General features: G+C 74.6%; 102 protein-coding genes, 3 pseudogenes and 2 riboswitches (1 of these 107 cut by a window edge). Of the genes and pseudogenes, 43 read left to right on the forward strand and 62 right to left on the reverse strand.

Features of this window, described 5'->3' with window-relative positions; all coding sequences use genetic code 11:
* Positions 1-82: 82 nt before the first annotated feature.
* Positions 83-1,669, forward strand: coding sequence for an alkaline phosphatase D family protein (locus FHS37_RS19695; protein WP_184823014.1), 1,587 nt, complete (start codon positions 83-85; stop codon positions 1,667-1,669).
* 97 nt (positions 1,670-1,766) lie between these two features.
* Positions 1,767-3,026 carry a GNAT family N-acetyltransferase gene (locus tag FHS37_RS19700; protein ID WP_229889738.1) on the forward strand — a complete coding sequence of 420 codons (1,260 nt, stop codon included), beginning with the start codon at positions 1,767-1,769 and terminating at the stop codon, positions 3,024-3,026.
* Positions 3,027-3,095: 69 nt separating this feature from the next.
* Here the strand turns inward: FHS37_RS19700 and FHS37_RS19705 are convergent, their stop codons facing one another.
* Positions 3,096-4,271 (reverse strand): trans-sulfuration enzyme family protein, encoded by a 1,176-nt coding sequence (locus FHS37_RS19705; RefSeq protein WP_229889737.1) that lies wholly within the window; start codon positions 4,269-4,271, stop codon positions 3,096-3,098.
* A 72-nt stretch (positions 4,272-4,343) separates the two neighbouring features.
* On the opposite strand from FHS37_RS19705, the gene FHS37_RS19710 reads away from it, so the two are divergent.
* Together FHS37_RS19710 and FHS37_RS19715 are read left to right on the forward strand one after the other, a co-directional pair.
* Positions 4,344-4,835, forward strand: coding sequence for an Lrp/AsnC family transcriptional regulator (locus tag FHS37_RS19710; protein WP_184823020.1), 492 nt, complete (start codon positions 4,344-4,346; stop codon positions 4,833-4,835).
* 32 nt (positions 4,836-4,867) lie between these two features.
* Positions 4,868-6,556, forward strand: coding sequence for a DUF885 domain-containing protein (locus FHS37_RS19715; protein WP_184823022.1), 1,689 nt, complete (start codon positions 4,868-4,870; stop codon positions 6,554-6,556).
* A gap of 25 nt (positions 6,557-6,581) precedes the next feature.
* Here FHS37_RS19715 and FHS37_RS19720 read toward each other — a convergent pair whose 3' ends face one another.
* Both FHS37_RS19720 and FHS37_RS19725 read right to left on the reverse strand, forming a co-directional pair.
* On the reverse strand, positions 6,582-7,427 hold the full coding sequence (locus FHS37_RS19720; protein ID WP_184823024.1) for an SDR family oxidoreductase: 846 nt from the start codon (positions 7,425-7,427) through the stop codon (positions 6,582-6,584).
* Positions 7,428-7,510: 83 nt separating this feature from the next.
* The gene (locus FHS37_RS19725) at positions 7,511-7,990 is read right to left on the reverse strand and encodes a rhodanese-like domain-containing protein (protein ID WP_184823026.1); all 480 of its coding nucleotides are present in this window, start codon (positions 7,988-7,990) and stop codon (positions 7,511-7,513) included.
* A 94-nt stretch (positions 7,991-8,084) separates the two neighbouring features.
* Between FHS37_RS19725 and FHS37_RS19730 the strand changes: the two genes are divergently transcribed.
* Positions 8,085-8,531, forward strand: a complete 447-nt coding sequence (locus tag FHS37_RS19730) for an Lrp/AsnC family transcriptional regulator (protein ID WP_184823028.1) — start codon at positions 8,085-8,087, stop codon at positions 8,529-8,531.
* Between the two features lie 6 nt (positions 8,532-8,537).
* On the opposite strand, the gene FHS37_RS19735 is transcribed toward FHS37_RS19730, so the two are convergent.
* The 8 genes from FHS37_RS19735 to FHS37_RS19770 form a co-directional block, all read right to left on the reverse strand.
* Positions 8,538-11,534: an AAA family ATPase gene (locus tag FHS37_RS19735; RefSeq protein WP_184823030.1), complete on the reverse strand. Its 2,997-nt coding sequence runs from the start codon at positions 11,532-11,534 to the stop codon at positions 8,538-8,540.
* Positions 11,531-12,694 carry an exonuclease SbcCD subunit D gene (locus FHS37_RS19740; RefSeq protein ID WP_184823032.1) on the reverse strand — a complete coding sequence of 388 codons (1,164 nt, stop codon included), beginning with the start codon at positions 12,692-12,694 and terminating at the stop codon, positions 11,531-11,533. Before FHS37_RS19740 ends, FHS37_RS19735 begins: the two co-directional genes overlap by 4 nt.
* A 129-nt stretch (positions 12,695-12,823) precedes the next feature.
* Positions 12,824-13,450, reverse strand: coding sequence for a YigZ family protein (locus tag FHS37_RS19745; RefSeq protein WP_184823034.1), 627 nt, complete (start codon positions 13,448-13,450; stop codon positions 12,824-12,826).
* A 41-nt stretch (positions 13,451-13,491) separates the two neighbouring features.
* Positions 13,492-14,034 (reverse strand): SixA phosphatase family protein, encoded by a 543-nt coding sequence (locus FHS37_RS19750; protein ID WP_184823036.1) that lies wholly within the window; start codon positions 14,032-14,034, stop codon positions 13,492-13,494.
* Positions 14,031-14,795, reverse strand: a complete 765-nt coding sequence (locus FHS37_RS19755) for a hypothetical protein (protein ID WP_184823039.1) — start codon at positions 14,793-14,795, stop codon at positions 14,031-14,033. The genes FHS37_RS19750 and FHS37_RS19755 overlap by 4 nt, the downstream gene beginning before the upstream one ends.
* A gap of 173 nt (positions 14,796-14,968) precedes the next feature.
* Positions 14,969-15,784, reverse strand: a complete 816-nt coding sequence (locus tag FHS37_RS19760; RefSeq protein WP_184823041.1) for an ABC transporter ATP-binding protein — start codon at positions 15,782-15,784, stop codon at positions 14,969-14,971.
* Entirely contained in the window at positions 15,781-16,794 is a 1,014-nt protein-coding gene (locus FHS37_RS19765; protein WP_184823043.1) for a FecCD family ABC transporter permease, read from the reverse strand. The genes FHS37_RS19760 and FHS37_RS19765 overlap by 4 nt, the downstream gene beginning before the upstream one ends.
* On the reverse strand, positions 16,791-17,807 hold the full coding sequence (locus tag FHS37_RS19770; RefSeq protein ID WP_184823045.1) for an ABC transporter substrate-binding protein: 1,017 nt from the start codon (positions 17,805-17,807) through the stop codon (positions 16,791-16,793). The genes FHS37_RS19765 and FHS37_RS19770 overlap by 4 nt, the downstream gene beginning before the upstream one ends.
* Before the next feature lie 72 nt (positions 17,808-17,879).
* Positions 17,880-18,068, reverse strand: a riboswitch (cobalamin riboswitch).
* An 81-nt stretch (positions 18,069-18,149) separates the two neighbouring features.
* Here FHS37_RS19770 and FHS37_RS19775 point away from each other — a divergent pair.
* Together FHS37_RS19775 and FHS37_RS19780 are read left to right on the forward strand one after the other, a co-directional pair.
* Positions 18,150-18,557: a CoA-binding protein gene (locus FHS37_RS19775; protein WP_184823047.1), complete on the forward strand. Its 408-nt coding sequence runs from the start codon at positions 18,150-18,152 to the stop codon at positions 18,555-18,557.
* Positions 18,558-18,638: 81 nt separating this feature from the next.
* Positions 18,639-19,862 carry a 4-hydroxybenzoate 3-monooxygenase gene (locus FHS37_RS19780; protein WP_184823049.1) on the forward strand — a complete coding sequence of 408 codons (1,224 nt, stop codon included), beginning with the start codon at positions 18,639-18,641 and terminating at the stop codon, positions 19,860-19,862.
* A 6-nt stretch (positions 19,863-19,868) separates the two neighbouring features.
* Here FHS37_RS19780 and FHS37_RS19785 read toward each other — a convergent pair whose 3' ends face one another.
* Positions 19,869-20,228 carry an ArsR/SmtB family transcription factor gene (locus tag FHS37_RS19785; RefSeq protein ID WP_184823051.1) on the reverse strand — a complete coding sequence of 120 codons (360 nt, stop codon included), beginning with the start codon at positions 20,226-20,228 and terminating at the stop codon, positions 19,869-19,871.
* Positions 20,229-20,289: 61 nt separating this feature from the next.
* Between FHS37_RS19785 and FHS37_RS19790 the strand changes: the two genes are divergently transcribed.
* Positions 20,290-21,345, forward strand: a complete 1,056-nt coding sequence (locus tag FHS37_RS19790) for a cation diffusion facilitator family transporter (RefSeq protein ID WP_184823053.1) — start codon at positions 20,290-20,292, stop codon at positions 21,343-21,345.
* A gap of 3 nt (positions 21,346-21,348) precedes the next feature.
* Here the strand turns inward: FHS37_RS19790 and FHS37_RS19795 are convergent, their stop codons facing one another.
* From FHS37_RS19795 to FHS37_RS19805, 3 genes are all read right to left on the reverse strand, one after another.
* A complete protein-coding gene (locus tag FHS37_RS19795; protein WP_184823055.1) occupies positions 21,349-21,906 on the reverse strand; it encodes a YbaK/EbsC family protein in 558 nt (185 codons plus the stop codon).
* 43 nt (positions 21,907-21,949) lie between these two features.
* Positions 21,950-22,522 carry a helix-turn-helix domain-containing protein gene (locus tag FHS37_RS19800; RefSeq protein ID WP_184823057.1) on the reverse strand — a complete coding sequence of 191 codons (573 nt, stop codon included), beginning with the start codon at positions 22,520-22,522 and terminating at the stop codon, positions 21,950-21,952.
* A gap of 167 nt (positions 22,523-22,689) precedes the next feature.
* On the reverse strand, positions 22,690-23,487 hold the full coding sequence (locus FHS37_RS19805; protein WP_184823059.1) for an acyltransferase: 798 nt from the start codon (positions 23,485-23,487) through the stop codon (positions 22,690-22,692).
* Between the two features lie 107 nt (positions 23,488-23,594).
* Between FHS37_RS19805 and FHS37_RS19810 the strand changes: the two genes are divergently transcribed.
* Positions 23,595-24,128, forward strand: a complete 534-nt coding sequence (locus FHS37_RS19810; RefSeq protein WP_184823061.1) for a gamma carbonic anhydrase family protein — start codon at positions 23,595-23,597, stop codon at positions 24,126-24,128.
* Between the two features lie 37 nt (positions 24,129-24,165).
* On the opposite strand, the gene FHS37_RS19815 is transcribed toward FHS37_RS19810, so the two are convergent.
* A complete protein-coding gene (locus FHS37_RS19815; protein WP_184823063.1) occupies positions 24,166-26,544 on the reverse strand; it encodes a phosphoketolase family protein in 2,379 nt (792 codons plus the stop codon).
* 333 nt (positions 26,545-26,877) lie between these two features.
* Between FHS37_RS19815 and FHS37_RS19820 the strand changes: the two genes are divergently transcribed.
* Entirely contained in the window at positions 26,878-27,312 is a 435-nt protein-coding gene (locus tag FHS37_RS19820) for a cyclic nucleotide-binding domain-containing protein (RefSeq protein ID WP_221500051.1), read from the forward strand.
* A gap of 16 nt (positions 27,313-27,328) precedes the next feature.
* Positions 27,329-27,996: pseudogene (locus FHS37_RS19825) on the forward strand (CBS domain-containing protein).
* A gap of 46 nt (positions 27,997-28,042) precedes the next feature.
* On the opposite strand, the gene FHS37_RS19830 reads toward FHS37_RS19825, so the two are convergent.
* A complete protein-coding gene (locus tag FHS37_RS19830) occupies positions 28,043-28,480 on the reverse strand; it encodes a DUF4442 domain-containing protein (protein WP_184823263.1) in 438 nt (145 codons plus the stop codon).
* A gap of 153 nt (positions 28,481-28,633) precedes the next feature.
* On the opposite strand from FHS37_RS19830, the gene FHS37_RS19835 reads away from it, so the two are divergent.
* A complete protein-coding gene (locus tag FHS37_RS19835) occupies positions 28,634-29,644 on the forward strand; it encodes a DUF8017 domain-containing protein (protein ID WP_184823067.1) in 1,011 nt (336 codons plus the stop codon).
* Between the two features lie 60 nt (positions 29,645-29,704).
* The gene (locus tag FHS37_RS19840; protein ID WP_184823069.1) at positions 29,705-31,003 is read left to right on the forward strand and encodes an MFS transporter; all 1,299 of its coding nucleotides are present in this window, start codon (positions 29,705-29,707) and stop codon (positions 31,001-31,003) included.
* On the opposite strand, the gene FHS37_RS19845 is transcribed toward FHS37_RS19840, so the two are convergent.
* From FHS37_RS19845 to FHS37_RS19855, 3 genes are all read right to left on the reverse strand, one after another.
* A complete protein-coding gene (locus tag FHS37_RS19845) occupies positions 30,965-31,756 on the reverse strand; it encodes a spermidine synthase (RefSeq protein ID WP_184823265.1) in 792 nt (263 codons plus the stop codon). The two genes, FHS37_RS19840 and FHS37_RS19845, sit on opposite strands and share 39 nt — an antisense overlap.
* A gap of 210 nt (positions 31,757-31,966) precedes the next feature.
* Positions 31,967-33,136: an elongation factor Tu gene (gene tuf / locus FHS37_RS19850; protein ID WP_184823071.1), complete on the reverse strand. Its 1,170-nt coding sequence runs from the start codon at positions 33,134-33,136 to the stop codon at positions 31,967-31,969.
* A gap of 301 nt (positions 33,137-33,437) precedes the next feature.
* Positions 33,438-34,178, reverse strand: a complete 741-nt coding sequence (locus FHS37_RS19855; RefSeq protein ID WP_184823073.1) for a DNA alkylation repair protein — start codon at positions 34,176-34,178, stop codon at positions 33,438-33,440.
* 49 nt (positions 34,179-34,227) lie between these two features.
* Between FHS37_RS19855 and FHS37_RS19860 the strand changes: the two genes are divergently transcribed.
* Positions 34,228-35,031: a TVP38/TMEM64 family protein gene (locus tag FHS37_RS19860; RefSeq protein ID WP_184823075.1), complete on the forward strand. Its 804-nt coding sequence runs from the start codon at positions 34,228-34,230 to the stop codon at positions 35,029-35,031.
* A 7-nt stretch (positions 35,032-35,038) separates the two neighbouring features.
* Here FHS37_RS19860 and FHS37_RS19865 read toward each other — a convergent pair whose 3' ends face one another.
* Positions 35,039-36,208: a thiolase family protein gene (locus FHS37_RS19865; protein ID WP_184823077.1), complete on the reverse strand. Its 1,170-nt coding sequence runs from the start codon at positions 36,206-36,208 to the stop codon at positions 35,039-35,041.
* Between the two features lie 126 nt (positions 36,209-36,334).
* Here FHS37_RS19865 and FHS37_RS19870 point away from each other — a divergent pair, with 126 nt between their 5' ends.
* The 3 genes from FHS37_RS19870 to FHS37_RS19880 all read left to right on the forward strand — a co-directional run bounded on the left by FHS37_RS19870 (position 36,335) and on the right by FHS37_RS19880 (position 38,101).
* Positions 36,335-36,805: a winged helix-turn-helix transcriptional regulator gene (locus FHS37_RS19870; RefSeq protein WP_184823079.1), complete on the forward strand. Its 471-nt coding sequence runs from the start codon at positions 36,335-36,337 to the stop codon at positions 36,803-36,805.
* A 174-nt stretch (positions 36,806-36,979) separates the two neighbouring features.
* On the forward strand, positions 36,980-37,855 hold the full coding sequence (locus tag FHS37_RS19875) for an undecaprenyl-diphosphate phosphatase (protein WP_184823081.1): 876 nt from the start codon (positions 36,980-36,982) through the stop codon (positions 37,853-37,855).
* A 66-nt stretch (positions 37,856-37,921) separates the two neighbouring features.
* Positions 37,922-38,101, forward strand: coding sequence for a hypothetical protein (locus tag FHS37_RS19880; RefSeq protein WP_184823083.1), 180 nt, complete (start codon positions 37,922-37,924; stop codon positions 38,099-38,101).
* 25 nt (positions 38,102-38,126) lie between these two features.
* Here the strand turns inward: FHS37_RS19880 and FHS37_RS19885 are convergent, their stop codons facing one another.
* Both FHS37_RS19885 and FHS37_RS19890 read right to left on the reverse strand, forming a co-directional pair.
* Positions 38,127-38,867 carry an SDR family oxidoreductase gene (locus tag FHS37_RS19885; RefSeq protein ID WP_184823085.1) on the reverse strand — a complete coding sequence of 247 codons (741 nt, stop codon included), beginning with the start codon at positions 38,865-38,867 and terminating at the stop codon, positions 38,127-38,129.
* A gap of 35 nt (positions 38,868-38,902) precedes the next feature.
* Positions 38,903-39,514 carry a DUF4291 domain-containing protein gene (locus tag FHS37_RS19890; RefSeq protein WP_184823087.1) on the reverse strand — a complete coding sequence of 204 codons (612 nt, stop codon included), beginning with the start codon at positions 39,512-39,514 and terminating at the stop codon, positions 38,903-38,905.
* A gap of 92 nt (positions 39,515-39,606) precedes the next feature.
* Here FHS37_RS19890 and FHS37_RS19895 point away from each other — a divergent pair.
* Together FHS37_RS19895 and lnt are read left to right on the forward strand one after the other, a co-directional pair.
* Positions 39,607-39,997 (forward strand): annotated as a pseudogene (locus FHS37_RS19895) (nuclear transport factor 2 family protein).
* 69 nt (positions 39,998-40,066) lie between these two features.
* The gene (gene lnt, locus FHS37_RS19900; protein WP_184823089.1) at positions 40,067-41,674 is read left to right on the forward strand and encodes an apolipoprotein N-acyltransferase; all 1,608 of its coding nucleotides are present in this window, start codon (positions 40,067-40,069) and stop codon (positions 41,672-41,674) included.
* On the opposite strand, the gene FHS37_RS19905 is transcribed toward lnt, so the two are convergent.
* Complete coding sequence (locus FHS37_RS19905; RefSeq protein WP_184823267.1) at positions 41,598-42,503, reverse strand: Gfo/Idh/MocA family protein; 906 nt, start codon at positions 42,501-42,503, stop codon at positions 41,598-41,600. The genes lnt and FHS37_RS19905 overlap by 77 nt on opposite strands.
* Positions 42,504-42,516: 13 nt before the next feature.
* Entirely contained in the window at positions 42,517-43,788 is a 1,272-nt protein-coding gene (locus tag FHS37_RS19910; RefSeq protein WP_229889735.1) for an FAD-dependent monooxygenase, read from the reverse strand.
* A gap of 88 nt (positions 43,789-43,876) precedes the next feature.
* Between FHS37_RS19910 and FHS37_RS19915 the strand changes: the two genes are divergently transcribed.
* The 3 genes from FHS37_RS19915 (at position 43,877) to FHS37_RS19925 (ending at position 45,609) form a co-directional block, all read left to right on the forward strand.
* Positions 43,877-44,470, forward strand: coding sequence for a TetR/AcrR family transcriptional regulator (locus tag FHS37_RS19915; protein ID WP_184823091.1), 594 nt, complete (start codon positions 43,877-43,879; stop codon positions 44,468-44,470).
* Between the two features lie 42 nt (positions 44,471-44,512).
* Positions 44,513-45,025, forward strand: coding sequence for a DinB family protein (locus FHS37_RS19920; protein WP_184823093.1), 513 nt, complete (start codon positions 44,513-44,515; stop codon positions 45,023-45,025).
* 104 nt (positions 45,026-45,129) lie between these two features.
* Entirely contained in the window at positions 45,130-45,609 is a 480-nt protein-coding gene (locus tag FHS37_RS19925; protein WP_184823095.1) for a hypothetical protein, read from the forward strand.
* Between the two features lie 37 nt (positions 45,610-45,646).
* Here FHS37_RS19925 and FHS37_RS19930 read toward each other — a convergent pair whose 3' ends face one another.
* From FHS37_RS19930 to fabG, 5 genes are all read right to left on the reverse strand, one after another.
* The gene (locus tag FHS37_RS19930; RefSeq protein WP_184823097.1) at positions 45,647-46,162 is read right to left on the reverse strand and encodes a tetratricopeptide repeat protein; all 516 of its coding nucleotides are present in this window, start codon (positions 46,160-46,162) and stop codon (positions 45,647-45,649) included.
* Between the two features lie 138 nt (positions 46,163-46,300).
* On the reverse strand, positions 46,301-46,984 hold the full coding sequence (gene ung / locus FHS37_RS19935; RefSeq protein WP_184823099.1) for a uracil-DNA glycosylase: 684 nt from the start codon (positions 46,982-46,984) through the stop codon (positions 46,301-46,303).
* A gap of 89 nt (positions 46,985-47,073) precedes the next feature.
* Positions 47,074-48,660: an ABC transporter substrate-binding protein gene (locus tag FHS37_RS19940; protein WP_184823101.1), complete on the reverse strand. Its 1,587-nt coding sequence runs from the start codon at positions 48,658-48,660 to the stop codon at positions 47,074-47,076.
* 191 nt (positions 48,661-48,851) lie between these two features.
* A complete protein-coding gene (locus tag FHS37_RS19945) occupies positions 48,852-49,610 on the reverse strand; it encodes an SDR family oxidoreductase (RefSeq protein ID WP_184823103.1) in 759 nt (252 codons plus the stop codon).
* Positions 49,611-49,632: 22 nt separating this feature from the next.
* Positions 49,633-50,394 carry a 3-oxoacyl-ACP reductase FabG gene (gene fabG, locus FHS37_RS19950; protein WP_184823105.1) on the reverse strand — a complete coding sequence of 254 codons (762 nt, stop codon included), beginning with the start codon at positions 50,392-50,394 and terminating at the stop codon, positions 49,633-49,635.
* Positions 50,395-50,694: 300 nt separating this feature from the next.
* Here fabG and FHS37_RS19955 point away from each other — a divergent pair, with 300 nt between their 5' ends.
* The gene (locus FHS37_RS19955) at positions 50,695-51,255 is read left to right on the forward strand and encodes an excalibur calcium-binding protein (protein ID WP_184823107.1); all 561 of its coding nucleotides are present in this window, start codon (positions 50,695-50,697) and stop codon (positions 51,253-51,255) included.
* Positions 51,256-51,327: 72 nt separating this feature from the next.
* On the opposite strand, the gene FHS37_RS19960 is transcribed toward FHS37_RS19955, so the two are convergent.
* The 6 genes and pseudogenes from FHS37_RS19960 to FHS37_RS39695 form a co-directional block, all read right to left on the reverse strand.
* Complete coding sequence (locus tag FHS37_RS19960; RefSeq protein WP_184823109.1) at positions 51,328-51,711, reverse strand: DUF3037 domain-containing protein; 384 nt, start codon at positions 51,709-51,711, stop codon at positions 51,328-51,330.
* Complete coding sequence (locus tag FHS37_RS19965) at positions 51,708-52,472, reverse strand: HipA family kinase (protein WP_184823111.1); 765 nt, start codon at positions 52,470-52,472, stop codon at positions 51,708-51,710. The genes FHS37_RS19960 and FHS37_RS19965 overlap by 4 nt, the downstream gene beginning before the upstream one ends.
* Positions 52,473-52,768: 296 nt before the next feature.
* Complete coding sequence (locus FHS37_RS19970; RefSeq protein ID WP_184823113.1) at positions 52,769-53,317, reverse strand: DUF1062 domain-containing protein; 549 nt, start codon at positions 53,315-53,317, stop codon at positions 52,769-52,771.
* A gap of 89 nt (positions 53,318-53,406) precedes the next feature.
* Positions 53,407-53,532, reverse strand: a complete 126-nt coding sequence (locus FHS37_RS40555; protein WP_268254576.1) for a hypothetical protein — start codon at positions 53,530-53,532, stop codon at positions 53,407-53,409.
* 130 nt (positions 53,533-53,662) lie between these two features.
* A complete protein-coding gene (locus tag FHS37_RS19975) occupies positions 53,663-54,535 on the reverse strand; it encodes a phosphotransferase (protein ID WP_184823115.1) in 873 nt (290 codons plus the stop codon).
* 185 nt (positions 54,536-54,720) lie between these two features.
* A pseudogene (locus FHS37_RS39695) lies at positions 54,721-54,903 on the reverse strand (ABC transporter permease); the annotation flags it as partial.
* Positions 54,904-55,435: 532 nt separating this feature from the next.
* Here FHS37_RS39695 and FHS37_RS19980 point away from each other — a divergent pair.
* Together FHS37_RS19980 and FHS37_RS19985 are read left to right on the forward strand one after the other, a co-directional pair.
* The gene (locus FHS37_RS19980) at positions 55,436-55,975 is read left to right on the forward strand and encodes a Rieske (2Fe-2S) protein (RefSeq protein WP_184823117.1); all 540 of its coding nucleotides are present in this window, start codon (positions 55,436-55,438) and stop codon (positions 55,973-55,975) included.
* A gap of 114 nt (positions 55,976-56,089) precedes the next feature.
* On the forward strand, positions 56,090-56,560 hold the full coding sequence (locus tag FHS37_RS19985; protein WP_184823119.1) for a pyridoxamine 5'-phosphate oxidase family protein: 471 nt from the start codon (positions 56,090-56,092) through the stop codon (positions 56,558-56,560).
* Between the two features lie 93 nt (positions 56,561-56,653).
* Here FHS37_RS19985 and FHS37_RS19990 read toward each other — a convergent pair whose 3' ends face one another.
* Positions 56,654-57,586 carry a LysR family transcriptional regulator gene (locus FHS37_RS19990; protein ID WP_184823121.1) on the reverse strand — a complete coding sequence of 311 codons (933 nt, stop codon included), beginning with the start codon at positions 57,584-57,586 and terminating at the stop codon, positions 56,654-56,656.
* 74 nt (positions 57,587-57,660) lie between these two features.
* Between FHS37_RS19990 and FHS37_RS19995 the strand changes: the two genes are divergently transcribed.
* A complete protein-coding gene (locus tag FHS37_RS19995) occupies positions 57,661-58,623 on the forward strand; it encodes a DMT family transporter (protein WP_184823123.1) in 963 nt (320 codons plus the stop codon).
* A gap of 39 nt (positions 58,624-58,662) precedes the next feature.
* Here FHS37_RS19995 and FHS37_RS20000 read toward each other — a convergent pair whose 3' ends face one another.
* Positions 58,663-60,000 (reverse strand): aminotransferase class I/II-fold pyridoxal phosphate-dependent enzyme, encoded by a 1,338-nt coding sequence (locus tag FHS37_RS20000; protein ID WP_184823125.1) that lies wholly within the window; start codon positions 59,998-60,000, stop codon positions 58,663-58,665.
* A gap of 35 nt (positions 60,001-60,035) precedes the next feature.
* Between FHS37_RS20000 and FHS37_RS20005 the strand changes: the two genes are divergently transcribed.
* Both FHS37_RS20005 and FHS37_RS20010 read left to right on the forward strand, forming a co-directional pair.
* Positions 60,036-60,719: a pyridoxamine 5'-phosphate oxidase family protein gene (locus FHS37_RS20005; protein ID WP_184823270.1), complete on the forward strand. Its 684-nt coding sequence runs from the start codon at positions 60,036-60,038 to the stop codon at positions 60,717-60,719.
* Positions 60,719-61,351: an FMN-binding negative transcriptional regulator gene (locus FHS37_RS20010; protein ID WP_184823127.1), complete on the forward strand. Its 633-nt coding sequence runs from the start codon at positions 60,719-60,721 to the stop codon at positions 61,349-61,351. The genes FHS37_RS20005 and FHS37_RS20010 overlap by 1 nt, the downstream gene beginning before the upstream one ends.
* A 35-nt stretch (positions 61,352-61,386) precedes the next feature.
* Here FHS37_RS20010 and FHS37_RS20015 read toward each other — a convergent pair whose 3' ends face one another.
* The 13 genes from FHS37_RS20015 to paaA form a co-directional block, all read right to left on the reverse strand.
* On the reverse strand, positions 61,387-62,343 hold the full coding sequence (locus FHS37_RS20015) for a DMT family transporter (protein WP_184823129.1): 957 nt from the start codon (positions 62,341-62,343) through the stop codon (positions 61,387-61,389).
* Between the two features lie 222 nt (positions 62,344-62,565).
* Positions 62,566-63,570, reverse strand: a complete 1,005-nt coding sequence (locus tag FHS37_RS20020; protein ID WP_184823131.1) for an EamA family transporter — start codon at positions 63,568-63,570, stop codon at positions 62,566-62,568.
* Between the two features lie 81 nt (positions 63,571-63,651).
* A complete protein-coding gene (locus FHS37_RS20025) occupies positions 63,652-64,239 on the reverse strand; it encodes a Clp protease N-terminal domain-containing protein (RefSeq protein ID WP_229889734.1) in 588 nt (195 codons plus the stop codon).
* Positions 64,240-64,421: 182 nt separating this feature from the next.
* A complete protein-coding gene (locus FHS37_RS20030) occupies positions 64,422-65,051 on the reverse strand; it encodes a PadR family transcriptional regulator (protein WP_373304222.1) in 630 nt (209 codons plus the stop codon).
* A 127-nt stretch (positions 65,052-65,178) separates the two neighbouring features.
* Positions 65,179-66,465 carry a kynureninase gene (locus tag FHS37_RS20035; RefSeq protein ID WP_184823138.1) on the reverse strand — a complete coding sequence of 429 codons (1,287 nt, stop codon included), beginning with the start codon at positions 66,463-66,465 and terminating at the stop codon, positions 65,179-65,181.
* Positions 66,462-67,310: an alpha/beta hydrolase family protein gene (locus FHS37_RS20040; protein ID WP_184823140.1), complete on the reverse strand. Its 849-nt coding sequence runs from the start codon at positions 67,308-67,310 to the stop codon at positions 66,462-66,464. Before FHS37_RS20040 ends, FHS37_RS20035 begins: the two co-directional genes overlap by 4 nt.
* Positions 67,300-68,148: a tryptophan 2,3-dioxygenase gene (locus FHS37_RS20045; RefSeq protein ID WP_184823142.1), complete on the reverse strand. Its 849-nt coding sequence runs from the start codon at positions 68,146-68,148 to the stop codon at positions 67,300-67,302. The genes FHS37_RS20040 and FHS37_RS20045 overlap by 11 nt, the downstream gene beginning before the upstream one ends.
* 33 nt (positions 68,149-68,181) lie before the next feature.
* The gene (locus tag FHS37_RS20050) at positions 68,182-68,958 is read right to left on the reverse strand and encodes an SDR family oxidoreductase (protein WP_184823144.1); all 777 of its coding nucleotides are present in this window, start codon (positions 68,956-68,958) and stop codon (positions 68,182-68,184) included.
* Between the two features lie 57 nt (positions 68,959-69,015).
* Positions 69,016-70,191: a 2Fe-2S iron-sulfur cluster-binding protein gene (locus FHS37_RS20055; RefSeq protein ID WP_184823146.1), complete on the reverse strand. Its 1,176-nt coding sequence runs from the start codon at positions 70,189-70,191 to the stop codon at positions 69,016-69,018.
* A gap of 8 nt (positions 70,192-70,199) precedes the next feature.
* Positions 70,200-70,712: a 1,2-phenylacetyl-CoA epoxidase subunit PaaD gene (gene paaD, locus FHS37_RS20060; RefSeq protein ID WP_229889733.1), complete on the reverse strand. Its 513-nt coding sequence runs from the start codon at positions 70,710-70,712 to the stop codon at positions 70,200-70,202.
* Positions 70,709-71,557 carry a 1,2-phenylacetyl-CoA epoxidase subunit PaaC gene (gene paaC, locus FHS37_RS20065; protein ID WP_184823148.1) on the reverse strand — a complete coding sequence of 283 codons (849 nt, stop codon included), beginning with the start codon at positions 71,555-71,557 and terminating at the stop codon, positions 70,709-70,711. Before paaC ends, paaD begins: the two co-directional genes overlap by 4 nt.
* On the reverse strand, positions 71,541-71,852 hold the full coding sequence (gene paaB / locus FHS37_RS20070) for a 1,2-phenylacetyl-CoA epoxidase subunit PaaB (RefSeq protein ID WP_184823150.1): 312 nt from the start codon (positions 71,850-71,852) through the stop codon (positions 71,541-71,543). The genes paaC and paaB overlap by 17 nt, the downstream gene beginning before the upstream one ends.
* Positions 71,849-72,862 (reverse strand): 1,2-phenylacetyl-CoA epoxidase subunit PaaA, encoded by a 1,014-nt coding sequence (gene paaA, locus FHS37_RS20075; protein ID WP_184823152.1) that lies wholly within the window; start codon positions 72,860-72,862, stop codon positions 71,849-71,851. The genes paaB and paaA overlap by 4 nt, the downstream gene beginning before the upstream one ends.
* Positions 72,863-73,195: 333 nt before the next feature.
* Between paaA and FHS37_RS20080 the strand changes: the two genes are divergently transcribed.
* The 3 genes from FHS37_RS20080 to FHS37_RS20090 all read left to right on the forward strand — a co-directional run bounded on the left by FHS37_RS20080 (position 73,196) and on the right by FHS37_RS20090 (position 75,883).
* Entirely contained in the window at positions 73,196-73,444 is a 249-nt protein-coding gene (locus FHS37_RS20080; RefSeq protein ID WP_159530493.1) for an acyl carrier protein, read from the forward strand.
* Positions 73,444-74,922, forward strand: a complete 1,479-nt coding sequence (locus FHS37_RS20085; protein ID WP_184823154.1) for a class I adenylate-forming enzyme family protein — start codon at positions 73,444-73,446, stop codon at positions 74,920-74,922. Before FHS37_RS20080 ends, FHS37_RS20085 begins: the two co-directional genes overlap by 1 nt.
* 316 nt (positions 74,923-75,238) lie before the next feature.
* Positions 75,239-75,883, forward strand: a complete 645-nt coding sequence (locus tag FHS37_RS20090; protein WP_229889732.1) for an enterobactin synthetase — start codon at positions 75,239-75,241, stop codon at positions 75,881-75,883.
* Between the two features lie 89 nt (positions 75,884-75,972).
* Here FHS37_RS20090 and ccrA read toward each other — a convergent pair whose 3' ends face one another.
* The 3 genes from ccrA to FHS37_RS20105 all read right to left on the reverse strand — a co-directional run bounded on the left by ccrA (position 75,973) and on the right by FHS37_RS20105 (position 89,807).
* Positions 75,973-77,202, reverse strand: a complete 1,230-nt coding sequence (gene ccrA, locus FHS37_RS20095; protein ID WP_184823158.1) for a crotonyl-CoA carboxylase/reductase — start codon at positions 77,200-77,202, stop codon at positions 75,973-75,975.
* Between the two features lie 73 nt (positions 77,203-77,275).
* Positions 77,276-81,079, reverse strand: coding sequence for a type I polyketide synthase (locus FHS37_RS20100; RefSeq protein WP_184823160.1), 3,804 nt, complete (start codon positions 81,077-81,079; stop codon positions 77,276-77,278).
* Positions 81,072-89,807 (reverse strand): non-ribosomal peptide synthetase, encoded by an 8,736-nt coding sequence (locus FHS37_RS20105; RefSeq protein ID WP_184823162.1) that lies wholly within the window; start codon positions 89,805-89,807, stop codon positions 81,072-81,074. Before FHS37_RS20105 ends, FHS37_RS20100 begins: the two co-directional genes overlap by 8 nt.
* 468 nt (positions 89,808-90,275) lie before the next feature.
* Here FHS37_RS20105 and FHS37_RS20110 point away from each other — a divergent pair, with 468 nt between their 5' ends.
* Both FHS37_RS20110 and FHS37_RS20115 read left to right on the forward strand, forming a co-directional pair.
* Complete coding sequence (locus tag FHS37_RS20110; RefSeq protein WP_184823165.1) at positions 90,276-91,613, forward strand: phthiocerol/phthiodiolone dimycocerosyl transferase family protein; 1,338 nt, start codon at positions 90,276-90,278, stop codon at positions 91,611-91,613.
* A gap of 57 nt (positions 91,614-91,670) precedes the next feature.
* Positions 91,671-92,189, forward strand: coding sequence for an RNA polymerase sigma factor (locus FHS37_RS20115; RefSeq protein ID WP_184823167.1), 519 nt, complete (start codon positions 91,671-91,673; stop codon positions 92,187-92,189).
* 117 nt (positions 92,190-92,306) lie between these two features.
* Here FHS37_RS20115 and FHS37_RS20120 read toward each other — a convergent pair whose 3' ends face one another.
* Complete coding sequence (locus FHS37_RS20120) at positions 92,307-93,026, reverse strand: PAS domain-containing protein (protein ID WP_184823169.1); 720 nt, start codon at positions 93,024-93,026, stop codon at positions 92,307-92,309.
* 766 nt (positions 93,027-93,792) lie between these two features.
* Here FHS37_RS20120 and FHS37_RS20125 point away from each other — a divergent pair.
* On the forward strand, positions 93,793-95,073 hold the full coding sequence (locus FHS37_RS20125) for a helix-turn-helix domain-containing protein (RefSeq protein WP_184823171.1): 1,281 nt from the start codon (positions 93,793-93,795) through the stop codon (positions 95,071-95,073).
* Positions 95,074-95,282: 209 nt separating this feature from the next.
* Positions 95,283-96,092, forward strand: a complete 810-nt coding sequence (locus FHS37_RS20130) for a PhzF family protein (protein WP_184823173.1) — start codon at positions 95,283-95,285, stop codon at positions 96,090-96,092.
* A gap of 54 nt (positions 96,093-96,146) precedes the next feature.
* Here FHS37_RS20130 and FHS37_RS20135 read toward each other — a convergent pair whose 3' ends face one another.
* Together FHS37_RS20135 and FHS37_RS20140 are read right to left on the reverse strand one after the other, a co-directional pair.
* The gene (locus FHS37_RS20135; RefSeq protein ID WP_184823175.1) at positions 96,147-96,956 is read right to left on the reverse strand and encodes a CPBP family intramembrane glutamic endopeptidase; all 810 of its coding nucleotides are present in this window, start codon (positions 96,954-96,956) and stop codon (positions 96,147-96,149) included.
* A gap of 82 nt (positions 96,957-97,038) precedes the next feature.
* Entirely contained in the window at positions 97,039-98,556 is a 1,518-nt protein-coding gene (locus FHS37_RS20140; RefSeq protein WP_184823177.1) for a glutamate-cysteine ligase family protein, read from the reverse strand.
* A gap of 565 nt (positions 98,557-99,121) precedes the next feature.
* On the opposite strand from FHS37_RS20140, the gene FHS37_RS20145 reads away from it, so the two are divergent.
* The 7 genes from FHS37_RS20145 to FHS37_RS39705 all read left to right on the forward strand — a co-directional run bounded on the left by FHS37_RS20145 (position 99,122) and on the right by FHS37_RS39705 (position 105,212).
* Positions 99,122-99,706: a hypothetical protein gene (locus FHS37_RS20145; protein ID WP_184823179.1), complete on the forward strand. Its 585-nt coding sequence runs from the start codon at positions 99,122-99,124 to the stop codon at positions 99,704-99,706.
* 405 nt (positions 99,707-100,111) lie between these two features.
* Entirely contained in the window at positions 100,112-100,312 is a 201-nt protein-coding gene (locus FHS37_RS20150; RefSeq protein WP_184823181.1) for a DUF5999 family protein, read from the forward strand.
* 257 nt (positions 100,313-100,569) lie between these two features.
* Complete coding sequence (locus FHS37_RS20155) at positions 100,570-101,604, forward strand: LacI family DNA-binding transcriptional regulator (RefSeq protein ID WP_184823183.1); 1,035 nt, start codon at positions 100,570-100,572, stop codon at positions 101,602-101,604.
* A 234-nt stretch (positions 101,605-101,838) separates the two neighbouring features.
* On the forward strand, positions 101,839-102,234 hold the full coding sequence (locus FHS37_RS20160) for a TOBE domain-containing protein (protein ID WP_184823184.1): 396 nt from the start codon (positions 101,839-101,841) through the stop codon (positions 102,232-102,234).
* A 167-nt stretch (positions 102,235-102,401) separates the two neighbouring features.
* Positions 102,402-103,205 carry a molybdate ABC transporter substrate-binding protein gene (gene modA, locus FHS37_RS20165; RefSeq protein WP_184823187.1) on the forward strand — a complete coding sequence of 268 codons (804 nt, stop codon included), beginning with the start codon at positions 102,402-102,404 and terminating at the stop codon, positions 103,203-103,205.
* The gene (locus FHS37_RS39700) at positions 103,202-104,098 is read left to right on the forward strand and encodes an ABC transporter permease (RefSeq protein ID WP_184823194.1); all 897 of its coding nucleotides are present in this window, start codon (positions 103,202-103,204) and stop codon (positions 104,096-104,098) included. Before modA ends, FHS37_RS39700 begins: the two co-directional genes overlap by 4 nt.
* A 4-nt stretch (positions 104,099-104,102) precedes the next feature.
* Positions 104,103-105,212 (forward strand): ABC transporter ATP-binding protein, encoded by a 1,110-nt coding sequence (locus FHS37_RS39705; RefSeq protein ID WP_184823196.1) that lies wholly within the window; start codon positions 104,103-104,105, stop codon positions 105,210-105,212.
* An 82-nt stretch (positions 105,213-105,294) separates the two neighbouring features.
* On the opposite strand, the gene gcvP is transcribed toward FHS37_RS39705, so the two are convergent.
* Positions 105,295-108,180, reverse strand: a complete 2,886-nt coding sequence (gene gcvP / locus FHS37_RS20180) for an aminomethyl-transferring glycine dehydrogenase (protein ID WP_184823198.1) — start codon at positions 108,178-108,180, stop codon at positions 105,295-105,297.
* Positions 108,181-108,354: 174 nt separating this feature from the next.
* A riboswitch (glycine riboswitch) is annotated at positions 108,355-108,450 on the reverse strand.
* A 113-nt stretch (positions 108,451-108,563) separates the two neighbouring features.
* On the opposite strand from gcvP, the gene FHS37_RS20185 reads away from it, so the two are divergent.
* Positions 108,564-108,938 carry a PRC-barrel domain-containing protein gene (locus FHS37_RS20185; protein WP_184823200.1) on the forward strand — a complete coding sequence of 125 codons (375 nt, stop codon included), beginning with the start codon at positions 108,564-108,566 and terminating at the stop codon, positions 108,936-108,938.
* A 266-nt stretch (positions 108,939-109,204) separates the two neighbouring features.
* Here the strand turns inward: FHS37_RS20185 and FHS37_RS20190 are convergent, their stop codons facing one another.
* The 4 genes from FHS37_RS20190 to ftsR form a co-directional block, all read right to left on the reverse strand.
* Positions 109,205-110,590, reverse strand: coding sequence for a DNA polymerase IV (locus FHS37_RS20190; protein ID WP_184823202.1), 1,386 nt, complete (start codon positions 110,588-110,590; stop codon positions 109,205-109,207).
* Positions 110,591-110,628: 38 nt separating this feature from the next.
* Positions 110,629-111,312: a MerR family transcriptional regulator gene (locus tag FHS37_RS20195; RefSeq protein WP_184823204.1), complete on the reverse strand. Its 684-nt coding sequence runs from the start codon at positions 111,310-111,312 to the stop codon at positions 110,629-110,631.
* Positions 111,313-111,533: 221 nt separating this feature from the next.
* Entirely contained in the window at positions 111,534-112,007 is a 474-nt protein-coding gene (locus FHS37_RS20200; protein ID WP_026253112.1) for a bifunctional nuclease family protein, read from the reverse strand.
* 84 nt (positions 112,008-112,091) lie between these two features.
* On the reverse strand, positions 112,092-112,438 hold the end of the coding sequence (gene ftsR, locus FHS37_RS20205; protein ID WP_184823206.1) for a transcriptional regulator FtsR. Its footprint extends 394 nt past the window's final position; only the last 347 of its 741 coding nucleotides appear in the window; the start codon falls outside the window, past its right edge; the stop codon is at positions 112,092-112,094.

Consider the following 112,438-nt stretch of genomic DNA (forward strand, 5'->3'; position numbering starts at 1 on the left):
CCCGGGGTTCGCGTGCGGGCCGCGTCACCCGAGTAGGTGTGGCTGCGCACACCGGCCGGATCCCGTCCCTGGAGGCGCATCCATGTCACACCGTCCGTTCCCGGGCCGTCGCGCGGTCCTGCGCGGCTCCCTCGCGGCCTCGGCGGCCCTGACCCTGCCCACCGCGCTCGGCGCGGCGCCCGCCTTCGCCCGGTCCGGGCGCCCGCGGGCCGAGTGGGGCGTGCAGACCGGCGACGTGACCCGTGACTCGGGGCTGGTGTGGGTGCGCTCCGACCGCCCGGCCCGGATGATCGTCGAGACGTCGGCGACCGAGTCGTTCCGGCACCCGCGCAGATGGCACGGTCCGCTGCTCGGCGCGGGCACCGACTTCACCGGCACGACCAGGCTGCGCGGGCTGCCGCCCGGCGAGCAGATCCACTACCGGGTGCTGCTCGCCGACCCCGACGACCCGCGCCGTACCGGTGAGCCGGTCACCGGCACCTTCCGCACGGTGCCGGCCCGGCGGCGCGACGGCGTGCGGTTCGTGTGGTCGGGCGACCTGGCCGGGCAGGGCTGGGGCATCAACCCCGACCTCGGCGGCTACCGCATCTTCGACGCGATGGCGCGGATCGACCCGGACTTCTTCCTGTTCAGCGGGGACACCGTCTACGCCGACGGGCCCATCGCCGCCACCGCCGCCCTGCCCGGCGGCGGTGTCTGGCGGAACATCACCACCGAGGAGAAGTCCAAGGTCGCCGAGACCCTCGCCGAGTTCCGGGGCAACTTCCGCTACAACCTGCTCGACGAGAACCTGCGCCGGTTCAACGCCCGGGTGCCGTCCATCGTGCAGTGGGACGACCACGAGGTGCGCAACAACTGGTACCCCGGCCAGCGGATCGCGGACACCGACGCCCGGTACGCGGAGAAGAGCGTCGACGTGCTGGCGGCCCGGGCGCGGCGCGCGTTCGGCGAGTACTTCCCGGTGTCCACGCTGCGGCCGGGCGCCCGGGAGGGGCGGGTGTACCGGGTGCTGCGGCAGGGGCCGCTGCTCGACGTGTTCGTGCTGGACATGCGGACGTACCGGGGCGCCAACTCCTCCGGCGACCAGACCGTCGACCCGCAGGGCATCCTCGGGCGCGAGCAACTGGAGTGGCTCAAGCGGGAGCTGGCGCGGTCGCGGGCGGTGTGGAAGGTGATCGCCGCCGACATGCCGATCGGCCTCGTCGTGCCCGACACGAGCGAGGGGCAGAAGAACGTCGAGGCGGTGGCCCAGGGCGATCCGGGGGTGCCGCTGGGGCGGGAGCTGCAGATCGCGGAGCTGCTGCGGTTCGTCAAGCACCGGCGGATCACCGGCACGGTGTGGCTGACGGCCGACGTGCACCACACCTCGGCCCAGCACTACCAGCCCTCGCGGGCCGCGTTCGGCGACTTCGAGCCGTTCTGGGAGTTCGTCTCCGGCCCGCTGAACGCGGGTGCCTTCCCGGCCAGTGCGCTGGACGGCACCTTCGGTCCGGAGCGGGTGTGGGTGAAGGCGCCGAGCGCCTCGAACGTCTCGCCCGCCGGCGGCTACCAGTTCTTCGGCGAGGTGGACATCGACGGCGACAGCGGCGAGCTGACGGTGCGGATGCGGGAGCAGGACGGCACTGTGCTGTTCACGAAGACGCTGCAGCCGGGCCTGGTCGGCCAGTAGTATCACAAAACAGACATAGGGAGTCTTTACTCGTCAGTCACAGTGCGTTCGTGATCGCGAAACACGGTTCCTTCACAGTGGCTGCATGAGTCGAGACATGTCTGAAGTGACACACGCCCGGAACGGACGTCCCGCGCGCCACCGGTGGAGCCCCGCCGGACTGGCCGGGCTGTGCACGGCGGCGTTCCACACCTGGTGGACACGCCGCCACGGCCACGCACCGCCGGCACTCGATACCGGCGGTGCCCGGCCGCCCTCCGCCCTGGCCGGGGAGAGCGCCCTGTGGCGGATGCGGACGACGGTGAAGGACGAGCCGGGGTCGCTGGCCGCGCTGTGCACGGCGCTGGCCGAACGGCACGTCGACATCCTCAGCCTGCAGACGCACCCGCTGGGCGGGGGCACGGTGGACGAGTTCCTGCTGCGGGTCCCGGCGGGCCTGACCGCGTCCGACCTCACCGGGGCGGTGTCGCGCGCCGGGGGTGCGGACACCTGGACGGAGCGGGCCGACGCCCACGACCTGGTGGACGCCCCGACCCGGGTGCTGGGACTGGCCGCCCGCACCGCCCAGGACGCGTCGGAACTGCCGCTGGCGCTGCGCCAGTTGCTGGGACGGTGCACGATCCGTTCGCTGCCCGCCGCGCCGGCCGTACCGGTGGAGGGAGCCCTGGAGGACACCGTGATGCGGCTGCGCGCCCCGGAGGGCGGGGTGATCACCGTGGAACGGCCGTACCTGCCGTTCACCCCGACCGAGTTCGCCCGGGCCCGGGCGCTGGTGGACCTGGACGCCCGGCTCGGCCCGAGGATCCCGCGCGGCCGGGACGTGCTCACGCTGTCCGAGGGCGGCGACGTCTCCGTGCGCCGGGCGGACACCGGCGACCTCCGGGCGGCGCGGGCGATGCACGAGCGGTGCTCGGAGCGGACCCTGCGCATGCGGTACCACGGGCCGGTCGGCGACGCGGACCGCTATCTGAACCACCTGCTCGGTCCGCGCTTCGGGCGGACCCTCGCCGCGCAGACGGCCTCCGGCCGCATCGTCGGCCTCGGTCATCTGCTGTGGGACGGCGACGAGACCGAGGTGGCGCTGATCGTGGAGGACGCCTGGCAGCGCCGGGGCATCGGCGGCGAACTCCTCGCCCGGCTGGTCGCCATGGCCGTCGAGGCCGGCTGCGCCACCGTGTACGCCGTGACGCAGGCGTCCAACACCGGCATGGTCGCCGCGATGCGCGGTCTCGGGCTCCCCCTCGACTACCAGATCGAGGAGGGCACCCTGGTCATCACGGCCCGCCTGGACGCCGAGCCGGCCGCGGGCCGCCTCTCCGCACCGGGCGGCCGGCGGACGGGGACCGGACGGCCGTAGCCCCCCGCGCGGCGGCGCGCCGGTCCGTCCGGCGGGTTCCGCCGGACGGACCGGCGGGGGTGCGGAGCCTCAGCCCTGGGCCAGTGCCTCCGGACGGGCCGTCGCACCGGCCCGCTCCCCCAGGGCCCCGTCCAGGTCGGCCCACAGGTCCTCGACGTCCTCCAGGCCGACCGAGAGCCGCAGCAGCCGGTCGCTCACCCCGGCGTCCCTGCGGTCGGCGGCGTCGACGATGCGGTGGCTGATGGACGCCGGGTGCTGGATGAGGGAGTCCACGCTGCCGAGGCTCACCGCCGGGGTGATCAGCCGTACGCCGCCGATCACCTCGTGCGGGTCCCCGTGCACCTCGAAGGAGACCATCGCCCCGCCGATGCGCGGGTAGTGCACCCGGGCCACGCGCGGATCGGCGGCGAGCCGGCGGGCGAGTTCGGCGGCGTTCGCGGACGCCGCCCGCACCCGCACCGGCAGGGTCGACAGGCCCCGCAGCAGCAGGTAGCCGGCCAGCGGGTGCAGCACGCCGCCCGTGGCGAACCGCACCTGGCGCAGCCGCCCGGCGAGCTCCTCGTCGCAGGCCACGACGCCCGCCAGCACGTCCCCGTGCCCGCCGAGGTACTTGGTCGCGCTGTGCAGCACCAGCCGGGCCCCGTGCTCGGCCGGGCGCTGGAGGACCGGGGTGGCGAAGGTGTTGTCGACGAGCAGCGGCACGGAGCCGCAGGCGTGGGCGACGGCCCGCAGGTCGATCTCGGCGAGCGTGGGGTTGGCCGGCGACTCGACCAGCACCAGACCGGTGTCCGGGCGCAGCGCGTCGGCGACCCCGGCCGGATCGGTCCAGGTCACCTCGGAGCCGAGCAGTCCGGCGGTCAGCAGGTGGTCGCTGCACCCGTACAGGGGCCGTACCGCCACCACGTGGCGCAGCCCCGTCGAGCCGCGGACCAGCAGGACGGCGCTGAGCGCGGCCATGCCGCTGGCGAAGGCGACCGCCGCCTCGGTGCCCTCGAGGCGGGCCAGGGCGGTCTCGAAGCGGGCGACGGTCGGGTTGCCGAGCCGTCCGTAGACCGGCGGGCCGTCCGGCTCGGCGCCGGTGGCGGCGAACGCGTCGATCCGGTCGGCCTCGCCGCGGCTGTCGTACGAGGGGTAGGTGGTGGACAGGTCGATCGGCGGGGCGTGCAGGCCCTGACCGGCGAGGTCGTCGCGGCCGGCGTGCACGGCCTCGGTGGCGAGTGCTCTGGTGGTGCGTCGCGTGTCCATGCCCATGTCCATGGACGGAAGGGTGAACACCGACCGGGCTGCCGGAGCCGGTTCCCGTGTTACGTTCGCCCCGTGGCCGAATCTGTCGTACTGGATCCGGTGGATCTCCATCTGCTGCGGCTGCTGCAGAACGACGCCCGGACGACGTACCGGGACCTCGCCGCGCAGGTCGGGGTCGCGCCGTCGACCTGTCTGGACCGGGTGACCCGGTTGCGCCGGTCCGGCGTGATCCTCGGGCACCGGCTGAAGCTGGATCCGGCCAAGCTGGGGCGAGGGCTGCAGGCACTGCTGTCGGTACAGGTCAGGCCGCACCGGCGGGAGCTGGTGGGGCCCTTCGTGGAGCGGATCAGGGCGCTGCCCGAGTCGCTGACCGTGTTCCATCTGACCGGTCCCGACGACTACCTCGTGCACGTCGCGGTCGCGGACATGGCGGATCTGCAGCGGCTGGTGCTCGACGAGTTCACGGCGCGGCGGGAGGTGGCGCGGGTGGAGACCCGGCTGATCTTCCAGCAGTGGGACTGCGGACCGCTGCTGCCGCCTTCGCCCTCAGCACAAAGCGGGTGACGTGCGGCGGGCCCCGTACCAGGATGGTCCGCATGTCTCAGACCAACAGCGCGCTGCCCCGTCAGGTCGCCGACGCCTACGTCGACGAGCTCGTCGCCCTCGACCCGGTCACCGGAACGTTCCTCGGCGTGAAGGAGAGTTCCTCCCGTCTGCCCGACCTCTCGCCCGCCGGCCAGGAGGCGCTCGCCGAGCTCAAGCGGGCCACCCTCGCGCGGCTCGACGAGGCCGAGCGCCTCCCCGGCGCGGACAGCGACGTCGAGCGCCGCTGCGCCCGCCTGCTGCGCGAGCGGCTCACCGCGGAGCTGGCCGTGCACGAGGCCGACGAGGGTCTGCGGTCGGTCGGCAACCTGGGCACGGTCGCGCACTCGGTGCGCGAGGTGTTCACGGTGACGCCGGCCGAGACGGAGCAGGACTGGACGGCGATCGCCGAGCGGCTGCGCGCGGTGCCGGCCGCGCTGGCCGGCTACCGGGAGTCCCTGGCGCTCGGCCTGGAGCGCAAGCTGTACGCGGCGCCGCGTCCGACGGCCACGTTCGTCGGGCAGCTCACCGAGTGGGCGGACACCGGCGAGGGCCGCGGCTGGTTCGAGGACTTCGCCTCGGCCGGTCCGGACGCGCTGCGCGCGGACCTCGACGAGGCGGCCCGCGGGGCCACCGCCGCCGTGGTGGAGCTGCGGGACTGGATGCGCGACGTGTACGCGCCGGCGATCGAGGGCGCGCCGAACACCGTGGGCCGGGAGCGCTACGCCCGCTGGGCCCGTTACTTCAACGGCACCGACCTGGACCTGGACGAGGCGTACGCGTACGGCTGGTCCGAGTACCACCGGCTGCTCGGCGAGATGAGGAAGGAGGCCGAGAAGATCCTGCCGGGCGCCGGGACGCCGTGGGTCGCGCTGGCGCACCTCGACGAGCACGGCCGGCACATCGAGGGCGTCGACGAGGTCCGCGACTGGCTCCAGGGCGTGATGGACCGGGCGATCGAGTCCCTGGACGGCACCCACTTCGACCTCGCCGAGCGGGTGCGGAGGGTGGAGTCGCGGATCGCCCCGCCGGGCAGCGCCGCGGCGCCGTACTACACGCCCCCGTCGGAGGACTTCTCCCGGCCGGGCTGCACCTGGCTGCCCACCATGGGCCTGACCCGCTTCCCGGTCTACGACCTGGTCTCCACCTGGTACCACGAGGGCGTCCCCGGGCACCACCTCCAGCTGGCGCAGTGGGTGCACGTGGCCGAGGACCTCTCCCGCTACCAGGCCTCCGTGGGCATGGTCAGCGCCAACGCCGAGGGCTGGGCGCTGTACGCGGAGCGGCTGATGGACGAGCTCGGGTTCCTCGCGGACGCCGAGGAGCGGCTGGGCTACCTGGACGCGCAGATGATGCGGGCCGCCCGGGTCATCGTCGACATCGGCATGCACCTGGAGCTGGAGATCCCCGCGGACTCGCCGTTCCACCCGGGCGAGCGCTGGACGCCGGAGCTGGCCGAGGAGTTCTTCGGGGCGCACAGCAGCCGGCCGGCGGACTTCGTGGAGAGCGAGCTGACCCGCTACCTGACGATCCCGGGCCAGGCGATCGGCTACAAGCTCGGTGAGCGGGCCTGGCTGCTGGGCCGGGAGAAGGCCCGCGAGCGGCACGGCGACGCCTTCGACCTCAAGGCCTGGCACATGGCGGCCCTGTCCCAGGGTTCGCTGGGCCTGGACGACCTGGTGGACGAACTGTCGGCGCTGTGAGCCGGCCGCGGCTCCGGGGGGGCCGTCAGCGCCGGAAACCGCCCTCCGAGTCGATGACCTGACCGGTGATCCAGTCCGCCTCGTCCGTGGCCAGCCACGCGATGAGGCGGGCGGGGTCGTCGGGCATGCCCCAGCGCCCGGCGGGGAAGCGCGCGGCGACGGCCTCGTAGTCCTCGCCGGTCATGTAGTCGGTGTCGACCGGGCCGGGGTTCACCGTGTTCACGGTGACCGCGTGCTCGGCCAGGGCCGTCGACAGCGAGCGGGTGACCGAGGCGAGCGCGCCCTTCTGCAGGGCGTAGGCGATCTCGCCGGGCATGCCGCTCGCGATGTCCTGCCCGGAGGTCATCATCACCACGCGTCCGCCCGGTGTGCCCGGGGCGAGCGCGGCCCGGTGCCGGGCGTACGCCTGGACGAGCAGCAGCACCGAGCGGGCGTCGACGGCCCAGTGGGCGTCGAGCATGGCCGCGTCGACGGTGTCGAGGTCGCCGTCGCTGCCGCTGAGGGCGTGGTTGGCGACGAGGACGTCGAGCCGCCCGCCGAGCGCGTCGACGGCACGGTCGACGAGGGCGCCGGGCACCTCCGGGTCGGCGAGATCGCCCGGCCCGGCGACCACCCGGGCCTCCGGGTCCGCGAGCGCCTGGCGGACGGAGGCGATCACGTCCTCGATCCGGTCGGCGCCCCAGGGCATGGCGGCGTCGTGCGGCACGTGGTGGTGCAGGTAGACGCTCGCGCCGTGGGCGGCGAGGCGCCGGGCCACGGCGTGCCCGATGCCGCCGCGTCTGCTGGCCCCGGTGACCAGCGCGGTCCGGCCGCGCAGCGGCAGGGGGTCACGGCGGAGCGCTTCGGGGGTGGGGTGTGGGAGTCTCGGCACGATCACCCATGATGGGCGTCCCCGGCGGCTCCGCGCACCCCGATATCCACCGGTGCGTGTCCGCGCGGGGTGCGGAGGCGGGTTCAGCAACCGCAGTCGCCGCTGTCCACCGGCCCCGTGAGCGGATCGCGGTCGCGGCGTTCACGGCCCTGCCGGGTGTCGTACCCGAAGCCCTCGCGCACCCAGTACTCGAAGCCGCCGAGCATCTCCTTGACCTGGTAGCCGAGTTCGGCGAGGGCGAGTGCGGCGCGGGTGCCGCCGTCGCAGGCGGGGCCCCAGCAGTAGGTCACCACGGGCACCGACCTGTCCAGCAGTCGCCCGGCCCGCTCGGGGACGAGCGCCGTGGGCAGGTGGAGCGCGCCGGGGACGTGGCCCTGGTCCCAGGACTCGGTGGAGCGGGAGTCCACCAGGACGAAACCGGGGTCGCCGTCGGCGGCGAGCGCGGCGGCCACGTCGGCGACGTCGGTGTGGAAGGAGAGGCGGGCACGGAAGTGGGCGGCGGCCTCGGCCGGGGAGGCGGGGGCGACGCGCAGGACGGGGCTCACGTGGGCGATGGTCGTCATGGGAGAAAAGCTACGGCTCTTGATCCACTCCCTGAAGTGAGGTTCCCCGGCGTCCGGCTTGATCGGCCGGGGATTCCCCTGCTATTCCTCGGGCGTGACCGCGTATTCCCCGGACGCCACGGACTGGCGCATCCTCGAAGTCCTCCAGCGGGACGGCCGTACCGGCTTCGCCGAGCTGGCCCGTGCCGTCTCGATGTCCGCGAGCGCGGTCACCGAGCGGGTGCGGCGCATGGAGGAGGCGGGTGTCATCCGGGGCTACACGGCCGTGGTGGACCCGGAGCGGCTCGGGCTGCCGATCCTGGCCTTCGTCCGGCTGCGCTATCCCACCGGGAACTACAAGCCGTTCCACGACCTCGTCGCCGTGACGCCCGAGATCCTGGAGGCGCACCACGTCACGGGCGACGACTGCTTCGTCATCAAGGTCGCCGCTCGCTCCATGCGGCACCTGGAGGAGGTGTCGGGGCGGATCGCGGGGCTCGGCTCGGTGACCACGAGCGTGGTCTACTCGTCCCCGCTCCCCCGTCGTCCCCTGGCCCGCTGACCCGGATCAGCCGATCCCGCGCTGCCGCAGCACCGATCCCGACCGGCCCTTCACGACCTCCAGTTGGGCGTGGACGCGCCGCCGCAGGTCGGCGACGTGGCTGACGATGCCCACGCTGCGGTCGCGTTCGCGCAGGGAGTCCAGAACGTCCAGGACCTCGTCGAGGGTCTGGTCGTCGAGGCTGCCGAAGCCCTCGTCGATGAAGAGGGTATCCAGCCGGACCCCGCCCGCCTCGTCGGTGACGACGTCCGCGAGACCGAGCGCGAGGGCGAGCGAGGCGAAGAACGTCTCGCCGCCCGAGAGGGTCGCCGTGTCGCGTTCCCGGCCGGTCCAGGCGTCCACGACGTGCAGGCCGAGTCCGCTGCGGCCGCGCCCGGTGCGGTCGTCGGAGTGGACGAGGGTGTAGCGGCCGGAGGACATGCGGTGCAGGCGTACGGTCGCGGCGGCGGCGACCTGCTCCAGGCGTGCCGCCAGGACGTACGACTCCAGGCGCATCCTGCGTTCGTTGTCGGCCGAGGTCCCCGCGGTGAGGCCGGCCATGCGGGCCACGCGGTCGTACTCCTCGCGCAGCGGTCCCAGCCGGCGCACCGAGGCGGCGGCCCGTGCGGAGAGCCGGTCGAGCTCGGCGCAGCGGCGGTCGGCGGCGTCGCACGCGGAGGCCGCCTCGCGCACCCGGCGGGCCGCCTCCTCGGCCGCCCGCCGTGCGGAGGCGAGGTCGGCGGGCGCCTGCCGCGCGGCGGCCGCGGTCTCCGGCTCGGCGAGGACGGCGCGGACGGCGGCCTCCTCCTGCTGCCGGGCGTCCAGGCGCCGTTGCAGTTCGCGGTGGGCGGTGTCGTCGAGGAGGGCGTCGGCCGCGGCCTGCGGGGTGTCGAAGCCCGCGCGGAAGGCGGCGTCGGCGAGCCGGGCGTCGGCGTCCTTGAGCCGCTGGGCCGCGTCCTCGGCGGCACGGGCGGCGTCGGCGGCGTCCGTGAGCCGGGTGACGCTCCGCTCCAGCTGCTCGGCGCGCGCGGTCACGCTGGTCGCGGTCCCCCGTGCCCGGTCCAGCTCCTCCTCGAGGGCGGCCCTCTCGCGGTCCAGCCGGTCGCGGTGGCCCACCCGGGCGGCGGCCCGGACCGCCGCCTCCCGCTGGGCGGCGACCCGCAGCCCGTGCTCGTGCTCCGCCCGGCGCAACTCCTCCTGGGCGGCGTGCAGGACCGAGGCGGCGGCCCGGGCCTCGGCGTACCGGGCCTCCAACTCCTCCACCTCGTCGGCGAGTCGTCCGGTGGGGGTGTCCCCGGCCTCCGCGCCGGCGGCGGCCAGCGCCTCGCGCACGACGCCGAGGCGCCGCTCGTCCTCGGCGCGCTGTTCCTCGGCGCGCTGGTGGTCGGCCAGGGCGCGCTCCTCCGCCTCGCGGTCGACGTGTCCGTCGACCCTGCGGGCGGGGGCGGGGTGTTCGGTGGCACCGCAGACCGCGCAGGGCGCGCCGTCGGTGAGGCCCGCGGCCAGTTCGGCGGCGATGCCGCTCAGCCGCTGTTCCTTGAGGTCGAGCCAGTGCTCGCGGGCCTTCGCCGCGCGTTCGGCCGAGGCGAGCGCCTTGCGCCGGGCGTCCTCGGTGTCGGCGGCGAGCCGGTCCCGCTGCCGGGCCGCCGCGAGCCGCTGCCGCGCGGGGTCGCGCTGCACGGCGAGCTGTTCGGCCCGGGTCGTGGCCTGCTGCGCGGAGTCGATACGGGCCTGGAGGACGGCCCTGGTCCCCTCCCAGTGCGCGAGCCAGCTCTCCGCGTCGTGCAGCACCTCCTCGTCGGCGCGTTCCTGGCGCTCCAACCCGGCCCGTTCCTCGAGGAGTTCCGCCAGCCTCCGCTCGGCCCGGCGGGCCGACTCCAGCCCGCCCAGTTCCTCGGCGGCGCGGCGTGCGGCGGCCGCGAGCCCGGCCGCTCCCTCGCCCGCGAGGGACGCCGGGAGCAGGGCACGCGCGCGCGCCTCGGCGCCGGCCGCCCGGCGGTGCTCCGCGTCGGCGGCGTCCCGCAGCTCCAGGGCGGGGGCGACCGCCTCGGCCCTGCGGGCCCGCTCCATGCGCGCCTGCGCCTCGCGGTGGTCGCCGGCCCGCTCCTCCAGCCGCGCCGCCCGCTCCCGCGCCTCGGCGAACCGCCGTTGCAGACGGTCCCGTTCGCGTACGTCGTCCAGGGCCCGGTCGGCGGCGGCCTGGGCGGACTCGGCGGCGGCGAGGCGGCAGCGGGCGACGGCGAGCTGTTCGCGTGCGGTGCTGCGGGCCACGGCGGCCGCGCTCAGCACCGCATCGGCCAGCCCCGGTTCGCCCGGCGCCAGTTCGGGCAGCTCCATGACGTCCCCCGCCGCCTGCTGCATGCGGTGCGCGTCGGCCAGCAGGTCGGTGTCGCCGTCCCGTACCCGGGCCTCGGCGGCGCGCCGGCGTTCGGCGAGGCGCTTCTCCACGTCGGCGAAGCGGCGGGTGTCGAAGAGGCGGCCCAGCAGCTTGCCGCGCGCCTCGGCGTCGGCCCGCAGGAAGCGCGCGAAGTCGCCCTGGGGCAGCAGGACGACCTGGCAGAACTGCTCCCGGCTCATGCCGAGGAGCTGGGTGATCTCCTCGCCGATCTCCTGGTGCGAGCGGCTGAGGTCCTTCCAGGTGCCCGAGGCCGCGTCACGCTCGCGCAGCCAGCTCTGGGCCTTGTCCAGCGTGGTGCCCGTGCCGCGCTTCTTCGGGCGCTCCCAGGGCGGTTGCCGGGTGATCTCCAACCGGCGCCCGGCGACGGTGAGTTCGAGGGTGACCGAGGTGCGGGTCCCCGGTGCGGCGTGGTCGCTGCGCAGGGTCGCGCCCTGGCCGCCGTTCTGCCGGGCCCCGGGGACGGAGCCGTAGAGGGCGTAGCAGACGGCGTCCAGCACCGACGTCTTCCCGGCGCCGGTGGCGCCGTGCAGCAGGAAGAGCCCGGCGGCGGACAGCTCGTCGAAGTCGACGGTCTGGGAGTCCCCGAAGGGCCCGAAGGCGGTGATGTCCAGGCGGTGCAGCCTCACCGGGCCACCTCCCGCACCGTCTCGTCCGCGCGGACCGCGTCGAAGGCGTCCCGCAGGACGGCGCGCTCGTGCGCGTCGGGGCCGGCGCCGCGCACATGGGCCACGAAGTCCTCGGCGATCTGCTGGTCGCCGCGGCCGGCGAGGCGGCGGGCGTAGGAGACCCCGGGGTCGTCCGCCGGCCGGTCCGGGGCGAAGACCAGGCTGAGGGTGTGCGGGAAGCGCCCGGTCAGCCGGGCCATGGGGTCGGCCGGGCGGACCGGGTCGGTGAGCGTCGCCTCGACCCACGCCTCCTCGTGCCGCGCCAGGGCGGGATCGGCGAGCAGTTCCTCCAGGGTGCCGCGGATCCGGGCCAGGGGGCGCGGCACCGGGCAGTCGACGCGCTCCGCGGTGACGGCCCCGTCGGCGTCGAGGTCGACGAGCCACATGCTCTTGCGGTGGTCGGCCTCCGAGAAGGAGTACGGCAGCGGGGAGCCGGAGTAGCGCACCCGCTCGGTGAGGGTCTGGCAGCCGTGCAGATGCCCGAGGGCCACGTAGTCGACGCCGTCGAACACCCCGGCGGGCACGGCGGCCACTCCCCCGACGGTGATGTCCCGCTCACTGTCGCTGGGTCGGCCGCCGGTGACGAAGGCGTGCGCGAGGACGACGGAGCGGGTGCCCGGCGCACGGTCGGCGAGGTCGGCGCGGACCCGGTCCATGGCGGCGGCGAGCACCGTCTCGTGACCGGCCCTCTCCACGCCGAACTCGTCCTTCACCAGGGCGGGTTCGAGGTACGGCAGCCCGTAGAGGGCGACGTCTCCGTGGGCGTCGGACAGCACCACGGGCGTGCCGCACGCGGACGGTTCGGTGCGCAGGTGGATGCCCGCGCGCCCGATGAGTCCGGCGCCGACGCCGAGGCGGCGGGCGGAGTCGTGGTTCCCGGAGATCATCACGGTCGGCACGCCCAGGCCGGCGAGGCGGTGCAGGGCGTCGTCGAACAGCTCGACCGCGGCGAGCGGCGGCACCGCTCGGTCGTACACGTCTCCCGACACGAGCACCGCGTCCACGTCGCGCTCCCGCACGGTGGTGACGAGGTGGTCGACGAACGCGGCCTGGGCACCGAGCATGTTGACCCGGTGGAACGCCCGGCCGAGGTGCCAGTCGGAAGTGTGCAGCAGTCTCATGATTCCCGCAGGGTATCCGCCGGGGCTCACAGCACGGGCGGTCACTCCCGCATCCCGCTCCGTCGCGGTCCGGCCCGGTCGCTCCCGCCGCGCGCCCGGAGGCGGGCGGACGGGCACGGCCGGCGCGCGTCACGCGTCCCCGTACGCCTCTCCGCCGAGCTCGAACCCGGCCGTGCCCGCGGTCGCGTCGGCGAGCCAGGAGCGGAAGGAGTCCACGTCGGCGTCCGGGAGGCCGATCTCGATCGTGACCTCCTCGCCGTAGCGCACGTCCCGCACCTCGCGGCCGGTGGCGCGCAGGTCGTTCTCGACCTTGCCGGCCCGCTGGTGGTCGACGGTCACCGTGGCCAGCCGGAAGCGGCGCCGGGTGATGGTGCCGAGGGTGTCCAGGGCCTCGCCGACGGCGCCGCCGTACGCGCGGATGAGGCCGCCGGCGCCGAGCTTGACGCCGCCGTAGTAGCGGGTGACGACGGCGACGACGTACCGCATGTCGCGGCGGAGCAGCATCTGGAGCATGGGGACGCCGGCGGTGCCGCCGGGCTCGCCGTCGTCACTGGCCTTCTGGGTCGAGGCGTCGGCGCCGATGACGTACGCCCAGCAGTTGTGGGTGGCGTCGGCGTGCTCCTTGCGCACGGCGGCGACGAAGTCCTGTGCCTCCTGCTCGGTGGCCGCCGGTGCGAGGGCGCACAGGAAGCGGGAGCGGTTGATCTCGATCTCGTGCACACCCGCGCGCGCGACCGTGCGGTACTCGTCCTGCATCCGGCCAGCCTATGCGCCGCCGTGCGGGCCGGCCGCCCCGGTCACCGCTTCCCGCCCCGGGGCACGGCCACCCACGTCAGCAGCGCGGCGCCGGGGGCGAGGTCGCGCCAGTCGGCGCCGCGCCAGGACAGGACGGCGACGGCGGAGGTGGGGAACTTCCCGCGGACGCGGTCCAGGGTGTCGTCCAGGCCGTCGCCGGCCAGCGTCAGGACGAGGTCCTCCAGGCCGGGGTTGTGGCCGATCAGCAGCAGCGTCTCGACGTCGGCCGGCGCCTCGTGCACCACGGCCAGCAGCTCGGGGACGCCGGCCGCGTACAGACGCCGGTCGAAGCGCACGGGCGGCGGTGTGCCCCACTGGGCGGCGGCCAGCTCCCAGGTCCGGCGGGCCCGTACGGCGGTGGAGCACAGTGCGAGGCCCGGCAGGCAGTCGGCCTCGGCGAGCGCGCGTCCGGCGGCGGGGGCGTCCCTGCGGCCGCGCGGGGCGAGGGGGCGTTCGTGGTCGGCGACGCCCTCCGGCCGGGCGGACTTGGCGTGGCGCAGGACGACCAGGCGGCGCAGCGGTCCCGCCCCGGCACGCTCGATCATGCCGGGGTCCCCAGGTCGCGGGTGAGGTCGAGGCCGAGCAGCCGGTCCGCGTAGGCGTACGTCTCGAAGCGAGCGCCGTCCGCCAGGTCCGGGGCGGTCGCCACCGCGTGCAGGACGCGGAGCACGCCGGCCGCGTCCAGATCGTCCTCCCACGCGGCCCGCAGGTCCGCACGCACCCGGTCGGGGATGGGGCGTGAGGGCCGGCGCGCCCAGGCGGCGACCGCGCGGCGCCACCGGGCGAGGGTGTCGCCGGCGTCGCCCAGGTCGGCCGTGCCGACCCGCAGGGGGGTGCTTCTGGGAGGCGCGAGCAGGGCGAGGCGCAGCACGGCGGGGTCGGTGTCGCCGGGCGGGGCGGCGGTCTCCCAGTGGACGGGGGCCGCGGCGACGCGCACTCCGTCGGGTTCCGCTCCGTCCTCGCTCACCACGTGCAGGATCTGTGCCTCGCCCAGGCCGGTGTCCGCCTCCCGGCCGTCCTCGAAGGGCCGGACGCCGAGGGCCGCGCCCGCCGCGCGCAGTTGCGCCTGCTGCCGCTCGCCGGTGAGCAGCGCCCACACCGGCGTGCCGCCGAGCTCCAGGGCGCGCACGAGCAGGTCGGCGACGAGCAGCACACGCAGGTCCGTCGGGTCGGACCCGCACGTGTGGGCCTGGACGCGGGTCAGGCCCCGCCGGGCGGGGGCGGCGTCCACGAGTCGGCCGGTCCGGGCGTCGGTGATGCGCAGCACGAGGCGAGCGTAGGCGCGCGGGCGGTCGGACGCGGGCATCTCGCACGCTTTCGGGCCGCCGTGGCGGACCGGCGCCCGGCTTTCGGGCCGCCGTGGCGGATCCGGGTGCCCGGTGCCCCCCCGGAGGCCGGGCACGGTCCGCCGCCCCGGTCCGCCGGGCGGCCCCCGCGGCACCGCGAGCCGTCCCTCCGGTGTCCCTTCTTCTCCCGTCCTCAGTCCACCGTCCCCAGGAACCGCACATGCGGCCTCCCCTCCGCCCCCTCCCTGTCGACGGCGGCCCGCACCCCGTACACGTCCGCGATGAGCCGTTCCGTGAGGACCTCGCCGACGGGCCCGGCCGCCACGACGCGGCCCCCGCTCAGGACGACGACCCGGTCGCAGTGCATCGCCGCCAGGTTGAGGTCGTGCAGGGCGACGACGGTGGTCAGCGGGAGGCCGGCGACCAGGGTGAGCAGGGCGAGCTGGTGGCGGATGTCGAGGTGGTTCGTGGGTTCGTCGAGGAGGAGCTCGCGGGGCTCCTGGGCGAGTGCGCGGGCGATCTGCACCCGCTGGCGCTCGCCGCCGGACAGGGTGTGCCAGGGCTGGTCGGCGCGGTCGGTCAGACCGGTGCGGGCCAGGGCGTCGCGCACGGCCCGCTCGTCGTCGGCGGAGGCGGGCGCGAAGGCGCGTCGGTGCGGGACGCGGCCCAGCCGTACGACGTCCAGGACCGTCAACGCGACCTGGGTGTCCGCTTGCTGTTCGACCACGGCGAGCCGGCGGGCGACCGTGCGGCGGGGCAGGTCGGCCAGCGGGGTGCCGTCGAGGGTGACGATCCCGGCCGTCGGTGTGAGCAGCCCGGCGAGCAGCCGCAGCAGGGTGGACTTGCCCGAGCCGTTGGGGCCGAGGAGACCGACGGTCGAGCCGGGCCGGGGCGCGAGGCCGACGCCGTCGAGGATGAGGCGGCCGTCGGCGCACCGGGTGACCCGCTCGGCCCGCAGTCCCGCGGGGGCCGTGTCCCGGTCCGCCTCCGGGCGGAACGTGTCCGTCATCGCGCCCCCCTCGTGCGGTACAGCACCAGCACGAACGCCGGTACGCCGATCAGCGAGGTCACGACGCCCACGGGCACCTCCTGCGGGTCGAGGACGGTGCGGGCCAGGGTGTCCGCCCACACCATGAACACCGCGCCGGCCAGTCCGGCGGCCGGCAGCAGCCGGGTGTGGCCGGAGCCGGCCAGGGCGCGGGCGGCGTGCGGCAGGACGAGACCGACGAAGCCGATCGCCCCGGCCGAGCTCACCAGGGCCGCCGTGAGCAGGGCGGTGGCGCACAGCAGCACGAGGCGGGTGCGGGCCACGAAGACGCCGAGGGCGGCTGCCGCGTCGGGGCCGAAGGCGAAGGCGTCGAGGGTGCGGGCGTGGGCCAGGCACACCGCCAGCGTCACGGCCAGCACGGCCGCGCACAGCCACACGTCGGTCCAGCCGGCCCCGCCGAGCGAGCCGAGCAGCCAGAACAGCACGCCCCGGGTGGTCTCGGCGTCGGCGGTGGTCAGCACGATGAAGGAGGTGAGCGCGGAGAACAGCTGCATGGCGGCGACGCCCGCGAGCACGACCCGGTCGGTGGTGCCGCCGAGGATGTGGCTGAGCAGCAGCACCAGCGCGAAGGAGACCAGCGCGCCCACGAACGCGCCCGCGGACAGGGAGACAGCGCCGCCGCCGGCCCCCAGCACGACCACGGCGACCGCTCCGGTGGAAGCGCCCGAGGAGACGCCGAGGACGAACGGGTCGGCGAGCGGGTTGCGCAGCAGCGACTGCATCACCGCACCGCACACCGCGAGCCCGGCGCCGCAGACCGCCGCGAGGAGGGCGCGCGGCAGTCGCAGCTGCCACACGATGCCGTCCCGGACCGGCGTCAGGTCCGAGGTGCCGAGGCCGAGGCGGGCCGCCACGACGGACCACACGTCGCCGACGCGGATGTCGGCCGGGCCGACGGTGACGGCCGCCGCGAGGGAGAGGACCAGTGCGAGTGCCCCGGCCGCGCCGAGCGCGAGCCCGCGCGGACTCACTCGGCCGGCCCGAACGCGCGCAGCCCCGCGGCGACCCGTTCCACGCCCTCGACGGTGCGGACGGTCGGGTTCATGGCCTGCCCGCTCAGCAGCACGTACCGCTTGCGCCGGACCGCGTCCATGGTCCTGGTGACGGGATGGGATTCCAGGAACGCGATCTTCCGCTCGGCCGTCTCCGCGGTCTGGGACCTGCGCGTGAGGTCGCCGATGACGAGCACGTCGGGGTCGCGGTCGGCGACCGTCTCCCAGTTGATCTGCGGCCACTCCTCGTGCGTGTCGTCGAAGACGTTCTTCGCGCCGAGGGCGCGGGTGATGATCCCGGGGGCGCCGCAGCAGCCCGCCATGTAGGGCGACTCGGAGTTCGCGAACCAGTAGAGGAGCGTCACGCCGGAGGCGTCGACGTCCGACACCGCCCGCGCCATGCGCTTCTCGAGCGACGCCACCAGTTCCTCCCCGCGCTTCTCGACTCCGAACACGGCCGCCAGGTCGCGGACTTCGCGGTACACGGCGTCCATGCCGAGCGCCGTGGCACGGGTGCCGTCCCCGTCCCCGGTGTTGTCCTTGCCGACGCAGTCGGAGGGGGAGACGTAGGTGGGCACACCGAGTTGCTCGAACCGGTCCCGGGTGGCGACCCCGCCCTTCCCGAGGGTGGAGACGAAGGACGCCGCGACGAAGTCGGGACCGGCGTCCAGGACCCGTTCGAAGGACGGGCTGCCGTCGGCGATCCGGGGCACCTCGGCGTTCGCCTTCTCCAGTCCCTCCATCACGGGGTCGGTCCAGGTGGCCGTCCCGGCCATGCGGTCGGCGAGGCCGAGGGAGAGCATGATCTCCGTCGTGCCCTGGTCGAGGGAGACGGCGCGCTGCGGCGGCTCCTGCACACGGACGGTCCGGCCGCAGTTGTCGAGGGTGACGGCGGCCCGCGCACCGGGCGCGCCGGTGTCACCGCAGGCGGTCAGGGCCAGGGACGCGGCCGCGAGCAGGGCGGCGGCACGAGCAGGGCGTGCGAGGGGCACGGACACCAGTCCTCTGTCGTCGAGGGCTCGAACGCGGAGCCCGGTCGTACGGTGCTCCCCCGCCGCCTCGTCGGGCCGCGGGGGCCGCCAGCAGGTCTTCGGACTCGGGTTCGTCCGGATCGGGGCGCCTTCCCGGACGGTGTGTCGCCGTCCAGTGGCCGAGGCCCCGCCCGTCCCCCTCACCGCTGCGCGTCAGTTCCGGATTCGCACCGGATTCCCTGACCCACGTACATGGGTTCGACTGGCGTCGGCAAGCTATCACGGCGAGGGGCGGGAATCGTCCGGCGCCCTGGGGCGTTGTGCCGGGGAGCAGCTCTTTCACGACCCCCCGGGAGGCCGACTGTGCACGGCGACGACGCGACGGTCCGCAAGATCCTCACCGAGCTCGGCGACACCTGGGCCGTGGTGGGCCTGTCGTCGAACCGGCAGCGCGCGGCGTACGGCGTCGCCCAGGTGCTGCAGCGCTTCGGCAAGCGCGTGGTGCCGGTGCACCCGAAGGCCGAGACGGTGCACGGCGAACGGGGTTACGCCTCGCTCGCGGACATCCCCTTCGACGTGGACGTCGTGGACGTGTTCGTCAACAGCGACCTGGCCGGAGCCGTCGCGGACGAGGCGGTGGCCAAGGGCGCCGACGCGGTGTGGTTCCAGCTCGACGTCATCGACGAGGCGGCCTACGAGCGCACCCGCGCGGCGGGCCTGGAGATGGTCATGGACCGCTGTCCGGCGATCGAGATACCCCGGCTCCGCTAGGGTCTGCCGCCTGTCCGGAGGAGGGGCCCTGTACGGCCCGAGGTCCTGTGCGGCGCGGTGCCGCGCCGCCATAATGACCCGATGGACCAGGCCGCCTCCCCCTCCGACTCGCCTTCCGGGCAACGCTTTCCGGTCGTCGTCGTGGGCGCCGGACCCGCCGGGCTCACCGTCGGGAACATCCTGCGGGCGGCCGGCCTGGACTGCCTGGTCCTGGAGGCCGAGACCCGGGAGTTCGTCGAGCGGCGGCCCCGCGCCGGCGTGATCGAGGAACGGGCGGTGCGCGGTCTGGAACGGCGGGGCCTCGCGCGGAACCTGCTGGAGCGGGCGGAGCTGCACACCGCGTGCGAGTTCCGCTTCGACGGGGAGCGGTACCGGTTCCCCTACCAGGAGCTGACGGGGAGTCACCACTGGGTCTATCCGCAGCCGTTGCTGGTGACGGACCTGGTGCGCGAGTACGCGGACGTCCGCGGCGGCCGGATCCGGTTCGGCGTGCGCGACGTGCGGCTGCACGATCTGGACGGCGACCGGCCGTCGGTGTCGTACGTCTGCCCGGAGACCGGACGGCGGCAGGCCGTCGGGTGCGACTTCGTCGCGGGATGCGACGGCGCCCGCGGGGTGACCAGGACCTTCGTCGCGCCGGAGCGGGCCCGCGTCGCACGGCACGACTACGGCATCGGCTGGCTGGCCCTGCTCGCCGAGGCGCCGCCGTCCGCCGACTGCGTGCTGTTCGGCTGCCATCCGGACGGCTTCGCCGGGCAGATGCCCCGCAGCCCCGAGGTGACCCGCTACTACCTCCAGTGCCCGCCCGGCGACGACCCGGACGACTGGCCGCACGAGCGCGTCTGGGCACAGCTGCGGCGCCGGCTCGGGGCGGCCGGGGCGGCCCCGCCGACCGAGGGGCCGCTGATCGAGAAGCGCGTGCTGGACATGCACGACTACGTCACCGAGCCGATGGCGTTCGGGCGGCTCTTCCTGGCCGGGGACGCGGCCCACCTGGTCGCGCCGATCGCCGCCAAGGGCATGAACCTCGCCCTGCACGACGCCTTCCTGCTCGGGGACGCGCTGGCCGCCCGGCTCACGAAGGGCGACGGCGGCGAACTGGCCGGCTACTCGGCGGCCTGCCTGCGACGCGTGTGGGACTACCAGGAGTTCTCGCAGTGGCTGTCCGAGCTGTACCACGGCGCCGCGGCGAAGGACCCGTTCCGCGCCGGCACCACGCTCGCCCGGCTGCGCCGGCTGTTCACCTCCCCCAGCGCCGCCGCCGCCTTCGCGGAGCAGTACCTGGGCACGGCCGCGCGGTACTGAGCCCCGTCAGTCGTGCGGCGGCCGGCCGTCGAGCCGGTGGCCGGCCACGTTCAGCGCCTCGTCCACCAGGCGGCGCAGATGGCCGTCGCGCAGGGAGTAGACCACCCGGCGGCCCTCCTTGCGCGTGTCCACCAGCCCCGCGAGGCGCAGCCGCGCCAGATGCTGGCTGACCGCCGGCCGCGCCGCGCCGCACGCCTCGGTGAGCGTGGTGACGTCGGCCTCGCCGCCGGTCAGGGCGTGCAGCAGGGCCAGCCGGGTGCGGTCGCCGAGCAGCGCGAGGAGTTCCGCCGCGAGCGCGAACTGCTCCTCGCCCGGAGTGCGTGGGTGCGCATCCTGCGCAGGTGACAGGTGCATGCGTGCGCTCATACGCACATAATGGCTCCCTGGGTGCCACCACGTCCACCCCGCGCACCGGAAGGGGACCCGCATGAGCCGGCAGCACGCACACCACCACGAGCCCGGACCGGAGCACGGGCACGACCACCCGCACCCCCGCGCGTCCCTGCGCCACCGCCTCGCCCACCTCCTCACCCCCCACTCCCACGAGAGCGCCGGCAGAGTCGACTCCGCCCTGGAGTCCTCCGCCCGCGGCCTGCGCGCGCTGTGGGTCTCGCTGGCGGTGCTCGGCGTGACCGCGCTGGCGCAGGCGGCCGTGGTGGTCGCCTCGGGATCGGTGGCGCTGCTCGGCGACACGGTGCACAACGCGGCGGACGCGCTCACCGCCGTACCGCTGGGCATCGCCTTCGTCCTGGGGAGGCGCGCCGCCACCCGCCGCTTCACCTACGGCTACGGGCGGGCCGAGGACCTGGCCGGCGTCGCCGTCGTGCTGACCATCGCCGCCTCCGCGGCCTTCGCCGGCTGGACCGCGCTCGGCCGGCTCCTCGACCCGCGCCCCGTCGAGCACGTGCCGGCGGTCGCCGTCGCGGCGCTCGTCGGGTTCGCGGGCAACGAGTGGGTGGCCCGGTACCGCATCCGCGTCGGGCGTGCCATCGGCTCGGCCGCGCTGGTCGCCGACGGACTGCACGCCCGCACGGACGGGTTCACCTCGCTGGCCGTGCTGCTGGGCGCCGGCGGCGCGGCCCTCGGGTGGCGGTTCGCGGACCCGGTCGTGGGGCTGGCGATCACCGCGGCGATCGCGCTGGTCCTGCGGGACGCCGCGCGGGAGGTGTTCCGGCGGGTGATGGACGCCGTCGACCCGGCGCTGGTCGACCGGGCCGAGCGGGCGCTGGCGCGGGTTCCGGGGGTGCGCGGGGTGGGCGAGCTGCGGCTGCGCTGGATCGGTCACCGGCTGCGCGCGGAGGTGGCGGTCGTGGTGGACGGCGGGGCGACGGTGCGCGAGGCCCACCGCATCGCGGTCGACGCGGAACACGCCCTGCTGCACGCCGTACCGCGCCTCACCGCGGCCCTGGTCCACGCCGATCCGGAACCGGTGCCGGGCGAGACGGATCCGCACCTGGCCCTGGCCCACCACGCGGCGGGGTGACCGTCAGGCCACGCCCAGCCCCTCCAGTACGACCGCTCCCGGCAGCTCCGCGAACGCCTTGCCCGGCACCAGCAGTTTGCCCCGGCGCCGGCCGCTGCCCACGAGCACGTACGGCAGGTCGACGACGGCCGCGTCCACCAGCACCGGCCAGTCGCCGGGCAGCCCGATCGGGGTGATGCCGCCGTACTCCATGCCGGTCTCCCCCGTCGCCGTGTCCATCGGGGCGAAGGACGCCTTGCGGGCGCCGAGCCGGCGGCGCACGACCCCGTTGACGTCGACCCGGGTGGTGGACAGCACCACGCAGGCGGCCAGCGTGCTCTCGCCGCCGCGCCTGCCCGCGACCACCACGCAGTTCGCCGACCGCTCCAGCAGCTCCCGGCCGTAGTGCTCCACGAAGACGGCGGTGTCGGCCCAGCGCGGGTCGGTGTCGACGTAGAGGATCTGCTCGGCGGGGACGCTGCCGCTCCAGCCGCGGACGGCGCCGGCCACCGCGGGGATGAGCTCGTCGAGGCGGTCGGGGGCGGGGGTGGCGTGGTCGAAGTCTCCGATGGGTGCGCGCATGGCCGCACCGTAACAGCCGTTCCGCGGCCGCCCGAGGGGCGTCTCAGTGCACGGGCGGCACCGAGACGGTCATGATCATCTCCATCGGGACGTCGCCCCGATTTCCGTAGGTGTGCGCGGTGTTGGCCTCGAAGGAGGCGCTCGCGCCGGCCGGCACGCGGTGCTCCACCCCGTCGACGGTGAGCGTCAGCTCCCCGGACGTGACGTGGACGAGTTCGACCGTGCCGGCGGGGTGCGGGTCGGAGTCGCTGCTCTCGCCCGGCACGAGCCGCCAGTCCCACATCTCCAGCGGGCCGGGGGCCTCGGTGCCCGCGAGCAGCCGGTTGTAGCTGCCGGCCCCGGTGTGCCAGAGCCGTACGGCCTGGTCGGCGGGGACGATCCGGACCTTCGGGCCCCGCTCGTAGTCGAGCAGGGTGGTGATGCTGACCCCGAGCGCGTCACCGATCTTGACGACCGTGCCGATGCTCGGGTTGGTGCGGGCCTGTTCGATCTGGATGAGCATGCCGCGGCTGACGCCCGCCCGCGCCGCCAGCGCGTCCAGGGTGAAGCCGCGCTCGGTGCGCCAGCGCTTGACGTTGCGCGCCAGGGACCGGGTCAGCAGGTCGAGGTCCGACACGTTCCGTCCCTTCCGCTCGGTGGAGTGGGTCCCATGGTCCATTTCGTTCGGCTACGGCGTGGTGCACCCGATCGTTCACCGCACTGTACTGCGGGGCCCGCCGTGGCGGCGCTCCTCGCCCCGGCCGGCGGCAGCCGCCCGCGGCTCCCCCGGTGAGCTGCCGTGTCTCAGCTCCCCGGCTCCAGCTCGGCGAGCCGCGCCGCGCCGTCCCCGGCCGGCTCCGCGAGCCGGGCGGCGCTCTCCTCGTCCAGTTCCGACAGGGCCCGCAACTGCTCCGGGGTGACGCCCTCCGGGATCGGTACGGGTGCCGGGGTGCGCAGCGGCGGCTGCCAGCCGTCGGCGGGCGTCCAGCGGCGCACGACCCGGGCCGGGGCGCCCGCGACCACGGCGTGGTCGGGCACCGTGCCCCGGACCACCGCGCCCGCGGCCACCACCACGTTCCGTCCGATCCGCGCCCCCGGCAGGATCACCGCACCGGTGCCGATCCAGCACCCGGGGCCGATCCGCACCGGCTCCATCCGCGGCCACTGCTTGCCGATGGGCTCGTGCGGATCGTCGTAGGAGTGGTTGGTGGAGGTGACGTAGACGTACGGCCCGAAGTAGCAGTCGCTGCCGATGGTGACGGTCGTGTCGGCGATGACGTGGCTGCCGCGGCCCAGGACGACCCCGTCGCCGATGCGCAGGATCGGGTCGGGACCGAGGTCGAGGCCGGGCATCAGGCCGGCGGTGAGGGTGACCTGTTCGCCGACGATGCAGTGGGCGCCGACGTGGATCCAGGGTTCGCCGAAGATCGTGCCGAGCGGGAAGGCGAGCCTGGTACCCGTTCCCATGGAACCGAAGCGGAAGCGGCCGGGGTGCTCGGCGGTCACCGAACCCGTGCGCTGCACCCAGGACCAGCCCGCGTGGACCGCGCGCTGCGCGAGGCGGCGCGACCAGGACGAGAACGTGTTCTTGCTCTTCGGCACCCGCTCACCGTAGTCGGCGGGCGCGGCGCCGGCGGGCCGGTGCCCCTGTGATCTTCACCCCATGGTGGTGGCGTACGGTGCCTCCATCACCCGACGAGGAGGCGACGATGACGCACCAGGCGCTGATCACCGGCATCGGCGGCAAGGAGCCGCGCGTGGAGGAGGAGGCGTTCGTGGCGCCCACGGCCGCGGTGATCGGGGACGTGACGCTGCACGCGGGCGCGAGCGTCTGGTACGGGGCCGTGCTGCGCGGTGACGTCGAGCGGATCTCCGTCGGCGCGGACAGCAACGTCCAGGACAACTGCACGCTCCACGCCGACCCCGGCTTCCCGGTCAGCGTGGGCGAGCGCGTCTCCATCGGGCACAACGCCGTGGTGCACGGCGCGACCGTCGGGGACGACTGTCTGATCGGCATGGGGGCCACGGTGCTCAACGGCGCGGTGATCGGCGCGGGCTCCCTCGTCGCCGCGCAGGCGCTGGTGCCGCAGGGCATGGAGGTGCCGCCGGGGTCGCTCGTCGCGGGGGTGCCGGCGAAGGTGCGGCGGGAGCTGACCGAGGAGGAGCGCCGGGGGCTGACGCTCAACGGCACCATGTACGCGGAGCTGGCGAAGGCCCACCGCGACGCGCACGGCAGGCCGTGACGCCCGGTCGGCGCCGGGGTCGGACGGTGCCCGGCGCTCACGCGTTCCAGCTCCACCCGGCGACCTCCGGCAGGTCGGTGCCGTGCTCGCGGATCCAGGCGTGGTGCCGGGTGCGCGCGTCGGCCATCCGCTGACGCACGGCGGCGGCCCGCACCGCGAGGCCGGGGACGCGGTCGATGACGTCCATGACCAGCCGGTAGCGGTCGAGGTCGTTGCGGACGACCATGTCGAAGGGCGTGGTCGTGGTGCCGGACTCCTTGTACCCGCGCACGTGCAGGTTCGGGTGGCCGTTGCGGCGGTAGGCCAGGCGGTGGATCAGCCACGGATAGCCGTGGTAGGCGAAGATCACCGGCTTGTCGGCGGTGAACAGGCCGTCGTACTCGAAGTCGGTCATGCCGTGCGGGTGCTCCCCGCGGGGCAGCAGCCGGGCGATGTCGACGACGTTCACCACCCGGACCGCCAGCTCCGGCAGGTGGCGGCGCAGCAGCTGCGCGGCGGCCAGCACCTCCTGGGTCGGCACATCGCCGGCGCAGCCCAGCACCACGTCGGGTGCGCCGCCGTCCTCGGTGCCGGCCCATTCCCAGATGCCGGCGCCGCGCGCGCAGTGGACGCGCGCCTCGTCGATCGGCAGCCAGTCGAAGCAGGGCTGCTTGCCGGCCACGATCACGTTGACGTGGTCGCGGCTGCGCAGCGCGTGGTCGGCGACCGACAGCAGGGTGTTGGCGTCCGGTGGCAGGTAGACCCGTACGACCTCGGGGCTCTTGTTCAGCACGTGGTCGACGAAGCCGGGGTCCTGGTGGGAGAAGCCGTTGTGGTCCTGGCGCCACACGTGCGAGGTGAGCAGGTAGTTGAGCGAGGCGACGGGCGCGCGCCAGGGCAGCTCCCGCGAGGTCTTCAGCCACTTGATGTGCTGGTTGACCATGGAGTCGACGATGTGCACGAACGCCTCGTAGCAGGAGAACAGCCCGTGCCTGCCGGTGAGGAGGTAGCCCTCCAGCCAGCCCTGGCAGAGGTGTTCGGAGAGGATCTCCATCACCCGGCCGTGCCGGTCGAGGTGCTCGTCGACGTCGAGGACGCCGGCCTGCCAGGCCTTGCCGCTGGCGTCGAACACGGCCTGCAGCCGGTTGGAGGCGGTCTCGTCCGGGCCCACGAGCCGGAAGTCCCGCCGGTCCGCGGTGTCCTTCATGATCCGTTCGAGGAGGTCGCCGAGGACCCGGGTGGGCTCGTGCAGCGTGGCGCCGGGCTTGTCGACCGGGACGGCGAAGCCGTCGAGGGAGGGCATCGGCAGCTCGCGCACCAGCAGCCCGCCGTTGGCGTACGGGGTGGCGCCGAGGCGCCGGGCGCCCTCCGGGACGCAGGCGAGGACGTCCGCGGCGGGCCGGCCCGCGTCGTCGAACAGCTCCTCGGGCCGGTACGACTTCAGCCAGGCCTCCAGCTGCCGCAGGTGCTCCGGGTCGTCGCGGACGCCGGCGAGCGGCACCTGGTGGGCGCGCCAGGTGCCCTCGACGGGCTTCCCGTCCACCTCGGCGGGGCCGGTCCAGCCCTTCGGGGTGCGCAGCACGATCACCGGCGTGCGCGTCCGCTCGGTCGCGCCGTCCTCGCGGGCGGCGCGCTGCGCCTCGGCGATGCGGTCCAGCGCGGTGTCCATGGCCTGCGCCATCGCCCGGTGGACGGTGGCCGGGTCGTCGCCGCTCACGTGGATCGGCTCGTGGCCGTAGCCGCGCAGCAGGGCGTCGAGTTCGGCCTCGGGCAGGCGGGCCAGGACGGTCGGGTTGGCGATCTTGTAGCCGTTGAGGTGCAGGATCGGCAGGACGGCGCCGTCGTGGACCGGGTCGAGGAACTTGTTGGAGTGCCAGGACGCGGCCAGCGGCCCGGTCTCCGCCTCGCCGTCCCCGATCACGCAGGCGACCAGCAGGCCGGGGTGGTCGAGCGCGGCGCCGTAGGCGTGGGCGAGGGAGTAGCCGAGCTCGCCGCCCTCGTGGATGGAGCCGGGCACCTCGGGGGCCACGTGGCTGGGCACGCCGCCGGGGAACGAGAACTGCCGGAACAGCCGCTCCATGCCCGCCGCGTCCCGGCCGACGTCCGGGTACGTCTCGGTGTAGCTGCCCTCCAGCCAGGAGTTGGCCAGCACGGAGGGGCCGCCGTGGCCCGGCCCCCAGACGCACAGGGCGTCCAGTCCGCGGGCCGCGATCACCCGGTTGAGGTGGGTGTGCACCAGGTTCAGTCCGGGTGAGGTGCCCCAGTGCCCGAGCAGCCGGGGCTTGATGTGCTCGGGCCGGAGGGGTTCGGTCAGCAGCGGGTTCGCCAGCAGGTAGATCTGGCCCGCCGCAAGGTAGTTGGCGGCCCGCCAGTGGGCGTCCAGCGTGCGCACTTCCTCGTCGCTCAGTACGGTCCGGGTGTCCAGGTCCTCGGGCATGGATGACTCCGTGGGTGGTCGACGTGGGTGATCGTGCGGTGGCCGCGGGGCGGCGCACGTCGCGTTCCGCGTCGGGCGTCAGGACGGGGTACCAGTCTCGTGCGCCTCGACACCCCTCGCACAGCCGGACGGCGGCATGTGGCGCAATCGGCGCGCGGACGCACGGGGCGGCACGGGCCGCCGCGCGGCGGCGGCCGGGCAGGGCCGGACGTCCTCCCACCAGGGCCGTAAGGCCCATGGCCCGGGACGCGGTGCCGCAGGAGGCTGGAAGCGCAGCAACAGACCGTGACGTCGTCCGGGAGGCCCGCCGTGTTCGCTCCCCCGTCCCCCGGCATGCCGCGCGCCCTGCCCGCCGAGCACCGGGCGCGGCTCCTGCGGACCGCCCACGAGGTGTCCTTCCCGCAAGGGACCCGGCTGTTCGAGGAGGGCGGCCGCGCGGACCGGTTCTGGGTGATCCGCACCGGCTGCGTCGAGCTCGACATGCATGTGCCCGGCCGCCGTGCCGCCGTCATCGAACGCCTCGGGCACAACGAACTCGTGGGCTGGTCCTGGCTGTTCGCCCCGCACGTCTGGCACCTGGGCGCGGAGGCGGCCACGTTGGTGCGGGCCCACGAGTTCGACGCCGCGGCGGTGCGCGCGCTGTGCCGGGACGACCCCGGGTTCGGCCGGGACGTCACCCGGTGGGTCGGCGACGTGGTCGCCCACCGGCTGCACGCCGCCCGGGTCCGGCTGCTGGACCTGTACGGCCCGTACGGGGCCGGAGCCTGAGGAACGGGGAGGGACCGTGCACGGTGCGCCGCACGTCGTCGGTGACGTCATGACCCGGTCGGTGGTCTCCGTCGGACGGAGGACCGCGTTCAAGGAGGTCGTCCGGCTGCTGCGGGGCCGGAGGGTGAGCGCCGTGCCCGTGCGGAGGGAGGGGGCCGGGTCGTCGGCGTCGTGTCCGAGGCGGACCTGCTGCCCGAGCAGGAGTTCCGGGACAGCGACCCCGACCGGCGGACTCGGTCGCGCCGCCTCCAGGACCTGCGGAAGGCGGGGGCGTTGACCGCAAAGGAGCTGATGACCTCCCCGGCCGTCACGGTCCGGGCCGGCGTGACGCTCGCGGACGCCGCCGGCCTCATGGCCCGCCACCGGGTGAAGCGGCTGCCGGTGGTGGACGAACGGGGTGTGCTGGAGGGCGTGGTCAGCCGTGCCGACCTGCTCGAGGTGTTCCTGCGCGACGACGAGGAACTGGCCGAGCAGGTACGGCGGGAGGTGGTGGCGCGCCTGTTCCCCGGGCCGGGGTCGGCGGTGTGGGTGGAGGTGCGCGACGGTGTGGTCCGGCTGGTGGGCCGGGTCCGGGACACCTCGCTGGTGCCCGCGGCGGCCCGGCTGATCCGGGCCGTGGAGGGCGTCGTCGACGTGGAGTTCGCCCCGACGGAGGCGGTGTCCTCCGCCCCGGTCCGGCCGTAGCGGGGCGTCCGGCGCCGCCCCGCGGGATCCGCGGCGGGGAGGACGGTCAGCCGTTGGGGCGCAGGGTCCACACCACGGTCATCTCGCCGGTGACCGCCCCGTCCTCGCGGCGGATGGCGATCGACACCGGGAACTCGGGGCGGCGGCCCGCGTCCAGTTCGGCCACGACCTCCGCGGCCGGACGGCCGAGGGTCGCGGTGGCGGTGACGGGACCCATCGCCAGCTTCCTGTAGGAGATCTCGGCGCGGACGGCCAGCGGCACGGCGCGCGAGAGCTGGTCCCCGAACGCGGCGAGCACGATGGCGCCGCTCGCCGACTCGCCGAGCGTGAACATCGCACCGGCGTGCGGCCCGCCCACGTGGTTGTGGTACTCGCCCTGGTCCGGCAGGGCCACCACGGCCCGCTCCGGTGTGGTCTCCAGGAACTGGAGGTTGAGGGTCCGGGCCATGGGCACCGTGGCGGCGAGCATGTCGCCGACGGACATCTGGTCTGCGCTCATGCCCGTACGTTACCCATGAGTAGCATCCGCTGACCAGATCCGGGGACGCCCGCCGTTCCGCGTCGCGTCCGAGTTGCTACGCCCCCGTCAAAGGGCGGTGACCGAATCGTGTCCCGCGCACGGCTAGGGTTGCTGCCCATGTGGCCAGGACAGCAGCCGCCCGGGGGCGAGCAGAACCCGCAGTCGAACAACCCGTACCAGCAGCCGGGGTACCAGCAGCCGAATCCGTACCAGCAGCCCGGCTACCAGCAGCCGAACCCGTACGCACAGCAGCAGCAGTGGGGAGCGCCGTCCACGGCGGGCGCGCCCCAGCCGCCGCAGGGCGGGGGCGGCGGGAACCGGACGAAGCTGGTGGCGATCGTGGCGGCGACGGCCGTCGTCGTGGCCGCCGGCGTCACCGGGTTCCTGGTGCTCGGCGGCGACAAGGAGGACGAGGCCGACGGCGGCAAGAACACCAAGCCGTCCAAGAGCGCGTCGCCGAGCACGTCCGCCGAGCCGAGCGCGTCCGGCTCCGCGGACAACCCCCGGGGCGGCGAGGAACTGAAGGCGACGATTCCCGGCTGGCAGGTCGTCGTCAACACGCGCTTCGGCACCATGTTCGACGTCCCCGCCGACTGGGAGATCGAGACCCCCAACACCAGCGTGGGCTTCGAGTGGGAGGAGAAGAACGGCGAGATGGGCCGCACCACCGTCACCGCCCCGGCCTACCTGAAGTCCAAGTGGTGCACCAGCGACGACGACAAGGACGGCCGCGAGGAGGACACCGCCCTCGTCACCGCCGGGACCCGGGGTGAGAACGGCGCCAAGGACACGGACATGGCGGCCGAGACCCGGGTGCCGTGGTGGATCTACGGCGGGTACACGCAGCCCGACAAGAAGAGCGTGAAGTACGACAAGCCGGAGCCGTACACCACCACGTCGGGCATCAAGGGCAGCGTCGCCAGGGCGCGCTCGGAGAACACGCCGCAGGACGGCAAGTGCGACAGCGAGGGCAAGGCGGTCACCTTCGCGTTCAAGAACGCCGCCGGGGACTTCGTCACCTGGAACCTGTACGGCGCCAAGGGCGTCAAGGAGGAGATCCCCGACGCGACCGTGGAGAAGATCCTCAGCACGGTGCGCCTCACCGAGGAACCGCCGACGGAGTCGTGACGGGCCGGGGGCGGGGAAGCGGGTTTGGCAAGTCGACCCCGCCCCGGAGATAGTCACGGGGTGCCGACCACAGCCTCCCTCCGCCGCCCCGCCTGGGCGGGCCGCAACTACACCCTGCTGACCGCCGCCGCCGTGGTGACCAACCTCGGCAGCCACGGCGCGCTGATCGCCGCCGCCTTCGCCGTGCTGGGTGCGGGCGGCGACGGCGGCGACGTGGGACTGGTGGCCGCCGCCCGCACCCTGCCCCTGGTGCTGTTCCTGCTGATCGGCGGTGCCGTCGCGGACCGCCTCCCGCGCCACCGGGTGATGGTCGCGGCCAACGCGCTGAACTGCGTCTCGCAGGCCGTGTTCGCGGCGCTGGTCCTGACCGGCGAGGCGCGGTTGTGGCAGATGATGCTGCTCAGCGCGCTGGGCGGCACCGGTCAGGCGTTCTTCAACCCGGCCGCCGAGGGCATGCTGCTGTCCTCGGTCGACGGCGAGCAGGCCGGCCGGGCGTTCGCGGTGTTCCGGATGGCGATGCACGGGGCGACCCTGGGCGGGGCCGCGCTCGGCGGGGCCATGGTCGCCGCGATCGGGCCGGGCTGGGTGCTCGCGGCGGACGCGGCGGCCTTCGCCCTCGCCGCGGCCCTGCGGGCCCTGCTCGACGTGAAGCACATACCGCCGCGCGCCCCGGGCGGCGGCATGCTCGCCGACCTGAAGGAGGGCTGGCGGGAGTTCACCGGCCGGCCCTGGCTGTGGGGCATCGTCATCCAGTTCTCCGTCGCCAACGCGGTCGTCGGCGCCGCCGACGCGGTCTACGGGCCGCTGGTCGCCCGCGACCACCTGGGCGGCGCCGCGCCGTGGGGCCTGGCCCTGGCCTTCTTCGGCGCGGGCACGGTGGTGGGCGCGCTGCTGATGACCCGCTGGCAACCGCGCCGTCTGCTGTTCGTCGGCACCCTGTGCGTGTTCCCGCTGGCCCTGCCGTCCGCCGCGCTCGCCGTGCCGGTGCCGGTCGGTGTGCTGTGCGCGGTGATGTTCGTGACCGGCGTGACCCTCGAGGTGTTCGGCGTCTCCTGGATGACCGCGCTGCACCAGGAGATCCCGGAGGAGAAGCTGTCCCGGGTCTCGGCGTACGACTGGTTCGGCTCGGTCGCGCTCGTGCCGGCGGCGATGGCGCTGGCGGGCCCGGCCGAGACGGCGTTCGGGCGCCCGGAGGCGCTGTGGGGCTGTGCCGCGCTGGTCGTGGTGGTCACGGCGGCGGTGCTGTGCGTGCCGGACGTGCGGAACCTGCGCCGCCGCACCCGGCACGTCACCGGGACGGCGCCGGAGGCGGACCGCGGGTCAGCCGATGCCGAACGCCCCGTCGGGGGGCTCGGGTGACGGTACGGCGTCCTCGTCCCGTACCGGCCGCGCACCGCGGACGAAGTCCCGCAGGGCCGTGCCGTGTTCCACCCGGGCGGGGAAGGCGTCGGCCGCGGTGAGCCGGGCCAGGGCGGCGGTGTCGAGGGGGCGGTGCGCGGCGGCCAGCACCGCGTTGCCGAACCGCCGCCCGCGCAGCACGCCCGGTTCGGCGATGAGCACCAGCTCCTCGAACTCCGTGGCGAGCGTGGCGAGCTGCGAGCGCAGGAAGGCGAACGGGGCCGCGTCCGGGAGGTTGGCGAGGTACGCCCCGCCGTCCCGCAGGACCCGCGCCGCCTCACGGACGTAGGTGACGGAGGTGAGGTGCGCCGGGACCCGTGAGCCGCCGAAGACGTCGGCGACCAGGACGTCCGCCGAGTCCGCGGGCGCGGCCTCCAGCCAGGCGCGGGCGTCCGCCGCGTGCAGCGCGACGCGGGCGCCCTCGGGCAGCGGCAGGTGCTCGGCGACCAGCTCCAGCAGGGCCCGGTCGGCCTCGACGACGTCCTGCCGGGAGCCGGGCCGGGTGGCGGCCAGGTAGCGGGGCAGGGTGAGCGCGCCGCCGCCCAGGTGCAGCACGTCCAGCGGGCGTCCCGGCTCGGCGAGGGTGTCCAGGACGTGTCCGAGCCGCCGGGCGTACTCGAACTCCAGGTGGGTCGGCTCGTCCAGGTCGACGTACGACTGCGGCGCCCCGTCGACCGTCAGCAGCCAGGCTCGCTCCCGGTCGACGTCGGGCATCAGCTTGGCGGTGCCGTGATCGACGGCGCGGGTCACGGGAAGGGGCTCGGGCTCGTGCACGGGCCCATTCTGCCGGGACGCGCGCCGGCGGGTTCACGCCCGGGTGCGGGCGGCGCGCAGCTCCTCGGCGGCGGGCCGGCCCACCGCGGCGCGGTCCCGTGACGGCCGGGCCGGGACCCGCCCCCCGGACGGGTCCCGGCCCGGGCCGGTTCAGTCCACCGCTGTCACCGTGCCGGCCCCGACCGTCCGCCCGCCCTCACGGACGGCGAAGCCGAGCCCGGGCTCCAGCGGCACCTCTCGCCCCAGTTCCACGGTCATGGTGACCGTGTCCCCGGGCCGGGCGACGGCCGCCTCGCCGAGGTCGACGTCGCCGACCACGTCCGCGGTGCGGATGTAGAACTGCGGCCGGTAGCCGGTCGACACCGGGGTCGTGCGGCCGCCCTCGCGGGCCGACAGCACGTACACCTGCGCCGTGAAGCGCCGGCTCGGCACCACGCTGCCCGGCGCGGCCACCACGTGCCCGCGGCGCACCGCGTCGCGCGGCACCCCGCGCAGCAGCAGCGCCACGTTGTCCCCGGCCTGCGCCTCCGCCATGGGCTTGCCGAAGGTCTCGAGGCCGGTCACGACGGTCTCCACCCCGGCGCCGAGCACCTCGACCCGGTCGCCCACGCGGATCGTGCCGCGCTCCACCGCGCCGGTCACCACGGTGCCCCGGCCGGTGATGGTGAGCACGTTCTCCACCGGCAGCAGGAACGGCGCGTCCAGGTACCGCTCGGGCATGGGCACATAGGTGTCCACCGCGTCGAGCAGCGCGTCGATCGACGCGGTCCAGCGCGGGTCGCCCTCCAGGGCCTTCAGCCCGGAGACCCGGACGACGGGCGCGGAGTCACCGCCGTAGCCGTGCGCGGACAGCAGGTCGCGGACCTCCAGCTCGACCAGGTCGGTGAGCTCCTCGTCGCCCGCGTCGGCCTTGTTGAGGGCGACGACGATGTGGTCGACGCCCACCTGACGGGCGAGCAGGACGTGCTCGGCGGTCTGCGGCATGATCCCGTCGAGCGCGGAGACGACGAGGATCGCCCCGTCGAGCTGCGCGGCGCCGGTGACCATGTTCTTGACGTAGTCGGCGTGGCCGGGCATGTCGACGTGCGCGTAGTGCCGGGTGTCGGTCTCGTACTCGACGTGCGCGATGTTGATGGTGATGCCGCGCGCCGCCTCCTCGGGCGCCCGGTCGATGCGGTCGAACGGCACGAAACTGCCGCTGCCGCGCGCGGCGAGGACCTTGGTGATGGCGGCGGTCAGGGTGGTCTTGCCGTGGTCGACGTGGCCCATCGTGCCGATGTTCAGATGCGGTTTGGTGCGGACGTACGCCGTCTTGGACATGGCGGTACCTCGAAGCCTCTCGGTGAATGGCGCGTGATCGCCCCGCCGCGCGGCGGATGCCGCGGACGGCGGGACGGGGACCCCCGGGAAGGTGCCGACCCTCCCCCTGCGGGGTCCGCCGGACGATCCGGGGAGGGTCAGCTTCGGGCGCCGTCGACGGCGGCCGGGAACGTGGGAACGGCAGCCTTCGGGGCATCCGCGGGGGCGGATGCAGCGAGGTGGAAGGCGTACCGGAACATGGCGTCGATCATCGCCGACGATCCGCCCGGCGTCGAATGGTTTTCGGAGCCGGACCGGGTCGCTACGCGCCGATGTTCCTCAGCGCCTCCCGCACCGACAGCGGCGCGAACCGCCCTCGTTCCCGTGCCAGGAAGGCCCGTACGGCGTCGGGGTCGGTCTTGGCGTACTCGCGCAGGCACCAGCCGATGGCCTTGCGGACGAAGAAGTCCGGGTGCCCGGACTGGCGCCGGCAGTAGTCGAACAGGCGCCCGGTGTCGGTGCGCTCCTTGAAGCGCAGCTGGTGGAGCAGGGCGGTGCGGACGAGCCACCGGTCGTCGGCGCCGCTCCAGTCGTCCATGTCCGCCGTGAGCTCCGGACCGGCGGCGACGAGCGCGCCGACGACGTGCGCGGCGAGCAGGTCGACGGTGTCCCACCACGGGGCGGTGGTGACGAGGTGCCGGGCGACGGGCAGGAATCCGGAGGAGCAGTGGCGCACGTGGCGGCGCAGGTAGTCCACGGCGAAGTACTGGTACTCGCGCTCGGGCAGCGCCCAGCAGCGCAGGGCGATCGCGGTGCAGTCGGCCTCGCCGGGGCGGGGCAGACCGTCGACGACGGTGCGGGACAGGGCCCTGCGGACCGGCGTGGTCAGGCCCAGGAAGGGCGCCACGTCCTTCATGTACGCCCGCATGGCCACGGCCCGCTGCGGATCTGCGGCGGGCCCGTAGGCGGCGGTGAGCCGCTGCAGCACGGCGTCCGCGAGCGGACTGTCCGGCGCCTGCGGACCGTCCGGCGCCTGGGGTGTCGGGGCCTTCGTGACGCGCATGAGACGCACCCTACGGCGATCACACGCATTTGTCGGTTAGTGTCACCGGATGCTCGATGCCACCAACCGCTCTGGGGGCACCGCCACGGCCCCTCCCCGGGCCACCGCCACGGACCTCGCGGTCGCCGTCCCCACGGCCGCGCCCCCGTCCGCTCCTCCGCCCGCCGTCGCCGCGACGGGTGTCGCCGCCCGCTGTGCCAGAGTCCTGCTGTCGCCGTGGTCACGGCTGTCCCTGCTCGTCGTGCTGCTCGTCTCCGCGGCGTCGACGATGCTGCTCCTCGAGCCGCAGCGGCTGCTGACCGACGGCTGGCCGGCGCAGCTCGGCGGGGCCGCGGCGGTGGTGGCGTACGCGGTGGCCTACGGGGTGTGCACGGTGGCGTTCGTGCCGCGTCCGCTGCTGAACCTCGCCGCGGGCGCGCTGTTCGGCTCCCAGCTGGGTCTGGGTGCCGCGCTGGGCGGCACGGTGCTCGGCGCCGGGCTGGCCTTCTGCCTGGGGCGGGCGCTCGGCCAGGACGCGCTGCGTCCGCTGCTGCGCGGACGCTGGCTGAAGGCCGCGGACCGCCAGCTGAGCCGGCACGGCTTCCGCTCCGTGCTGGCGGCCCGGCTGTTCCCGGGCATCCCGTTCGCCGCCTCGAACTACTGCGCCGCCGTCTCCCGCATGGGCCTGCTGCCGTTCCTGCTGGCGACGGCGCTCGGTTCGATCCCGAACACCGCCGCCTACGCCGTGGCCGGCGCCCGCGCCTCGACGCCGACCTCCCCGGCCTTCCTGCTCGCGCTGGCCTGCATCGCCGTACCGGGCCTGGCGGGCGCGGCGGTGGCGTGGCGCAGGCGGCATCAGCTGCGCGGGCGCTGACGGCCCGTCACACCGATTCTAGGATCATCGCGTTGGCGAGTCCGCCCGCCTCGCACATGGTCTGCAGGGCGTACCGCGCGCCGCGTTCGCGCATCGCGTGGACCAGGGTCGTGGTCAGCCGGGTGCCGCTGGCGCCCAGCGGGTGGCCGAGGGCGACGGCGCCGCCGTGCACGTTGACCTTGGCGAGGTCGGCTCCGGTCTCCTGCTGCCAGGCCAGGACCACGCTCGAGAACGCCTCGTTGACCTCGAACAGGTCGATGTCGTCGAGCGACAGGGAGGCCCGGCGCAGCACCTTCTCGGTCGCCGGGACGACACCGGTGAGCATCAGCAGCGGGTCGGAGCCGGTGACCGCGAAGCTGTGCAGCCGGGCGAGCGGCCGCAGCCCGAGCCGGGCCGCGGTCTCGCCGGAGGCGATGAGCACGGCGGAGGCGCCGTCGTTGAGCGGGCTGGCGTTGCCCGCGGTGACGTTCCACTCGATCTGCGGGAAGCGCTCGGCGAGGACCGGGTCGTGGTAGGCGGGCCTCAGGCCGGCCAGGGTCTCGGTGGTGCTGCCCGGCCGGACGCACTCGTCGCGGGTCACCCCCTCCAGGGGCGCGACCTCGGCGTCGAACAGACCGGCGTCCCACGCCGCGGCGGCCTTGCGGTGCGAGGAGACGGCGAAGGCGTCCATCCGCTCGCGGGTGATCGACCACTTCGCGGCGATGAGCTCGGCGCTGATGCCCTGCGGGACGAGCCCGTCCGGATAGCGCCCGGCGACTCCGGGGCCGAACGGGTCCTTGCCGGGAGGGACGTTGGACCACATCGGCACCCGGCTCATGGACTCCACCCCGCAGGCGACGACGAGGTCGTACGCGCCGGAGACGACGCCCTGTGCCGCGAAGTGCACGGCCTGCTGGGAGGAGCCGCACTGGCGGTCCACGGTGGTCGCCGGCACCGACTCGGGCAGGCCGGCGGACAGCACGGCGTAACGCGTGGTGTTCATGGCCTGCTCGCCGACCTGGTCGACGGTTCCCCCGATGACGTCGTCGATCAGTTCCGGGTCGACGCCGGACCGCTCGACGAGGGTGCGCAGGGTGTGGGCGAGGAGCTCGACGGGGTGGACGTGGGCGAGGGCGCCGCCCGGCTTTCCCTTGCCGATGGGGGTGCGTACGGCTTCGACGACGACTGCGTCACGCATGGTGCGGCCTCCTCGGTCTCCTCGGCCACCCGGGCGGCGACCGGGACGATTACCAGTGAGTAGGAAATCCGAACTCACCTTAGCGCGGTGAGTTGGAAAAACAAACCCTCCCCTAGACTTGGCCGTATGGCCGCCTCCAAAGACCCGCGCCCCTGCTCGATCGCCGACACCCTGGCCCTCGTCGGCGAGAAGTACTCCCTGCTCGTGCTGCGCGAGGTGTGCCTCGGCAACGGCCGTTTCGACCAGCTGGTGCGCAACATCGGGGCTCCGCGCGACATCCTGGCCACGCGGCTGAAGCGGCTGGTCGACGCCGGGATCCTGACCAAGCGTCCCTACAGCGAACGCCCGCAGCGCTTCGAGTACCGCCCCACCCGGGCGGGGCTGGAGCTGGAGCCCGTGCTGCTGATCCTGAAGGAGTGGGGCGACCGCCATCTGCGCCAGGGCAGCGACCTGCCCATGGCGCTCGAGCACGCCTGCGGCGACGAGCTCGTCCCGGTCGTCACCTGCCGGGCCTGTGGCGACCGGGTGCGCCACGAGGACCTGACGCCCCGTCCGCAGACCCCGGGGTGGACGGTGAGCGGCCCGACGGCGGCCTGAGCCGCCGCCGTCCGGAGCCCGCCGGACCCCGGCGGGCCGTGAAACCCCTGTGCCGGATCCGTCATCTTGGGGCGCTACGCTTCGCCTCGGCGCACCCGATCATCGATCGCCGCACGCCGCGGTCCGGTGTGCCCTTCGCCCGTTGCACGATCGGCACTTGGACTCCGCTACCTCATGTCTTGGTTTGAATCCCTCATCCTCGGACTCGTCCAGGGGCTGACCGAGTTCCTCCCCGTCTCCTCCAGCGCGCACCTGCGGCTGACCGCGGCCTTCTCCGGCTGGGAGGACCCGGGCGCGGCCTTCACCGCGATCACCCAGATCGGCACGGAGACCGCGGTGCTGATCTACTTCCGCAAGGACATCGGGCGGATCCTGTCGGCCTGGACCCGCTCGCTGACGAACAAGGAGATGCGCCGGGACCAGGACGCGCGCATGGGCTGGCTCGTCATCGTCGGCTCGATCCCGATCGGCGTGCTCGGGGTGACGCTCAAGGAACAGATCGAGGGCCCGTTCCGCGATCTGCGGCTCACTGCGGCGATGCTGATCGGCATGGGCGTCGTCCTCGGCATCGCCGACCGCCTCGCGGCACGGGACGAGAGCGGCGGCCGGCACCGCGCGGCCAAGCAGCGCAAGGAACTCGGGGACCTGACCGTCAAGGACGGCCTGATCTACGGCGTCTGCCAGGCCATGGCCCTCATCCCGGGCGTCTCCCGCTCCGGCGCCACCATCAGCGGCGGCCTGTTCATGGGGTACCGGCGCGAGGCCGCGGCCCGCTACTCCTTCCTGCTCGCCATCCCCGCGGTGCTGGCCTCCGGCCTGTTCGAGCTCAAGGACGCCGCGGAGGGCGGACACGTCTCCTGGGGCCCGACGGTCTTCGCGACGATCATCGCCTTCGCGGTCGGGTACGCCGTGATCGCCTGGTTCATGAAGTTCATCTCGACCAAGAGCTTCATGCCGTTCGTCTGGTACCGCATCATCCTGGGAATCGTCATCATCGTGCTGGTCGGCGCGGGTGTGCTGAGTCCCGACGCCGGCGAGCCGGCGCACTGACCGGCCCCCCGGGACGCGTGGCCGTCCGGTAGCGCGCCGTCAGTGTCCGGCCCTAGGCTTGTCCGCATGTCCCCCGATTTAACGACCCCTGGTTCCGTGCGGTCCGCCGCCGAGGTCAACGAGCAGATCCGCGCACTGTGGCTGCGCGCGGGCGGCTCCCTGTCGGACCGGGAGCGCGAGACGTACGAACTGCTGGTGGTCGAGTGGGCGGCGGCCGTCCGCGACGAGGTCGTCGAGGCGGCCTGACCCTTCCGCTCCCCGGCGGTACGCCTCAGCGTCCGCCCGCCACCCGCAGCACCGTCCCCGTGGTGTACGAGGCGTCCGGCGACATCAGCCACGCCACGGCCGCCGCGACCTCCTCCGCCCGCCCCGCGCGTCGCAGCGGAATCGCCGGCGCCATCCGCCGGACCCGGTCCGGAGCGCCCATGGCGGCGTGCATCTCCGTGTCGATCAGGCCCGGGGCGACCGCGTTGACGCGGATGCCGTCCGGACCGAGCTCCTTGGCCAGCCCCAGCGTCAGCGCGTCCACGGCGGCCTTGGTCGCCGCGTAGTGCACGTACTCGTCCGGGCTGCCCAGCGTCGCGGCCCCGGACGAGACGTTCACGATCACTCCCTCGCCCCGGGGCGTCATGAGCTGCGCGGCCCGCCGCGCGCACAGCAGCGTCCCCATGAGGTTGACGTCCACGACCCGGCGCAGGGTCGCGGTGTCGACCTCGGCGAACCGCCCCAGCGGCCCGGTCACCGCCGCGTTGTTCACCAGCCCCGTCACCGGCCCCAGCTCCCGCTCCGCCACCTCGAAGAGCCGCTCGACGTCCGCCTCGACGGACGTGTCCGCCCGCACGGTCGCGGCCCGCGCCCCGGCCGCCCGCACGCCCTTCGCCACCTCCTCGGCGGCCGCGGAGTCCCGGACGTAGTTCACCACCACGTCGTGTCCCTGAGCCGCGAGCCGCAGACAGGTCGCGGCACCGATCCCCCGGCTGCCGCCGGTGACCACGGTGACGAGACGCTTCATGAGTTCCTCCTGACGAAGAGCGGAAACGAAGATCCTCAGGCTCGCAGATGTGCGAGCACCTCGTCGTCGAGGGGGTACGGCCGCTCCTCCGGCAGCAACCCGGCCGCACGGTCGAGCTCCCCCTCACGCACCAGGCCGCGGATCTCCGTGGCGAGCGGCGTCACGTCCTCGATGCCCACGATCCACTCGTCGGCGTACCGGGCGGCCGCCTCCCCCGCGAGCCCCAGCTGGAGCGAGCGGTACGGCAGCGGGTCGAGGCGCAGGTCCCGCTCCGGGTCCCACTGCACCCGCGCGGGCGCCCGCCGCAGCTCCCGTCTCCAGGCGGCCGCGTCGCCGTGCAGGGCGGGGACGTGGTGCGACAGGCACGCGTTCCGCAGGGCCCGGACGAACCCCTCGCGGCTGATCTCCACGGCCAGCACGGTCTCCTGGTCCTTCTTCGTGCCCCAGCCGCAGCGGTACATCATCCACAGGAACGACGGCTTGACCCAGGTCATGCGCTCCCGGCTCCAGGTCGACGGGAAGCGGCCGTCGCGCGCCGCGGCGCGGCCGATCTCCGGCCGGTAGGCCTGGTAGACGGTGACGGTGGACCCGGTGTGGCGGGCACGCACCTCGAACCTGGGGCGCGTCCCGGTCTGCTGATCGTTCACGGCACCCAGCCTCGGCCCCGTCGCACGCGAAGGCCAGCGAATATCCGCGCACGCCCCTTGGCTCCGCCCGTCGCACGGCCGGCACCGAGCCGATGACGCAGCGTGCGGAGCTCGCGGCCGTGAGGGACCGGCCGGCCGTCGGCGGGCTCGTCACCGAGTACGCGGTGGCCGTGGACGACGGTGACGGGGAGGCGTACCGAGGGCTGTTCACGGCGCAGGGACGGGTGGACTACCGCTCGGCCGGCGGGATCGAGGGGAGCGCCGGGCAGGTGGCCGGGTGGCTCGCGGAGCATCTGGGGACGTCTCCCGTGCGGCAGCACCTGTTCGTCAGCCGGCGGGTCCGCTTCGCCGGACCTCGTGTACGGCGGGCGGTGCGCGTTCGCCGTGCTGCGCACGGACGACGGCTGGCGGCTGAGCGAGGTGGTCGTGCGGGAGAAGTGGCGCCGCCTTCCCGGCCCGCGGACGGCTCCTGTGATCGACTGAGCCGGCGCGCACTGTTCCGGATCGTCTCCGGGACGGACACTGGGGGGCACCACGGGGTAGGAGGCGCCCATGAAGACGCTCGACCACCGGTTCACCTCCCCGTGGCGGCGCTCGGCCGCCGCCGCGGTCGCGGGTGCCCTGCCCGTCCTGGCCTTTCCCGCCCCGTCCCTGTGGTGGTTCGCCTACGTCGCCCTGGTCCCCTGGATCCTGCTGGCCCGCGCCGCGCCGACGGGGAGGCGGGCGGCCTGCGACGGCTGGTGGGGCGGGTTCGGCTTCATGCTGGCCATGCACCACTGGCTGCTGCCGAACCTGCACGTGTTCACGTTCGTCATCGCCGCCCTGCTCGGCGCGTTGTGGGCGCCGTGGGGCTGGCTGGTGCGCCGCCTGCTCGGCGGGGTCCCGTCACGGGGCCGGGTCCTGGCGGCGCTCGTCGTGCTGCCGTCGGGCTGGCTGGCCGTGGAACTCGTCCGTTCCTGGGAGGGGCTCGGCGGCCCCTGGGGCGTGCTCGGCGCGAGCCAGTGGCAGGTGGAGGCGGCGCTGCGGCTGGCGTCGGTCGGCGGGGTGTGGCTGCTCAGCTTCCTGGTGGTGGCGCTGAACGTCGCCGTGGCGGTGCTGGTCGCGGTCCGGCGGGCCCGCGTGCCCGCCGTGGCGGGGCTGGTCGCGGTCCGGCGGGCCCGCGTGCCCGCCGTGGCGGGGCTGGTCGCCGCGGCCGCCGCGACCGGCGCCGCGTGGGTGTGGTCGCCCCGGCCGGACACCGGCGACCGGGTCGGGATCGCGGTCGTGCAGCCGGGCGTCGTCTCCGGGCGCGACAGCCCCGACCGCCGGTTCGACCTCGAGGAGCGGCTCACCCGTGAACTCGTCGGCCGGGACGTCGCCCTGGTCGTCTGGGGCGAGAGCAGCGTCGGCTTCGACCTCGGGGACCGGCCCGACCTCGCGCGGCGGCTCGCGGCCCTGTCCCGCGAGACGGGCGCCGGGATCCTGGTCAACGTGGACGCCCGGGGCTCCGACCGGCCCGGCATCCACAAGAGCTCGGTGCTGGTCGGTCCGGACGGTCCGACCGGTGACCGGTACGACAAGATGCGGCTGGTCCCGTTCGGCGAGTACGTGCCGGCCCGTTCCCTGCTGGGCTGGGCGACCTCCGTCGGCGAGGCGGCCGGCGAGGACCGCAGGCGCGGCTCGCGGCAGGTGGTGATGGACACAGCGGACGGGCTGCGGATCGGTCCGATGGTGTGCTTCGAGACCGCGTTCCCCGACATGAGCCGGCATCTCGCCGAGGACGGCGCCGACGTCCTGCTCGCCCAGTCCTCCACCTCGACGTTCCAGCAGAGCTGGGCTCCCGGGCAGCACGCCTCGCTCGCCGCGCTGCGCGCCGCCGAGACCGGCCGTCCGATGGTGCACGCGACCCTGACGGGCGTGTCCGCCGTGTACGGGCCGGGCGGGGAGCGCGTCGGCCCGTGGCTCGGCACGGACACCGGCGCCGCGCGGGTGTACGAGGTCCCGCTGGCGCACGGCACCACGCCCTACGTCCGCTTCGGCGACTGGCCGCTGTACGGCGCGCCGCTGGCCCTGGCCGCCTGGGCCGTCACCGAGGCGTTGCGCCTCAGGCGGAGCGCTCGTGGATCGCGCGTACCACCCGCTCGCACAGCTCATGGGTCGCCAGCGCGTCCCGGGCGCTGAGCACCCTGCCCGCGCGCACCGCGTCCAGGAAGGCGAGCACCGCCTGCTCGATGCCGCGCTGCCGGGACACCGGCACCCAGTCGCCGCGCCGGCGCACGGTCGGCTGCCCCTTGTGGTCGATCACCTCGGCGAGGTTGACCACCTGGCGCTTGGTGTCCTGCCCGGAGACCTCGAGGATCTCCTCGGCCGATCCGCTGAGCCGGTTCATCACGCCGAGCGCGGTGAAGCCGTCCCCGGCGAGCTGGAGCACCACGTGGTGCAGCAGCCCGCCCTCGGTGCGGGCGCGCACGGTCACGTCGTCGACCGGGCCGGGCACCAGGAAGCGCAGGGTGTCGACGACGTGGATGAAGTCGTCGAGGATCATCGTGCGCGGATCCTCCGGCAGTCCGATCCGGTTCTTCTGCATGAGGATCAGTTCGCGCGGGTGGTCGGCGCACTGGGCGTAGCCCGGGGCGAAGCGCCGGTTGAAGCCGACGGCGAGGCTCGTCCCGCGCTCCTCGGCGAGCGCCACGAGACGCGCGGAGTCGTCGAGTTCGTAGGCGAGCGGCTTGTCGACGTACGTCGGTACGCCCGCTTCGAGGAGGCGCGTCACGATCTCCGGGTGGACCTGCGTCGGCGCGTGCACGAAGGCGGCGTCGAGGCCCTGGGCGAGCAGCGCGGCGAGGTCCGCGTGGCGCTGTCCGGGCGGGAGGTGGAGGCTGTCGGCGACCCTCTCGAGGGTGGCGGGGGTGCGGGTCTGCAGGTGCAGTTCGACTCCGGGTTGGACGGCGAGCACCGGGAGGTAGGCCTTCTGCGCGATGTCGCCGAGTCCGATGCAGCCGACCTTCACGGGGTGTTCTCCTCTAGCCATCGCCTGCCGTGGTCTGCCGCGAGCATACGGCCTCCCCGCTCGCGGCTTCGCCCGAGCGGGCGGTGTCCCCGGGCGGCCGCCAGTCGGCGATCCCGTCGAAGCCGCGCAGGAGCAGCGCCGGTCCGGCCTTCGACAGCGCGGCGATCGCGTTGTCGCGCACGGCGGAGGCGAACCGGCCGGTCATCATGTTCAGGCGGGCCACCCTGACCGCCTGGCGGGCGATCGCGGTGGTGCGGGGCAGCCGGGCCGCGGTGTAGGCGGGCAGGTCCTCGACGACGGGGGTCCCCCCGCCCGAGCGCATGCGGGCGCGGGGGAGGGCGAGGGTGATCGCGTCCTCGATGGCCTGGTTGCCGCCCTGGCCGAGGGTCGGCGGCATGGCGTGCGCGGCGTCGCCGACCAGGGCCACCCGGCCGCGGTGGTAAGCGGGCAGCGGCTCGGCGATGTGGTGGACGTCGTGGCGGAGCACGTCGCCGGGGCGGGCGGCGGCCAGCACCGCGGGGATCGGGTCGTGCCAGTCGCCGTAGAGCCGCAGCAGTTCGGCCCTCTCGTCGTCCGGGGCCCGCTCCCCCGCGGGAACCACGGCGGCGGCGTAGGCGTAGACCCGGCCGTCCTTGAGCGGGTGCGTGCCCCAGATGCGGCCCCGGCCCCAGGTCTCGTGCGAGGCGAACTCCACGCCGGGCAGCGGGATCACGACCCGCCAGGTGGTGAACCCGGAGTACACGGGCCCGGGATGGTCCGGGAAGAGCGCGCGGCGCGCCGCGGAGTGGATGCCGTCGGCGGCCACCACCAGGTCGGCCTCCCACTCGCCGTCGGGGGTGCCGACACGGGCCGGACGGCCGGGGTCACCGGGGCCTCCGGGATTTCCGGGGTCGACGACGTGCGCGGCGGCGGCCGTGCGGACGGCGCCTGCCGGGAGCCGTGCGGCCAGGTGGTCGACGAGGGTGGCCCGGTGGAGCAGGACCAGGGGGCCGCCGAAGCGCTCCTCCGCGGCCGCGGCACTGGACCGGGACAGCCACCGGCCGCTCGGCGCGCGCAGCCCTCCGTCGCCCTGCCAGGCGGACAGGGCGCGGATGTCGTCGCCGAGCCCGATGACGTCCAGTCCGCGCAGCGCGTTGGGCGCCAGCGAGATGGCCGCGCCGACCGGTTCCAGGGAGCCGGCCCGCTCCAGCACCGTCACCCGCACACCGCGCCGGTGCAGGGCGACCGCCGCGGTCAGACCGCCGATCCCCCCGCCGATCACGACCGCCCGCTCGACCCGCCTCATGGCTCCTCCTCGCACCGTAACTACACCTGTAGTGTGCGTACGGCTCCGACTGTACTACAGCTGTAGTGCGGAAGGTAGTTTGGCCTCCATGTCCGAACGCACCGCAGGCGCGTCCCGCGCCGACCTCGTCGCCGACGCCGCCCTCGCCCTGCTCGCCGAGCGCGGGATGCGCGGGCTCACCCACCGGGCGGTCGACCAGGCGGCCGGACTCCCCCAGGGGTCCACCTCGAACCTGGCGCGCACCCGCCAGGCGCTGCTGGAGCTGGCGGTGCGGCGGCTCGCCGAACGGGAGGCACGCGTCCTCGCGCTGCACGAGATGCCCGACCCGCGGGCCGGCGCCGACTCCCTGGTGGACGCCCTGGCCCTGGCCGCCCACCGTGCGCTGACCCGCAATCGCGAACTCACCGTCGCCCGTTACGAACTGGCCCTGGAGGCCACCCGCCGCCCCGAGCTGCGGGCGTACTTCGACGCGGCCGGCGCACGCTTCCGCGACCAGCTCACCGCCCTGGTCACCGGGCTGGGCTCCACGGAACCGGACCGGCACTCGCTGTCGCTGATCGCCTGGGCGGACGGGCTGATGTTCTCCTGCGTGGCCGGGTCCTTCAGCGCACGCGTGCCGAGCCTCGCGGAAGTGCGCGCGGATCTGCGGGAGTTGCTGGCCGGGATGCTCGGCCGTCCTTGAAGCGCCTGGCGGGCGAGGGCGGCAGTGGGCAAGGATGCCCTCATGACGACCGAACGCCGCGAGCCCGACCGCAACGCCGACGAACGCACCATGCTGGAGGGCTGGCTCGACTACCACCGCCGCACCCTCGCCCTGAAGTGCGAGGGGCTGACCGACGACCAGCTGCGCACCGCGTCGGTGCCGCCCTCGGAGCTGTCCCTGATGGGGCTGGTGCGGCACATGGCGGAGGTGGAGCGGTCCTGGTTCCGCAGGGTGCTCACGGGCGAGGACGCCGGCCCGATCTACTACAGCGAGGCCGACCGGGACGGCGAGTTCCACCTCACCGAGGCGGACACCTGGCAGGAGGCGTACGCCACCTGGCAGGCCGAGATCGACGCGGCCCGGCGCAACGCGGCCGGCTTCGCGCTGGACGACCTGTCCCGGGCCCCGGGCAGGGCCGGCGGCGAACCGTTCAGCCTGCGCTGGATCCACACCCACATGATCGAGGAGTACGCGCGTCACAACGGCCACGCCGACCTGATCCGCGAGCGGCTCGACGGCACCACCGGCGACTGACGTCACCCACGGCACGTCCACGACCCTCCGTACGGGGCCGGAGATCACCCGTGCGGGGCATGCTCCGCCTGTCCGCCGTCCCCCGGGCCGCCGGAGCCAGCAGAGTGACACGGGTGCATCGAAAGACGACCACAGCAACACTTCTGCTGACCGTGGCGGTCTCGGCCCTCTCGGGCTGCGTGACGGTCAAGCGTCCTGCCGTGCCCGGCCCGCCGGCGGCACCGTCCCAGCCGTCCGAGGGGCGTCCGGTCGTGCAGGCACCGGCGCGCGAGGCCCTGGAGATGGTCGGCCCGTCCCGGCCCACGAAGGCGTCCGGGGCCCCGTCGCGCCGCGCCGCCCCCACGGCCGCCGCACCGGAGCGGAAGGCGCCGTCCGGCGACCGGGACGGGCAGGCGCGGCCGGCCCGCCCGCAGCCGAGGGCGTCCGTCCCCCCGCAGCGGCCCAGGATCCTCCCCGAGGTCCCGGAACCGACGCGCCGTGCCGAAGGCGGTGGTGCGGGACTCTGCGAGCTGGGCAGGATGTACGGCGGCTGGCACCCGGACAGCCCGGAGGCGACCATCTGCGAGGGGGCGTACGGAGGATGATCCGGCCGCCGGGCGGACGGAAGGCCGGCGACAGGCCCTAGGGACGCTGCCTCGGCGGCCTCCGGCCGCCGGGCGCCCCGCCCTCGCCCAGCCGGAGCTCCAGCCGCCGGATGGCGGCCCGCACGCCCTCGCCGTAGCTGTCGTCGGCGAGGGTGCGGGCCGCGCCCCGGGCCCGGTGGAGGTGGCTGCGGGCGGCGTCGGGGCGGCCGAGGCGAGCGTAGTCGGCGGCCAGGTTCAGGTGCAGCGACGGGTAGAGGGCCCGCACGGCGAGGGCCCCTTCGTACGCGGCGGGCATGTCCCCGACGACCTCCTCCGCCGCCGTCAGCGCCCGCAGGTCCCAGGCCAGTTCGTCCTCGGGGTCGTCCTGGGTGTCGGCGAGGTAGTGGGCCAGGGTGCAGCGGTGCAGCGGGTCGCCGTACACGCCGATCTCCGCCCACAGGCCGAGGAGGCGGTGCCGGGCCTCCTCGCGGTCGCCCGCGTGGTGCAGCATCACGACCTGCCCGATCCGTGTCAGTACGGCGTCCGGCGACGCCTGCTCCTGTCGCTCCGCCACCACGCCCTCCGCACCGCTCGCCGGCTGTCGCACCCGACGCTAACGGCAGGCGGGGCCGATACCGGGCAAGCCGCTCCGTGGCACCCGGGCGGCCGGGGTGCGGGAACCGGTGGGCCGGCCCGCACCCTCGGCGACGCGTCAGCCCAGGTTCGGGATCGTCCAGTCGATCGGCTCGTGGCCCTGCGCGGCCACCGCCTCGTTGATCTGCGTGAACGGACGGGAGCCGAAGAACTTCTTCGCCGACAGCGGCGAGGGGTGCGCGCCCTTGACCACCGCGTGCCGGGTCTCGTCGATCAGCGGCAGCTTCTTCTGCGCGTAGTTCCCCCACAGCACGAAGACCGCCGGGTCGGGACGGTCGGCCACCGCGCGGATGACGGCGTCGGTGAACCTCTCCCAGCCGCGGCCCTTGTGCGAGTTGGCCTCGCCGCCGCGGACCGTGAGCACCGCGTTGAGCAGCAGCACGCCCTGCTCGGCCCACGGCATCAGGTAGCCGTTGTCCGGGATGGGCGTGCCCAGCTCCGCGTGCATCTCCTTGTAGATGTTCCGCAGCGACGGCGGGATCCGCACCCCGGGCCGGACCGAGAAGCACAGACCGTGCCCCTGTCCCTCGCCGTGGTAGGGGTCCTGCCCGAGGATCAGGACCTTCACCTTGTCGTACGGCGTGGCGTCCAGCGCCGCGAAGACCTCCTCGCGGGGCGGGTAGACGGGACCCTTCGCCCGCTCCTCCTCGACGAACTCGGTCAGCTCCTCGAAGTAGGGCTGCTGCAGTTCGTCGCCCAGGACCCCGCGCCAGGACTCGGGCAGCATGGCGATGTCGGTCACGTCATTGTCCTTACGTGTGCGGTCACTTCCAGGCTCCAGAACCTACAGGTGACCACTGACAACCGGTCCCGCGGGCGGCCGTGTCCGGCCTACCAGCTGGTCTTCCGGGAGAGCTCCCACATCATCATGATCGTCGACGGGTCCAGCGCCCGCTCCGCTCCCGAGATGTCCCGGCTCGCGGCCACGTACTGCCGTCCCTGCCACAGCGGCAGCAGCCGCACGTCGTCGACGAGGACCTGCTGGGCCTCCTCGAACTGCTTCACCACGTTGCCGCGGTCGCTCTCGCGGCGGGAACTGGGCAGCAGGTCGTTCGTGATCTCGGGGGCCTCGTAGGGCGTGCCGAGCGCGTTCTGCTTGCCGACGAACGGGGCGATGAAGTTGTCCGCGTCCGGGAAGTCGGGGAACCAGCCGCGCCCGAACACCGGGTACTCGCCCTTCTGGTAGCCCTCGACGTACGTCTTCCAGGGGCGGCTCTTGAGCGTGACGTCGAACAGCTTCGAGGCCTCCAGCTGCCGCTCGAGCTCCTTGAACTCGAGCGCGGTCTCGGAGCCGTAGCGGTCCGTGGTGTACCAGAGGGTGAGCGGTACCGGCTCGGTGATGCCCGCCGAGGTGAGGATCTGCCGGGCCTTGTCGGCGCTGGGCTCGCCGTAGTCGTCGAAGAAGCCGGTGGTGTGGCCGGTCAGGCCCTTGGGGACCATGGAGTACAGCGGCTCGACCGTGTCCTTGTAGACCTTGTGCGCGATCGCCCCGCGGTCGACGAGCTGGGCGACGGCCCGGCGCACCGCCTTCTTGCCGGCCCACGGGTCCTCCGGGTTGAACACCAGGTAGCTGATGTCGGTCCCGGTGCCCTCGACCAGCTGGAGCTCCTCCTCCTTGGAGGTCCTGCCCTGGAGGTCGATGATGTCGCCGGCGGCCAGACCGCGGTAGGTCAGGTCGATCCGCTTGTCCCGCAGCGCCTCGACCATGGTGCCGGAGTCCTGGAAGTAGCGGATGGTCACCGCGCTGTTCCGGCGCTCGGCGTAGCCCTTGTAGTGGTCGTTGCGGACGAGCTCGGCCTCCTTGCCCTCCTCGTACGACCGGAGGGCGTACGGCCCGGAACCGATGACGCCGCCCTCCTCGCGCAGGGCGTCGGCCGGGTAGGCGTCGGGGTCGACGATCGACATGGCGGGCGTGGCGAGCACGAACGGGAAGGTGGCGTCCGGCTTGTTGAGGTAGAAGACCACCTCGCGCTCGCTCGGCGCCTGGACCCGCTCGAGGCTGCCCAGCAGACCGGCGGGACCACCGTTGACGTTGATCTCGCGGACCCGGTCGATGGAGTGCTTGACGGCCTTGGCGTCGAGCGTGCCGCCGTCGGAGAACTTCAGGCCCTCGCGCAGTTCGCAGCGGAACACCTGGTTGGAGCTGTCGGAGAACTCGCAGCTCTCGGCCGCGTCCGGCTGGGGCGTGCTCGCGCCGACGGGGTAACTCAACAGCGTCTGGTAGATGTTGCGGAACAGCTCCCAGGAACTGTCCCAGGAGGCGGCAGGATCCAGTGTGCTGGGGGAACTGGTGGTTCCCACGACGATGGGGCCCTCGTCCTCCGGGCTGCCGGACGACAGGACGCCGCATCCGGTCACCAGGGACGATATGGACGCGATGGCCGCCACCCGCCGCAGGCATCGGTTCCGGTTGAACACGCGCACGCTCCTCGATCTGCCATACCAAGGGTCGGCAGACCATACCGCAGTGTTCCGCCCCGTGGACCTCCCCTGCACACCCCTTGAGACCGACCTGCCGATGACTACGTTGTCAGCGGGCCCCGGCCCCCCGGAACGCCGACACGGGCGCCGTTCTCGTCAACGGACGCCCGTGCCGGGGTCACCGCACGTCAGGCCACGCCGGCGTTCAGGAAGATGCCGCCGTCGACGACCAGGGTCTGGCCGGTGACCCAGTCCGACTGGTCCGAGGTGAGGAACGCGGCCGCACCGCCGATGTCGGACGGCACGCCGAGCCGGCCCAGCGGGTAGGCCGCGGCGGCCTCCGCCTCCCGGCCCTCGTACAGCGCCTGGGCGAACTTGGTCTTCACCACGGCCGGGGCGATGGCGTTGACCCGCACCCCGGGCGCGAACTCGTGCGCGAGCTGCACGGTCAGGTTGATCAGCGCGGCCTTGCTGACGCCGTACGCGCCGATGAAGGGCGAGGGCGCGAGGCCCGCGACGGAGGCGATGTTGACGATCGCGCCGCCGTTGTCCTTCTGCCAGGCGTGCCAGGTGCGCTGGGCGAAGCCGAGCGCCGAGACCACGTTGGTCTCGAACACCTTGCGCGCGACGTTCAGGTCGAGGTCGGCGATCGGCCCGAACACCGGGTTGGTCCCGGCGTTGTTGACCAGGTAGTCGACCCGGCCGAAGGCCTCCATGGTGCGCTCGACGGCGGCGGCCTGGTGGGCCTCGTCGTGCGCCTTGCCCGCGACGTAGATCGCGCGGTCGGCGCCGAGCTTCTCGACGGCCTCCTTGAGGGCGTCCTCGCCCCGGCCGGTGATGCACACCCGGTCGCCGCGTGCGACCAGCGCCTCGGCGACGCCGTAGCCGATGCCGCGGCTGGCGCCGGTGACCAGGGCGACCTTGCCCGAGAGTTCCACTGCAGTCATGTCCCGTGTTCCCCAGTCGTCCCTAGTCGAGCGGTCCGCCGGCGACGTACAGCACCTGGCCGGAGACGAAGCCGGCCGCCTCGCCGGTGAAGAAGGCGATGGCGTTGGCGATGTCCTCGGGCTCACCGACGCGGTTCACCGGGATCTGGGTGGCGGCGGCGGCCTTGAAGTCCTCGAAGCCCATGCCGACGCGGTCCGCGGTGGCCTTGGTCATCTCGGTGGCGATGAAGCCGGGGGCGACGGCGTTGGCGGTGACGCCGAACTTGCCGAGCTCCTTGGCGAGGGTCTTGGTGAAGCCCTGCAGACCCGCCTTGGCGGCCGAGTAGTTGACCTGGCCGCGGTTGCCGAGCGCGGAGGAGGAGGACAGGTTGACGATCCGGCCGAAGCCGGCGTCCACCATGTGCTTCTGGCAGGCCCGGGACATCAGGAAGGCGCCGCGCAGGTGCACGTTCATGACGGTGTCCCAGTCGGAGACGCTCATCTTGAACAGCAGGTTGTCGCGCAGCACGCCCGCGTTGTTGACCAGGATGACCGGCGCGCCGAGTTCCTCGGCGATCCGCGCGACGGCGGCCTCGACCTGCGCCTCGTCGGAGACGTCGCAGCCGACCGCGATCGCCTTGCCACCCGCGGCGGTGATCTTCTCGACGGTGTCCTTGCAGGCGGCCTCGTCGAGGTCGATCACGGCGACCGCGCGGCCCTCGGCGGCCAGTCGTACGGCGGTGGCGGCGCCGATGCCGCGCGCGGCACCGGTGACGACCGCGACCCGCTGCTCAGTGGTGGACATTGCTGCTTCTCCTCGCCCTTGGGATGCGGCTCCTGCGGCCTGCCCGATGAATGAGCAACCGCTTAGTACCTTCAGCAGACGTGACGCTAGAAGCCCTGGCACCCGGTGTCAACGGCACACCGCGCGGGTGTGATCCATTCCCCCGCACGACCGGCTCCGCGACAGGCCGCGTCCCGCCCGTCGCCGGCCCGCGCCGGCCCCCGCGCGGAGCACCCGATCGGCCCAGCGCTGCGCGCCCCCGTCCCGGGCGGCCCCTAGCGTCGAAGCGCGAGCCACCCGTGACCGGAAAGGAGGCGCTCCATGCGCCGTCGCACCGGTGCCATAGGCGCGCTGATCGCGCTCACCGCGATCGTGCCGTCGGCCGACACCGCTCACGCCCAGGATCTGGACTGCCGCGACTTCGCCTTCCAGGAGGACGCGCAGCACCTGCTCGGCACGGACCCGGGTGACCCCCACCGGCTCGACGAGGAGCTGGGACCGGACGACGGAGTGGCCTGCGAGGAGCTCCCCCGGCGCGGTCTCACCTCGTCCACCACCCGGCCCAGGACGCCCGCCCCCGCTCTGACACCCGCCCCAGCTCTGACGCCCGCCCCCGCTCCCACCGGCCCGACCGCGCCCACGACACTTGCGACCGGGTTCGCGCCCCCTGCCCCCGTCCCTTCCGCCGGAACCACGACCCCCGCCCCTCCTCCCGCCGCGTCCGCGACTCCCGCCACCGCCGCACCGACGCGCGGCGTGCAGGGCGGCACGGGCGGCTCGTCGGGCACCGGACCGAGCGGCTGGGACGTGGGGATCGGCGCGACGTTCGTGACGGGCGCCCTCCTCGCGACCGCCTACCTGGTGAAACGCCGCCGGCCGTGACGGGGTCACCGGCGGTGACGGTGCCGCCGGCGGTGACGGCCGGGGCGGTGGCCCCACCGGGGGCCGGCCGGGTCATCGCACGAGCAGGTCGAGCAGCCGTTCCACCTCCGCCGCCGGATCGGCGGTGAGCCCGGTGTGCACGGGGCCCGGCTGGACGATGGTGGAGCGGGGCGCGATCAGCCAGCGGAAGCGCCGCCCGGCGTCGTCGTGCGCGGCCTGCCCCGCCGCGTCACCGCCCGCGCAGACGTCCTCGACGGCGCGCAGCGCGGCCCGCACGCCGGGCAGGTCGACCTCCGGGTCGAGGGCCAGCAGCCGCGCCTCGTCGAGGTGCGTTCGGGCCGCGACGAACGACTCGGGGCGGCAGTACACGAGCACTCCCGCGTTGACGCACTCACCGCGTTCGACGCGCGGCACCACCCGCAGCAGCGCGTACTCGAAGACGTGCCGGTCGCTCACTGGTCCCCCTCGAGGCCGTGGATGCGCTGGTGGACGGTGGCCGCGCGGGCGAGCAGCGGCCGGACGTAGGCCCGCCGGAGCTCGTCCGGCGCGTCGAAGCCGGGCTCGCCGGTCAGCCACACGTCGGGGATCTCCGCGGTGACCTCGGCGAGCAGCTCCGCGGTGACCTGCGGCGCCAGTTCCGCGGCGGCGGCGGCCACGTCCGGCGCGAAGGGCTTCAGGGCGTGGTCGGAGGCGTCGTAGGGGCGCGCGGCGGAGTTCGCGGCACCGGGCCAGTTGTGGTGCCAGATCATGGTCGCCCCGTGGTCGATGAGCCAGAGCTCGCCGCGCAGGCGGAGCAGGTTGGGGTTGCGCCAGGAGCGGTCGACGTTGTTCACCAGCGCGTCGAACCAGACGATCCGCCCGGCCTCCTCGGGGCTCACCTCGAAGGCGAGCGGGTCGAAGCCGAGGGCGCCGGAGAGGAAGGCCATGCCGAGGTTGGTGCCGCCGCTGGACTTCAGCAGCTCCTGCACCTCCTGGTCGGGCTCGCCCAGCCCCAGCACGGGGTCGAGTGCGACGGTGACCAGGCGCGGCACCCTCAGCCCCAGCCGACGGGCGAGTTCCCCGCAGACCACCTCGGCGACCAGCGTCTTGCGGCCCTGTCCCGCGCCGGTGAACTTCAGGACGTAGGTCCCGAGGTCGTCGGCCTCGATCAGTCCCGGCAGCGAGCCGCCCTCGCGCAGGGGGGTGATGTAGCGGGTGGCGGTGACCTCGGTCAGCATTTCCCCAGGCTACGCGATCCCTTGATCTTGCAATCCACGACCTTGTGGAAGCCCCGCCTCCGCCGGTGGGAGGTGGCCCCGGTGCGGAACGACGTGCAGGGGCTGGCCCGTGCGCCCGGCGCACGCGTCGGGAGCGCGGCGGGACCGCGGTGGCGGGAAGCGGACGGCCGCTCGGTCCCGATGCGCGTCGGCCGGAGACGCCGGGGGAAGCAGTCGCGCAGGACCCTCCGGTTCTCCGGTCGGGCCGGGGCCTGTCCGGCGGATCCCGCCGGACAGGCCCCGGCCCCGAGGAGGGCTCAGCGCTTGAGCGTGAAGGCGAAGTCGCCGGAGAGCCTGCCGTTCAGCCGGACTGCCGAGACGAGTCCCCCCTCCCTGATCAGTCTCTCGACCCCGGCCCGTGGGAGACCGCAGCCTTCGGCGATCAGCCGCACCGGCCGGACGGGGATCCGCGCCGCGAAGCGGACCGAGACGTCGATCACCTCACGGTCCAGGTGATCCGGTCCGCCGGTGTCGAGGCGCCAGGCGTTGTCCCAGTCGAGGGCGATGCGGTTGCGGCGCTGCACGACCGGGTCCTGGAGCAGCTCGGCCGTCAGGCCGGGGTCGTTGTCATGCAGGCGGTCCAGCAGCTCGGGCCGTACGGAGCGCACGTTCGTCCGCTCCAGGAGCGTGAGCTTCGCGGTTTCCCCGCAAGCGGTGCAGAGGACGAGGAGCCAGGCGTCGATGAGCTTGTGGTGCGCGTTGACGCGAAATCTACCGCTCGCCCGGAAGCGCTCGGACGCGCACGCGTGGCAACGGCGGCGAACGAGCGGCAGGCAGGTGGGCGCGACCACCCAGTTCTTGAGCACAGAAGTACACCGGTTTCAGTGAGAAGTCCGCAGCAAAAAGGGGCGCGGCGCGCATGCGCGACGCGCGACACATCAGCGCTCGGGAGGTCTCACAGGGTGTACAACGGCACGTCCTCGACCAGACGACTCGGTTCGGCGGCACGGTAGTGGCGCACGGCGGCGCCGCTCCACTGGTTTTCGAGCGCCCCGCCGCCGGGTTCCGTCCGGCGGCTCACGGACGGAGCCGGATCGCGGCGGCGGTGGCGGTGTCGTGGAAGACACGGGCCCGCTCGTCGTGCTTCGTGGCCACGGCCCGGGAGGTCCCGGGCCTGCCGGCCGTCCTGCCGAAGCCGGCGGGCCGACCGGCTACGGCCTCGAAGGTCCGTGATCGGCCGCGGGGTCCAGGTCGTTGCGATCGAGCGCTGCCCGGATCTGGCTGAGCCACTCCGCGCCCAGTCGCCGCCCGTCCGGGAGTTGGTCGTCCCGGTCCCAGCGCCACGCTGTGATCATCGCCAGCACGAGGATCCGGCACTCGCGCAGCAGGTCCCGGTCGACGCCCGGATAGTGCTCGCCGACCTCTTCGGGCGCATGGGCGAGGTCGAACTCGACGGGCCCGCGGCAACACGTCTCAAAGTCCGTGAACAGCGGCCCGTTCTTCGTGGTGAGCACGTTGCCCGGGTGCGGTTCGCCGTGCAGCACCTGTTCGGCGGCGCCGCGCTCGGCGATCGCTCGTCCCAGGCTCCGCAACGTGTCGTCGAGCAGCCGGCGGTCCGCGTCGGCGAGCGCCGGAGTGCGGTCGCGGTTCGCCACGAGGCGTCGGGCCTGCTCGACTCGATCCGTGAAGTGCGGCGTCGGGACGTCGAGCCCGCGCATGCCGGCGTGCAGTCGCTCGAGCGCGTCGGCGTAGTCGACCGGTGGGACCTGTCGAGGTGTCACGGGTTCGTAGTAGGTCCACAGCGTGACCACGAAGCCGTCACGCTCATGGACGCGTGGTTCCACCCGGGGCTCGAGAACGGCCACGGGGCACCCGGATCCGGCGAGCCGCCGAGCGAGCTCGACCTCGAGCTGGGCGACCTGATGCGCTACGGGCGCCACCCGGGCCAGGACGTCACAAGGCAGCAGACGCAGGGTGAGCTTGTTCGAGTCGTGGAGGACGGTCGCGTCGTCGACCGTCAGGCCGAGTGACGAGGCGGTCGACACGGCCGCGGCCACCGCGCGTGGGAGCTCCGACACCTGCACCGTCGCCCGTCCCCTCTCCCCCGAGCCCTTCCGCGGCTCTCCAAGCGGCGCAACCTGCGCACCCTACCAAGTCGCCGCTGGACGCTGGAGAGCCGCGGTGGTGCGACGGGCGACGGTGCAGGTGCCGGTGTGCGCCGCCCCGGGGCGGGGCACGGGAAGCGGCCGGCCCGGGGGGCGACCGGGGTGAAGCCGACGGCCACGTCGGCGGCGCCCACGAGGACCACGCCCGTGACCGACTGCGGCACGCTGCCGGTGACGTGCCCGGTGAGCACGGAGCCGCGGTGGACCGCCATCGTGCGGAGGCGGGCGATGACGTCCCCGGTCATGTCGTCGGAGACGGAGACCGCGATTGCGGCCACGGTGCCGCCGGTGCCCGCGCTCACCGGGTCGTCGAAGCGGCGGGCCGGGCGGGGACGGCGCGCAGCCCGCGCCGGCTGCCGTCGCCGGGCATCCGCGGGGCGGGGGATCCGTCGTCCCGGGTGACGTCCCGCGGGGCGGTCGCCGCCCGTTCGTGCGCCACCGGGCCGGTGAAGCGCAGCCGCACGTGGCCGCCGGGAGGAGCCGCTCGGGCTCGGCGGCGATGCGGTCGCAGAGCCGGCCGGCCTCGGCTTCGTCGACTTCGTCGGGGCGAGCGACATCCGCGCCGCGGCGCAGGCCCGCGAGGTCCTCCCCGTGAAGGCCGGAACGGCCTCGGGCGGCACCGCCGAGCCACGTCCGGACCGCGGAGGGACAGCCGCCGGCCCGGCGGGCCGGGCTCCGACGCCGACAGCGAAACGACAGCCGTGGCTTACGCCGGTCCGACCGCGGGCAGGCCAAGCTCTCGGCAGTGCCTGAACGACGCGTGCCCACCGACCGTACCTCTGCACAGATCACGCCTCCTCCCGGAAGGAACACACCGGCATGACCAGCGCATCGCTTCAGCCCTCCCCCGAGCTCTCGGCTTCGCTCGAGCAGGGCGGTGCCCCCACGGGGCCGGCCCGTCGAACCGTCGTGGCGGCGGCCGGAGCGGCGGGCCTCGCCGTCGCGCTGACCGCGTGCGGGGGGTCCGACGACGCGTCGTCCTCCTCCGTGGACTCCGGCTCCGCGGGCGGCTCGCAGGGCGACGGCGACGCGGGCAGCGGTGGTTCGGACGGCGGCGACGACGCCGCCGGCGGCGCCCCGCTCGCCGCGACCGCCGACATCCCCGAGGGCGGTGGAAAGGTCTTCGCCGACCGCAAGGTGGTGGTCACGCAGCCGACGGCGGGCGAGTTCAAGGCGTTCTCGGCGACCTGCACCCATCAGGGGTGCGCGGTGAAGAGCGTCGCCGACGGGGTCATCAACTGCCCCTGTCACAACAGCAATTTCTCCATCACCGACGGCAGCGTGAAGAGCGGCCCGGCGACCGAACCGCTGCCCTCCGTGCAGATCACCGTCAGCGGCGACTCGATCACCCTCGCCTGAGCGGGTGCTGCGGCAGGCATCCCACCGTTGCGCGGGGAAGGAGGACGGTTCATCCTTCCCCGAGGTGTTGTCAGGGGATCTCCCTCCGGCACGACGCGAGAGAAGAGGGACCGCATGACCGCCACGCAACGCCGGGGCCGAAAGATCATGATGACGCCGGGTGAGCTGGACGACTTCCTCACCGCTCAGCGCACCTGCCGGGTCGCCACGGTGTCCGCCGACGGCGCGCCGCACGTCAGCGCACTCTGGTTCGTCTGGGACGGCACCTCGCTGTGGCTGTACTCGGTCGTCCGCAGCAAGCGCTGGGCGGACCTGCGCCGGGACCCCCGGGCGGCGGTCGCGGTGGACACGGGCGAGGAGTACGACGAGCTGCGCGGTGCGGAGCTGTCCGGGCGGATGGAGGTCGTGGGCGAGGTTCCGCGCACCGGCGAGCTGTGCGCGGAACTCGACGTCCCCGAGACCCTGTTCGCCCGGAAGTACTTCGGCCTGGACGAGATGCCCCACGACGGCCGGCACGCCTGGATGCGGCTGACGCCGGAGAAGGTCGTGTCCTGGGACTTCAGGAAGCTGCGGACGCTCCGGTAGCGAAAGCTCCGGCGGCGGACGCTCCTGCGCGGGCGCTCCGGCGGCGAGCGGCTCGGCGGCGGGGCGGGCACGGCGGCCGCCCCGCCGCCCGCCTCACTCCCCGTCCCCCGCGCTCTCCCCGACCGAGCCCACCCTCTTCCCGGCCTCCCGCAGGGCCTGCACCGCCGCGCGGATCGAGGGACGGCGGTCGCCGTCCGCGCGCCAGACGACGAACACGTGCCGCCGCACGCGCTGCCTGAGCGGAAGGGTCACCACCCCGTCGGGCAGCGGATCGCGGCCGAGCAGCGGGGCGACGCAGACGCCGAGGCCCGCGGCGACCAGGGCGAGCTGGGTGTGGCTCTCGGCGGCGCGGTGGCCGATGATCGGCTCGATGCCCTTGGAGCGCAGCGTGAACATCAGCCACTCGTGGCAGAACTCGCCCTCGCCCCAGGTGATCCACTCGTCCTCGGCGAGCTCGGCGAGGTCCACCTCGTCACGGCCGGCGAGCCGGTGGCCGGCCCAGAGCGCCACATCGGCCGGGTCGTCCAGGACGAGGGCCTTGACCAGGCCGTCGGGCAGCGGCATCGGCTTGTTGTACCAGTCGAGCACCACCGCGAGATCGAGGTCCCCGCGCACCACGCCCGCGACGCCGTTCTCCGGCTCCAGCTCGCGGGAGCGCACGCGCAGCGCGGGATGCCGCTCGCGCAGGTCCGCGAGCGCCCCGGGGAACAGACCCCGCGCGGCGGTCGGGAACGCCGAGACGCGCAGTTCGCCGGCGACCTGCCCGCGCTGCGCCTCCAGGTCGGACTGGGCGAGTTCCACCTGGGACAGGATGCGCGCGGCGTGCTCGGCGAGCAGCCGTCCCGCGTCCGTGAGCCGGACGCCCCGCCCGTTCCTGGCGAGCAGCTGCTGGCCGACCTCGCGCTCCAGCTTGGACATCTGCTGCGAGACGGCCGAGGTCGTGATGTGCAGCCCCTCGGCCGCCCCGCTGACCGAGCCGTGCCGGGCGAGGGCGTCGAGGGTGCGCAGGCGCTCCAGGTTCAACATGTAAGCAATGCTACGAGGTACCGGGTGCGAAATCTCGATTGTGCTAAGAGATCGCGTCCAGCATCGTTGCGTGCATGAGCAGTGTCACCGCGACCACCACCCCGCCGGACCCCCGCACGCCGGCCCCGGCCGGCCCCGCCCCGGACGGTGTCCGTCCCCGCCTGGACTGGCGGCTCCGCTTCGGCGCGCTGTCCCTGATCTGGGGCTTCAGCTTCCTCCTCATCAAGGTCGGCACCCAGGGCTACGCCCCCTTCCAGGTCACGCTCGGCCGACTGGCCTTCGGGACCGCCGTCCTCGCGGTCGCGATGGCGGTGCGGCGGGAGCGGCTGCCGCGCGGTGCGCGCACCTGGGGTCACCTCGCGGTCGCCGGGTTCCTGCTGAACGCGCTGCCCTTCTCGCTGTTCGCGTTCGCGGAGCTGACCATCCCGTCCACACTGGCGGGCATCTGCAACGCGACCTCGCCGCTGTGGGGCATGGCCCTGTCCCTGGTCGCCCTCTCCGAGGACCGTCCGACCCGGGTGCGGGTGGCGGGGCTGGGCCTGGGCTTCCTCGGGGTGCTGACCGTGCTGGGCGCCTGGCAGGGCTTCGAGGGACTGGACGCCCGCGGCACGGCACTGGCCCTGCTGGCCTCGCTGAGCTACCCCGTCGGCTGGATCTACGTCCGCCGCACCCTGGCGGGCAGCGGCCACTCGAACCTGTCCCTGACCGGCGGCCAGCTGCTGCTCGCCACGCTCCAGCTGGCGGTGGTGACACCGTTGTTCACCACCCTGCCGGCCGGCTTCGCCGTCGGTCCGCTGCTGGCGGTCGCGGCCCTGGGGACGCTGGGCACGGGCCTGGCGGTGCTCATCCAGTACGGCCTGGTCGCCGAGGTCGGCCCGACGACCGGACAGATGGTCACGTACTTCGTCCCGGTGATCGCCGCCGCGGCGGGCATCGTGCTCCTCGGCGAGACGCTGACCTGGTCGACACCGGTGGGCGCGGTGATCGTGCTGGCGGGCGCGGCGCTCACGCAGGTCAGGCCGAAGCGTGCGGCGTAGCCGCGCCCGCCGCGCCCGGCCCTCCCGGACGCCCCTCCCCTAGACGTACCTCCTCGGCGGCTCCCCGGCCGGCCCGAGCGCCGTGGCGATCGCCTCGCCCAGGAGCTCGGCCTCGTCCTCCGTGAGCGTCGATACGGTGACGCGGATGCCCGGTGGCGCGCTCATCCGGAAGCGTGCGCCGGGGGCCACCGCCCAGCCGGCGTGCAGCAGCCGGGCGACGGCACCGGTCTCGTCCGGGACGGGCACCCACACGTTCATTCCGCTGCGCCCGTGCGCCGCGATCCCGCGCCGGGCCAGCGCCGCGATCAGCGCCTCGCGCCGCCGTCCGTACGCCGCCGCCACGGCCGCCGGGTCCACCGCGCCGCCGGTCCACAGCCGTACCACCGCGCGCTGGACGGTCCTGCTGACCCAGCCGGGCCCGAGGCGCTGCCGTCCGCACACCCGGTCGAGCGTGACGGCGTCCCCGGTGAGCACCGCGAGCCGCAGGTCGGGGCCGTAGGCCTTGGCCGCCGAGCGCACGAAGGCCCAGGTGCGGGTGGTGCCGGCGAGGGTGTGCAGGGGGAGGTCGACGATGTGGTGGCCGTGGTCGTCCTCCACCAGCAGCGTCTCCGGGTGGTCGGCCAGCACCGACCGCAGGGCACGCGCGCGTGCGGCGCTCAGCGCGGCGCCGGTCGGGTTCTGCGCGCGGTCCGTGACGATCAGCGCCCGGGCCCCGCCCGCCAGGGCGCGCCGTACGTCGTCGGGGAGCGGCCCGTCGTCGTCGACCCCGACGGGGACGGTGCGCAGCCCGAGCGCCGGGACGAGGTCCAGCACGCTCCCCCACCCGGGGTCCTCCACGGCGACGGCGTCCCCGGGTCTGAGGTGCGCCGCGAGCACCCGCTCCAGGGCGTCCAGCGCACCGGAGGTGACGGCGACGGGCCCGTCCGGAACCCCGTCGGCGTCCAGTCCGGCCCGCGCGAGGCGCGCGAGTCCGGGCTCCACCGGGGCGTGCCCGTAGAGCACCGGCTCCCGGTCGCCGAGCCCCGCCGCCGCGGCGAACGCCTCGGCCAGCGGGGGCAGCAGCGCGGGGTCGGGGTTGCCGTCGGACACGTCCCGCACGCCCTGCGGCACCTCCATCCGGACGGCGTCGCGCGCCGTGGTGGCCGGTTTGGGCCGCACCCGGCTCCCCCGCCGGCCAGCGGTCTCGATGACCCCGCGCTCCCGCAGGGTCCGGTACGCGGCCGCGACGGTGTTCGGGTTCACCCCCAGGCGCGTCGCCAACTCCCGCATGGGTGGCAGCAGTTCGCCGGGAAGCAGCGCTCCGTCCCCCACCGCGCGCTCGATGCTCGCGGAAATCTCCGCTGCGCGCCGCCCACTGATCCGATACTCTCCTAGCACAAAACCAATTATGCACTAGTGCAATGGAGAACGCCATGCAGGGGACCCGGCCGCCGCAGCATCCCGCCACCGCCTATCAGCCCACCGAGCGCACCGTCCCCACCCGCTCCCCCGACCGGGCCGCGTACGACAAGGAACTGGTGCACGCGATACTCGACGAGGGCTACGTCTGCCACCTCGGCTTCGTCCGCGACGGCGCCCCGGTGGTCCTGCCCACGCTGTACGGCCGGGTCGGCGAACGGCTCTACGTGCACGGTTCGACCGGCTCGCGCCCCCTGCGCGCGGCGGGCCGGGCCGACGCCGGTCTCCCGGTCTGCCTGACCGTCACCCACGTCGACGGGCTGGTGCTGGCCCGCTCGGCCTTCCACCACTCGATCAACTACCGCTCGGTGGTGGTGCACGGCCCGGCGTACGACGTGACCGACCCCGAGGAGAAGCGGCAGGCCCTCGACGCCCTGGTCGACCACGTCGTACCGGGTCGCGCCGCCGACTCCCGTCCGGCCAACAAGAAGGAGCTGGCCGCCACCGCGGTGATCCGTCTCGACCTGAACGAGGTCTCCGCCAAGCTCCGCACCGGCGGCGTCAACGACGAGCCCGAGGACCTCGCCCTGCCCCACTGGGCCGGCGTCGTCCCGCTGCGCAAGGGCTACGACGCCCCGCTCGCCGACCCCGGCCTGGCCCCCGACACCACGCTGCCCCCCTACCTGGCGGCCCTGTGATGCTGGTCCACCCCTGGGACGCGCCCCGTGACGACGCCGAGTGGCAGGAGTGGCTGGCCGCACACGACTTCGGGCAGCTGGCGGTCGGCGGCCCGCCGGGCGAGCCGCCCCACGTCCAGCCCCTGCACTTCGCCTACGACGCCGGACGCGGCGAGGCGGTCACCCACCTGGCCCGCCCCAACCCGCTGTGGCCGGCCATCGAGGCGAACCCGGTCGTCCTGCTGAGCGTGGTCGACGACTACGTCTACGTCCCCGGCCCGTGGCAGGCCGAGCCCGGCGTCCCGCCCGAGCACGGGGTGCCGACCAGCCTCTACGCGTCCGTCCAGCTGCGGTGCCACGCCCGTGTCGTGGACGATCCGGCGCAGAAGGCCGAGCTCCTCAACCGCCAGGTCGGCCACTTCCAGCCGGAGGGCGGCTCCGCACGGGCGGCGGTGGGCGAGGCCCCGTACGGGAGGCTGCTGTCCGGCATCCGCGGGCTGCGGCTCGAAGTGACGGGTGTACGGGCGAAGTTCAAGTACGCGGGCAAGCGGTCGCCGGCGGTGAGGGACCGGATCGCGGCCGGGCTGGCGGACCGGGACGGCGCGCGTGACGCGGCGGCCCGCGGGCACCTCCTGCGCCGACGGCAGGCGTGACCCGGGGCCCTTCCGCCGGAAGGGCCCCGGCGCCGTCACACCGGCACCGCCGCCCTCTGCGCACCGCGGGTCCGCGCCTCGCGCACCTCGCCCACCGCGAGCCCGGCGACCGAGCCGAGCATCAGCAGGGTGCCGACCAGGGTGGCCGCCGTGAGCCGCTCGCCGAGCAGGGCGACCGCGAGCACCGCCGCGCTCACCGGCTCCAGCAGCATGATCACGGACACGGTGGCCGACCGCACGACGGCGGCGCCGGCGAAGTAGAGGCCGTACGCCAGCGCCGTCGGCACGGTGGCGACGTACGCCAGGAGGAACAGGAGCGTGCCGGGTGCGCCGGTGTGCGGCACCAGCCCCTCGACCGCGGCGAACGGCAGCAGCACCAGGCTGGTGACGGCGAACGCCCCGACGGTCCTGCCGGAGGAGTCCGTGCCGCCGTCGCGTCCCCACCAGCGGGTGAGCAGCGTCATCGCCGAGTAGCCGGCCGCTGACAGCAGCGCGAGCAGAACGCCCCACGGGTCCACGGTCGCCTTCCCGCCGCCGAGGACCAGCACGGCGAGTCCGGCGAGCGCACCCGCGACGGCGGCCAGTCCGCCGCGCCCCAGCCGCTCGCCCATGGTCAGGCGCGCGCCGAGCGCGATCAGCACGGGTCCGGCGCCGAGGGTGACGACGGTGGCCACGGCGAGTCCCGTGGCGGAGACGGCCGCGAAGTACGCGGTCTGGAAGACCGCGAGCCCGATCCCGGTGGCTCCGGCCCGCAGCACCCGGCGGCCGGGCGGCTCCGGTTCGGCGGTCCGCGCGCTCCGCGACAGCAGCCGGGCGGCGAGCAGCAGCACCAGCCCGGCCGCGCAGCGCCAGAAGGACAGGGCGACGGGGCCCATGTCGCTGGTCCGGTAGACCAGCGACGCGGCCGCGCCCGCGGTGCCCCAGGCGGCACCGGCGACGATCAGGTAGAGCAGGCCTCGCCCGACGGGCAGGCCGGAGACGGCGTTCGACACGTGTTCTCTCCGCGGATGACGCGCACCACGTACAGCACCGTGGCGCGGGAGGAAGGAGACCCGGGGCCCGGGCCCGCACGGGGCCGGGGCGGCGGGGTCCGTGGACTCCGTCTGCGGGCAGCACCGTCACGCCCGGCGACACGCCGGGCGGATGTACCGGAGGGCCCGCCTCAGGCGGCCGGGGGCGGAAGAACAAGCGCGTGCGCGTGCATGATCAGCACCTTATGCGGCCTTTCCCGGCGTGGACAACTCCCTTTCGGGCCCACCGCTCGCCACCGGCCGGTCGGAGCCCTTCGCCGGTGCCGAGGACTGGGCGATGAAGGCGCCCGTCAGCACGACCGCACCGCCCACGATCTGCGGCGCCGACAGGTGCTCGCCGAGCAGGACCCAGGCGAGGACGGTGGCGATGACCGCCTCGAGGCAGGCCACGACGCCCGCGACCTGCGGCGAGAGCCGGCGCACCGAGAGCACGCCGGTGACGTACGCGACGACCGTGGCGACCAGGACGATCCACGCCAGCAGCACCGGGGCGGCGACCGGGGTGCCGTTCATCTCGGCACTGCCCGCGAGCACGGACCAGTCCATGGACCAGGGGCGGGCCACGACGGTCAGGACGGCGGCGCCGACCAGCAGGCCGTAGGCGATCACGCCGAGCGGGTCGGGGGCCTCGTCGCCGGCGTCGCTGCCCTGGTCGGACAGGACGAAGTAGCCGACCTGACAGCAGGCGGCGCCGAGTGCGAGCAGCAGTCCGAGGGCGTCGAAGCCGAGGCCCGACCACACCTCCACGACGCAGGCGAGTCCGCCCACCGCCAGGACCACGCCGACCGCGGCGGCCCGGGTCACCGGCCGCCGCTGCACGAACCGCACCCAGCCGAGCACGAGCGCGGGCGCCAGGTACTCGACCAGCAGCGCGACACCCACGGGGATGCGGGACAGGGCGGCGAAGTAGCAGGCCTGGACACCGGCCACGGCGAGCAGGCCGAACCCGGCGAGCAGCCCCGGGCGGCTGCGCAGCAGTCCCCGGTGGCGCACCGCCAGCGGCAGCATGACGAGCGCCGCGCCCGCCACCCGCAGCCACACGACGTGGAGCGGGTCCAGACCCGCCTCGATCAGCGGCTTGGCCGCGACACCGGATCCCCCGAAGGCCACCGCGGACAGCAGCGCGAGGCCGAGCCCGACGCCTTTGCCACGAGTGCTCCGAGTGCTGACAGAGGTACGCACCGGCACATGATGACAGGCACCGACAGGAGCGTCACCCCCTGTGGCACCTGTCTCATCGAGTGGACGGCGCGGCGGCCCTCCGGTCGCTCAGCGAGCCGTGTCGCCGCCCTCGACGGCGTACCGCCCGGGACGGGCTCCGCACCGTCCACCGGTCCGCGCCTCGATCCGGGCGGACAGCCGCGCGGGGTCGACACCGGCGCGCTCGAGCACCTCGACGGCCCGCGCCTGCGGGTCAACGACGATCGCCGCGAGCAGATCCACCCCGCACGCCGGACCGTCGCCGCGACGGGCGGCGCACTCGCGGGCGCGTTCCATGCAGGCCGCGGCCAGCGGCGAGAAGCCCGCAGCCTCCCCGGCCACGGGGACGCCGCCGGAGTCCTCGACGCCGCTCTGCCAGCGCAGGCCGTAGCCGATGCTGCGCTGGACCAGGTAGCCGAGCAGCCGGGCGATGTGCGGGCCCTCGCCGAAGACGGCCCGCGCCCCGGCGTCGGACTCCAGGAGCGAGTGCAGCAGATGGGCGGTGTCGATCTGGCGGTCCCCGTCCCGGACCGCCCTGCGGCGGGCACCGGCGACCACCGCTGCCAGCTCGGCACTGAGCCTGGCATCGTTGTCCGCGCGGTGGAATCCCTGCCCACGGGACTCGTGGGCCGACTGCCGGGGGGTACGGGGTTGCACATCCCCCACCCCATCAGCCCCGCGGGCCCGGGGCATCCCCGCCGGGAAGCATTTCCGCGTCCCACGGGAAGTGGACTTCGCGGGCCGCGATCTCCTCCTTGCGGAGGAGATCAGGGTGTTTCACCCCGAGGGGCGCGCGCCGCCTTGCCGTACGCCCCCTCCCGGCCCCGGCCCGCCGCCGGTCAGCCCTCGTCGGCGAGGATCAGGTACAGCTTCTTGCGGGCCTCGTTGATGACGGCGAGCGCCTTCTCCCGCTGTTCCTTGCTGCCGGTCTTCCAGACCTGCCCGAAGGCCTCCATCAGCCCGAAGCCGGCCTGCCGGATCTCGCCCAGCGCCTCCCAGTCGACCCCGCGGGAGGCCTCCTCCCAGGGGGCGTCGGGACCTTCGTCGGCCGCCGTGCGACCGGCGTCGGTGAGGGAGAACAGCTTCTTGCCGCCCTCGGTCTCACTCGCGATCAGCCCCTCGTCCTCCAGCAGCTGGAGGGTGGGGTACACCGAGCCGGGGCTGGGCTTCCACGCCCCGCCGCTGCGCTCGGCGATCTCCTGGATCATCTCGTAGCCGTGCATGGGCCGGTCCTTCAGCAGGGCCAGGATCGAGGCCCGTACGTCACCGCGCCGCGCCCTTCCCCTGGGACCGCCGCGCCCTCGTCCGCCCCAGGGGCCCTGCCCGAACCCCGGGCCGAAGGGGCCCCCGTGACCACCGGGGCCGCCCGGGCCGAAGGGCCCGAAGGCCGCGCGCAGCTTCTCGAAGTCGCCCCAGCCGCCGCGCGGGCCGCCGTGACCGTGTCCGTGCTCGGAACCATGGGTGTGCACCGCAACCACTCCATTCCATCGTTGATCTGTCGCGATGCTTCAACGATATATCGGAAAGAGGGTTACGGCAATCCTCCGACGGTCCCGTCGTCCCTCGCGGCGGTGGGCGACCGGCGGCGCGACGCGCTCAGGTCACCGGTCCCGAGGCGGGAGGCGCCGGGTCGTAGGCGCCCGCACGCACGATGTCCCGCAGGCCCAGCGCGGCGGTGAGCAGGTCGCGATGGGTGGTGTAGAGGGCGTTGACGCCGAAGCGCAGGAAATCGGGTGCGCGCATGTCCGCGATCACGCCGCGCTCCGCGAGGGCGCGCACGAGCCCGTGGGCGTGCGGGTGGCGCAGGGCGACCTGGCTGCCGCGCCGGTCCGGGTCGGCCGGTGTCACCGGGGTGAAGCCCACGGGCGCCAGGAGCTCACCGGCGCACCGCAGGAAGAACCCGGTCAGGGACAGGCTCTTGGCACGGACCCGGGTCAGGTCCACGCCGTCGAAGGCGGTGAGCGCCGCTTCGAGGGCGAGCAGGGACAGGATCGGCGGGGTGCCGATGCGGGCGCGGGAGATCCCCGGGGCGGGTGTGTAGTCCCGGCTCGGTCCGAACGGGTCGGCGTGTCCGTTCCAGCCGGTCAGCGGTGTCTCCAGGGCGGCGTGGTGGCGCCGGGCCGCGTACAGGTAGGCGGGGGCGCCGGGGCCGCCGGAGAGGAACTTGTAGCCGCAGCCGACGGCGAGGTCCACGCCGAGGTCGTCGACGCGCAGGGGGAGCGCTCCGGCGGCATGACACAGGTCCCACAGGGCGAGGGCGCCGGCGTCGTGGGCGGCCCGCGTCAGCGCCTCCATGTCGTACAGCTCGCCGGTGCGGAAGTCGACGGGCGAGTAGCTGACCACGGCGACCCGGGCCCCCTCGGCGGCGAGGAACCGCGCCAGGCCGTCCGGCGGCACCCGCCGCACCTCCAGGCCCCGCTGCCCGGCGACCGCGTCCGCCAGGTACCGGTCGGTGGGGAAGTGGCCGGGGTCGGTGACCAGCAGCGGTCGGTCCGGGCGGAGCGCCGCGGCGGCGCTGAGCGCGGTGAACAGCTGCACGCTGGTGGAGTCCCCCGCCACCGTCTGTCCCGGTGCGGCCCCGATGAGCGCGCCGATGGCGTCGCCCACCCGCAGGGGCGCCTCCCACCAGCCGTTGCCGTTCCACGAGCCGATCAGGTCGGTGCCCCACTGGCGGGTCACCGCGTCGGTGAGGGCCGGCGGCACGGCGGCGGGCAGCGGTCCGAGGGAGTTGCCGTCGAGGTAGACGACGCCCTCCGGGAGCAGGAACCGCTCCCTCAGGGGGGCCAGGGCGTCGTCGGCGTCGAGCCGTGCGGCCAGCTCGCGCAGCGCGGTGTGCGCACCGCGTCCGGTGGGCGCGGTCGGTGCGGACGGGACGGTGGTCATCGGCGCGCGGTCTCCTCGCTCGCCCGGCCGGGCCGCCGCGGGGTGAAGGCGGCCGACATCTCCCGGAGGGTGTCGGCGACCGCGCGGGCGCCGGGTGCTTCCGGTTCGATCAGGGTGTAGTGGCCGGTGCCGGGCAGGACGACCGTCCTGAGGTCCCGGTGGACGGCCGCGTAGTCGCCGAACTGCGTGAGCGGGACCTCCTCGTCGGCGGCCCCGTGCAGCAGCACGGTGGGCACCCCCGTCGTGCCGGCGTCGCGCAGCAGGGTCAGCGGGTCGACCTCGGGCAGCCGCCGCTCGAACACCTCCTCGCCGCCGAGGAGCTGGAGGGCCGCGCCGTTGCTGAGGTCGTCCCGCCGGGTGGCGGTGAGGTCGGTGATCGGCGCGAGGGCCAGCACGCCCGTCGGCAGGGTGCGCGTGTGCCAGCGCGAGCCGGGGGGCAGCAGGGCCCGCGCGGCGCACCACAGCGCCAGGTGGCCGCCGGAGCAGTGGCCCGCCAGCACGTAGGGCCGGCCCTCGGGCAGGGTGTCCACGATCCGGGCGACGTCGTCGAAGGTCCCGGGGTAGCCGCCCGCGCCGCCGGAGCGGCGGAAGCCGGGCAGCAGGACCTCGAAGCCCTGCCGGGAGAGCCAGGCCGCGAACGGCGTCAGGTGCATCCGGTCGTAGCGCCAGTAGCCGCCGTGCAGCAGGATCACCAGCGGGGCTCCGGGGTCCTCGGCCGGCCAGGCGTCGTAGACCTGGTGGGGGTGGTCCCCGTAGCGGCCGTGCACCGGTGCCAGCACCGGCTTCAGGCTCAGGACGCGCTTCTCCTCCTCGGCCGCGAAGGCCGAGACGGTCCTAGACGTCACCGCGCACCTCCCACAGTTCCGGGAAGACCGGGCGGGCCGCGCGCCGCTCCAGCCAGGCGAGCCCCGCGGAGCCCGCGCTGCCGGGCCTGGCCCCCATGGCCCGGCGCACCACCAGGACGTGCTCGGACCGCCACCGGGTCACGAGTTCGGCGATGTCGGTGAGCAGTTCGCCCAGCGCGAGGTGCGGGTGGTGCTGCGGTCCGGCGTAGACGCGCCGCCAGACCTCCACCACCCCGGGGTCGGAGGTGTACGGGGTCGTGACGTCCCGCTCCCGGACGTGCCGCGGGACGGGCAGGCCCTGCCGGTGCAGGTACGCCAGGACCTCGTCGTACAGGGAGGGTTCGCGGTAGGTCTCGGCGAGCGCCTCGTGGACGGCCGGGTCGCCCCGGTGCGCGCGCAGCAGCCCGGCGGACTTGTCCCCGAGGAGGAACTCCAGGTGCCGGTACATCGCCGACTGGAAGCCCGACGCCTTGCCGAACGCGGCGCGGAAGCCGTTGAACTGGGCGGGCGTCAGTGCGGCGATGGGCGCCCAGGCACCGTTGAGCGCGGTCAGCGCGCGACGGCTGCGGACCAGCGCCTCCGTCGCCGTGTGCGCCTCGTCCTTCGCGAAGGCCGTCCGTGCCGTGCGCCACTCGTGCGCGATCAGGGTGAACCACAGCTCCATCACCTGGGTGGTGACGAGGAAGCCCATCTCGTCCGGGGCCTCGGTGAGCGGGTGCTGCAGCGTGTTGAGGACGGACGCGTGCACGTACGTGTCGTAGGGGCTCGCGCCCGCGAAGGGCCGGGTCAGGGGGTCGTCCGTCACCGGATCGGCGAGAGCGGACGTGCTGTTGTTCATCGCATCTCCTAGTGCTGCGGCCGGGGGCGGGCGTCACGCGCCGAGGTGGGCACCGCCGGAGGCGTCGATCCACTGACCGGTCACCCAGCGGGCGTCGTCGCTCGCGACGAACGAGACGACGTCGGCGATGTCCACCGGGTCGCCGAGCCGGCCGAACACGGAGGCCTCGGAGTACCTGCGGCGGATCTCCGGGACGGCGAGCGTGGGGTTGATCTCCGTCTCGGTGTAGCCGGGCGCGACGGCGTTCACCGTGATGCCCCGGGGGCCCAGTTCCTCGGCCAGGGCGAGGGTGAGGTAGTCGAGGGCGGCCTTGGTCATGGTGTACGAGACGATCGCCGGGTAGGCGACGCGGGTCGCCACGGAGGAGACGTTGACGATCCTGCCGCCGTCGCGCAGCCGGCCGAGGCCGCGCTGGATGATGAAGAACGGCGCCCTGGTGTTGATCGCGAACACCCGGTCGTAGTCGGCCTCGGTCACGTCGGCGATGCGGCGCGGGACGGTGATGCCCGCGTTGTTGACGAGGATGTCCAGCCCGGCTTCCGCGCCCTGGGCGGCCAGGGCCCGGTCGAAGTCCGACCACAGGGCGTCGGCGTCGCCGTCCACCCCGAGTTCGGCGTGGACGGTGAACGCCCGGCCGCCGTCGGCCTCGATCTCCTTGACGGTCCGTTCGGCCGCCGTCCGGTCGTGTCCGTAGTGGACGGCCACCAGGGCGCCCTCACGGGCGAGGCGGTGGCTGATGGCCCTGCCGATGCCCCGGCTGCCTCCGGTGACCAGGGCGGTCTTCCCTGCGTGGCGCGCGGTGGTGGTCAACGTCTGTCTCCTTCGCGGGGTCGCTGCGTCGGTGGGCGGCGTGGCCGCGGGTGCGGGTCACGCGTCGAAGTCGAGGGTGATCTCGGCGGTGCGCGGCCTGGCCCGGCACACGAGGGTGTAGCCGGCGGCGCGCTCCCGCTCGTCCAGGGCGTGCCGGCCGTCCGCCGTCACCTGTCCGGACAGGACCTTGGCGCGGCAGCTGCCGCACACGCCCTCGCGGCAGGCGTGCGGCACGTCGGGGTGGGCCCGCAGCAGCGCGTCGAGGATCGTCCTGTCCCGCGGCAGGACCGTGGCGACGCGGCGGTCCCCGGCGAGCAGCGCGGTGACGCGGGTCTCCCCCGCGGCCGGCGCCGGTCCTGCCGGGGACGCCCCGGCAGGACGCGGTGTCTCCCGCGGTGCCGCCGGCGGGGTCCCGGCGGGGGTGAACGGCTCCCAGCGGACCAGTGCGGGGTCGGCCCCCCGGTCCGCCAGCACCCGCCGTGCGGTGGCGACCAGACCGGGTGGGCCGCACAGGGCGTAGGCGGTGTCCGGTGCGGGCCGGGCGTCCAGGGCGGTGAGCAGGCGGGACAGCCCCACGGCGTCGATCCGCCCGCCGAACGGGACGCAGCCGTGTCCGCGGTCCTCGCGGGTGAGCACGTGCAGGACGGTGAAGCGGTCGACGAACGCGTCCTTCAGCCAGGCCAGTTCGTCGGCCAGCAGGGCGTCCGCGGAGGTGGGCGCCGAATGGACCAGGGAGACGCGGCAGGCCGGGTCCCCGCGCAGCGCGTCGGCGGCCATCGCGGCGAGCGGCGTGATGCCGGAGCCGCCCGCGACGAGGACGTGATGGGCACCGGGCAGCTCCGGCAGCGCGAACGAGCCGCGGGGCGGGGAGAGTTCGAGGTGGTCGCCGGGCGCGAGGCGGGTCGTCGCGTGGGCGCCGAAGCCGTCGGGTCCGCCGCGTTTGATCACCAGGCGCAGGGCGGCCGGATCGTGCGGCGGCGGGCACACCGAGTAACTGCGGCGCAGTTCGCCGTCGGCGCGGCGGTGCCGGACGACGACGTGCTGGCCGGGCCGGTGGGCGAAGACCTCGCGCAGGCCGGCGGGCACGGCCAGGCCGACGGCCACGGCGTCGGCGGTGAGGCGGCGCACCTCGGCGACCTCCAGCCGGTGCCAGCCGGTGCGCGGGCCCGTGCCCCGGGGCCGGCCGGGGGGCACCTCGCGGACGGCGGTGGGCGGGGTGGCGGCGGTGTTCACGGTCTGCCTCACAGTGCGGTCAGGTGGGGGAAGGGCTCACGGCACGCCGTGCACCACAGCACCGACTGGCAGCGGGACGGGCCGAAGTCGCTGTGCGGCCGGGTGGCGCGCGAACCGCAGTGCGGGCACGGCACCCCGCCCAGCTCGACGGTGACGGGGCCGTCCGGGGCCGGGGACGCGGGCGGGGCGATGCCGTGCGCGGCGAGCTTGCGCCGTCCCTCGGCGGTGATGCGGTCCGTGGTCCACGGCGGGGACAGGACCTGCCGTACGCGCCCGTCGGGGTGACCGCAGGCGGCCAGGACGTCCCGCACCGCCGAGGTGATCGCGGGCAGGGCGGGGCAGCCCAGGTAGGTGGGGGTGATCTCCACCTCGAGGACGCCGTCGGCGCCCGGGGCGACCGAGCGCACCACGCCGAGGTCGCCCAGGCCGATCACCGGCAGCTCCGGGTCCGGGACCGCCTCCACCCGTTCCCGCACCTCCCGCACGGAACGGCGGGCCGTGGCCGGTGCCGATCCGCTCACCAGGTGCCTCCCGGGAACTGCCGGTGCACCGACTGCAGTTCGGCGATCAGCGGGCCGAACTCCTCGGTGTGCAGGCCGGCGCGTCCGCCCCGGGCCTGCCAGGAGGGGGCGGGCACGGCGAGTCCGGCGCGGGCGACCACCTCGGCGACGCGCCGCTCCCACACCGGGCGCAGCGGTGCCGGCGAGGGCGCCGTGCCCGACGCGGCCAGGCGCCGCACCACGTCGTCCTCGTCGAACAGTTCGCCGGTGTAGGGCCACACCCGCTCCAGACCCCGCCGCATCCGGCGGGCGCTCTCCGGTGTCCCGCGTCCCAGCCGCAGGGTCCAGCGGTCCGCGTGCAGCCGGTGGAAGGCGACCTCCTTGGCGGCGCGCGCCCCGAAGGCCGCGAGTTCGGCGTCGGCGCAGCCGGCCAGCGCCTCGTAGTACAGGACCGCGTAGTGCGTGTACGCGAGCTGCCGGGCCACGGTCACCGCGAAGTCCCCGCCCGGCAGTTCGGTCAGCAGGGCGTTGGTGAACTCGCGCTCCGAGCGGGTGAAGGCGAGGTCGTCCTCGGTGCGGCCGCTCCCGTCGAGCCGTCCGCCGCGGGTGAGCAGGGTCCGGGCGTGGCCGATCAGGTCGAGGGCGATGTTGGACAGCGCCAGGTCCTCCTCGACGGTCGGCGCGCGGGTGATCCACTGGCACAGCCGCTGCCCGAGGACCAGGGCGTCGTCACCGAGCCGCACCAGGTGCACGGCGAGGTCGGCGTCGGTGCCGCCGCCCGGGGCGGGCGCGGTGCCGCCGGCGGCGGCCGCCGCGGCCGGTCGCCGCGTGGCGGGCTCCGCCGGGGCGTCACTCGTGGTCGTCACCTTCGGGGCCTTTCTCGGTCAGCGGCGGGAAGTGCTCCGGGTACCGGTACGGCTTGTGGCGGGCGCCCGCGAAGTACGGGTCGTGCTCGTCCGGGGAGGCCGCGTGCACGGCGTCCGAGCGGACCACCCACAGCGACAGCGGATCGCCCCGGCGCGTGTACAGGTCGCGGGCCAGGGCCAGCGCCGCGTCCGGGTCGGCCGCGCGCACCGACCCCACGTGCTGGTGGGCCAGGCCCCGGCGGGCCCGCAGGAAGACCTCCCAGGACGCCGGTGCGCCCTCCCGTGTCCGGTTCACGCGGCCTCCTCCGGGACCGTGTCCTCACGGGCGGCGTACGCGGCGGCCGCCTCCCGGACCCAGGCGCCGTCCTCGTGGGCGGCCCGGCGGTGCGCGATCCGCTGCCGCGCCCAGTGCGTGTCGTCGCCCAGCGCCTTGCGGTACACGTCCCAGTCGACCGGGGTGAAGTCGTAGTGGCCGCGTTCCTCGTTCCAGCGGATGGCCGGGTCGGGCAGCGTCAGGCCGAGGCGTTCGGCCTGCGGCACGCACTGGTCGACGAAGCGCTGGCGCAGCTCGTCGTTGGTGTGGCGCTTGATCCCCCAGGCCCTCGCGCGGCGGGAGACCGCGGCGCCCGGCGCGGCGGTCCGCGCGCCGGCGCCGCCCGCCTCGGTGTCCGGCGGGCCGAACATGAGCGCCACGGCCGGCAGCCACCAGCGGTCCACCGCGTCCTGCGCCATCGCCCTCTGTTCCGGTGTCCCCTCGCACAGCGCGCGCATCAGGTCGTAGCCCTGCCGCACGTGGAAGGCCTCCTCCTGGCAGACGCGGCGCATCGCGCGGGCGTACGGCCCGTAGGAGGTGCGGCACAGGGGCGCCTGGTTGATGACGGCGGCGCCGTCCGTCAGCCACGCGACGGCTCCCGTGTCCGCCCAGGTCAGCGCGGGATGGTTGAAGGTGGCCGAGGCGCGCTGCTGGCCCCGGTGCAGGGCGTCCAGCAGGTCCGCGCGGTCCACGCCCAGCGTCTCGGCGGCCGAGTACAGGTACAGGCCGTGGCCCGCCTCGTCCTGGACCTTGGCGATGAGCACCGACTTGCGGTGCAGGGACGGGGCCCGGGTGAGCCAGGCGCCCTCCGGCTGCATGCCGATGATCTCGGAGTGGGCGTGCTGGGCGATCTGGCGGATCAGCATGCGGCGGTACCCGTCGGGCATCCAGTCGCGCGGTTCGACCGTCCCGCCCCCGGCGACGAGCGCGTCGAAGCGCGCGAGCAGTTCCTCCTGCCCCGCGGGCGCGACGGCGGCGTCCCCCGCGCTCACGCGGCACCGCCCGCACGACCGGTGTCCGCCGTGTCGGTGCGGCGCACCGGGCACCGTCCCGTCGCCCGGGTCCCTACCGGCTGCCTGGGCACTCGCATCACTCCTTCGGCCTCGGACGCCCGCGCCCTGCCGGTGCGGGGCGTGGCGGAGCGGGTCTCCTCGTTGCGGTAAGAGGCCGCGTGCGGGCCCCGGCTATCCCCGCCGCTCCCGGCCCGGGCGCGTGACAAAGCTCACGCGGCGGGCCGGGGAGTGGGACCGGCCGCGCCCGCCTCTCGTAGGGGTGACAGTCGAGAACCGCACGGCGGCCGGCACGCCGGAGCGAAAGGGGAAACCATGAGCACCATCAGGGAGTTGCTGGTCGAGCTCACCGGCACGGCCGAGTACGCCGACGCCGTCGGCGACGACGTCGACCTCGCCGCCAGCGGTATCGACTCCGGCGATCTGGTGCGCCTCGTCCTGCTCGTGGAGCAGCGGCTCGGGGTGGAGATCACCGCCGAGGACATGGAGCGGTTGCACACCATCGCCGACTACGAGCGCTTCGTGGCCGAGCGCTCCGTCGCCGGCGCCCCCGGCGGTGCGTGATGTGGCTGACCCAGCTGCTGGAGCGCAACCGCCAGTGCTTTCCCGGCCGGACCGCGCTGGTGGACGAGCGACGCTCCGTGACCTGGGCCGAGTTCCACGACCGTACGGTCGAACTGGCGCGGGGGCTGGCGGAGCTGGGCATCGAGCGGGGCGACCGGGTCGCCGTGCTCTCCAAGGACCGCGTCGAGGTCATGGAGAGCTACTTCGCGCTCGCCCGGCTCGGCGCGCTGTTCGTGCCGCTGAACCACAGCCTGGCCGTGCCCGAGGTCGCCGGCATCGTCGAACGCGTCGGGGCGGTGGCCGTCCTCGGCGAGTCGGACCTGCTGGACCGGCACCCCGAGCTGCCGGCCTCGGTGCGGATCCGGATGGCCTTCGACAAGCCCGCGTTCGGGGCGCTGGGCACCGCCTCCCCCGAGCGGGAGCTGCCCCAGGTGCCCGACACCGACCCGATCGCCGTGCTGCACACCTCGGCGACCACCGGGCAGGCCAAGGGCGTCACCGTCGACAGCGGGTCGTTCCGGGCCATCGCCCTCGGCTGGCTGGTCATGGCGCGGCCCACCGACGACATCGTCCTGGCCAACTGCTGCCCGCTGTACCACGGCAGCATGGTGGTGTCGCTGACCTACATGGCGGCCGGCGCCACCGTGGTGCTGATGCCGGGATTCACCCCGCAGCGGGCGCTCTCCGCGGTGGAGCGGCACCGCGCCACGCACCTGTGGACGGTGCCGCAGATGCTGCGGTTCATGCTGCAGGCCAAGGGCTCGCACCGCACCGACCTGTCCTCGCTGCGGGAGGTCCTGTACGGCGCCGCCCCGATGCCCCTCGACGTGTACGCCGAGGCGGTGCGCCGGCTCGGCTGCGGCTTCCGCCAGGTGTACGGGATGACCGAGGTCGGCGGGCCCTTCGTCACGCTCGGCCCCGACGAGCACCCCGCCCCCGGGGACGTCACCGCCCGCATCCCCTGCGGGCGCGTGGTGCCGGGCATGTCCGCCCGCGCGGTGGACGGGGGCGGCCGGGAGCTGCCGCACGGCGAGATCGGTGAGATCGTCGTGCGCGGGCCGGGTGTCATGCAGGGCTACTGGAACGACCCGGAGGCCACCCGCGAGATCACCCTCGACGGCTGGATCAGGACGGGCGACCTGGGGTTCGTCGACGACGAGGGGCGCATCCACCTCGTGGACCGCACCAAGGACGTCATCATCCGGGCGGGCCAGAACGTCTACCCCTCGGAGATCGAGCGCGCCCTGATGACGCATCCGGCGGTCCGGGACGCCGCGGTCGTCGGGACGCCCGACGAGGACTACGGCGAGGTGCCCCTGGCGTACGTGGTCGTGGAGGCGGGCACGGGCGCGGCGGAGCTGCTGGGGCACGTCGCGGGACTGCTCGCGCCGTACAAGCGCCCGCGGCGGGTGGAGTTCATCGAGCAGGTGCCGCGCAACCCGGCCGGCAAGATCGTCAAGAAGCTGCTGCGGGCCTGACGGTGCACGGGACCACCCGGACCGGTACGCGATGACGGGCCGCCCCGGACGGAACCGGCACACGGCGGGGACCCGGTGGCCGGCCGGTTCCGTCCCCGCTCCGGCACACGGCGGGCGAACCGGACGCCGCGATCCGGTTCCCGGCACGGGCGGCGCCGCCGGCGCCCCTCCGGCCTCCTCCCCGGCGACCCCCGCGGTCGCGGCGCCCGGCGCGGACACCCTCGGTTCCGGTCCCCCGGCCGGCGGTCCGGCAACCGGCGGTCCGGCGGCCGCTCCGGTCGCGGCCCGCGGCGCACCCGACCGGCTCACCGTCGACGTGCTGCTGCGGCTGCGTCCGCGGCTGGCCGCCGCCGGGCTCGGTCTGGGGGTCGCCGTCGTCTCGGAGCCGCACCTGACGCCCGCGGGGCCCGCCGAGGCGTCCGCCGCCGCGTCGATGCCGCACCGGCGCCGGCAGGAGTTCCTGGCCGGGCGGCACGCCGCCCGCCGGGCACTGCGCGCGGTGGGGCTGGACTGCGGCGAGATCCCCCGCTCGGGACGGCTGCCGGTGTTCGCGCCCGGGCGGCCGGCGTCGATCTCGCACAGCTCCGGGATCGCCGTCGCCGTGGCCCGCGCGCCGGGCCGGGACACCCCGCTCGGCTGCGACCTGGAGCTGCGGCCCCTTCCCCGCGGCGCGGCGCGCCTGGTGCTGCGCGACGACGAGGAGGGCCTGCTGTACGACACGTGCGGCTGGTCCGTGACGGCGCTGTTCTCGGCCAAGGAGGCCGCGTGGAAGGCCCTGCGCGGGCCGGACGGCTCGGGCGCGCCCGGCCCGCCGGGAAACCTGCGGGACCTGCGGGCGCGTCCGTCCGGGGAGGGCCTGCGGATCGAGCGGCGCGCTCGTCCCGCGCACGCGGTGCGGGTGCGGGTGGTGCCCGTCGGCCGGGGCGTGTTCAGTTACGTCGTGGGCCGGTCGGCCGTCTGACCCGCACGCCGGCGGGCCACCGCGGGCACGGCCCGGCGTGAGGGGGCGGGAACCCGCCGGACCCCCGCCCTCTCACCGGCCCGCGTCCCTCACGCCCGCGCGTTGACCAGCACCGCCATGTTGCCCGCCGGGTGGCGGTTGTCGTGGATGAGCTGGTGGGCCAGGCCGATCTCGTCGAAGGAGAAGGTCCGCGACAGGCACGGATCGACGAACCCCTGGTCGATCAGCCGGGTCACCTCCCGCGCCTCGCGGGCGGAGGCGACGTGCGAGCCCTGCAGGCGCTTCTGCCGCATCCACAGGAAGCGCAGGTCCACGTCGCCGTTGTACCCCGTGGTGCCGCCGCAGATGACGACCATGCCGCCGTTGTCGCACAGGTACATCGAGGTCGGGATGGTGTCCGCGCCCGAGTGCTCCAGGACGACGCGCGGGTTGCGGCGCTCGCCGAGCACCTCCCAGAAGCGCCGCCCGAAGGCGCGGGCGCCGGTCAGCCAGCGGCGCATCGCCTCGTCGTCGGACGTGTCCGGCATGCGTCCCCAGTGGTCGAACTCCCGCCGGTCGATCCAGCCCTCGGCGCCGAGCTTGAGGCAGAACTCGCCGCGTTCCTCGCTGGAGACGACCGCCACCGGGATGCCGCCGACGTGCCGGACGAGCTGGATGGCGATGCAGCCCAGTCCGCCGGCGCCGCCCCAGATCAGCACCGGGTCGCCGGGGCGCACCGTGTGCGGCTCCCAGCCGAAGAGCTGCCGGTAGGCGGTGGCGGCGGTCGCCATGTAGCAGGACGCCTCGGCCCAGGACAGCCGGGCCGGCTTCGGGTGGAGCATGTAGTCGTCGACGACGGCGAACTGCGCGAAGGAACCGTAGTTCTCCTCGTACCCCCACACCCGCTGGGTGGTGGAGAAGGCGGGGTCGGCGCCGAGGCGGATGTCCTCGGCGGCCTCGTCCCAGCGGCTGGCGAGGACGACGACCTCGTCGCCGAGCTTCACCCCGCGCACGTCCTCGCCGACCGCCCACACGATCCCGGACAGGTCGGAGCCGCCGATGTGGAAGTCCTCGGTGGCGCCCGCCTTCCGGCGGGCGGCGATCACGTCGAGCGGCGAACCCAGCGCCGCCCACACGTTGTTGTAGTTGACGCCGGCCGCCATCACCTTCACGAGGACCTGCCCGCGGCCGACCGGCGGCACGTCGACGACCTCGGTGCGGAAGGCGTCGACGGGCTGCCCGTAGCGCTCGCGGCGGATGAGCGAGGCGTACATCTTCTTGGGGACGGTGCCGATCTCGGGCGCGTCGCCGAGTTCGTAGAGGTCCTGGGTAACGGTCACGTGGGGTCTCCTGAACGGTCGGGTCGTACTCGGTGGGCCGGGGACGCGGAACGGGGGCGGGCGCCGCGGCGGGTCATCCGCCGAGCGCGCGCAGCGCCTTGGCGACCGCCGTGCCGATGCGGGCGATCGGCTCGGGCTCGGTCATCTCGTAGTGGCCGCAGGGGACTCGGTGGTCCTGCAGGGTGCCGTCCACGTGGGGCCGCCAGGCGTCGGCCTTGCCGGCCAGCACCGCCGGGTCGGCCGGGAAGTCCGTGGCCGGCTCCTCGTCCGCGCTGAAGAACAGCACGTCGCCGCGGAAGAGGCCCGGGGCGAACTGCGGTGCGATGCGCAGGTTGTTGCGCATCACGGCCGCGATGGCGGCCGCCTCCCCACGGGTCACCGGTGACGCGGCCGGGTCGTCGGCGACACGGGCGCCGATGCGGTCGAGTACCGCGTCCACGTCCGGTGCCCCGGCCTCGGGCGGCAGCCCGGCGACCCGTGACAGCAGGGCCGCCACCTGGCGTTCGGCCGCGTCGGGGTCGTGGGCGGTGCCGTGCGGCTGCGGGGCGTCGAGCATGGCGAGCAGTTCGATCCGCTCGCCGCGCTCCTGGAGCGCGCAGGCCATGGCGTGCGCCACGAATCCGCCGTACGACCAGCCCAGCAGCCGGTACGGGCCGTGCGGCTGCACCTCGCGCACCAGGTCGAGGTACGCGGTGACCATGGCGCCGGCGTCCGGCGCGGGCGGCCGGGTGCCGTCCAGACCGGCGGCCTGGATGCCGTAGACGGGCTGGTCGCCGCCCAGGTGGGGCAGCAGCCCCGTGTAGCGCCAGGACACGCCCGCCCCGGGGTGGACGCAGAACAGGGGCGTGGCGGTGCCCTCGGCGCGCAGCGGCAGCAGCGGGCCCAGCGCGGCGGCGCCCGGTGTCCGTGCGGTCTCCTCCCCGGCCGCCTCGAGGACCCCGGCCACCGTGGGCGCGGCCAGCAGCTTCGCGGCCGGTACGTCGAGGACACCGGCCTGGCGCAGCCGGCCGGCCAGCAGCACGGCGCGCATCGAGTCGCCGCCGAGGTCGAAGAAGTTGTCGTGCACGCCGATGCCGCCGATGCCGAGGGTCTCCTCCCACAGCCGGGCCACCGCCTGTTCGCGGTCGGTGCGCGGCGGCACGAGCCGCGTGGTCAGCCGGGGCCGCGGGGCCAGGGCGGCGCCCCGGTCCGCCGCGGCCGGGGCGTCCGGCGCGGCGGGGTCCGTGCGGGCACCGGGTGCGTCGATCCAGTGGCGCTGCCGCTCGAAGGCGTACCCGGGCAGCGGGACCCGCCGCGGTGTGCCCGGCACCGGCGGGAGGGCGGTGTCCACGCCCGCGCTCCACAGCCGGCCCAGGGCCTCGGCGAGGACGAAGCCGTCGGACGCCTCGGCCTTGGCGTGCCGCATGGTGGTCACCGTCACCGGCGCCTCGTCGGCGAGCCGGGCGGCGGCCAGCCTGGTGAGCGTGTCCCCCGGTCCGATCTCCACGAGGACGGGGCGCAGCCGCTCCCACAGGGCGGCGATGCCGTCGGCGAACCGCACGGTGTGGCGGGTGTGGTCGGTCCAGTGCCGTACGGAGGTGGCCTGTGCGTCGGTGACCCAGGTGCCGGTGACGTTGGTGACGTACGGGATGCGCGGCGGGCGCAGCGTCACCGTGCGCAGGTGGCGCTCGAAGGCCTCGAGGACCGGGTCCAGGACGTGGGAGTGCGCGGCGACGGGGATGCGCAGCCGGCGGAACGGGACGCCGCGGCGGGCGAGTTCGGCCTCCAGGCGCTCGACCGCGTCGAGGTGTCCGGCGACGGTGCAGGCGCCGGGACCGTTGACCGCGGCCAGCGACAGCTCCTCGTCGAGCAGCGGCGTCACGTCCTGCGCGGGGGCGGCCACGCCGACGGTGGCGCCGCCCGCGGAGGCGATCAGCCGGATGCGTTCGGTGACCAGGGGCAGCATGTCCTCCAGGTCGACGACGCCGGCCAGGCAGGCCGCCGTGTACTCGCCGAGCGAGTGGCCGATGAGCGCGTCCGGGCGCACGCCCGCCTCCATCAGCGTGCGGGCCAGGGCGTACTCGGTCACCACCAGTCCGAGGAACGCGGCCGTGTCGCCGGGCCGCTGCTGCTCGAAGAGGGCCGTGCGCAGGTCGGTGCCGAGCGCGGGGCGCAGGATGCGGGCGCACTCGTCGACGGTGTCCCGGTAGACCGCGTGGTCCCGGTAGAGCCCGGCGCCCATGCCGGCGTACTGGGTGCCGCCGCCCGGCAGCAGGAACGCCACCCGGGCGGGTTCGTCCCCGGTCGGCGGTGTGGTGGGGGCGGCGGCGCGCAGGGCGTCCAGCGCCTCCTCGCGGGAGGCCGCGGTCACGGTGAGGCGGTGGCGCAGCGCGGGCCGGTCCGTGCGCAGGGAGTGCGCGACGTCGTCCAGGCGCAGTTCCGGCCGCCGCTCCAGGTGGCGGGCGAGGGCCTCGGCCTGGCCGCGCAGCGCGCCGGCCGTGCGCGCGGACAGCGGCAGCACCAGGCGCCGGTCCTCCTCCGCCGGGCGGGGTGCGGCGGGGGCGGCGGGCGGTGCCTCCTCCAGGACGACGTGGGCGTTGGTGCCCCCGATGCCGAAGGCGCTGACGGCGGCCCGGCGCGGGTGGTCGCCCTCGGGCCAGTCCTCCAGGGCGGTGGGCACCCGGAACGGGCCGGAGGCGAAGTCGATGAGCGGGTTGGGCCGGTCGAAGTGCAGGCTCGGCGGGATCTGCCGGTGCTCCAGGGCCAGGACGGCCTTGATGAGCCCCGCGATGCCGGCGGCCGCCCCCAGGTGGCCGATGTTGGTCTTCACCGAGCCGAGGGCGCAGAAGCCGGTCCGCTCCGTGCTCTGCCGGAACGCCTCGGTGAGCGCGGACACCTCGATGGGGTCGCCGAGCTTGGTGGCGGTGCCGTGCGCCTCGATCAGTCCGATGGTGCCGGCGTCGACCTCCGCCTGGGCCTGCGCCGCGAGGACGACCTCGGTCTGCCCGGCGGCGCTGGGCGCGCTGAAGCCGACCTTGCGGCGCCCGTCGTTGTTGACGGCGCTGCCGCGGATGACGGCGCGGACGCGGTCGCCGTCCGCGAGGGCGTCCTCCAGGCGCTTGAGCACCACGGCTCCCACGCCGTCCCCGGAGGAGGTGCCGGCGGCGTCCGCCGCGAAGGCCCGGCAGTGGCCGTCGGGCGAGAAGGGCCCGTCGGGCACGTGCCGGTAGCCGAGCATCGCCGAGGGGTTGAGGGAGACGGCGGCGGCGAGCGCGGTGTCGCACCGGTGGTCGAGCAGGTCCTGGCAGGCGGTGTGCACGGCGACGAGGGCGGTGGAGCAGGCGGTCTGCAGGGACACGCTGGGGCCGGTGAGGCCCAGTTCGTAGGAGACGCGGGTGGCGAGCGTGCCGAGGGAGTTGGCGGTGGCCGCGTGGACGAGTTCGACCGAGCCGGGCCGCCCGGCGTGGCGCGGGTACACGTGGGCGGGGTAGTAGCGGCTGTCGCCGCTGCCCGCGTACACGCCGAACGTCCCGGCCGTGCGGTCGCCGCCCAGGCAGCCGGCGTCCTCCAGGGCGTGGTAGGCGGTCTCCAGCAGCAGCCGCTGCTGCGGGTCCACGACGGCGGCCTCGGCGGGGCTGTACCCGAAGAAGTCCGCGTCGAAGCGGTCCGCCCCCTCCACGACCGAGGCCACGCGGACCAGCGAGGGGTCGTCGAGGTCGCGCGGGTCCCCGCCCGCGGCGAGGAACTCCTCGTCGGTGATCGGCCGCACCGCCTCCCGGCCGGCCGCCAGGTTGTCCCAGAAGGCGTCCAGGTCGTCGGCGCCGGGGAAGCGGCCCGCCATGCCGATCACGGCGACGGCGGGTGCCTGCTCGTCCTGCGGCTCGGTGGTGTCACGCATGGCCCCGGCCCCTTTCGTGCCGTGCGGTGCGGCGGGCCCGGGCCGCACGTTGCCGCTGTGCTCGTTCCTTGGCGCGGTCCAGGCCGCTCGGTGCGGACCCGGCGGACCGCGGTGGCGCGGGATCGGCGGACCGCTGTCCGACGGGTGCGGCCGGTGCTGGTTCCGGACCGGTCGTGGCGCCGGGGCCGGTCCGGGCGGCCAGGTGGCGGGCGAGGTCCCGCACGGTGGGGTGGGCGAACAGGTCGACGACCGACAGGTCGGCACCGAAGGCGCTGTTGACGGCGCTCTTCGCGGTGACGAGCAGCAGCGAGTTGCCGCCGAGGTCGAAGAAGTTCTCGTCCCGGCCCACCCGGTCGCGGCCCAGTACGCCGCACCACACCTCGGCGAGGCGGCTCTCCAGGCGCCGCGCCTCCTCGCCCGCGTCCGCCCGGTCGAGGGGCGCGCCGGTACCGGCCGAGCGCAGCACCCAGTCGTCGGGCAGGCCCGCCGCGCGGGCGGCGTCGGCCGCCGCGCGGTACAGGGCGCCCAGGTCGGTGCCGTCCTCCAGGCCGACGCGGGCGGCCGGCCGCCGCACCGGGCGGACGGGGGCCACGACGTGGCTGCGCACCCAGGGGGCGGTGCGGTCGGCGCCGATCAGCAGGTGCGGCTCGTCCAGGGTGCGGGCCAGGTCGAAGGAGCGCAGCGCGGAGGCCGCGTCGAGCGGCCGGTAGCCGCGGGCCTCGGTGAGCGCGGTGAGGCCGTAGCCGCGGCTCACGCCGTGCTCGCGCCACATGCTCCAGGCCAGGCTCTGCGCGGGCAGGCCGAGGCCGCGGCGGTGCAGCGCGAGGGCGTCCAGGTAGGCGTTGGCGGCGGCGTAGGCGGCGTTCATGGCGCCGCCGAACCAGCCGTTCACCGAGGAGAAGGTGATGAAGGAGCCGACCGGGTGGTCCTCGGTGAGCCGGTGCAGCGTCCACGCGCCGTCCGCCTTCGCCTCCAACGCCCGGCGCCAGGTGGTGGGGTCCAGGTCGCCGACGGGGCGTTCGACGAGGGTCCCGGCCAGGTGCAGCACCGCCGCCAGGGGCACTCCCCACGCCTCGGTGGCGGCGTCCACCGCGGCCCGCACCTGCGCCAGGTCGGTGACGTCGGCGCACGCGTAGCGGACCTCGCCCAGCTCGCGCAGCCGCCTCAGGACCTCGCGGCGGGCCGGCGCGGGTCCCCGCTCGTCCCGCTCGGGAAGCGGTGTGCGTCCCAGGATCAGCAGCCGGGTGCCGGGCGTGCGCAGCAGGTGGGCCGCGACCTCGCCGCCGACACCGCCCAGTCCTCCGCTGACGAGGGTGAACCCGTCGTGCGCGGGCGCCTGCGCGCGGGGCGGCGTGTCCGGCAGGGGCGCCAGGCGGCGCACGTGGCGGTGTCCGCCGCGGTGGGCCACCTCGGTGTCGGACGGCGGTGCCGCCGTCTCGGCGAGCAGGACGGGCAGCGGGTCCTCGTCGGTGTCCGCGGGCAGGTCGAGGTGCGTGCCGCGCAGCCAGCCGAACTCCTCGCGCAGTGACTTGAGCAGGGCGCCCGCCATGGCGTGCGCCGGGGAGGGCCGGTCGCCGGGGCGGACGGCCTGGGCGCCGGCCGTCACGTGCAGCAGGTCGACGGGGCGTGGCCGGCCGGGCCGGGCGGCGAGGGCCCGGACGAGGGCGAGCAGGCGTGCCGGGCCGGTGTCGTCGGCCGGTGCCGCCCCGGACGTCCCGGCGGTGCTCAGCCCGTCGAGGTGGAGGACGGCGTCGACCGGCCGCAGGTCGCGCTCCAGCTGTCCCAGCAGCGCGGTGTGGTCGGCCTCCTCGGCGGGCCGGATCCGGTAGCGGGCGGCGTCGAGCCGGGTGTACGCCGTGCCGTCGGTGACCACGGTGCACAGTCCGCCGCCGGAGCGCAGCGCGTCGGCGATCCGCCCGGCGAGCCGGTGGACGCGCGGGTCGGCGCCCGCCAGGACGAGGGTGTGCCGGCCGGGCGGGACCGTGGCGGACCGGTGCGCCCGGGCGCGCCGCCACACCGGTCGCAGGAACCAGTCGGGCACGGTGGCGGCGGTGCCCAGCAGCAGCTGGGCCCGGCGGACCTCCTCGTCGAAGGCGCCCGCCTCGAAGCTCTTGCGCAGCCTGGTGCGCTGGATCTTGCCGATCTCGGTCTTGGGGACGGCGTCCGCCTCCACCGGGATCAGGAAGGCGGGGCTGACGCCGATCTCCCGGGTCACCTTGCCGGCGATCTCGCGCAGGGCGGCGGCCGTGTCCCCTCCGGAGGTCTCGCGGGCTTCGGGAGCGAGCCGGAAGAAGAGGGCCAGTTCGTCGGTGGGCGCCGACGGGTCGGAGCGCACCGCGACCGCGGCGGTGAAACTGCGGACCACGTGCGGCAGTTCCTCGACGCAGGCCTCGATCTCGTGGCTGTAGTGGTTGACGCCGTTGACGATGATGACGTCCTTGGCGCGGCCGGTGATGTACAGCTCGCCGTCGCGCAGGAACGCCAGGTCGCCGGTGTCGAACCAGCCGTCCCCGGTGAACGCCTCGGCGTTGGCCTCCGGGTTGTCGTGGTAGCCGCCGGTCACGGAGGTGCCGCGGACCTGGAGCCGTCCGGCGTCGCCCTCGGTGAGCACCGTGCCGGCGTCGTCGACGATCCGCATGGCGAACCCGGGGTAGGGCAGGCCGCAGCTGACGAACGCCCCCTCCCCGTCGCCGGGTTCGGCCGGCAGCACGGCGTCGGTGACCACCGAGCAGGTCTCGGACATGCCCCAGCCGGGGTGCATCACGTCCTGCGGCAGGCCGAAGGGCGCGAGCGCGTGCAGGAACCGGCGGGCCGCCGCGGCCACGACGACCTCTCCGGCGTTCATCACCAGCCGCATCGGCGACAGGTCCCAGGTGCGGTCCGCGAAGCGGTGGGCCTGTTCGGCGAGCAGCCCGAAGGCGAAGTTGGGCGCCCAGGTGACGGTGACCCGGTGCCGGTCGGCGAGATCCATCCAGCGCAGCGGGTCCTGGAGGATCCAGGGGGTGGGCGCGTGGATCTGCCGGCAGCCCAGGTACACGTCGCGCAGGTGGAACATCACCACGCCGGTGACGTGGTCCAGCGGGATCCAGTTCAGGGAGACGTCCGCCGGGCCGAGTCCGTTCATCTGCTCGGTGGCGGCGGAGCGGGTCAGCACGTTGCGGTGGGTGAGGCGCACCGCCTTGGGCAGGCCCGTGCTGCCGGACGTCATCAGCATCAGGACCGGGTCGTCGGGCCGGGCGGGGTGCCAGTCGTGGTCCTCGGGCGCCTCGCGCAGCGCGTCGGCCGTGGTCAGCCGCAGCCCGGGCCACTCCTGCCGGACGGCGAGGGCGCGCAGTCCGGCCTCGCGGCCGGCCGAGCACACGATCCAGGGCCTGCCGAGCATCCGCCAGATGCCCTCCAGCTTGGTCAGCGCCGCGGAGGGCGTGTCGTAGGAGGCGGGGACGGTCAGCGGGACGGCGACGAAACCGCCGAGGACGCAGCCCCAGAGCACGGCGAGGAAGTCCTCGCTCGCGTCGCACTGGAGGACGACCCGGTCGCCGGGGCGCAGTCCGGCCCGGCGCAGTCCGGCCAGCACCCGGGAGGCCTCCGTGATCAGGGAGGCGTAGCTGCGCCGGTGCTCGCTGCCGTCGGCGTGGACGTGGACGATGTCGCCCCGGCCCCGCTCGGCGGCGCGCCGCAGGGCCTGTGCCCAGCCGGACACGGACGGTTCGCCGAGGGCGGGGCCCTCGCTGAGCGCCGGGACGGCGGACGCGGGGCCGGTGACGGCGGTCCCGGCGGGCGGTTCGGTGCGGTCGGGCAGGCCGACGTGGCGGCGGCCGAGTTCCTCGGGGACGTCCTCCGCCGTCACCTCGGCGGTGGTGACGCCGGGGACGCGGGCCAGGTGGTCCCGCCAGGTCCCGGCCGCGGTGCGGTCGACGGCGGGCAGGGCGCGCAGCGCCTCGGTGTCGACGGCGCCGTCGCCGTCGAGGGGCAGCGCGTTGACCGCCGTGACGCGGACCGTGCCGTGGCCGGCGCGGTGCAGGACCTCCTCGACGCGTTCTGCGGCGTCCGCGCGCCCCGGCACCACGTACAGACGCGGCGGACGGCCGTCGGTGCCCGGGAGGGCGCGGGCGTCGCGGATGCCGGGCACGGACAGCGCCGTGCCCTCCAGCTCCGCGGTGCCGGGTGCGGGTGGGACCGGGGTGCGCTCCGGGAGCGCCGGCAGTTCCCCGAGGCGGACGCCGGGATCGGCGCACACCGCGCGCAGGACGTCGTGCAGGGCGCGGGTGAACGCCTCGGCGGTGCCGGCGTCGTACAGGTCCGTGGCGTACTCGACGTGGACCGCGAGGCCGTCGGGCGCGCCCTCGGGGGTGCGCCGTTCCAGGACGTCGACGAAGAGGTCGAACTTGGCGGTGCCGGTGGCGGTCGGCCGCAGCCGGGTCCGCCGCCCCTCCAGCCGGAGTTCGGCGGGTTCGTTGTTCTGCAGGGCCAGCATCACCTGGAACAGCGGGTGCCGGCCGGGCGTGCGGGGCGGGTTGAGCTCGTCCACCAGCCGGTCGAAGGGCAGGTCCTGGTGGTCCAGGGCGGCCAGGTCGTCGTCGCGCAGCCGGGCGAGGAGGTCCCGGAAGGCGGGGTCGCCGGAGGTGTCGGCCCGCAGGACCAGGGTGTTGGCGATCAGGCCGATCAGGTGGTCCAGGGCGGGTTCGGTGCGGCCCGCGACCGGGGTGCCGAGGACGATGTCCTCGCCGGCGCCGCAGCGGGTGAGCAGGGCGCTGACCGCGGCGTGCAGCACCATGAACAGGCTGGCGCCCGCGCGGTCGGCCAGGTCCAGCAGGTCCCGGTGCAGGGTGGCGTCGACGTCGGCGTCGACGTGCGCGCCGCCGCCGCGCGGCGCGGCGGGCCGCGGCCGGTCGCCGGGCAGGGTGCACTCCTCGGGCAGGCCGGCGAGCGCCGTGCGCCAGTGGGCGGTCAGCCGCTCCAGCCGTCCCGGGCCGTCCGGCTCGGGGGCCAGCAGGGCGCGCTGCCACAGGGCGTGGTCGGTGTACTGCACGGGCAGCGGGGTCCACTCGGGCGCCCGGCCGGCGCGGCGGGCCGCGTAGGCGGTGCTCAGGTCGTCCGCGAAGGGGCGCAGCGACCAACCGTCGGCCGCGCTGTGGTGCAGGACGAACAGCAGGGTGCGGTCGGTTCCGGTGCCCAGCAGCCAGGCAGCGAGGGGGCTTTCCGCGGTCAGGTCGAAGCGGTGCCGCAGCGCGGCGGTGACGTGGGCGGCGGTCTCCGCGGCGGGGCAGTCCACCAGGCGCAGCCGCGGGCGCAGTTCGCCGGGCGGCAGGACGCGCTGGTACGGCACGCCGTCGTGCTCGGCGAACACCGTCCGCAGGGTCTCGTGGCGGTCGGCCAGGTCGCCGAGGGCCGCGCGCAGCGCCTCGGTGTCGAGGCCGTCGGGCGCCGGGACGAGGAGGGGGATGTGGTAGGTCGCCGCTCCGTCGTCGAGCCGGTGGAGGAACCACATGCGTTCCTGGGCGAAGGACAGCGGCGGGCGCTCCGGGCGCACGGCGTCGCCCAGGGCGGGGCGCGGGAGGGCGGTGCCGGTCCGCTCGGTGAGCCGTTCGGCGAGGGCGGCCGGTGTCGGCTCCCCGAACAGGGCCGTGATGGGGATCTCGGCGCCGGTCTCGTGCCGCAGGCGGGCCAGCAGGCGGGTGGCGAGCAGGGAGTCGCCGCCGAGGTCGAAGAAGTTCACGTCGGTGCCGACGGTGTCGCGCGGCAGCCGCAGCACGTCCTCGAACAGCCCGCACACCAGGGCCTGCTGGGGTGTGGTGGGCCGGGCGCCGGACGCGGCGGTGGTGAAGTCCGGGGCGGGCAGGGCCGCGGTGTCCAGCTTGCCGTTGGCGGTCAGCGGCAGGGTGTCGACGGGGACGCAGGCGGCCGGGACCATGTGCTCGGGCAGCCGGGCCGCGGCGTGGGCACGCAGGCCGGCGGGGCTCGGCGGTTCGCCGCCGGCAGGGACGGTGTAGGCGACGAGCTGCTGGGCGCCGTTGTCGGCGCGGCGGACCACCACGGCGGCCCGGGCGACGCCCGGGTGGGTGGCGAGGGCGGCCTCGATCTCGCCCGGCTCGACGCGGAAGCCGCGGATCTGCACCTGTGCGTCGGCCCGGCCGAGGTAGTCGAGCGTGCCGTCCGCGCGGCGCCGGGCCAGGTCGCCCGAGCGGTACATCCGGGTGCCGGGCGGGCCGTAGGGGTCGTCCAGGAAACGTTCGGCGGTCAGTTCGGGCCGGTTCAGGTACCCGGCGGCCACGCCCGCGCCGGAGACGTACATCTCGCCGGTCGCGCCGGGCGGCACCGGCCGTCCGTCGGCGTCCAGCAGGTGCACGCGCAGATCGGCCAGCGGGCGGCCGATGACGCCGGTGCGGCGCGGGTCGTCCAGGTCGGCGCGGGTGAGGCGGTGGTGGGTGACGTGCACGGTGGTCTCGGTGATGCCGTACATGTTCACCAGCACCGGGCGGTCCAGGCCGTGCCGGTCCGCCCAGGGGCGCAGGCGCTCCGGGCGCAGGGCCTCGCCGCCGAACACCACGTAGCGCAACGCGCCCGTCCCGCCGTCCCGTTCGAGGTCGGCGTCGATCAGCTGCTCGAAGGCGGAGGGCGTCTGGTTGAGGACGGTGACGCCCTCCCGGTGCAACAGCTCCAGGAAGTCCCGGGGCGAGCGGCTGACGGCGTACGGGACGACGACGACCCGGCCGCCGTGCAGCAGTGCGCCCCAGATCTCCCAGACGGAGAAGTCGAAGGCGTGGGAGTGGAACAGCGTCCAGACGTCGTCGGCGCCGAAGTCGAAGTGCTCCGCGGCGGCGGCGAAGAGCCGGACGACGTGCGAGTGCGGTACCGGAACGCCCTTGGGGCGGCCGGTGGAACCGGAGGTGTGGATGACGTAGGCGGTGTCGGACGGGCCCGTCGGCCCGTGCCGGTCGGCGTCGGTCAGGTCGGCCGCGGACCGGCGGGCGAGTCCGGCGGCCGTCTCCGGGTCGTCCAGCACGACGACGGGGCACGCGTCCGCGACGGCCGGGCCGGTGTGGGCGTGCTCGGTGACGAGCGCGACGGGGGCCGCGTCCCCGACGACCAGCCGCAGCCGCTCCGCCGGGTGGCCGGGGTCCAGGGGGAGGTAGGCGGCGCCCGTCTTGAGCACGGCCAGCAGGGCGGGCAGCAGCCGCGGGCCGCGCTCCAGGGCCAGGGCCACCACCCGGCCCGGTCCCGCGCCGTGTTCGGTCAGCAGCCGGGCCAGGCGGTTGGCCTCGGCGTTGAGCTCGGCGTACGTCAGGCGCTCGTCGCCGCAGGTGACGGCGGTCCGCCCGGGTGCGGCCGCCGCCTGCCGCTCGAACAGCTCCGTGAGGGTGTGCTCGACCGGATGGGTGCGCACGGGCGTGTCGCGGGGGTGCTCGCCCGGCAGCAGCACGTCCAGGTCCCGCAGCGGCACCGTCGGCTCCGCCTCGGCCAGTCGGCGCAGCACGGTCAGGAACCGCTCGCGGTGCAGGGCGAGTTCGTCCTCCTCGTACAGGGCGGGGTTGGCGTCGAAGGCCAGCCACAGGCCGCCGGGCCGGGCCCCGGGCCGTACCGATATCTGCAGGTCGTCGACTGCTCCGCCGGACAGGTGGTGCCAGGTGGTGGGGTGCCCGTCGAAGACCGGTGACTCGTCGAACGGGACGATGTTCAGCACCGGCCCGTACAGCCGGCGTCCGGTGCCCAGCAGGCCCAGGTCGCGGCGCAGGAACTCACCCCGGTACTGCTGGTGCCGGCGCACGGCCCGCAGTTCTTCCGCGACGGCGCGCATCAGCTCCGCGACGGGTGTGTCCGGGGTGGCGGCCACGCGCAGCGGGAGGACGTCGGAGGCGGTGCCGGGGGTGCGCAGCGCGGCGCTGCCGGGCCGGCTCATCGTGGCCAGGCCGAGCACCAGGTCCTCGGCGGCGGTCATCCGGTGCAGGTACGCGGCGGTGGCGGCGGTCAGCAGGTCGGTGCGCGAGACGCCCAGGCGTGCGGCGGCCGCGTCGAGGGCGCCGGTCCCCGCGGGCTCCAGTTCGGCGGTGCGGCGCAGGAAGGGGGCGGTGGGGGCGGCGGTGCGGGAGGTGAGCCGGGCGGGCTCGGGCAGCCCGGCCAGGCGGGTCGCCCAGTGGGCGCGGTCGCGGGCGTACCGCTCGGAGTCGCGGTAGGCCGCCTCCTCGGCCTGGAGCCGGCTCACCGGGGCGAAGACGGTGGGGTCCGGCTCGCGCCCCGCGGCCAGCGCGGTGTACGTCTCGGCGAGACGCCGCCCGAGGAGCTTGTAGCTGTAGCCGTCGAGCAGGAGGTGATGGGCCCTCAGCAGCCAGATGAAGCGGTCGTGCGCCAGGGTCAGCAGGGCGTGCGAGAACAGCGGCCCCTTCTCCGTGTCCACCGGGGTCGTGAGGTCCGCCCGGATCCACGCCCACGCGGCGGCCTCGGGGTCCTGCGTGTCACGGACGTCGACCCGGTGCAGGGTCCAGTCGTCCGGATCCGGCGCGGTGCGGCACCGGGGGCCGTCGTCGGTGTCGACGAAGCGCAGGGCGAAGGTGTCGGCCTCGGCGACGGTGCGCCGCAGGGCGGTCTCGAAGAGGCCGGTGTCGAGGGGGCCGTGGATCTCGACCGCCTCTGCGGTGTTGTACGCGGCGCTGTCCGGGGCGAGCCGTTGGGCGTACCAGAGCCCTTCCTGGGCCCCGGACAGCGGTCGACGTTCGTGGTCCTGGAGTGGCATAGCACAACCCTCACGTGGCAGCCGTGGGTGTCCCGGCCGGCGAAGGCCGGGCCGGATCGGACGGGTGCGGCCATCGCCCCGGGCCGCCCTCGCGTCGTCGTACGCGCAGGGCGGGCCCACGGGGCGGAAAGGGGAGGTCGCACGTCGGGGGGAGGTGCGTGCCGCCCCACCGCCGGTTCTACGGCACATCACGGTGCGCTGCCGATGCCGGAAGGGTCAAGGCCGGACCGGGCACCTGGGCGTCAATTCAGGTTTTCCCCTGGAGAATCGAACCGGAGGGAGTGCGCGATCGGAGTCAACCTTTAGGGAAATCACGCGACTTCCCTTTCCGTCGCCCTCTCGGGTGGATCCGGCCGCGCCGCGCGGTGCACTCTCGGAAGGACCCCGAATTCCCCGGCCGGCCGACGCCGGCGCACCGATGCGTGGCCGCGGGGACACGAAATGGACGACCGAAAGAGGGCTGACGGCATGCACCGTGCGCTGTGTCCGGTTGAGACGCTCTACGTGGGCCAGAGAAGCAGAGCCGTCCTCTCCTGCTCCCTGCGCGGGCACGTCGACGTCGAGGCGCTGTCGGCCGCGTTCGACGCCGTGACCGCGCAGCACCCGACGCTGCGCTCGTGCATCGTGCCGGACGGCACGGGTCACGCGCTGCGTCTGCTCGGGGAGGACGAGCGCCCCCGGCTGGTCACGCGCACCGGTGACGAGGACGAGGCCTACGCCGCCGAGCTGAACAGGCCCCTGCCGGTCGGGGGGCCGCTGACCCGCGCCGTCCTGGTCAGCGCACCCGACGGCGGCCGCCACCTGTTCGTGCTGCTGGTGGACCACACCGTCACCGACGGCCACAGCAGCATCGCCCTGCACAACGCGCTGTGGAACCGTTACCGGGCGCTGGTCGACGGGGAGGGGGCCGGGGGCGCGGCGGCCGCCGTGTCCGCGGAGCCGCACTGGCCGCGGCCCGTGAGCGCGTTGCTGCCTCCCGCCGACGCGGCCGAGACGGCCGGGTACCTGGCCGGCCGTCTCGAGGAGGTGCGACGGCACCCGGTCGAACTCGTGCCGTACGACGTGCGGCGCCCCTCCGCGACCGGGCACCGTCCGGGCGCGGACGGCTCCGGCGACGGGCACATCGAGGTGTGCCGGCTGACCCTGGACACGGAGCGCACCGCACGCCTGCGCCGGACGGCGCGGCAGTCGGGTGTCTCCGTGCACTCCCTGATCGCGGCGGCCCTGCTGACGGCGGCCAGGCGGCGCCTGGACGGTGACGGCCCCCGGACGCTCGGCTGCCTGTCCCCCGTCGACCTGCGGTCGCGGCTGTCCCCGCCGCTGCCCGCGTCGGTCATGGTGCCCGCGGTCACCACCCACCTGCAGACCCTCGAGGTGCCCGGAGCCCCGGATCCGCTGGAACTGGCGCGCACCGTCCACGCCCGCCTGGGCGACTTCCTCGCCCGCGGCGACCAGTTCCACGAGATGCGGATCACCCCGGAGATCCCCCGGAACCCCGCGCTGCAGCTGGCGACGGTGATCGTCACCAACATGGGCGTCGTCCCCGGCCCCCGGCTGCCGAACGGGCTGCGGGCGGTCGACGTCCGCCTCGTGCCCGCCCGCGAGCAGTACTTCCCGCAGGCGGGGCGCAGCCCCGTCATGGCGTGCGTGGTCTCCTTCGAGGGTCGGCTCTCCATCGAGTTCCCGCACTACACGGCCTGTTTCAGCCCGTCCTTCACCGCGGCGTTCCGCGACGACGTCCTCGACGGCCTCCTCGCCTTCGCGAACACCGCCCGGCCCGAGCACGTCCCCGCGGACCTCGTCTGAAGGCCGCCCCGCCCCCGGCTCACGCACACGCCCGGCCGCCGTGAGGAGTTCCCCCGCATGACCACCGTCGGCGCACCCCCCTCCCCCCTGACGCTGCTCCCCCGCGCCCAGGCGGGCGACGAGCACGCGATGAACCGCCTGCTGACCGGCATCACGCCCTACGTCGCGCGCATCTGCCGGTCCATCACCCACGACGACGGCGCCGACGCCACGCAGGAGGCGCTGCTCGCCATCTACCGCGGTCTGGGCACCCTGCGCGAACCGGCCGCGTTCTACGGCTGGGTGCGCTCGGTGACGGTCCGCGAGGCCGTCCGCGCGGCGAAGCGGTACGGCGAGGAACGGACCTGTTCGGACCTGGAGTCGAGACAGGAGGCGAACCCGCTGGACGCGGTGCACATCAGCGACGTGCTGGAGCGGCTGTCGCGGGCGCACCGGCAGGTCCTCACCCTGCGCGCCTACGGGCTCAACGAGGAGGAGATGGCCGAGGTCCTGTCGCTGCCCGTGGGGACCGTGCGCTCCCGGCTGTTCCGTGCCCGCCGCAGGTTCCAGGAGGCGTGGCAGCCCTCGGCCGCGTGAGGCGGGGGCCGGCCTCCCGCGACGGCGCGGCGGCCCTCCGGCGTCCGGACACGCGTCGGCGGCCGTGGCGGCGGGCACCGCCACGGCCGCCGGAGGGCCGCCGGACTCCGTCCCGGGTTACCTGACCCGCTCCGGAAGGACGCGGGGCGGCCACTGGCCCGCGGCGAACATGCCGAGCGCGTGCGCGCGGGCCACCAGCGCGGGACGGTTGGGAGCGTCGAACCTCCGCAGCATCTGTCCGACGCGGTACTCGATTCCCTGACGGCTCAGGTAGAGACGGGAGGCCAGCTGCACCGTGGACTCGCCGCCGGCCACTCCCTCCAGGACCTGCGCGTCGAGGGCGCTGAGCACCGGTCCCGTGGATTCCCCCGCCCCGCCGGCCCCTTCCGGCCGGCGGGCGTCGGCGACGGGGCGGAAGACGACGGCCAGGCCGACGATTTCTCCCGACGGACTCCTGACGGCGGTGCCGGTCACTTCCGCGGAGAAGACACGGCCGTTTCCGTTCCGCCCCGTCACCCTTTCCGTGAAACGGCGGCGACGGCCCTCGGAAAGGGCGGTGAACTGTTCCCGCAGGCGGTTCGGCACCCGCGATTGGAGGAGGTCGAGAAGGCGGTGCCCGCGTATCTCGGCCGCGCTCAGGCCGAATTGCCGGGCGAATTCGGGTTCCGCGGCCGTGACGACCGGGTCCCCGGGGGACGCGTGGGCCGTGCAGACACCTTGTGGTGCCGCGCCGGCCGGTGTGCCGTCTCCGGCGAGGTGCCGGGGGGCGGGGGGAGCCGGGTGCACGGCTCCCTTCTCCTTGCGGGGCGAAGCGCCGGGCGCACTCGTGGTCACCACGGACGTACCGTCCTTCTTCCTGCGCGTGGGGGGCTGGGAAGTACTGCTGTGCGCGCGGCCGTTCCGGTGCGTCGGTGCCGGGGTGCCGGTGACGGCCCGGTGCCGGTGCGCGCCACCTCGGCGGTGGCTCGGGTCAGGTGTCCGGCGTCGTCCGGGCGCGTGCCGCGACCGCCGGACTTCTGGCCGGATCAAGGGGGAGCAGGGGGCCGGTGCCGGATCGCGACCGGATGGATAACGTTGTCACGGCCATTCGATCTCGCCGTTCGAGGTCGGCGGGACGCCGCCCGGCGGGTGGAGCGGGCCGGGGTCCGGGGCGCCGGCTCCGAGGAGCGCGGACGCCCGGTGCCCGAGGATCACCGGTGTGCCCGCGGGAGCCGCGGCGGCGACGCCCGCGACCAGCCGTACGGTCGGTCTCCGCGGCGAACCCGGTGGGGCGTGACGGAGCACGAATACCTCCATGGGACGAGAAGAGGGGAATCGCGCCAGGACGGCACCCCTGAGACTAAGGTGCGGCAACCACCGTGACAAGGGTTTGCCAGGTGACCTGGATAACTTGTCAACTCCCTTGTCGGGGAGGTTCTTTCCGCACTCCCGATTGCCCGCGAGCGGTCATCCTGGAGCCCGAACAGGGCATCTGAGCTGGAGAGTTGGACAGGTCATATTGACTTGCCGCCCCTTTACGCGCTCCCTAAGGTGTTGCCAACTCCGCCCGGCGCGGCCGGAAACGGAGGCCCTGACGGACGCACCAGCGGACCAGAGGTGGGAGATGCTCGAGCAGCCGCACTTCGGCCGTCGGCTGAGAAGGCTCCGGCTGGAGCGGGGCATGAGCCAGGCGAGCCTCGTCGGCGAGGGCATGTCGACGGGGTACCTGTCACGCCTGGAGTCCGGTGAGCGGCGCCCCACCGAACGCGCGGTGGCCTATCTCGCCGGACGGCTCGGCGTCGAGGCGGCCGCGCTGACCCGGGTCGCGGAGGGCCGGTCCCTGAGCCACGTCCTGGCCGCCGTGACGTCGGCGCCGCCCGGCACGGACGACACCGCGGCCCTCAGCCGCGCGGTAGACGAGGATCCGGGGGACGACCCCGCCGCCCGTTGGCAGGCCCTGTGGCTGCTGAGCCGCGCCGCCGGCCGGAACGGCGACTACCAGCGGGAGCGCGCCCGGCTGCTGGAGCTCATCGAGCTGGGCGACCTGCTGCAGGCGGCGGACCTGCGGGCCCGGTCGCACGCGCGGTACGCCCGCTGCCTGCGCGCACTGGGCGACATACGGGGGGCGGAGCCGGCGGCCGTGGAGGCGCTGTCGATCGCGCGCGCCGGCGACCTCCCGGTGGCCGACGTCATGGCCGCCCTCATGGTGTTGATCAGCATCGAGACGGAACTCGGCAGGCTGGACGAGGCCGGACAGCACGTCGCCGAGCTGGAGCGGGACCTGCTGCCCTCGGCCGCGCCGGCCCAGGCGGCCGAGGCCCTGTGGACGGCCGCCGTGGTCAGCAACCGCCAGGGCGACCACGCCGCCGCCCAGGCCAGACTGGAGACGGCCCTGGGCCTCGTCCAGGGCAAGGACGACCTCGTCCTGTGGACCCGGCTGCGGGCCGCCGCCACCGCCGCCGCGCTGCAGATGTCACCGCCCCGGGTGGCCGCGGCCGACCGCTGGCTGAGCGAGGCCGAGTCCGTCCTCGGCCTCATCGGCACGCCCCTGCAGGTGCAGGAACTGCGGGCGCTCCAGGCCCATCTGGCCTTCCACAAGGGTCGGCTGGACGAGGCCCGGGAGCTCAGCGGCGCCCTGCTGGCGGAGGAGGACCTGCGTCTGTCCTACCGCGACCGGGTGCGGCTGTCGGTCCTCGACGGCCGGCTGAAGATCCTGGCCGGCCGCGTCGACCAGGGCATCGCCGTCCTGCAGCGACTCGGGCAGCAGGCGACCGAGTCCAGGAACTTCGACCTGGCGACCCACATCTGGCAGACCCTGGCGACGACCCTCGCCGACGTCCGCCACCTGCAGGCGGAGGCGACGGAGCACGGCGGATCCGGCCCGGCCCCGCACCCGGCCGGCTGAGGCGTGCGGCGGCGGGGGCCCCGGCCCTTCGCCCCGCGGTCCGGCCGTCGGGCGTCCGCCGTCGCGGCGGGCGGCCCCCGGCCGGTTCCCGGCTCGCCGTCGTCCTCGGGCGGCCCCCGCGCCGACGGCCCGGCGGCCCCGTGCCGACCGGTCCAGCGCCCGCCCATTGGCCTTGGCCCCCGGCTCCGCCGAACCCTTACGGTCGGGCCATGCGGATTCGAATCGTCGACGCCTTCACCGACCGGCCCTTCGCCGGCAATCCCGCCGGGGTCCTGCTCCTGGACTCCTTCCCGGACGACCCCTGGCTCCAGAACGTCGCCCTGGAGGTCAACCACGCCGAGACGGCCTTCGCCCACCCGCTCCCGGAGGGCGGCGAGGCCGACTGGGCCCTGCGCTGGTTCACCCCCACCACCGAGGTCGCGATGTGCGGCCACGCGACGCTGGCCACCGCGCACGTCCTGCACACCACCGGCGCGCACAAGGGACCGGTGCGGTTCGCCACCCTGAGCGGCGTCCTCATCGCCACCCCCGGCGAGGACGGCGCCGTCACGCTGGACTTCCCCACCGCTCCGCTCACCGCGGTCGACGTTCCCGAGGGTGTCGCCGAGGCGCTGGGCGCCCGGCCGCGCACGGCGTTCGACACCGGCCCCAACACCGGGGACCTGCTCGTCGAGGTCGCCGACGAGCGGACCGTCCACGCCCTGCGGCCCGACCTCAGGGCCCTGGCCGCCCACTCCGAGCGCGGAGTCATCGCCACCGCCCGCGCCGAGAACCCCGCCCTGGGCTACGACTTCGTCTCCCGCTGCTTCTTCCCGAACGTCGGCATCGACGAGGACCCGGTCACCGGCAGCGCGCACACCGCTCTGGCCCCGTACTGGTCCGAGCGTCTCGGCCGCTCCGTCCTCACCGGCCTCCAGGCCTCGCCGCGCTCCGGCCGTGTCCGCACGGAGGTGCGCGGCGAGCGCACCCTGCTGAGCGGGCGGGCCGTGACGGTCGTCGAGGGCGATCTGCTGGTCTGAACCCGGTACGACAAAGGGGCGTGCGGCACGGCCGCACGCCCCTTTCCCGGTGCCTCACGCCGTCGGCAGCCAGTCCACCTTGCCGGCCAGCAGCGCGTACCCCACGAACGCCCCGATGTCGAGCAGCGTGTGGGCGGCCACCAGCGGTCCCACGCGGCCCCAGCGCCGGTACAGGTACACGAACACCACGCCCATGACCATGTTCCCGACGAAGCCGCCGATGCCCTGGTAGAGGTGGTAGGAGCCGCGCAGCACCGAGCCGGCCACCAGAGAGGCGCCCGGGGACCAGCCCAGCTGGTCCAGCCGGCGCAGCAGGTAGCCCACGACGACGACCTCTTCGAGGATCGAGTTCTGCAGCGCCGAGAGGATCAGCACGGGGTACTTCCACCACACCTCGGGCAGTGCCTCCGGCACCACCGTGAGGTTGAAGCCGAGGCCGCGCATGGCCAGGTAGAACGCGATGCCGCTGCTGCCGATGACCGCAGCGACCGCCGCTCCGCGGCCGAGGTCGGACCAGGGGCGGGTGCGGTCGAAGCCGAGGGTGCGCAGCCCCACGCCCTCGCGCAGCAGGAGGTGCGCGACCAGCGCCACCGGGACGAGCGCCGTGGTGATCCCGAAGAGCTGCCAGGCCAGGTCCAGCCAGGGGCGGCCCGGCGCGGCCGAGGCGTTGAGCGTGGCCGCCTGGTCCTTCAGACCGCCCGGTTCGGTGACCGACCCGAGGAAGCTGATCAGCGCGGACACTCCGCTCGCGCCGAGTGAGAGCGCGAGCACGAGCAGCGTCTCGTTGCGGAGCGTCGTCCGCGAGGGTCTGCGCTCAGGACCCTCAGGATGGGAATCGGCCGCCGGGCCCGCCTCCGCCTGCACACCTGCCTCCACACATCGCCGATCGGTCCGATCAGTATGAGGGCAGTGCCTGTGTGACCGGCCGGCGGTCCGCGCGGAGCGGTCAGGCCGTCGGCACCGGTTCCGGCAGACCCACCGGCCAGGTGTGCACCGGGTCGCCCTGTTCCGTCAGCTCGCGGTAGCGGCGGGTGGTGGCGGCCAGCGCGGCCTCGCGGCCGAGCCCTTGGTCCAGGGCCCGGTGGAAGGTCGCGGCCTGCCAGGTCGCGCCGTTCACCCGGCGCCGGCACCGTTCCTCGATCACCCCCAGGTACAGGTCGCGGTCGGCGGGCTCGATCCCCCACGCGTCCAGTCCGGCCTCGGCGAGCGGCAGCAGTTCGTCGCGTACGAGGGTGACCGCGTCCACCTCGGCCGTACCGCCGTAGCGGCCGCGCCGGGGCCAGGTGAGGCGGGCGTCGATGCCGTCCTTGCAGGCGGCGTCGAAGTTGGCGGCGGCCGCCTCGAAGGGCAGCCGGCTCCACACCGGCCGGCTGTCCTCGGCGAGGGCGCGGACCACGCCGTAGTAGAAGGCCGCGTTGGCGATGACGTCGGTGACCGTCGGCCCGGCGGGCAGCACGCGGTTCTCCACCCGCAGGTGCGGGACGCCGTCGGCGATGCCGTAGACCGGGCGGTTCCACCGGTAGACGGTGCCGTTGTGCAGGACGAGTTCGGCGAGGGTGGGGACGCCGCCCCGGTCCAGCACCTCGAGCGGATCCTCGTCGTCGCAGATCGGCAGCAGGGCCGGGAAGTAGCGCAGGTTCTCCTCGAAGAGGTCGAAGGCCGAGGTGACCCACCGCTCCCCGAACCAGGTGCGCGGCCGCACCCCCTGGGCCTGGAGCTCGGGCGGGCGGGTGTCGGTGGACTGCTGGAACAGCGGGGGCCTCGACTCGCGCCACAGTTCGCGGCCGAAGAGGAAGGGGGAGTTGGCGCCCACGGCGATCTGGGCGGCCGCCACGGCCTGCGCCGCGTTCCACACGTCGGCGAAGCGGTCCGGGGTGACCTGGAGGTGCAGTTGCACGGAGGTGCAGGCGGCCTCGGGCGCGATGGACTTCGAGGTGCAGCGGAGGTGCTCCACGCCGTCGATGTCGAGCGTGAAGTCCTCACCGCGCGCGGCCACGATCTGGTCGTTGAGCAGGGTGTAGCGGTCGACGGCGGAGAGGTTCGAGGAGACCAGGTCGTCCCGGTCCAGCGTCGGCAGGATGCCGATCATCACGATGCCCGCGTCGACCTCGCCGGCTTTTCGGTCGGCGTAGCCGAGCGAGGTGCGCAGTTCCTCGTCGAGCCGGTCGAATACCCGTCCGCCCAGACGGTGGGGGGCGATGTTGACCTCCAGGTTGAACATGGCGAGTTCTGTTTGGAAATCCCGGCTCGCGATGCGTTCGAGGACTTGCGCGTTCAACATTTTCGGCATGCCGTCGGCACCCGCGAGATTCAATTCGATCTCCAGCCCCATGAGGTTCTTGGGGCGGTCGAACCGCTTCTCCGCCAGGAGTCGCTCCAAGCCCGTCAGACACCTGCGGAGCTTGTCGCGGTAGCGCTGGCGATCGGACAGGTCGAACTGACCCGCCACGACCTTCTCCCCCATCGAAGCGTCCTTCCTCGGATGGGCGGACCGAAGAACGGCCGCCGGAGTCCCGGTGCACAAGGGAGGATGCCCCGCCGATGCGATCGATAACGCCCCGGACGGGCCCACTGGCCGCTACGCTGGTGGACGGTGACCAGTGGCACATTCACGCGGCATGGCACGCAACGCACGTCACGGGGCCACGGGCGAACTCGTGAAAAACGCCGACGACAATGAGCCGACCGCTCCGCGGCCGTTCTCCGAGGTCGTCACCGCGCACCCCGCTCGTAATCGGGATGATTTTCGCATTTCACCGGCTAAAAGTACCCTTGTTTCGCGAATCGAAAACAGCTAGGTGAAACACAGCCTGAACACGTGTCGTATAAACTTCGTGCACAAGGCAGAAGGTTGGCGCCCACGGTCGGGTGATCCAGCCGACGAGGTGATGTGACGGCAGGCCTCACCCCCACCTCTCGCGCCCAGACCCCGGCCCCTGCCTCTCTCGCCTTCGTGAGCTGACAGCGCCGTCCGCCCCGCCACGCCCCGCCCTCGCGCCACTGTGCCTTCGAATGAGAGGCGACCCACCATGCCGCTGCATGTCCCTCCGGCTCCCGCGCCCGCACTGCGTTCCGTCCTGACCGCGCTCTCCTCCCCCACCGCGGTCAGCGAAGCCCGAACCCCCTCCCTGCTCGGCACGCAGGGACCCGCCTCGCCCGAGCTGCCCCTGCCCGTGCACGTCCTGGACCGGATCACCGCCGAGGGCGTGACCGCGACGCGACTGGCCGGGTGGCGCTTCCTGATCCGCTGCGGCGATCGCGCCGTGGCCGCGGCGGACACCGTGCTCACCCCCGACGGCTGGACCTTCTCCCGCTTCTTCGAAGGCCCCTACGTCACCTCCACCGAACTCGCACTGCGCCAGGCCGAGGCCGTGCCCCAGCCGTACCAGCCCCGGCTGCTGTCGGTGCCCGGCCTCTACATGCTGACGCTCTGGCTGCACGGCGACCCCGCCGCGGACGCGGGCACCGGGCACCCGGCCGCCACCGATCTGCTCGTCCCGCTCGCCCCGGCACCGCCCGGGATCGCGGCCCACCGCCCGCACCGGGTCGCCGAACTGCTTCCGGTGCTGACCCTCCGGGTGGCGCCCACCCGGCTGCTCGGCTCCCCCGCCTGACGCCCCCGCGATCCGGCCCCCCGTGCCCCGCCGCCCGGAACTCCGGGCGGCGGGGCACGTCCTTTCCCGCGCCTCTCCCCGGCGCGTCCCGCGCCGCCCCGCTCGTACGAGCACCAAAGGGCTCGTACGAGCCGGAAGACCTTCCCGCACCACCGGACCAGCCCCATCGGGCCATGCCGAACCACCCGAAATGACAGTGCAGTTGAGATGAACCGTCCGCGCGGGTGATGCGTCATCAACCTGTGAGGAGCGGTGCCGCGAAATCCCTGCGGATCGTCGTCCGTGGGGCAACACTGGTTTCTGACCGACTTATCGCAACGGGGGGCGGCCATGAACGAAGCTTCACGCCGCGGAACTGACACGACAGCCATCCCACAGGTCACCACAGAGCGAAAGATCCCACCCATGTGCCAGCACCAGCCACCGTGCCCCTCAGCCGACTCCGCCGACCGGGAGTCCGCCCGTCTCGTGGCGCACCACCCGGAGCAGGGATGGAGCCTGCTGTGCAACGGTGTCGTGCTCTTCGAGGACACCGGCGAGCTCCTGCCCGACGGCAGGATCATCGCCCCGCAGCGCACCCGGGGCGTCAGCCTGACCACCGCCTGAGCACGGCCTGGGCACGGCCGGGCGGAACGGGGCCCGCCTCGAGGACACGAGGGGCCGGACCGCAGGACCTCCTGCGAGCCGGCCCCGACGCGTGTCCGGGGCTGGTCACTCACCGTGGCCCGGCGCACGGTCCGGGTGACGACCGGATCCACCGGCCCTCCCGCGCGGAGGGTTCGCCTCGTGGCGCCTTCCCACGGGCGTCCGCCTTCCGGAAGACTCCTGGAAGTTTCGCGGGTTCCCGTCACGGAGGTGGGCAAGTGGCAGCACATGAGGCCGGTGCCGAGGGCAGAGTCACGATCGCGGAGATCGCCCGGCAGGCCGGCGTCTCGGTGCCGACCGTCTCCCGCGTGGTCAACGGCCGCTCCGACGTCTCCCCGCGGACCCGGGCCCGGGTCGAGGACCTGCTGCGCCGCCACGGCTACCGCAAGCGCTCCACGGCCTCGCCCTCCCGGGCCGCCCTGATCGACCTGGTCTTCAACGACCTCGGCAGCCCCTGGGCGGTGGAGATCGTCCGCGGGGTCGAGGAGGCCGCCCACGGGGCGGGGGTGGGCACGGTGGTGTCGGCGATCCGCGGGCGCTCCGGTGCCGCCCGGGAGTGGATGCGCGATCTGCGGGCGCGCGCGTCCGACGGAGTCATCCTCGTGACCTCGGCCCTGGAACCGGTGCTGCACGAGAAGTTGCGGATCCTCGGAGTGCCGTTCGTGGTCGTGGACCCGGCGGGCTCCCCCACCCTGGACGTGCCCACCATCGGTGCCGCCAACTGGTCGGGCGGTCTGGCCGCGACCGGGCACCTGCTGGCCCTGGGACACCGCAGGATCGGCCTGATCGCCGGACCGCCGCGCCTGCTCTGCTCGCGGGCCCGGCTCGACGGCTACCGGGCGGCGCTGGAGGGTTCCGGCATCGCGGTCGACGCCTCGCTGATCGTCCCCGGCGACTTCCGCCCGGAGTCCGGGTTCGCCGGCTGCAACGCCCTGCTGGACCTGCCGGAGCCGCCGACCGCGGTGTTCGCGGCCAGCGACCAGATGGCGCTGGGCGCGATCGAGGCACTGCGGCGGCGCGGGCTGAGGGTGCCGGAGGACATGAGCGTGGTCGGCTTCGACGACCTCCCGGAGGTCCGCTGGTCGGCTCCGCCGCTGACCACGGTCCGCCAGCCCCTGGCGGACATGGGGAAACTCGCCGTCCGTACGGTGCTCCGCCTCACCCGCGGCGAACAGCCGGACACCCCCCGCGTGGAGCTGGGCACGGACCTGGTCGTGCGGGCGAGCACGGCGGTCCCGCCGGAGCGGGGCTGACGGACGGGGCGCCCCGGTGCGGTGAGCCGGTGACGCGGCCGGGACCGGGCGTCCCGCAGGAGGCCGTCCTCCGGCGGGTGCCGTCCTCGTCGAGCACCTCGCCGAACGCCTCGTCGACGACGTCCCGGGCCCACATCTCACCGGGGAAGGCCGTGTGCCGGCCGGGACGGCGCGAGCGCCCCGGCGGTCCGGACCGGGTGCGGGCGCCGCCCACGCCGCCCTATCGTGACCGGCATGCAGTCCTACACGATCGGCCAGGCAGCACGACTGCTCGGCGTGAGCCCGGACACCGCCCGCCGCTGGGCGGACGCGGGCCGGATCACCACCCACCGCGACGACAGCGGACGGCGGCTCGTCGACGGACGGGACCTGGCCGCGTTCTCGGTCGAACTCGCCCGGGCGGGCACCGTCGAGGAGGACGCCCCGTACACCTCGGCCCGCAACGCCTTCCCCGGCATCGTCACCGCGATCAAGCTCGGTGACGTCGCCGCCCAGGTCGAGATCCAGGCCGGCCCGCACCGCCTCGTCTCGCTGCTCACCCGGGAGGCCGTCGAGGAGCTGGGGCTGGAGGTCGGCGTGGAGGCCACCGCACGCGTGAAGTCGACAAACGTCCATATCGACCGCGTCTGACGGAGCCGGCGCCCTCCTGTGTGAACGCACATGCCGTCTCCTCCGCCACTTTCCCTGGCTCATGCGACGAGACAGAAGGCTCCTTCCTTGCAGATGCGCCAGTATCATCGGCGTATCGGAGGGGCCGTGTCCGTTCCTCCCCGGCCCGCAGAGGGAGTGCCACCGCGATGAACCGTTCCGCGCACCGTCCCCGGCGTCCCCTGCGGACCGCCGGTGCCGGGGTCGCCGTCCTCCTGGCGCTGAGCGGCTGCTCCGCGTCCGGCTCGGGCACCCCCGGGACCGCCGGAGGCGCCCTCTCCGGAACGGTCACCGTCTTCGCGGCCGCCTCGCTCGAGGAGAGCTTCACGACGCTCGGCGAGCGGTTCGAGAAGGAGCACCCGGGGACGGAGGTCACCTTCAGCTTCGGCGGCAGCGACACCCTGGCCGCCGGCATCGGCAACGGCGCCCCGGCCGACGTCTTCGCGGCGGCCAGCACCAGGACGATGGGGCTCGTCGCGGACGAGGGGCTCACGGCGGACAGCCCGAGCACGTTCGTCCGCAACCGCCTGGAGATCGCCACCCTGCCGGGCAACCCGCACGGGATCGGCTCCCTGAAGGATCTGACCGCGCCCGGTCTGAAGGTCGTGCTGTGCGACAGGGCGGTGCCCTGCGGCTCGGCCGCGCGGACGGCGCTCGCGGCCGCCGACGTGGAACTGACGCCGGTCTCCTACGCCCAGGACGTCAAGAGCGCCCTGACGAAGGTCGAGCTGAAGGAGGCCGACGCCGCCGTCGTGTACCGGACGGACGTGAGGGCCGCGGGTGACAAGGTGGAGGGCGTGGAGTTCCCGGAGGCGGCCGAGGCCGTCAACGACTATCCGATCGCCCGTCTCGAGAGCGCCCGGAACCCGGCGGCGGCGAAGGCGTTCATCGCGCTGGTGAAGTCACCGGAGGGCCGGAAGGTCCTGACCGGGGCCGGGTTCCTCGCACCGTGACCGGTCGGCACGCCACCCCGTCGGACCCGGGCACCCCCGCGCCGCCCCCCGGCGGCGGCCGGAGCGGGACGCGGACCGTGCGGGCTCCCCGCACAGCACGTCCCCGCACCCCCGGCCGGGGCGTTCCCCTCCCCCTCCTCGTGCCCGCCCTCCTGGGCCTCGCCTTCCTCCTGGTCCCCCTCCTCGCGCTCCTCCTCCGGGCTCCCTGGCGCAGTCTGCCCGAGCAGTTGGCCAGCCCCGAGGTGTGGCAGGCGCTGCGCCTGTCGCTGGTCTGCGCCACGGCGGCGACCGCGCTGAGCCTGGTCGTCGGCGTCCCGCTGGCCTGGCTGCTGGCCCGTACGGACTTCCCCGGCCGCGGTCTGGTCCGCGCCCTGGTGACGCTTCCCCTGGTCCTCCCCCCGGTGGTGGGCGGCGTCGCCCTGCTGCTCGCCCTGGGGCGCAACGGCGTCGTCGGCCAGTGGCTGGACGCCTGGTTCGGCATCACCCTGCCCTTCACCACCGCGGGCGTCGTCCTCGCCGAGACGTTCGTGGCGATGCCGTTCCTCGTCATCAGCGTCGAGGGCACGCTGCGGGCCGCCGACCCGCGCTACGAGGAGGCGGCCACCACCCTGGGCGCCTCCCGCTTCACCGCGTTCCGCCGGGTCACCCTGCCGCTGGTCGCCCCGGGCATCGCGGCCGGTGCCGTCCTCGCCTGGGCCAGGGCCCTCGGCGAGTTCGGCGCGACGATCACCTTCGCCGGCAACTTCCCCGGCCGCACCCAGACCATGCCGCTCGCGGTGTACCTCGCCCTGCAGAGCGACCCGGCCGCCGCGATCGCCCTCAGCCTGGTGCTGCTGGCGGTGTCCGTCGCCGTACTCGCCGGGCTGCGGGACCGCTGGATGAGGACGGCCTGACACCGTGCCCGAGACCGCGCCGAAGAACCCCGGCAGGACGCCCGGCCCCGCCGGTGCCACGCCCGGCCCTTCCGCCGAGGGGCTCGACGCGCGGCTCGTCGTCGACCGCGGCTCCTTCCGTCTGGACATCGCGCTCACCGCCGCGCCCGGCGACGTCGTCGCCCTGCTGGGCCCGAACGGCGCCGGCAAGACCACCGCCCTGCGCGCGCTCGCCGGCCTCGCTCCCCTCACGGCGGGCCACCTGCTGCTGGACGGTGCCGAACTGCACCGCACGCCCCCCGAGTCGCGCCCGGTCGGTGTCGTCTTCCAGGACTACCTGCTCTTCCCGCACCTGACCGCCCTCGACAACGTGGCCTTCGGGCCGCGCTGCCGGGGCACCGGCAAGGCGCAGGCCCGTGCCCAGGCCGCCGAATGGCTGGACCGCATGGGCCTGGCCGAGCACGCCGGTGCCAAGCCCCGCCGCCTCTCCGGCGGCCAGGCCCAGCGCGTGGCCCTCGCCCGCGCCCTGGCCACCCACCCCCGGCTGCTGCTCCTGGACGAACCGCTCGCCGCCCTGGACGCCCGCACCCGGCTGGAGGTGCGCGCCCAGCTCCGCCGCCACCTGGCCGCCTTCGAGGCCGTCGCCGTGCTCGTCACGCACGACCCGCTGGACGCCATGGTGCTGGCCGACCGCCTGGTCGTCGTGGAGCAGGGCCGGATCGTGCAGGAGGGCGCGCCCTCCGACATCGCGCGCCGCCCGCGCACCGAGTACATCGCCCAGCTGGTGGGCCTCAACCTGTACCGCGGCCGGGCCGACGGCCACACGGTCCGGCTCGACGCGGGTCCGGCGGTGAGCACCACGGAGGACCTCTCCGGTCCCGCCTTCGTGGCGTTCCCGCCCGGCGCCGTGACCCTCCACCGCGACCGCCCCACCGGCTCCAGTGCCCGCAACCTCTGGCGCTGCGAGGTCGCCGGCCTGGAGCCGCACGGCGACCAGGTCCGCGTGGAGCTCACCGGCGAACTCGCCCTGGCCGCCGACCTCACCACGGTCGCCGCGGCCGAACTGGACCTGCATCCGGGCGCCCCGGTCTGGGCGGCGGTCAAGGCCACGCAGACCCACGCGTACCCGGCGTAGAACACGGCGGCGCACGGTGAGGGGCTCCGGCTCGGCCGTGCGGCCGAGGCGGAGCCCCTCACCTCCTCCGGCTTCCGGTGGATCAGTCCTCGTACGCGTCCAGCGGCGGGCAGGAGCACACCAGGTTCCGGTCGCCGAAGGCCTGGTCGATGCGGCGCACCGGCGGCCAGTACTTGTCGGCGGCGCTCACCCCGGCCGGGAACACGGCCTCCTCGCGGCCGTACGCGTGCTCCCAGTCCCCGCCGAGCGCGGCGGCCGTGTGCGGGGCGTTGCGCAGCGGGTTGTCGTCCGCGGGCCACTCGCCGGAGCCGACCTTCTCGATCTCCGCGCGGATCGCGATCATCGCCTCGCAGAACCGGTCGAGCTCGGTCAGGTCCTCGGACTCGGTCGGCTCGATCATCAGCGTGCCGGCCACCGGGAACGACATCGTCGGCGCGTGGAAGCCGTAGTCGATCAGCCGCTTGGCCACGTCGTCGACGCTGACGCCGGTCGCCCTGGTCAGCGGGCGCAGGTCGATGATGCACTCGTGCGCGACGAGCCCGCCGGGGCCGGTGTAGAGCACCGGGTAGTGCGGCTCGAGGCGCTTGGCGATGTAGTTGGCGCTGAGCACCGCCACCTGCGTGGCCCGCTTCAGGCCCTCGCCGCCCATGAGCCGGACGTACGCCCAGGAGATCGGCAGGATGCCCGCCGAGCCCCACGGCGCCGCCGAGATGGGCCCGACACCGGTCTCCGGGCCGGCCTCGGGCTGGAGCGGGTGGTTCGGCAGGTACGGGGCGAGGTGCGCCCGCACGCCGACCGGACCGACGCCGGGACCACCGCCGCCGTGCGGGATGCAGAAGGTCTTGTGCAGGTTCAGGTGCGAGACGTCTCCGCCGAAGTGGCCCGGCTTGGCCAGGCCCACCAGCGCGTTGAGGTTGGCGCCGTCGACGTACACCTGGCCGCCCGCCTCGTGCACCGCCGCGCAGATGTCGGCGACGTGCTCCTCGAACACGCCGTGCGTCGAGGGGTACGTGATCATCAGCACCGCCAGCTCGTCGCGGTACTGCTCGATCTTCGCCCGCAGGTCCTCGACGTCGATCTCGCCGTCCCCGGCGGTCTTCACGACGACGACCTTCATGCCGGCCATCACGGCGCTGGCCGCGTTGGTGCCGTGCGCGGAGGACGGGATCAGGCAGACGGTGCGCTGCTCGTCGCCGTTGGCCCGGTGGTAGCCGCGGACGGCGAGCAGACCGGCCAGCTCGCCCTGGGAGCCGGCGTTGGGCTGGAGGGAGACCTTGTCGTAGCCGGTGACCTCGGCGAGCCGCTCCTCCAGCTCGTGGATGAGCGTGAGGTAGCCCTGCGCCTGCTCGGCGGGCGCGAAGGGGTGCAGCTGCCCGAACTCGGGCCAGGTGACCGGCTCCATCTCGGTGGTCGCGTTGAGCTTCATGGTGCAGGAGCCCAGCGGGATCATGCCGCGGTCCAGCGCGTAGTCCCGGTCGGCGAGACGGCGCAGGTAGCGCAGCATCGCGGTCTCGGAACGGTGCTGCTGGAAGACCGGGTGGGTCAGGAACTCGTCGCTGCGCAGCAGGGCGTCCGGCAGCGTGTCCCGCGCTGCCGCGTCCAGTGCCTCGACGTCGCCCTCGACGCCGAAGGCGCTCCACACGGCGGCGAGCCGGTCCCGGGTGGTGGTCTCGTCGCAGGCGATCGAGACCTGGTCGGCGTCGACGAGACGCAGGTTGACGCCGTTGTCGCGCGCGGCGGCGACGACCTCGGCGGCCCGTCCCGGCACCCGCACGGTCAGCGTGTCGAAGTAGGAGTCGTGCACGATCTCGGCACCGCCGGCCTTCAGGCCCTCGGCGAGGACCGTCGCGTACCGGTGGGTGCGCCGCGCGATGGTGCGCAGGCCCTCCGGGCCGTGGTAGACGGCGTACATCCCGGCCATGACGGCGAGCAGCACCTGGGCGGTGCAGATGTTGCTGGTGGCCTTCTCGCGGCGGATGTGCTGCTCACGGGTCTGCAGCGCGAGCCGGTAGGCCCTGTTCCCGTCCGCGTCGACGGAGACGCCGACGAGCCGCCCGGGCAGGCTGCGCGCCATCTTCTCCTGCACGGCCATGTAGCCGGCGTGCGGTCCGCCGAAGCCCATCGGCACGCCGAAGCGCTGCGTGGTGCCGACCGCGATGTCCGCGCCGAGCTCGCCGGGCGACCTCAGCAGGGTGAGGGCGAGCAGGTCGGCGGCGACGGTGACGAGCGCGCCGAGCTCGTGCGCCTGGTCGATCACCGGCTTGATGTCGCGTACGGCGCCGGAGGCGCCCGGGTACTGGATCAGCACGCCGTTGATCTCGCGCTCGGCGACCTCGGCGGGGATGCCCTCGCTCAGGTCGGCGACGACGACCTCGACCCCGGTCGGCTCGGCCCGGGTCTCGATCACGGCGATGGTCTGCGGCAGCGCGTCCGCGTCGACCAGGAACAGGCCCTTCTTGTTCTTGCCCATGCGCCGCGACAGCGCCATCGCCTCGGCGGCGGCGGTGCCCTCGTCCAGCAGGGAGGCACCGGAGGTCGGCAGGCCGGTGAGCTCGGCGACCATGGTCTGGAAGTTCAGCAGCGCCTCGAGCCGCCCCTGCGAGATCTCCGGCTGGTACGGCGTGTAGGCCGTGTACCAGGCCGGGTTCTCCATCACGTTGCGCAGGATGACGGGCGGGGTGAACGTCCCGTAGTACCCGAGCCCGATCATGGAGCCGAGCACCTCGTTGCGGTCGGCCAGCGAGCGCAGCTCGGCCAGCACCTCGGCCTCGGTGCGCGCACCCGGGAGGTCCAGCGCGTCGGCGTTCTTGATCACATCCGGGACCGCGGCGGCCGTCAGCTCGTCGAGCGAGCCGTAGCCGACCTGCGCGAGCATCTTGGCCTGGGCCTCGTGGTCGGGGCCGATGTGGCGCTGCTCGAAGGGTGTTCCCTGTTCGAGCTCGGAGAGCGGAGTGCGATGGGCGGTCATTGCGGAGGCCTCCTGGTCTGACGACCTTCGAGGGGCACCACGGCACGGGTACCCGGACGGCCTCCCCCTCTGTCATCTCGACCTGAGAGCTTCACCGGATCGCCCGGAGGCGCCCGGCTTTCACCGTCGGTGAGAGCGGAAGCCGTCGACACCCGCTCTGCTTTCCAGAGTGACCTCGTCCGTGCGGTACGTGGGCCTGAGAGATTCCGGGGAGGATTTGCTCCTTCGGCGCCTCCGATGGTGCCTGGAGGACTCTCCCGCACGGGGTCAGCAGCCGTTTGCCAGCGTACCAGCGAGGGCCGCGAACGGGACTTCGAGTGGCCACTCCGCCGATTGTGCCGTTTTGTAGTGCTTACGGATGACGTGCGACCAGTGGAGGGCCTGTGCAGACCGACATCGATCCGCGCCACCTGATCGGCCGCAAGGCGTTCGACCGCAACGGAACCCGGATCGGCACGATCGACGAGGTCTATCTCGACGACGCCACCGGCGCACCGGAGTGGGCGGCGATACGCACCGGTCTGTTCAGCAGGGACGCCTTCGTCCCCCTGGAACCCAGCGAACTGATCGACGGCGCCCTCCACGTCCCCTTCGAACGCGCCCTGATCAAGGACGCCCCGGACTTCGGCGTCGGCCGCCACCTCTCCCCGGAGCAGGAACTCCAGCTCTACCACCACTACGGCCTGGACGTCGCCGCCCCGCCCCCGCTCCCGGACCGCGACTTCGGCAGGCTCGCGGGCAAGGACGAACCGGCCTGAGCATCCCGTCCCTCGGGAAGGAGCCTCCTCGCTCACCGGTCTCCGGAACGGCGTCCATGCCGCCGGAGCCGGTGGGAGAGGTCCGGCCCGGTCCCCGTACGACCGGGCGGAGCAAGGGGCGCGCTGCGGAGCCCGTGGGCCTCACGAGCGGTCGCACCGCGCCGGTCGGCCGCACCACGCCGGTCCCGCGCCGGCGGCCGCCGCCCGGCCCCGGGCGTCCCGGCCGCCCCGACGCCGCCCGGAGTCGCCGGCACCGCCGGGACCTCTCACGGGCTCGTCGAACCCACCCCGCCGGTCCCCGCCCGCTCGCCCTCCCCGGGTCTTCGCGTCACCAGCGGCAGCGGTTCCGCCGGCTCCAGATCCGGGTCGTCGGTCCGGAAGGTCCTGACCCGTCCCGGCTCCGAATGGGGCGTCTCGAAGCGCACCGTGACCCGCCCCAGCCCGCTGCCCTGTACCCACCCGTGCCCGTACGCGGCATGCCGCACGTCGTGTCCCGCCGGCCACAGCCGCTCGGTGGGGGCCTGCCGCTCCTCCGCCGGCGCGGCCTCGGGCTCCTCGGCGAGGGTGTCCTCGCGCACGCCGGCCGCCTGCGCGAACAGGTCCTCCTGCGTGTAGTCGGCCAGTCCGCTGATCCCCACGCCCAGCAGCCGCACCCCGCCCGTCGTGTCGACCGACTCCAGCAGCCGCGCCGCCGCCTCCCGCACCACCGCCGGATCGTCCGTCGGTCCCCGCAGCGTCTCGGACCGGGTGAGGGTGGAGAAGTCGTACCGTCGCACCTTCAGCACGATGGTCCGCCCCGACAGCCCCGCTCCCCGCAGTCTCCGCACGCACCGGTCGGCGAGCCGCCGCACCTCCGTCCCCACCCGCACCCGGTCGTGGATGTCCACGTCGTACGTGTCCTCGACGGACACCGACTTCGCCTCCCGCTCGGCGACCACGGGCCGCTCGTCCCGCGCCAGCGCCATGGCGTACAGCGCGTGCCCGTGGGCCTTGCCCAGCAGCCGCACGAGCTCGTCCTCCCCCGCCTCGGCGAGCTCGTCGACCGTGTGGATCCCGGCCCGCCTGAGGTGATCGCCGGTGGCCGGCCCCACGCCCGGCAGCGTCCGCACCGACATCGGTCCCAGCAGTGCCCGCTCGGTGCCCGGCTCGATCAGCACCAGCCCGTCCGGCTTCGCCTGCTCCGAGGCGATCTTCGCGAGCATCTTGGAGGCCGCGAGCCCCACCGACCCGGTGAGTCCCGTGACCGCCCGGATGTCCGCGCGCAGCTTCGCCCCGGCCAGCCGCGCCGACTGTTCGTCCCAGGCCGTGCCGCCGGCCTCCAGGTCCACGAACGCCTCGTCCAGGCTGAGCGGCTCGACCAGCGGTGACAGGTCCCGCAGCAGCCCCATCACCTGCTCGCTGATCGACCGGTAGAGAGCGAAGCGGGGCACCAGGTAGGCGGCGTTGGGTGCGAGCCTCCGGGCCTGCGCCATGGGCATCGCCGAATGAACACCGAAGACGCGGGCCTCGTACGAGGCGGTGGCGACCACGCCGCGCGGCCCGAGCCCGCCCACGACGACGGCCTTCCCCCGCAGGCTCGGCTTGGACGCCTGCTCCACCGTGGCGAAGAAGGCGTCCATGTCGAGGTGCAGGATCGTGGGCGAGGATCTCACATGCCCGATGGTGCCCTACAGCACTGACAGTGCCGTCCTCAGACGGCCCGGTTCCGCCGCCGCGCCAGCTCGTCCGCCGGATTGTGGCCGATCAGCGTCTCCCCGGTGTCGACGCGCTCCCCGTGCAGCTGTGACAGCGCGCTCTCGACGTCCCGCCACACCACGCCCACGGCGATGCCGAAGATGCCCTGGCCGCCCTGGAGCAGGGCGTGGACCTCGTCGGGTGAGGTGCACTCGTAGACCGTGGCCCCGTCGCTCATCAGCGTCATGCGCTCCAGGTCGCTGAAGCCGCGCTCGCGCAGGTGCCGGACGGCGGTGCGGATGTTCTGCAGGGACACACCGGTGTCGAGGAACCGCTTGACGATCTTCAGGACGACGACGTCGCGGAAGCTGTACAGCCGTTGCGTGCCGGATCCGTGGGCGGGCCGCACGCTGGGCTCGACCAGCCCCGTCCTGGCCCAGTAGTCGAGCTGCCGGTAGGTGATACCGGCGGCCGCGCAGGCCGTGGGGCCCCGGTAGCCGATCTGCTCGGACGCCATGGATGTCGCCCCTCCGCTGCTCGGCACGGCCGTCGGTCGCTGCGGAACGGGTCCGGTCGCGCTGCCGTGCTGGGGGAATCCCCCGCTCGAGCGGAACCGGGAGCCTGAAGGAGAGAACGGCCCGTTCGCCCCGAGACTGCGTCCGGGTGCACCCCCGACCGTACCGTCGCCGCTGCTTCTCACGCCGACCTCCGTCCTTGACCTGCCTCCTCGACGGTAGGCAGTCGCCAAGGGCGCGTCAACGATCGCCACACTCGGCACGCCGAGTGATAATCACCCTAAGAGTGGTTTCCCGTACCCCTCCGCGGGGAAAGGCTAGCCGAATGCCTTCCGCACGGGCCGTGCGGCGCTCCTCGACCCCACCGGCCCGGACGGGTGCCGAGGCCCCGGCCGATCGCTGTCCCTCACTGACTGCTGGTCCCGAAGTCCTCCGGCGAGATCTGGTCGAGGAACTCGCGGAACTTCTCCACCTCGTCCTCCTGCTCGTCCGGGATCGCGATTCCGGCGTCGTCGAGCACCGTGTCACTGCCGTAGATCGGTGTTCCCGTACGCAGTGCCAGCGCTATCGCGTCGGACGGCCTGGCGCTCACCTCGACCCCGCTGGCGAAGACCAGCTCCGCGTAGAAGACCCCCTCACGCAGATCCGTGATGCGCACTTCCGTGAGCTCCTGACCGACGGCCTCCAGCACGTCCTTGAACAGGTCGTGGGTCAGCGGCCGTGCGGGGGCCATGCCCTGCTGGGCGAAGGCGATGGCCGTCGCCTCCCCCGGTCCGATCCAGATGGGGAGGTAGCGGTCGCCGCCCACTTCACGCAACAGCACGATCGGTTGGTTGGAGGGCATCTCGACCCGGACACCTACGACATCGAGCTCGTTCACACAGCAACCCTAGGCCGTGCCCGGGAGGTTTGGGTAGTCGGGCCGGGAACGGGCGGCCGATCCGCTTTCCTGAGTCCGCCCGCCTCAGGGCAGCCGCACCCCGAGCGCCGTCTGCACCAACGCCGCGTGCAGCTTCACCGTGAGCCCCGCCAGCTCCTTCGTACGGGCCTCCGCATGGGCTCTGGTCTGCGGGTTCCGGTGGCGTCTCAGCGGGGCGACGAGCTGGTCCACCAGGCCGGCCTCCCGGTCCGCGGCGGCTTTCATGGCCCTCAGGTGACGGGGCTCGATCCCGAACCGCCCCAACTCGGTGATCAGCTCGGCGACGGTGACCGCCTCGGCGTCGTACACCCCGTCCTCCAGTGGGGTGAGCAGCCCGTACGACTCCCACTCCGCGAGCTCCCGCTCGTCGATGCCGGCGGCCGCCAGCAGCT

Origin of the sequence: Streptomyces griseomycini, from assembly GCF_014203535.1 — a bacterium.
In the GTDB taxonomy this organism is placed as follows: Bacteria; Actinomycetota; Actinomycetes; order Streptomycetales; family Streptomycetaceae; genus Streptomyces; species Streptomyces griseomycini.

Coding starts and splice junctions, on each gene's coding strand:
- FHS37_RS19860 (WP_184823075.1), top strand. CDS start 34,228: ATGCTCGATGCCACCAACCGCTCTGGGGGCACCGCCACGGCCCCTCCC.
- FHS37_RS19815 (WP_184823063.1), bottom strand. CDS start 26,544: ATGCCCGAGGACCTGGACACCCGGACCGTACTGAGCGACGAGGAAGTG.
- FHS37_RS20080 (WP_159530493.1), top strand. CDS start 73,196: ATGAGCACCATCAGGGAGTTGCTGGTCGAGCTCACCGGCACGGCCGAG.
- FHS37_RS19885 (WP_184823085.1), bottom strand. CDS start 38,867: ATGAAGCGTCTCGTCACCGTGGTCACCGGCGGCAGCCGGGGGATCGGT.
- FHS37_RS20045 (WP_184823142.1), bottom strand. CDS start 68,148: ATGAACAACAGCACGTCCGCTCTCGCCGATCCGGTGACGGACGACCCC.
- FHS37_RS20160 (WP_184823184.1), top strand. CDS start 101,839: ATGCAGTCCTACACGATCGGCCAGGCAGCACGACTGCTCGGCGTGAGC.
- FHS37_RS19985 (WP_184823119.1), top strand. CDS start 56,090: ATGACCGCCACGCAACGCCGGGGCCGAAAGATCATGATGACGCCGGGT.
- FHS37_RS20110 (WP_184823165.1), top strand. CDS start 90,276: ATGCACCGTGCGCTGTGTCCGGTTGAGACGCTCTACGTGGGCCAGAGA.
- FHS37_RS19750 (WP_184823036.1), bottom strand. CDS start 14,034: ATGATCGAGCGTGCCGGGGCGGGACCGCTGCGCCGCCTGGTCGTCCTG.
- FHS37_RS20010 (WP_184823127.1), top strand. CDS start 60,719: ATGCTGGTCCACCCCTGGGACGCGCCCCGTGACGACGCCGAGTGGCAG.
- FHS37_RS19700 (WP_229889738.1), top strand. CDS start 1,767: ATGTCTGAAGTGACACACGCCCGGAACGGACGTCCCGCGCGCCACCGG.
- FHS37_RS20085 (WP_184823154.1), top strand. CDS start 73,444: ATGTGGCTGACCCAGCTGCTGGAGCGCAACCGCCAGTGCTTTCCCGGC.
- FHS37_RS19880 (WP_184823083.1), top strand. CDS start 37,922: ATGTCCCCCGATTTAACGACCCCTGGTTCCGTGCGGTCCGCCGCCGAG.
- FHS37_RS19990 (WP_184823121.1), bottom strand. CDS start 57,586: ATGTTGAACCTGGAGCGCCTGCGCACCCTCGACGCCCTCGCCCGGCAC.
- FHS37_RS20115 (WP_184823167.1), top strand. CDS start 91,671: ATGACCACCGTCGGCGCACCCCCCTCCCCCCTGACGCTGCTCCCCCGC.
- FHS37_RS19790 (WP_184823053.1), top strand. CDS start 20,290: ATGAGCCGGCAGCACGCACACCACCACGAGCCCGGACCGGAGCACGGG.
- FHS37_RS19715 (WP_184823022.1), top strand. CDS start 4,868: ATGTCTCAGACCAACAGCGCGCTGCCCCGTCAGGTCGCCGACGCCTAC.
- FHS37_RS20130 (WP_184823173.1), top strand. CDS start 95,283: ATGCGGATTCGAATCGTCGACGCCTTCACCGACCGGCCCTTCGCCGGC.
- FHS37_RS19920 (WP_184823093.1), top strand. CDS start 44,513: ATGACGACCGAACGCCGCGAGCCCGACCGCAACGCCGACGAACGCACC.
- FHS37_RS19705 (WP_229889737.1), bottom strand. CDS start 4,271: ATGGACACGCGACGCACCACCAGAGCACTCGCCACCGAGGCCGTGCAC.
- FHS37_RS19870 (WP_184823079.1), top strand. CDS start 36,335: ATGGCCGCCTCCAAAGACCCGCGCCCCTGCTCGATCGCCGACACCCTG.
- fabG (WP_184823105.1), bottom strand. CDS start 50,394: ATGTCCACCACTGAGCAGCGGGTCGCGGTCGTCACCGGTGCCGCGCGC.
- FHS37_RS19755 (WP_184823039.1), bottom strand. CDS start 14,795: ATGCCCGCGTCCGACCGCCCGCGCGCCTACGCTCGCCTCGTGCTGCGC.
- FHS37_RS20035 (WP_184823138.1), bottom strand. CDS start 66,465: ATGACCACCGTCCCGTCCGCACCGACCGCGCCCACCGGACGCGGTGCG.
- FHS37_RS20145 (WP_184823179.1), top strand. CDS start 99,122: ATGCCGCTGCATGTCCCTCCGGCTCCCGCGCCCGCACTGCGTTCCGTC.
- FHS37_RS19695 (WP_184823014.1), top strand. CDS start 83: ATGTCACACCGTCCGTTCCCGGGCCGTCGCGCGGTCCTGCGCGGCTCC.
- FHS37_RS19965 (WP_184823111.1), bottom strand. CDS start 52,472: ATGCTGACCGAGGTCACCGCCACCCGCTACATCACCCCCCTGCGCGAG.
- FHS37_RS20005 (WP_184823270.1), top strand. CDS start 60,036: ATGCAGGGGACCCGGCCGCCGCAGCATCCCGCCACCGCCTATCAGCCC.
- FHS37_RS20100 (WP_184823160.1), bottom strand. CDS start 81,079: ATGCGTGACACCACCGAGCCGCAGGACGAGCAGGCACCCGCCGTCGCC.
- FHS37_RS19865 (WP_184823077.1), bottom strand. CDS start 36,208: ATGCGTGACGCAGTCGTCGTCGAAGCCGTACGCACCCCCATCGGCAAG.
- FHS37_RS20105 (WP_184823162.1), bottom strand. CDS start 89,807: ATGCCACTCCAGGACCACGAACGTCGACCGCTGTCCGGGGCCCAGGAA.
- FHS37_RS19745 (WP_184823034.1), bottom strand. CDS start 13,450: ATGCAGGACGAGTACCGCACGGTCGCGCGCGCGGGTGTGCACGAGATC.
- FHS37_RS19760 (WP_184823041.1), bottom strand. CDS start 15,784: ATGACGGACACGTTCCGCCCGGAGGCGGACCGGGACACGGCCCCCGCG.
- FHS37_RS19910 (WP_229889735.1), bottom strand. CDS start 43,788: ATGAGGCGGGTCGAGCGGGCGGTCGTGATCGGCGGGGGGATCGGCGGT.
- gcvP (WP_184823198.1), bottom strand. CDS start 108,180: ATGACCGCCCATCGCACTCCGCTCTCCGAGCTCGAACAGGGAACACCC.
- FHS37_RS19955 (WP_184823107.1), top strand. CDS start 50,695: ATGCGCCGTCGCACCGGTGCCATAGGCGCGCTGATCGCGCTCACCGCG.
- FHS37_RS20150 (WP_184823181.1), top strand. CDS start 100,112: ATGTGCCAGCACCAGCCACCGTGCCCCTCAGCCGACTCCGCCGACCGG.
- FHS37_RS19780 (WP_184823049.1), top strand. CDS start 18,639: ATGGACCAGGCCGCCTCCCCCTCCGACTCGCCTTCCGGGCAACGCTTT.
- FHS37_RS19855 (WP_184823073.1), bottom strand. CDS start 34,178: ATGCGCGTCACGAAGGCCCCGACACCCCAGGCGCCGGACGGTCCGCAG.
- lnt (WP_184823089.1), top strand. CDS start 40,067: ATGAAGACGCTCGACCACCGGTTCACCTCCCCGTGGCGGCGCTCGGCC.
- FHS37_RS19810 (WP_184823061.1), top strand. CDS start 23,595: ATGACGCACCAGGCGCTGATCACCGGCATCGGCGGCAAGGAGCCGCGC.
- FHS37_RS19785 (WP_184823051.1), bottom strand. CDS start 20,228: ATGAGCGCACGCATGCACCTGTCACCTGCGCAGGATGCGCACCCACGC.
- FHS37_RS19725 (WP_184823026.1), bottom strand. CDS start 7,990: ATGACGACCATCGCCCACGTGAGCCCCGTCCTGCGCGTCGCCCCCGCC.
- FHS37_RS19835 (WP_184823067.1), top strand. CDS start 28,634: ATGTGGCCAGGACAGCAGCCGCCCGGGGGCGAGCAGAACCCGCAGTCG.
- FHS37_RS20125 (WP_184823171.1), top strand. CDS start 93,793: ATGCTCGAGCAGCCGCACTTCGGCCGTCGGCTGAGAAGGCTCCGGCTG.
- tuf (WP_184823071.1), bottom strand. CDS start 33,136: ATGTCCAAGACGGCGTACGTCCGCACCAAACCGCATCTGAACATCGGC.
- FHS37_RS19945 (WP_184823103.1), bottom strand. CDS start 49,610: ATGACTGCAGTGGAACTCTCGGGCAAGGTCGCCCTGGTCACCGGCGCC.
- FHS37_RS19830 (WP_184823263.1), bottom strand. CDS start 28,480: ATGTCCGTCGGCGACATGCTCGCCGCCACGGTGCCCATGGCCCGGACC.
- FHS37_RS19845 (WP_184823265.1), bottom strand. CDS start 31,756: ATGCCCGACGTCGACCGGGAGCGAGCCTGGCTGCTGACGGTCGACGGG.
- FHS37_RS20140 (WP_184823177.1), bottom strand. CDS start 98,556: ATGGGGGAGAAGGTCGTGGCGGGTCAGTTCGACCTGTCCGATCGCCAG.
- FHS37_RS19795 (WP_184823055.1), bottom strand. CDS start 21,906: ATGCGCGCACCCATCGGAGACTTCGACCACGCCACCCCCGCCCCCGAC.
- FHS37_RS19915 (WP_184823091.1), top strand. CDS start 43,877: ATGTCCGAACGCACCGCAGGCGCGTCCCGCGCCGACCTCGTCGCCGAC.
- FHS37_RS19995 (WP_184823123.1), top strand. CDS start 57,661: ATGAGCAGTGTCACCGCGACCACCACCCCGCCGGACCCCCGCACGCCG.
- FHS37_RS19740 (WP_184823032.1), bottom strand. CDS start 12,694: ATGAGACTGCTGCACACTTCCGACTGGCACCTCGGCCGGGCGTTCCAC.
- FHS37_RS19980 (WP_184823117.1), top strand. CDS start 55,436: ATGACCAGCGCATCGCTTCAGCCCTCCCCCGAGCTCTCGGCTTCGCTC.
- FHS37_RS19875 (WP_184823081.1), top strand. CDS start 36,980: ATGTCTTGGTTTGAATCCCTCATCCTCGGACTCGTCCAGGGGCTGACC.
- FHS37_RS19820 (WP_221500051.1), top strand. CDS start 26,878: ATGCCGCGCGCCCTGCCCGCCGAGCACCGGGCGCGGCTCCTGCGGACC.
- modA (WP_184823187.1), top strand. CDS start 102,402: ATGAACCGTTCCGCGCACCGTCCCCGGCGTCCCCTGCGGACCGCCGGT.